Consider the following 113,205-nt stretch of genomic DNA (forward strand, 5'->3'; position numbering starts at 1 on the left):
ATGTGCTCACGGGTCTGCGGCATCGGGCCGTCAGCGGCGGACACGACCAGAATCGCGCCATCCATCTGCGCCGCGCCGGTGATCATGTTCTTCACATAGTCGGCGTGGCCGGGGCAGTCGACGTGCGCATAGTGGCGGTTCGGCGTCTCATATTCCACGTGAGACGTGGAAATCGTGATGCCACGAGCCTTCTCTTCAGGGGCCTTGTCAATCTGATCATAGGCCGTGAAGGACGCACCGCCGGCTTCAGCAAGAACCTTCGTGATCGCAGCCGTCAGCGACGTCTTGCCATGGTCAACGTGACCAATGGTGCCGATATTGCAGTGCGGCTTCGAACGGTTAAACTTCTCTTTGGCCATCGTTTTCTCTCAGTCGATCAGGCGCCCGCGCGGGCCGCAAAAAAGCTGATGTGGGATAGGGCGTTTCTGCAAGGGATGCAAGAGCCCCGTATGGACCCATTCCATTATGTCGCGCATACACCCTTCCACCCGCAACTCCAATAGAGGCGAAGATCCGAAAAGGAATATCCCCTGGAGACCCAGAAGAGGACATCTTGAAAACAAGAAAGACGGCTGGAGCGGGTGAAGGGAATCGAACCCTCGTATTCAGCTTGGAAGGCTGCTGCTCTACCATTGAGCTACACCCGCTTAGCCGTGACGGGTGCGAAACCGCGACACTGGCCTCGGCTCCATGAAATACGGGATGGTGGAGGAGGTTGGATTCGAACCAACGTAGGCTGAGCCAACGGATTTACAGTCCGTCCCCTTTAACCACTCGGGCACTCCTCCGCCCGTATTTTCAAGCACTTGCTGAACGCGCCACCTCAAACCAGAGGCCTGCGGGACACGTTGTGTGTCAGCCAGTGGCCGGCTTTATGTGAGCATGAGCCGAACAAGTCAACCACCAATCCGCACAAATGTCACAAGCCTGTGGAAGACTTCAACCCTTTCCGCCATGCACGCTTTTGCTTGCACCGGGCCCGGCGCTCTGACAAAGCCAATATCATGTCCGATGATTTTTCCAATCCGTCCCGCCCGCCCGCGCACCGCGCCGGCCCCTATCGTCCCGCTGGCAAGAAATCTGGCGGGGGCTTTGGCGCGCATCGCAACATGCGCCGCGACAAGGGCGGACAGAGAGGCGGCCCGCCCCCCTGGGCGGGAGAGGAAGATGTCGCCCTGCTCTATGGCTGGCACACGGTTTCCGAAGCGCTGGCCAATCCCAAACGCCACTTCCGCAAGATGATGGCGACGGAAAATGCCGTGCGTCGGCTTGAAGAAGCGGGAATCAGCCTGCCGCTTCAGCCTCAAATCGTGAAGCCATACGAGATCGACAAGCTGCTGGGGCCGGATGCCGTGCATCAGGGGCTGCTGGCGGAGGCCGATCCTCTCCCCTCCCCTCCGCTTTCCAAAGCCGCAAAGCATGATCTGGTGCTGGTGCTGGATCAGGTGACGGACCCGCATAATGTCGGGGCTATTGTGCGTTCGGCCGCCGCCTTCGCCGTGGGCGCCATCGTCACCACCGCCCGTCACAGCCCGGCCGCCACCGGCGTTCTGGCCAAGAGCGCATCCGGCGGGCTGGAGCATGTGCCCTTCTGCCGGGTCCAGAATCTGGCGCGAGCCCTCAATGAGCTGAAAGAGGGCGGCATGCTGGTGGTGGGCCTAGACAGTGAGGGGCCAGCCGATCTGGAAGACACCGCCCTGCGCGCGCCCATGGCGCTGGTTCTGGGTGCCGAAGGCAAAGGGTTGCGACAGCTAACGCGTGAAACCTGCGACACACTGGCACGAATCGACCTGCCCGGCGCAATCAAGAGCTTGAATGTCTCCAATGCCGCGGCGCTTTCTCTTGGCGTGGCGCGCCATGCGCTGAAGCGGCAGGCGGGGGGCTGAACACTTTACCCCCCTTTTTTCACGCACTCTTGCGGCTCTCTTGTACCTCTCTTGCACAGCCTCCTCTTGTTCCGAAGAAGAAGCACTGCTAGAGCAGGTGCATCGCCGCGTTAGCTCAGCTGGTAGAGCAACCGCCTTGTAAGCGGTAGGTCGTCCGTTCGATTCGGACACGCGGCACCATTTATCTCCTGACTTTTCAGCGTGTTAAGCCAACATAGGCTTGCTCTGCGAGTCGGCCATTTTGAGAACAAAAGAGGCCAATCCGGGAGTTTCGTCGCAGAAAGTCCCGGAAAAGTCCCGTCTCCTGCTTCAGAAGCAGGCAAGGCCCAGCACGCCTGAGACGCGGGGAGACCCTGCTCCATTTATCCTCCGCCTTTTCCCGACGGCGTTCAAATGCGGGCAAAAAAACATTTTCAAGGCCCGTGGCACAGGCAAAGCTGCCCGCTCTTGCTATCATGCACAACATCTGAGTGCCCTGAGGGGCGAGAGACGAGGGTCTCCCAATGTTGTTCGGTCTGGATATCTTTGTCGTCGTTCTGGTGGTGCTGGCCATTCTCACCGTGTTTGCCGGCGTCAAGACAGTTCCTCAGGGTTATCAATATACGGTGGAGCGCTTCCGCCGTTACACCAAAACCCTGACGCCCGGCCTGAACTTCATCGTCCCCTTCATCGACCGCATCGGCACCAAGATGAATGTGATGGAGCAGGTGCTGGAGGTGCCGACTCAGGAGGTCATCACCAAGGATAACGCGACGGTTGCGGTGGATGGCGTCGCCTTTTTCCAGGTGTTCGACGCCGCACGGGCTGCTTATGAGGTGGCGCATCTCAACACTGCCATCATGGCCCTGACCATGACGAACATCCGCACCGTCATGGGCTCGATGGATCTGGACCAGCTTCTCTCTCATCGCGATGAAATCAATGTGCGCCTGCTGCGGGTGGTGGATGCCGCCGCCGAGCCATGGGGCGTGAAGATCAACCGCATCGAGATAAAGGATATCGAGCCCCCGACCGATCTGGTGAACGCCATGGCGCGGCAGATGAAGGCAGAGCGTGAGAAGCGCGCTGTTATTCTGGAAGCGGAAGGCCAGCGCCAATCCGAGATTCTGAAGGCAGAAGGCCAGAAGCAAAGCCAGATTCTGGAGGCAGAGGGCCGGCGCGAGGCCGCCTTCCGTGATGCCGAAGCGCGTGAGCGTCTCGCCGAGGCGGACGCCCGCGCCACCCAGATGCTCTCCACCGCCGTGGAAAACGGAGATCCGGCCGCGCTTAACTATTATATCGCCGAAAAATATGTGAAGGCTTTCGAGGTTCTGGGGTCTTCGCCCAACCAGAAGGTGGTGCTGATGCCTTATGAGGGCACCGCCCTGCTCTCCAGCCTGGCCGGAATCGGTGAAATCGCGCGCGATGCCTTCAGCGCGGAAGGTGCGGCTGAACGGGCGAAAAAGCGGGATCAGGCCCGCCGTTCCGGCCCCACAGGGCCTTTCACTCCTCCTTCCGCAGGCTGAACACCATGCCCGACACCTCCTTTCTGGCGGAACTCGGCCCGTGGGGCTGGTTCGTTCTGGGTGGCATCCTTCTGGTGGCGGAAATTTTCGCTCCCGGCGCCTTTCTGCTGTGGCTGGGGCTGGCAGCCTTCATCATCGGCACCATGACGGCCTTTCTGGATCTGGCCTGGCAGGCACAGGTGGTGGCCTTTGCAGCTCTTTCCATCATTTCAGTTCTGGTCGGACGCTCCATCACGCCGCCGCCGGGCAAGGCATCCGACAAGCCTTTTCTCAACCGCCGGGCTGAAAGCTATGTTGGCCGTATCTATGTACTGGAAGAGCCGATGAGCGGCGGCGTCGGCCATATCCGCATTGGCGATACGATGTGGCGTGTTGAAGGGCCGGATCTGATGGTCGGCAGCAGAGTGCGCGTAGTCGCGGCGGAAGGCGTGATTCTGAAGGTTGAGGCGGCCTGAAGCCGCATTGAACGAATAACCCCGCTGACAAGCCCTGCTGATGAACCACGGGAAAACAGGCCCGCGCGCATTTTCACAAAGGCGCAACCATAAGTTCATTCTCCAACCTGGAACCGCTGCTTTTCCAGGCCGAAAATACCCGCAACGGGCGACACGCCACCCGGCACACATAGCAGATTAAGGTTCTTCAGGCACAGAGGCCCTGCCCTCAACCACTCTGCCGCACGCCCTTCGGCCTGCCCTGCCTCTGCCTGCCGCCATGCGCCTTGCCCTGCCTCCCAATCACCGCGTTTACGGCCTCTCGCGCCATTCTTTCTCCTTGCTGGCAACAAGATTGCTTGCCCATCCTGAAGCCTGCATTGGCGGGAGCGGCCACGCCCTCGCCCTCAAGACGGTGAGCTGATGTCCAACCACACCTCCCGCCCCACTTTTCGTCTGGCTCTGCGCGCCCTGCGCAGAACCAGCCCCAGTCGCAAGGCTGCCGCCTTCGCCGCCACGCTCACACTTGGCCTTGCCGCCGGGCTTCTGGCCGTGGCGCAGACCCAGAATGTGCATGCCCAAACGGCTCAACCCCAGATACCGCCTCGCCCGGTGCTGGATACGCCGGCCAAGGAACTGTTCAGCCAGGTGAAGGCCCCGGCGCAGATGAAGCCGCAGGCCATCGGCTTTTACTCGCGCGGCTGCCTCGCAGGGGGAGAGCCCCTGCCCACCACCGGGCCGGAACACATCGGCAAGGAAGAAGCCCCGCTGTGGCAGGTCATGCGCCTCTCCCGCAACCGCTATTACGGACACCCGGAGCTGATCGCATATGTCAGGCGGCTGGCGACCAGGGTGCCGCAGGTTTCAGACTGGAACGGCCTTCTGGTGGGAGATCTTTCCCAGCCACGGGGCGGGCCCGTCATGTCCGGCCACGCCTCCCATCAGGTGGGGCTGGATGTCGATATCTGGCTGACCCCCGGCCCGGAAAAGCAGTTGACCTCCATAGAGCGTGAAAAGCTCTCCGCCCTTTCCATGGTGCGTCAGGACCGGCGGGATATCGAGCCCGAAAACTGGACCCCGGATCACTGGAAAATCATCCGCGCGGCGGCTGAAGATCCGCGCGTGGAACGCATTTTCGTGAATGCCGCCATCAAGAAGGCACTGTGCCGCGAAGCTAGGGGCAATCGCAACTGGCTCTCCAAGGTGCGGCCCTATTGGGGGCACGATCACCATATGCATGTGCGCCTGTCCTGCCCCTCCGGTAGCCCCGAATGTCGCCCGCAGAAGCCCCCGTCACGGGGCGATGGCTGCGGCGCGGAACTGGCCTGGTGGTTTAGCGATGAGGTGCTGCACCCGAAGCCCGAACCCACCCCCGCCACGCCGGCCAAACCCAAACCCGAAATCATGCTGGACGATCTGCCCCGCACCTGCACCATGGTGCTGGACGCACCCTGAGGGCTTCTGCCCTGCTTGCTCTAAAGGCAGCAGAACACCGGCATGGCCCGGAAAGCCGGGCTGTGGCAGCATGGCGACAGCCATGCTCGCGGCTTCGGTGCCATGACACGGCCTGCGGAGGAAACGCCATGTCCGAACTTGCCGATCTTTTCCCCGGTTTTGCGGCCCATCATGTCGATACCCAGGCCGGGCGTCTTTTTTTGCGGCAGGGGGGACAGGGCAAACCGCTATTGTTGCTGCACGGTTTTCCGCAAAGCCATGTCATGTGGCACAAGATGGCCGCGCGACTGGCCGAGCACCACACCCTCATCATCGCCGATCTGCCTGGCTATGGCTGGAGCGCAGCCCCTTCCGGTGGTGAAAACCACATGCCCTACACCAAGCGCGCCATGGCCACCCTGCTGGTGGAGGCCATGGAAAAAATGGGCCATGCCCGTTTCAGCCTGATGGGGCATGATCGCGGGGCACGAGCCGGCTACCGGCTGGCCATGGATCATCCCGGCCGGGTGGAACGGCTGGTGGTGCTGGATATTGTGCCCACCCATGCCATGTGGCACCGTATGGATCGTGCGCGGGCTCTTCAGGCCTATCACTGGTCCTTCCTCGCCCAGCCCCGCCCCCTGCCTGAAAAGCTGCTTGCGGCCGACCCCATCTGGTATCTGGAATGGACACTGGCGAGCTGGAGCGGCACCCGCAATCTCAAGCCATTTGATCCGCGTGCGCTGGCCCATTATCGCGCGGCCTTCGGTTCACCCGACAGGCTCCATGCCATGTGCGAGGATTATCGTGCCGGAGCCACGCAGGATCTGGGCCATGACGAGGCCGATATTGCCGCCGGCCGCATTCTGCTGTGCCCCACTCTGGCCATATGGGGAGACGCCGGCATTCCCAGCCGCGGCGGTGATCCGCTGGAGGCATGGCGTGCGCTTTCACCCGGCATTACCGGCCAGCCTGTGCCCGCCGGGCACTTTCTGTGCGAGGAAGCCCCCGATGCAGTGGTGGATGCCGTACTCCCTTTCCTGCGGACTGAAGCCTGAACCCGATCTCCCGAACCTTCCCCCCCCATCTTGAAAGGTCTCAATATGTGGGGCTGTTTTGCATCAGGCTGAAGCTTGGCCTTGAGGCATCCCGGTACATAATGCCATAAGACACTGGATGCGTGAGGCATTTCGCATCCGTCAGCACCGCTCTGGCCACCGGCCGGATCAGGCCGTGAACATTCCAGCACATGTCCCGCACGCTGGATACGGCAAACAAGACACCAAAGCCTCGTCCTGCTCGGGGCATGAAGAAGGAAGGGTTTCATGGCCATCGCCGATGCCTTGAATGTTCGCGCGCGGGCGCCTCTGCGTCTTGGTCTGGCCGGCGGGGGCACGGATCTCTCGCCCTATTGCAACGAATATGGCGGCAATGTTCTCAACGCCACCATAGATCGCTTCGCCTATGCCCATATGCGCACCAACCGCATCGGCGCACTGGTGCTGCGGGCGCGCGATGTGGGGCTGGAAGAGGTGCTGGAACCCAGCCTGGATCATCCCATCAATGAAGGGCTGGTGCTGCATCGGGCCGTTTACACCCACATGATGCGCACCTATTGCGATGGGGTGGCGGTACCGCTCACCATGTCCACGACCATTGATGTGCCGGCCGGCTCCGGCCTTGGTGCATCTTCCGCACTGGTGGTGGCGCTGATCGAGGCCTTCCGTTCCGCGCTGCAACTGCCACTGGGGCCTTATGATGTGGCGCGTCTCGCCTTCGAGATCGAGCGTGTGCATATTGGCCTCGCCGGCGGCCGGCAGGATCAGTATTCGGCGGCCTTTGGCGGTGTGAATTTTCTGGAATTCCTGCCTGATGACCGGGTAATCGTGAACCCGCTGCGTATCCGTCGCGAGCATCTCAACGAATTCGAGGCTTCGCTGGTGATCTGCTTCACCGGCCAGTCGCGCCAGTCCGAAGCCATTATCAAGCAGCAGGTGGCGGGGCTGAAGCAAATGGATTCGGCCACCATCGCCCATATGCATGAGCTCAAGCAGGATGCCACGGAGATGAAGCTGGCCCTGTTGCGCGGGGATATTCGTCGCACGGCGGATATTCTCGGCCATAGCTGGGCGGCCAAAAAGGCCACGGCCGCCGGTGTCACCAATGATGTGGTGAACGAGCTGTATGATGCCGCCATGGCGGCCGGCGCGTGGGCCGGCAAGGTTTCCGGCGCAGGCGGCGGTGGCTTCCTCATGTTCCTTACCGACCCGGAAAACAGCTATCAGCTCATTCAGGCGCTGAACGAGGCCGGCGGCAATGCCAGTTCCGTGAAGTTCACCTTCGAGGGGGCTGAAGGCTGGCCCATTTCCGTCTGAACGGCATCGAATACAAGAACAGCACAAGAGGTGCGTAGTGGTAAAACAGTGTGTCATTCTCCTCGGCGGGCTGGGCACACGCCTTGGCGCTCTCACGGCAGATACGCCCAAGCCGCTGCTTCCGGTGGCCGAGGCCCCCTTTCTTGAGGTGCTGATCGGCGAGGCACGGCGACGTGGCTTTGATCGTTTCCTGCTACTGGCCGGCTACAAGGCCGATGTGGTGCGCGATTATATTGAGGGCACCGATGTGCCCGGCCGCTTCAATGCCACGGTCGAGATCTGCGTGGAGCCGGAGCCGCTGGGCACGGGTGGCGCGCTGGTAAATGCCCTGCCCCTGCTGGATGAAAGCTTCCTTCTGCTGAATGGCGACACCTGGTTCGATTTCAACTGGCTGGACCTTGCCGCCACCACGCTGGACACCGGCGCGGATTGCGGCATGGCGCTGCGGCTGGTGGAACAGCCGGATCGCTATGAAACCATTGCGCTGGATGGAAGCTGCATCACCGAGTTCCGCGCCCGGCAGGCTGGCCTGGAGCGAGCCCTCATCAATGGTGGCGTCTATGTGATGAAGCGCACCTGCCTTGAAGGCATGGCCGCCCCCTTCTCTCTGGAAGGCGCGCTGTTGCCCCGTCTTGCACAGGAAGGGCGTCTGGCTGGCGTCGCCTATGATGGCTTCTTCATTGATATTGGCATTCCCGAAACTTATGAGAATGCGCAAACCAGCGTACCCGCCCATCGCCGACGCCCGGCCCTGTTTCTGGATCGCGACGGCGTGCTGAATGAAGACACCGGCTATGTGCATGATCCGGCCCATTTCACATGGACCGAAGGGGCGAAGGATGCGGTGAAGCTGTTCAATGATGCCGGCTTCTATGTCTTCGTCGTCACCAATCAGGCCGGCGTGGCGCGCGGCTTCTATGATGAAGCCACCGTGCATCGCCTCCATGGCTGGATGGCGCAGGACATGCGTACCAAGGGTGCATCCATAGATGACTGGCGCTACTGCCCCTACCACACGCAAGGTGTGGTGGAACGCTACAAGTCCGCCCATCCCTGGCGCAAACCCGAACCCGGCATGTTGCTGGATCTGATGAAGCACTGGCCGGTCGATACCACCCGGAGCCTGCTTATCGGTGATCGGGATTCTGACATCGCCGCAGCGAAGGCCGCTGGTATTGCGGGGCATCTTTTCACGGGTGGAAACCTTCTGTCTCTCGCCCGCACCCTGCTGCCCGCACCCACACAACCCTAAAGGCACGCACGGATATGACGGCCACGAACATGCCTGACATTTCCACCTCCCCCGCCATTGCAAGCCTTGCAGATATTGCCGCCGAAGCTCGCCACTGGCTGCTGAATGTGGCCGCCCCGCTCTGGTCCGGCACCGGGCGGCTGGAGAAGGGCCTGTTCGTGGAGCGGCTGACACTGGATGGCCGGAGCGATGATGCTCCCCGCCGTCTGTTCGTGCAGGCGCGTGATGTCTATTCCTTCGGGGAAATCGGCCGTCTGGGCTGGCAAGGCCCATGGCGAGCCTTGTGTAACAGCACGGTCGATTATCTGCTGGCTCACGGCAAGCGGGCTGATGGCCTCTTCATTCACAGCTTCACCACAGATGGCACCGCGCATGATACCGAGGCCGATCTTTACGATCAGGCCTTCATGCTGTTCTGCCTCGCACATGCGTCCCGTGCGCTGGGCCGGCCGGAGCTGCTGGATGAGGCGGATGCCCTGATGGCCGCACTGGACAAGGGCTGGCGACACCCGGCAGGCGGATTTGCGGAAAAGGAAAAGCCCCGCTCCACCCGCCACCAGAACCCGCACATGCATTTCTTCGAGGCGTTCTCCGCGCTGTACGCCATTTCCGGCAAGGCGGCATGGAAGGCCCGTGCGGAAGAAATGGCGCAATTGTGCCGCGACCGCTTCATTGATTCGACAACTGGCGCGCTGCGGGAATATTTCACCGAGGATCTCGCCCCTGCGCCCGGCCTGGAAGGGCAGATTATCGAACCCGGCCATTGCTTTGAATGGGCATGGCTGTTCGAGGGGCTGGCCCGGTGGGGCTGGGCGGACGCCACGGCCATTTCAGACCGGCTCACCGCCTTTGGCCGCACGCATGGCATCAGCGCCACTCATGATGTTGCCATCAATGAGGTGACGCTGGACGGTACAATCCACAAACCCACCGCACGCCTGTGGCCTCAGACGGAGCGAATGAAGGTGGCCCTGGCCCGCCTGCGCCGCCTCAACACCATGGCAGAAGCAGAAGAAGCACGCCGTGCTTTTCGCGGACTGCAACTTTATTTCGACATGCCCGTTCCCGGAACCTGGCAGGATGTGCTGAACCCGGACGGCAGCTTTGTCTCCATGCCGGCTCCCGGTAGTTCGCTCTACCACATCACCTGTGCCATGGCCGAACTGCTGGACACGGTGGACGGCAGCAAGAGCTGAGAGACAGAGCAAACCTCTGCCCGCACCAGGCCAGAATGCAAAAGGGGGAATGGCTGGCCATTCCCCCTTCCCGAATCTGCTGTTCGGCCCTTCTCAGAAGGTTTCCGGCCCCGTCATGCCCGTGGCGACGGTAAGCAGCATGATGCGGAAATCCAGCCAGATGGACCAGTTCTCGATGTAATAGAGATCCAGTTCCACACCACGCTGGGCTTTCTCCACCGTATTGATGCCGCCGCGCATGCCATTGATCTGCGCCCAGCCGGTAATGCCCGGCTTCACCCGATAGCGCGCCACATAGTGCTGAATGGCCTGATAATGCACGCTGGGCGCGACAATCATGTTCGGCACATGCGGGCGCGGCCCGACAATGGACATATCCCCCTTCAACACATTGAAGAGTTGCGGCAATTCATCAATGGAGGTGGAGCGCAGGAAACGCCCGACCCGTGTGATGCGCGGATTATCCCGCGTGGTGCCAAGAGAGCCATCGTCGTTCGGGTCCACTGTCATGGTCCGCAGTTTGTAGACCATGAACACCTTGTTGTTGCGCCCCACACGCGGCTGGCGAAACATCACCGGTCCGGGAGACTCCAGCTTGATGGCCAGAGCCGCCAGCGCGAGAATAGGCGACACCAGAATGACGCCGATAATGCCCACGGAATAATCTTCCAGCCATTTCAACAGGCCGAGAGACCCCTTCATCGGCTGCTGTTGCACCTGAAGGGCCTGCTCACCCGCCATCATGGTGAGATGGGCATAATTCAAAGAAAAGCCTTCAGGGTCCATCTCCACAATCACATCAGCCGGCACCTGATAGAGCTTGTCCACCAGCGCACTGATGGCGCTGGGATCGCTCCAGGATTTGGTGACGATCACCGTATCAATGGGGTGGCGCTGCACATATTCCAGCAACTGTTCCAGCCCGCCCAGAACGGGAGGGTAATCTCCCCTGGCCGTTTCCCCGGCTGGCTTCTCATGCAGGCTGTCATCAAACAGGGCGAGGAAGGCATAAAGCCCCTGACGCCGCGGGCCAGACTGGCGATGACGATCCAGCAAGGCGCGGGCCCGCACCGGATCACCGAGGAACACCGCATTGCGGCGCAACACATCATGGCGCTGCACCAGCCACATGCCCAGATTCACCGGCACATAACGGCCAAAAAGGAAGGCTGCGGACGCCAGAATCGCCCAACCCAAAAATGCCTGCCAATTCAGGAGATCGCCGGGGATCATGGCGGAATAACAAGCTGCAACCACCAGCACCGCCGGCCCCCCGCCAATGAGGAGATGCAGGAACTGCCGTTTGTAACGGCGATAGTGCTCCACCCGGTAGGCCCCGCCCAGATGGAGAAGCTGCACAAAAATGACCGTGCCGACCACCCAGAGAATGGCGATCTGCCCCCAGGAGACAAACTCCCATTCCAGCCGCGCAATCACTGCGGCAAGTATCGACATCACAATATCGCAGAACACGATAAGGCGGTTGATGAGCCCGTGGGTCCAGCGCATCATCAAACAACTCCCCCAGCCCATTGAGGATCAGCCCGTGCCTGACCCTGTCGTCGTGCCTTCGTTTCTGCGCATCCAATCCGAAGGCGTCAAGGGTATCATCCTGCGGAATTTACGCTTTGTTTAACATCGCCATGAGGCGGGCCACGGGAGCGGTCCGTTGCGCCCCAGCGCCGCCTTATCGCCGGGCCTGAAAAAAACCGCGCAGAATGTCCGCAGCCTGCCGTTCTGCAATACCGCCATAAACATCTGGCGCATGGTGGCAGGTGGGCTGGCAGAAAAAGCGCGGACCATGCTCCACGCCGCCGCTCTTGGGGTCTGCTGCTCCGAAATAGACCCGCCGGATGCGGGCGAAGGAGATGGCCGCCGCGCACATGCCACACGGTTCCAGCGTGACATAAAGATCACAGCCGAGCAGCCGCTCGGACTGTAAAATCCGCCCGCCTTCCCGCAGCACCAGAATTTCGGCATGGGCTGTGGGATCGCTCAGTTCGCGTGTGCGGTTTCCGGCGCGGGCCAGCACCTCACTGCCCCGGACCAGAACCGCCCCGACAGGCACCTCGCCGCGCTCTGCCGCCGCGCGCGCCTCGTGCAGCGCCATCTGCATGAAGGTTCCCGACATGGGCTCCGCCCCTCCTTTTTGCCGGATTTTGCAATCAGGCTCTGCAATATGCACGCTCGCCGCGCCGGGCTGTGTGTGCTACTGCCAATCGACTCATTCGACCGCCCTGCCATTTGCAGAATCGTGCAGGTCCGGGCCCGTTTCGGGCCTCTGGTTTACCCTCTTGCTGCGAAGCCGTCTGCCCTTCGCCGAAACCTTTCAGATGTCGCGCAATTTACCGCCCCGCAAGGACAAGAACCGGGTTCCGCGCCAGAAGCGCGAACTCCCCCCCGCCCAGCACAAGGAAGCTGAGCGCATCGCCAAGGTTGTGGCGCGCGCCGGCCTTGGCTCCCGTCGCGAGATCGAGGAATGGATCCTGCAAGGGCGTATCGCCGTGAATGGCAAGGTGCTGGAAAGCCCGGCCTTCACCGTGACGGCGCAAGATCGCATCATGGTAGATGGCGAGCCGCTGCCGCAGAAGGAGCGCACCCGCCTCTTCCTCTACCACAAGCCCCGTGGCGTGGTGACCACCAACCGCGACCCGGAAGGCCGGCCCACCTTGTTCGAGCTTCTGCCCTCCGGTCTGCCGCGCCTTGTGAGCGTGGGCCGGCTGGATCTGAACTCCGAAGGGCTGCTTCTGCTCACCAATGATGGCGGCCTCGCCCGCGTGCTGGAACTGCCGGAAACCGGCTGGCTGCGCCGTTATCGCGCCCGCGCCCATGGCGATATCGACCAGGCCCGGCTTGATGCCCTGATGAAGGGCATCAGCGTCAATGGGGTGGAATATGGCCCCATCGAAGCCACGCTTGACCGCGTGCAGGGCTCCAATGCCTGGATCACCGTTTCCCTGCGCGAAGGCAAGAACCGCGAAGTGCGTAATGTGCTGGGTGCGCTGGGGCTGGTGGTGAACCGGCTGATCCGCATTTCCTATGGCCCGTTCCAGCTCGGTGACCTGCCCGAAGATGGCATCGAAGAGGTGCGCACCCGCGTGCTGCGCGACCAGCTGGGTGAAGATGTGACAGCCGCAGCCGGCGCAGATTTCGAAGCCCCGATTCTCGAACGCGAGATAGAAGAGCAGCCCGCGCCCCGCCCTGCGGATAAAGCGCCCCGCCATGGCGAACGCGGCGCGGAGACCGGACGTGACAAGCTCCAGCTTTCCGCCCCCCGTGGCCGCCGCCGGATGGCGGACAATAACGAACTGGAAAACCGCGGCACCGTTGCAGACCGGCGCGGCCGCAGCATTCAGGTGGAGCGCGTGGTTGCGCCCAAGGCGGATGACACGGCTGATATGGCCCCGCGCTCCGGTCGCCCGGCCCGTTCTGGCCGTGGTTTTGCCGAGCGTGATGAAGGCCAGCGCCGCTTCGGCCGCTTTGATGACAAGCGTGGCGAGCATTTTGCACGCGGGGAGCGTCCGCAGCGCGAAGGCCGCCGCTGGGATGAGCGCGGGAATGCAGATGAGCGGCCGCGCCACCCGCGTGGTGAACGCATTGGCGGCGAACATGCTGGCGGAGAGCGACCGCGCTTCGGCGCAGGCCGTAAGGCGGCAGGTGGTGCGACACGTGGTGCGGAAGGTGGCGCAGGCCGTCGCTTCGGCGCGCGCCCTCAATCCGACGAAGATCGCCCGCAGCGCCGGGATTTCACCCGTGGCCCGCGTCGTGAAGATGATCGCTCTTCCGCAGACCGGCCCATGCGTGAACGCGCCAGCGTCGAGCGTCCGTGGAGCGGTTCGTCCCGCAAGGACCGCCCCGCAGGGGAGGCCCGAGAGGACTTCCGCCGGGGAGGCTCACGCCGAGATGAGCGTGGCTCCGGCTCCCGCACGGGCGAAGGCCGGCCCTTCCGTGAGAAGCGGGAGGGGGATCGACCTGAAGGACGCAGCTTCAGCAAACCCGGCTTCAAAGGTGCACGCTCTGGCGGGCCGCGTGACGGAGGGGCCGGTGGCCAGAACCGGGGCAAGGGCTTTGGCTCGCGTCCATCTGGTGGCAAAGGCGACGCTGGAAATGGTGGCCCCAAAAGCGGCGGGCCCAGAAGCGGCGGGCCCAAAGGCGGGCCAAGGGGGGGCCGCCCCTCCGGGCGCCCCGGCGCACCGCGCAACAAGGGCTGAGGTACGCCCATGCGTATTGTCGGCGGCACCATGAAAGGGCGGGCGCTCAAGGGCCCCGCCTCCAGCGCCACCCGCCCTACATCGGACAGGCTGCGTGAAAGCCTGTTCAATGTGCTGGCTCACGGCTATGGCGATGCCTGCGATGGCGCAAGGGTGCTGGATCTGTTCGCCGGCACAGGCGCGCTCGGTCTTGAGGCCCTCTCACGCGGGGCGCGTTTCGCCCTGTTTGTGGAAGAGGCAGCCGGAGCCCGCGCCACCATTCGCGACAATGTGGAAGCGCTGGGCCTGACAGGCGCGACACGCATTTTCCGCCGCGACGCCACGCGCCTCGGCCCACATACAGGTGCCGCACCTTATGATCTCGTGTTCTGCGACCCCCCCTATGGGCAGGGTCTGGGAGAAGCGGCTCTTGCCGGAGCCCGAGCAGGTGGCTGGCTGGCCGAAAATGCACTGATTGTGATGGAGGAGCGCACCGGCCTCTTCAACACGCCGGAAGGCTTCCGCGAACTGGAGCGCCGGCCTTACGACGAGAGTGAGCTGATCTTTCTGGAGCCGAACGCCTGAAGACAGGCCCGGCACGGACCCAGCCTATTTTTCAGCCTGCATGATGACATCCATCAGCTCGGCAACCTTCTGGCGCTGCTCCTGCTCATCCCCGGAACGGATGGCCCCCTCCACGCAGTGATGCACATGATCGCGCAGCACTTCCTGCTCTGCCCGCTTCAACGCAGCGCGGACAGCGCGAATCTGCGTGATGATATCAATGCAATAGCGATCCTCCTCCACCATGCGGCAGAGGCCACGCGCCTGGCCTTCAATGCGCTTGAGTCGTTTGAGAACCTGTTCTTTCGCGGGACTGTGCATACCTTGCCATATACCCCCAGTGGGTATATTTAACAAGCCAGATACCCCCCGGGGGTTTGCACAAGCTCTCAACAGCAGCCGGATGCCCGGCTTTTCCTGCCACCCGGCTGCTGGAACCATCTGGAGCCACCATGGCACATGATCCTTCCAAGCCCGCAGCATCCCCCCATGGCTGCTGTGGTGGTGCGCATCATCACCCTGCCCCGGCGAAGGTGAAAGACCCGGTCTGTGGCATGGATGTGGACACCTCACCCGAGGCCGGTAAACCCAGCACGATATATGAAGGGCAAACCTTCCATTTCTGCTGCAATGGCTGCAAAGCCAAATTCGAGGCCGCGCCGGAGACATATCTTTTGGCCGGTTCCGCCAACTCAGCCTGCTGTGGTGGCAGCCACAAGCATGCGCCTGCCACGCTGGCGAAGGTGAAAGATCCCGTCTGCGGTATGGATGTGGACCCTTCGCCCGAGGCCGGCAAACCCAGCGCCAGCTACAACGGCCAGACTTTCCATTTCTGCTCCGCCAAATGCCACGACAAATTCGTGGCCAGCCCGGCGCAATATACCGGGAAAGCATCTGCCCGCACTGAGGAGGGGGCCTCCTGCTGCGGCGGGCATGGCGCTTCTGGGCATGGTCATGTTGCGAGCACCCCGACCGGACAGGAGAAAGACCCGGTGTGCGGCATGTTCGTGGACCCCTCCACGGCGAAATTCACCGCCACCCATGAGGGCAAAACATTCTACTTCTGTTGCGAAGGCTGCAAGACGAAGTTCGAGGCCACGCCGGAGGCATATCTTTCCGGTAGCCCACCTGCTGCGGAGCCCATGCCGGAAGGCACCATCTATACCTGCCCGATGGACCCGGAAATCCGCCAGATCGGCCCCGGCATCTGCCCCATTTGCGGCATGGCGCTGGAGCCGGAGGTGGTGACGCTGGATGAAGGCCCGAATGAAGAGCTGATAGATATGCGCCGGCGCTTCTGGTGGGGGCTGGCGCTCACCATTCCGGTATTCCTTCTTGCCATGGGAGAACATGCCTTCGGGCTGCACCTGCTGCCGCAGCAGATCTCCAATTATGTGCAGTTCGTGCTGGCTACACCCGTTGTGCTGTGGATTGGAAAACCCTTCTTCGAGCGCGGCTGGCTCTCCCTGAAAACCCGCAACCTCAACATGTTCACCCTCATCGCCATGGGTACGGGGGTGGCTTATATCTATTCGCTGGTGGCAACCTTCCTGCCCGGCCTTTTCCCTGCTGAATTCCAGACCCATGGCGGCGCGGTTCCGGTTTATTTTGAAGCTGCGGCTGTCATCACCGTTCTGGTGGCGCTGGGGCAAGTGCTGGAATTACGCGCGCGGGACCAGACCTCTGGCGCCATCAAGTCCCTGCTCTCTCTGGCCCCGAAGACTGCGCTGCGGATTCGCGCCGATGGTGCGGATGAGGAGATTGAGCTTGGCCTTGTCGCTCCCGGTGACACACTGCGCGTACGCCCCGGCGAGAAGGTTCCGGTGGATGGCCTTGTCATCGAAGGTCGTGCCGTTGTGGATGAAAGCCTTATTACCGGCGAATCCCTGCCCGTGACCCATGAGGCCGGCGAGAAGGTTATTGGCGGCACGGTGAATGCCTCCGGCGTTTTCAGCATGAAGGCCGACAAGGTAGGTGCAAGCACCATCCTCTCCCAGATCGTGCAGATGGTCGCGCAGGCCCAGCGCTCGCGCGCACCCATCCAGAGACTGGCAGATCAGGTCTCCGGCTGGTTCGTGCCCTCCGTGGTGGCGGCGGCTCTCGTGGCCTTCATCGTGTGGATGATGGTGGGGCCGGAGCCGCGCTTCACCTTCGCGCTGATGGCTGCCGTTTCGGTGCTCATCATCGCCTGCCCCTGCGCGCTTGGGCTGGCGACACCCATGTCCATCATGGTCGGGGTCGGGCGCGGGGCGCAATTCGGCGTGCTGGTGAAAAATGCCGAAGCGCTGGAGCGCATGGAGAAGGTAGATGTGGTGGTGGTCGACAAGACCGGCACCCTCACGGAAGGCAAACCGAAGGTGGTGGCCATCCAGACCGCTCCCGGCTTCACCGAAGATGATGTACTGCATGCCGCCGCCAGCCTGGAGCGGGCCAGTGAGCACCCTATCGCAGCCGCTATCGTGGCCGAGGCGCGGGCACGGAAGATTGATCTGGCCAATCCCGAAAATGTGGAGAGCCCGGCGGGCAAGGGCATTACCGGCCAGGTTGCGGGCCGCCAAGTGGTCATCGGCCATGTCCATTTTCTCACCGGGAATGGCGTGCATGTGGATGCGCTGGCGGCAAGTGCCGCCACTCATCAAAAAGAAGGCGCAACCGCCGTGTTTGTCGCCATAGATGGCCAGCCTGCCGGCGCGGTGGCAATTGCCGACCCTGTGAAAGCCACCACCCCTGCGGCCCTCAAGCAGCTGACGGAAGATGGCGTGCGCGTGGTGATGCTGACGGGCGATAACCGCGCCACAGCCGAGGCTGTCGCCAGCCGCCTGGGCATCAGGGAAATCGAGGCTGAGGTTCTGCCCAACCACAAGGCCGATGTGGTCAACCGCCTGAAAGGCGAAGGACATGTGGTGGCCATGGCCGGTGATGGCGTGAATGATGCGCCTGCTCTGGCCAGCGCTGATGTGGGCATCGCCATGGGTACGGGAACGGATATCGCCATGGAAAGCGCGGGCATCACCCTGCTGAAAGGTGATCTGGCCGGCATCTCCCACGCCCGCTCCCTCTCCAGGGCAACCATGGCGAATATTCGCCGCAACCTGATGTTCGCCTTCATTTACAATGCGGCGGGCGTACCGATTGCGGCGGGCCTTCTCTATCCGGTTCTGGGCCTTCTGCTCTCGCCCATGGTGGCGGCGGCGGCAATGGCGTTGTCTTCCGTCAGCGTCATCAGCAACGCCCTGCTGCTGCGAAGCTGGAAGCCGGAATGAACGGCACTGAAAGCTGACGCAACACGCAAAAAGGGCTCCCCTCGGGAGCCCTTTTCATAAGCCCGGCAACGGGCAACATTCATATGCGTGAAGAATTTCAATAATCCGAGAGCTTGAGATCCTCGGACCATTCGCCTTCAACCTCTTTCACAATCACCTGTCCGCAGATGACGCGGCCTTCTGCGGCATCAAAGGCCAAAGTCGGCGCGCCATAAAGCTGCCAGCCCTTGTTCAGCGCCTCTGTCACACGCTTGCAGAAGGAAGAATCGTCCGGTCCGGTCAGGTAACGATAAAGCTTCATGGCAAGATCCTTGGGGCAGATCCGAAGGGAGGCGGTGCCCCCGCCTCTCCCGAAAACAGTTTGTGTCCGCAGTCACAGAGCCACAGACCAGGGCTGAGCTACATTTCTGCAACACAGCCCGCATCTTCAGCTTCGCGCGGCGATCGCATCCGCCAGCGCAACCGTGCGCTTGGCCATTTCCGCATGGAGCAGCTCAACCATCCGCCCCTCCACGGTGATGACACCCTTGCCCTGATTTTCAGGCAGATCAAAGGCCGAGATGATGGCCCGCGCCCGTTCCACCTCTGCCGGAGGCGGCGAGAAGGCCTCATTGCACGGCTCAATCTGCGTGGGGTGAATCAGCGTCTTGCCATCCATGCCAAACTCCACGCCCTGCGCGCATTCAGTGATGAAACCTTCCATATCCTTGAACTGGTTCCACACACCATCCAGCACATCAATGCCATAGGTGCGCGCGGCAGCCACCACCAGCGAGAGCCAGCCCACCATGGGCGCGCGCCCCGGCACCAGAGCGGCGCGAGTTTCCTTCGCCAGATCATTGGTGCCCAGCACGAACACAGACAGACGGGTGAGCGGATTCTGAGCGGCCTCTGCAATCGCCTTGATATCGAGAATGGCCAATGGGGTCTCGATCATGGCCCAGACGCGCGTGGTCTGCGCCACGCCCAGAGCTTCAAGACGGCGACCTACCGTCACAAGCTGTTCCACGCTCTGCACCTTGGGCAGCAACACGGCATCCGGTGCAGCCGCAGCGGCGGCATCCAGATCTTCAGCACCCCAAGGCGTATCCAGCCCATTGATGCGAATCACCACTTCACGCGGACCGAAACCACCAGCCTTCACGGATTCGGCAACCCGCGCACGTGCCTCGGCCTTTGCATCCGGCGCAACGGAATCTTCAAGATCCAGAATCACCGCATCGGCGGGGAGCGTGCGAGCCTTTTCCAGCGCACGGGCATTGGCTCCGGGCATGTAAAGCGCGCTGCGGCGGGGACGAATGGTCATGGCTGTTTCCCTGAACAATGATGCGGCGCAACCTTAAAGCCATGGCCCGGATACGAGAAGAGCCATTACCACCCAACGGGGCCTTCTCATCCACAGGAGCACATTTTCTCGCTCATATCACTGCTCGAAGGGAAGGCGCGCCGGCAGCGCTTCCAAACCTTGTGGTGGTGGCCATGTGAAATGATCTGCCCGGCCTTTCAGCGACATGGGCGCAATGCCTCTGTGCAAGGGGGCACGCAACTCTGAAATGGCCTCATCCATGTTTGGCTCCGCCCCCGTCTTTTCAGGGCCCCCAGCCAAAATCAGAGCCTCCCCCTGAGCCTGCCCTGTAGTTATCGGGCCAGCCAGGGACGGCAATAAGCGATCCACTTCTTTTTGGACAAAAAAGGCGAGTTTACGCTGCCCCGCCCGCGTGAAGCCCACGCCATCTTCCTTGCGAAGCAAACGCTGCTGCCCATCCACAGCCGGGCCCGTCGCGAAATAGTTTCCGGCCTCATCCACGAAACCATCCCACACAGAGACAAAAGGCAGTCCAGCCTTCACAGCTCGCGTACGCAATACATCATTCAAACGAACGTAATCGCGCTTATGCAGATCGTTTGAAACCGGAGCCAGACCAACAACGACAACCCGCCCGACCTGCCCTCGTGCAGCCGCCAAAATCTTATCCACCCTGCGAGAATAGAGTTCCAGCCAGCGATCTGAAAACGGCGAGACCTTGAAGCCGGTGTCATCAATTGCCTTCAGATCATGCGCGCCCATAGCAAGAATGATCACATTCGGATCAGCCGCCTTAACATCTTCAGCCAGGCGCGCTTTCCAGTTTTCTGGTTCAGGCAAAAAGCCCCCCTGGCCAGAAATGCGCCCAATAATGGCGATTCGATCCTGCTCTCCCAGATAGGCATCCGCCAGCCCTGAAGCCAGCGCTCCCCCCATGGCGTCTCCCAACACCAGAATAAACTGCGAGGGATCCTTCTGGCGTCCCGCCTTGGCCTCTTGCGCGGTGGAATAGACCACTCCGGTGACTGGCAGAGCCTTCTTCACTCGCTTAGTTCGTTCCCCGGAAGGAGAAGAAGATCGCCTTTTCTTGGGCGCCTGTTCCCCCTTCCATCTCCTCGGAGCCGGACGCGACTTTTCCTTGGGCTGCGACAAGAACGGGCGCAGAAAAAAGAAGGGGTCGAATGTCGCCTGAGCGTGTGCCGGAATGGAAATTGAGGTGGTGGCAAGAAACACCCACACTATCCTCAACCGCCACGCCCTTCCCCCCAACCCGAAAAGCGCGGTGAGAGACACGCCTCTCGCCCGACAATTCTCCACACCTGGAGCATGCCCAGATCTACAACCAAGAGCTGTCTCTTTCCGGTTCATCCCGCAAGTGTGAAACGACAGCTCCCATTAGACAAGAGAGCCCATGCTCAACCCTCGTCATTACGCATAAAAAAAGCGACTGCACATCAATGCAGTCGCTTTTAAAATTCGCGTTTGAAGGAATTCGCAGACGAATTCACTCAGTTCAGCTTGGCGTTAACCTCGGAGATCGCACTGGCGATGAGCTTGTCACCGACGGCACCCTGAGTGGCATTGCTGAGCAAAGTGGATGCCGCGCGGGTCGCGGCATCCGCCGCCACAGCCTTCACATCTTCAAGCGCCTGCTTCTCAGCCTGAGAAATCTTTTCCTCAGCCATCTTCGTGCGGCGCGCGACGAAATCCTCAAGCTTCACCTTGGATTCAGAGGCAAGACGCTCAGCCTCAGCCTTGGCAGCCGTCACGATAGATTCGGCCTCGGCCTCGGCCTCACGCTGCTTACGCTTGAATTCGGCAACCAGCTTCTGGGCTTCTTCCTTGAAGCGACGCGCTTCTTCCAGTTCGCCTGCAATACGCGCGCCCCGAGCATCGAGTGCGGAGGCGATTGCGCGGTGCACGCCCACATACAGCAAGGTTACCACAAACACCACGAAGGCAATGGCAACCCACAATTCTGCCCAACTCGATTCGTTCATGTCCGGTCCTCAGATCCATCCGAGCCCAGCACCAGAGCCCGGATGTGGGCTACCAGGGCGACATCAGGTGGCAAGAGGGCAATGATGGTATCCATCATTGCCCCAGCCTTGTTCATTCTGCCGATCAGGCAGCATCCTTCTGGGCCAGCGCGGTATCGACAGCCTGCTCCACATCGGTCTTGGCCGGCGCGGCGCCAACAAGCGAAGATACGATAGCCTCAGCAGTATCCACTGCAATGCCACGCACATGGCTGAGAGCTTCGGACTTGGTTGCAGCAATACGCTGCTCCGCCGCTTCCAGCTTGGCCGTGAGACCTGCTTCCAGAGCCTTGCGATTGGCATCAGACTCTTCGGCAAGCTTGGCACGAGTTTCGCCAGCAATGGCATTTGCCTTTGCCCGCGCTTCATTCAAAGCCTTCTCGTAAGCTGCCTGAGCAGCTTCGCTTTCAGCCTTGTGCTTGATGCCTTCTTCAAGGTCATCCGCGATGCGATCGCGCCGCTCTTCCAGAATCCGGCCAATGCGCGGGAGGGTCACCCGGCTCATCAGCAGATACAGCAGCACGAATGTCACCACCAGCCACAGCAGCTGGGACGGGAAAGTGGTAACATCGAAAGGTGGGAAGTGCGCCGCATGCTCATCAACGACATTGCCGCCGTGAGCACCTTCGCCGTGGGCACCAGCCACAGCCTGTGCAGCACTTTCCGCCGCTTCCGGAACGATAACCGTTTCGGTGACGACTTCGTCCACCACGATGGCGGCAGGAGCCTCTTCGGAAGGAGCAGGCGCTCCATTCGAGGAAGCCGCCTCACCACCTTCGGCCTGAGCCAGCTGAACCAGCGTCGCGGAGGTCATATCCGGACGCGACGCAGAGGCACCCACCTCAGTCGCGGCAGACACCGCGGTGAGGGGAGCGGCAGCAAGCGGAGCGACCCCAAGGCCGATACCTGCAACCGCCACCGCGACAGTGAATTTCCATGGCTTCATCATGGCACGCCTGCTTGACTTGAACTCAGCCCCAGGCCGACAAAATCGGCCGGTAAGCCCCGCGCCCTTGCGGACTCGGGGCCCGATACGTGAACCCGATCAGGCCACGAAGAGCAGGATCAGCGCCACGACCAGCGAGAAGATGCCAAGACCTTCAGCAAGGGCCGCACCGATGAACGCACGAGCGAACTGACCATCGGCCGCCGACGGGTTGCGCAGCGCACCCGACAGGAAGTTACCGAAAATGTTACCGACGCCGACAGCGGCCAGACCCATGCCGAGGCAAGCAAGACCGGCACCGATGAACTTTCCAGCTTCCATTTCCATTGGACTGCTCCTTGAGAAACTTTTGGATTGAGACAACCTGATCAGACAGAGCCTGGCACCTGCGCCAGCACTCAGTGGCCGGGATTCACCGCATCATTCAGATAGATCGAGGTGAGAACCGCGAACACATAGGCCTGGAGCACAGCCACCATCAGCTCGAAGGCGGTGAGCGCCACGATCATGAAGAAGGGCAGAACCGCGCCGAACCAGCCGGCAACACCCGCAGAAGCAAGCCCCACCACGAAGAAGGCAAACACCTTCAGCGCGATATGTCCGGCCAGCATGTTGGCGAACAGACGCAGCGAGAGGCTGATGGGACGAGACAAGAAGGACACCACCTCGATCAGGACGAGGATGGGCAGAAGAAAGGCCGGCACGCCCGACGGCACAAAAAGGCCGAGGAAATGGGTGCCGTGACGAATCAGGCCATAGATCACAACCGTGAAGATCACCAGAAGGGACAGGGCCGCAGTCACCACAAGGTGAGAGGTGATCGTGAAGGTATAGGGGATCAGGCCAATCATGTTCCCCAGAAGGATGAACATGAAAATGGAAAAGACCAGCGGGAAGAAGACCATGCCTTCACTGCCAGCTGAATCCCGCACCATCTTGGCGATGAACTCGTAGCTCATCTCCGCGACAGACTGCGCCCGCCCTGGAACCAGGGTGCGCCCACGCGTCGCATAGGTGAGAAAGAGGAAGATAACGGCCACAACGATGCACATGAAGAGTGCAGAGTTGGTGAAGGAGAACTGCGCCCCGCCGATATTCACCAAATCTACGAGCGGCTTGATCTCAAATTGGTGGATCGGATCGACGATCATCCGAGCTCGCCCCCTGCCATGCGACTAATGCCGCGAGAAAAACGTTGCGGCACACACCGCGCAATTACCCGAACGGCTGACGCCGCGAGATTTCCACTGAAAGCCTTCGGCTTCAGGCAGCACATTTGCGCGCCATCACTTTCCGGCCTTTCGCTGCGAACCACCTTCGCCCGCAGCCCGCATCATGTTCAACACTCCGGCAGCAAAGCCGACCAGAGTGAAGAAAATCAAGCCCCATGGGGATACTGACAACAGCGTATCAACCCCATAACCGATGAGAGCCCCCACCAGCGTGCCTGACACAAATTCCGCCCCCAGCCTGAAAGCCAGGGCAGCGCCCGATTTGGCGGATGTATCCCGCCCGGACCGGACCGAATTCTCTTTCTGCCTTTTTGACTGGATCTGGCTCAATGATGAATCGAGCTGATCGAGCCGGTCAAAAAGCTCGGCCTCACTGGGACCAACCTTGTTTCCATGCGCGTTCGCCTCGCGCTCCCCTTTCGGGGGTTGTTCTGGCTCGGACATGGCTACCACCTTGGCCCCGGAGAAGAAGCAATGTTCTGCTCCTTGAAACCGCGGCGCACCATAGTTGCGTCAAAATTAGGTGTCAAGGCAAACAGAGTTTTCCCTATCCAATTGATAACGCTAAATAAAATTATGTTCATACTGGAACATACTCCAGAAACACCCATTCTTCAGCCCGCTTCACGCATCTGTTCGGCGCTTTGAAGGTCAACGGAAACAAGGCGCGACACCCCTCTTTCCGCCATGGTGACACCGAAGAGACGATTCATATGCGCCATGGTGATGGGGTTGTGGGTAATGGTGAGAAAGCGCGTCTCCGTCAGGCGCGTCATTTCCTCCAGCAATGTACAGAATCGCTCCACATTTGCATCGTCCAGCGGGGCGTCCACCTCATCCAGCACGCAGATGGGCGCGGGGTTGGTAAGAAACACGGCGAATATCAAGGCCATGGCCGTCAGTGCCTGCTCCCCGCCGGAGAGCAATGAAAGGCTTTGAGGCTTCTTGCCCGGCGGTTTGGCGATGATATCCAACCCCGCTTCCAGCGGGTCTTCGGCATCAGTCAGCACAAGCTGGGCCTCACCACCGCCGAACAGCGTATCGAACAATTTGCGGAAATGCCCATCAACTACCACGAAAGAGGCTTGCAGCCTCTCGCGCGCTTCGCGATTCAGGCTGGAAATGGCCCCGCGCAAACGCTTGATTGCCTCAACAAGATCATCACGTTCGGCGGAAAGCTCCCCATGTCGGGTTTCCGCTTCCTCCAGTTCAAGATCGGCCCGCAGATTAACCGCCCCCAATCGTTCCCTGTCGCGACGAGCCTTTTCGAGAATCGCCTCGGTTTCTCTCTGGTCCGGGGGGGGAGAATCAGCCTCCAGCCCGGCGGCCATGCGAGCCGTTTCCGGTGCACCATCAAGAGTTTCTGAAATCTCTCGCAGAATATCATCGCGGCGCTGATGCGCACCATCCAGCACAGCCTCGGCGCGGGCATGTTCGGCGCGGGCGGACGACATGGCTTCCAGCGCATCCTTGGCGGCCTTGTCTGCGGCAGCGAGGGCAGATTCGCCTTCGGCCAGCCTGTCGGCCGCATCACGCCGGGCAGATTCGGCCTCTTCCAGGGCGGAAAGAAGCGTGCGACGCTGATGAAAGATGGTGTTGGGCGCATCTTCAATTTCAAGCAGTTCCGCCTGCGCTTCCTCTCCACGCGCCGTCACATCCGCAAGGCGCTCCCCCGCCCCGCCGGCACGCTGACGCCATGAACGCTCTTCCGCAGCGATTGCCTCCACCCGACGCAGACGTGCGGCGCTATCCCTGCGCAGGGCATCGCAGGCGGCGCGCGCTTCAGCCAGGGCAGCCCTGCGCTCAGCGGCTTCCGCACGGGCTCGCGCCAGATCAGCCTCGAGAATCTGGGGCGCATCCAGCGCCGCGATCGAATCCTCCACCTCGGCCAGGCTGTCTTCACCCTCCTCACGCGCGGCCATAATCCGGTTGCGCGCCTCCGCCAACGCCGCGAAGCGGGCCTGATGCTGGGCGGCGCGACGTTCCGCAGCGTCCAGAGCCGCACGGCTGGTTTCGGCCTTGCGCTGGGCCTGCCGGCGCGCTTCACGGGCCTGCACCTCCGTTGCGGCGAACAGTCGCACTGCTGCGTCATGCTCATCCAGAACAGCCCGCAACTCTTCCACTGCGGCACGGGCCTCCTCAGCCTCCGCTTCAATATCGGCCAGACGGTTACGCTCGGCCAGGCGGCGGGCGGCGGCAGTGGGGGCATCGGCGGCGGCGACCACCCCATCCCAGCGCCATAGATCACCTTCCACGGAAACAAGGCGCTGCCCCGGTTTCAACACCCCAGCCAGTGCGGCACCCTCGTGACGCAGCACAATGCCCACCTGCCGCAGCCGTCGGGTCAGGGCATCGGCCCCGGAAACAACATCAGCCAGAGCCCGCGCCCCGGCAGGCAGGGGTGGATCGGATGGCAAGCTCTCGGCCCCGCTCCAGCGCGCTGGCGCAGAGGCATCCAACGGCAAATCCAGATCATCCCCCAAAGCCGCGCCGAGGGCGGTTTCATACCCCTTCTCCACCCGCAGAAGATCCGCCACCGGAGGAAAGCGGTGATCCACGGATTGCAGCAGCTTGGCGAGGGTGCGGGCCTCGGCATCCAGCCTGTCGAAACGCTTCTCGGCCTCATTCACCGCCGGTCGCAAATCCTCCAGCGCACGACGTGCCTCGGCATGGGCGGTTTCGGCCTCAGACGCCGCATCCTCGGCCTCGGCCAGTGATTCGCGGCTGATCTCGGCCTCTTCACGGATTGATTCGAGATTCTCTGTGCCTGCATCCCGCTTCAGGCGCGCCTCTTCGGCCTCCACCGAGGCGCGCTCGGCGGCATTGCGCAGCAGGCGATCACGAATCTCCTTCGCCATCTGCTCCAGAGAGTTGCGGCGTGCACCCAGATCCGCGAAATGGGCAGTCTTCTCCTCCAGCGCCTGTTCAGCTTCTTCAAGCAGAGCGGCTGCTTCCTCCCGGCGCTCATCCGCCATGGCCTCCTGCTCGGCGGCCTCCTCCAGCGCGGCGCGCAACTCTTCCGCTTCGGCCTCAAGCCGTTCCAGCACATCTTCGGCATCTGCCGAAAGCGCCTTTTCACGCTCCAGATCCTGCTGCACCTGGGCAAGGCGGCGTTCCAGCTCCTCCTTGCGGGCAGCCAGCCGCGCCTCTTCCCTGTCCAGTTCACTGCGCGCATGGTTCAGGCGCTGGAGGGCGGCAGCGGCCTCGGTCTCGGCATTGCGCAGGGGCGGCAAGGCATGGGCGGCCAAAGCCTGAAGGCGGGCCGCCTCGGCCTGCGCACGGGTCAGCTCCGCGCCATCCCTCTGGGTCGCCGCCAAAGCGCGCTCAGCCTCCAGCAAAGCTGCGCTCACCTCCTGCCAGCGCAGCCAGAGCAAGGTGGCCTCACACCGACGGATTTCGGCTGAAAGCGCCTTGTAGCGCACGGTCTGGCGCGATTGACGGCGCAGGTTTTCCACCTGCCCGCTCATCTGGCCGATGACATCTTCCAGCCGGGTCAGATTCTGTTCAGCCGCCCGCAGGCGCGTTTCCGCCTCATGACGACGCGCATGAAGACCCGCAACGCCGGCCGCCTCTTCCAGAATGCGACGGCGCGCGGCGGGCTTGGCCCCGACAATCTCGCCAATCTGCCCTTGCCGTACCAGGGCCGGCGAGCGCGAGCCGGTCGAGGCATCGGCAAACAGCAGATGCACATCACGCGCCCGCACATCCTTGCCATTCACCTTGTAGGCAGAACCGCGGCCACGCTCGATCCGGCGCACCACCTCCAGCTGGTCCCAATCATTGAAGGCGGCCGGCGCGGTGCGTTCACTGTTATCCAGTTGCAGGGTCACCTCGGCCACATTGCGGGCTGGGCGGCCCGTGGTGCCGGCAAAGATGACCGATTCCATATCCTGCGCGCGGAACGCCTTGAACGAGCTTTCGCCCATTACCCAACGCAGCGCTTCCACCAGATTGGATTTGCCACACCCGTTCGGCCCCACCACGCCTGTCAGGCCGGGTTCAATCAGCAGATCTGTCGGCTCGACGAAGGTTTTGAACCCGACGAGCCGGAGGCGATCGAATTTCATTCCGTCAGCGCAGAAGCAAAGCGCGCCTGTAGACGCATCTGCCCGGTTGCGACCAGATGCGTCATGGCAGCACGCAGCGTGGTGGCATGGATCATGACCGCACATCTGCCAGCCGCTGCCCCCGGCGTCAAATCCATGCAGACGCAAGGCACGAAGATTCGACATGAGAGCCGAAAACAATACAGCTGTCACGGGCGCTTCATGGCCGCATGTTTTTGCTGAAAACATGGCTGGAACCGTGCGGGGCCTCATGAACAGACGCGTCACTCCCGAGCCTGCCGAGCAGAACACGTCCCGGACAACAGGGGCCGCCGAAGAGCGCTCGGTACAGGATTATATCGACGAAACCCCGGTCTGGCGGGATGGCACCACCACCCCCTCCACTCCCATGACGCGCATGCAATGGCGCATCTGGGGGCTGGCTGCTGCCGGCAAGTTCTTTGAGGGACTTGTGGTGTTCATGACGGGCGTGGCCCTGCCGCTCATCTCCCGCGAGTTCGGAATGGACGCCATCCAGCATGGCGTGGTGGGGGCTGCCAGCCTGGCCGGCATTCTGGTGGGCGCGCTGTTTCTGGGCAGCCTTTCGGATTATTTCGGCCGCAAATCCATGTTCATCGTGGAGATGGTGCTGTTCATCATCTTCCTGGTGCTGCTCTCCCTCAGCCCTTCCTATTTCTGGCTGGTGCTGTTTCTCTTCGGCGTGGGCGTGGCGCTGGGTTGTGATTACCCCACCGCACATCTGGTAATTTCCGAAAGCATCCCCTCCTCCGCCCGTGGGCGGCTGGTGCTCTCCGCCTTTGGGTTTCAGGCCGCCGGAGCCCTCATGGGCACGATTGTGGGCTATCTGGTGCTCACCGCCGTGCCGGATGAAACCGCCTGGCGCTATATGTACGCCACGGCCATCATCCCCGCCCTTCTGGTGGTGATTGGCCGTTTCTCCATTACCGAAAGCGCCTCATGGCTCATGGCCCATGGCCGCGAGCAGGATGCCGCGCGGGAAGTCTCCCGCCTGCTGCATCGTGATCCGCCCTACCCCAAGGCCGTGAAGCTAAAGGCCCGCCACAAGCCTTTGGCCAAGCATGAAAAGAGCCTGGCGGCGCTGTTCAACCCGCGCAACCGGCGCGCCACCATTCTGGCCAGCGTGCCCTGGTTTTTGCAGGATCTTGGCACCTATGGCATCGGTATTTTCACCCCCACCATTCTGGCGGCCTCTCTGGGGCATGTGGCCACGCACCACCACGATATTACCGATCTGATCGCCAAGGACATCATGGCCGCCAAGGGGGCGGCTCTGATCGACCTGCTGCTGATCGCCGGCATTTTTGCTGCCGTGATGCTGGCTGACAAGGTGGGCCGCATTCCACTGCAAATCGCCGGCTTCATCGGCTGCGCCGCCGGCTTGCTCATCAGCGCCCTTTCCGGCTACTTCACCGGCAGCACGCAGATCTCGCTTATCTTCATTGGCTTCATGCTGTTCAATTTCATGACCAATATGGGCCCCAACGCGCAGACCTATCTGCTCGCCGGCGAGGTATTTCCCGTGCATATCCGGGCGCGCGGAGCGGGTTTTGCGGCAGGTTTTGCTAAGATCGGCGCGGTCATCACCGCCTTTCTGTTCCCCATCCTTCTGCATCAGATCGGAACACAGGCGCTGTTGTTCGGGCTCATCGTCACCTCGCTTCTGGGGGCGGCCATCACCTGGTTGTGCCGTGTCGAAACCAGAGGCCGCAGTCTTGACGATATCGACCCCTAGATTGTCCTTGCGGCATTCAGCCAGATCCGCCTCTGCTGAATACCGCATAGCCCATATCCGAAGGGCAGGTCAAAAGGGAGAAACCATGCTGCGCTCACTGGCTCTCAGCCGCCTCCTCCATCACCGGGCCACGTGGCTGCCCGCCGCGGGTCTGCTGTGCGCCCTTGCAGCGGCTCCCCTCATGGGTCCCTCCAGCGCTCTGGCGGCTGAAACCACCCAGCCAGACCCCACAATGCCCTATCAGGTCACAGGCGTCGCCCACAGCGATGTGCTGAACATTCGCGAACAGCCCGGCGCCTCCGCGCCGATCATCGGGACGCTGGCTCCCGATGCCACCAACATCCTCATTACCGGCAGCCGCACCGAATCAGGAAGCGACAACTGGTGGCAGGTGCTGACGCCAAAGGGCGCGGGCTGGGTGAATGCCCGCTATCTGGCCCCAACAGGCGATACATCTTCGGGCGCGCCCTCCTTCCCCCTGCGCTGCATGGGCACCGAGCCGTTCTGGAGCCTGACGACCCAGCCGGCGCAGGCCCGTTTCTCCACCCCCGAAAGCAACACCACATGGGCGGCAGGAGAAGTGAAGGCGGCCCATGGCATACGCGGCCGGTTCATCATTCCGCTGAAGAGCGGAGAACAGAGCGGCCTTCTCGCAGTCTGGCGCAATCCCTCATTCTGTACGGATGGCATGAGCGATATCGGCTTCCCATATGAAAGCATCCTCGTGGCACCCGATGGAAATGTGTATGCTGGGTGCTGCCAGAGGGGTGGATAGTCAGTTCATGCGCGCCTGAGCGGTTTGCATGACGGGAATTTGAGGGATCACGACACATGCTGTTCAACCAGCCGGGCGCCAAGGGCGCGGGAAATGACGGTGCGACCATGGGCGGCGAGGCCGTCATTGATGTCACCACCGAAAATTTCATGGCCGAAGTGCTGGAAGAATCGCGTCACCGTCCGGTGCTGGTGGATTTCTGGGCCCCTTGGTGCGGCCCCTGCAAAACCCTCGGCCCCGCGCTCGAAAAGGTGGTGAAGGCCACCAAGGGCAAGGTGCGGATGGTGAAGATGAATATTGACGAGCAGCCGGCCGTCGCCGGCCAGCTCGGCATCAAGTCCATCCCCACCGTCTATGCTTTCGTGAATGGCCAGCCGGTTGATGGCTTCATGGGCGCGCTGCCGGAAAGCCAGTTGAAAACCTTCGTGGAACGCCTTCTGGGCGGTGCGGCCGAGGGCAGCGATATCGCCGAGATTCTGGCGGCTGGCGAGGCGGCCCTGGCTGGAGGCGATTTGGCCGGAGCGGCGGAAATCTTCGCTGCCATTCTGGGTGCGGAGCCCGATAATGTGGCTGCTCTGGCCGGGCTGGCCCGCACTCAGGTGCAGGCTGGCGCGCTGGAACAGGCCAAGGCCACACTGGGCTCCATTCCCGCCGAAAAGGCGAATGATGCCGCCGTTACCGCTGCCCGCGCCGCGCTGGAACTGGCTGAGCAGGCTGCCAGCCTGGGCGACCTGACCACGCTGGAAGCAAAGGTGGATCTTGACCCGGCAGATCATCAGTCCCGCTTCGATCTGGCCCTTGCACTCAATGCCCGCGGGCGTCGGGAAGAAGCGCTTCTGCATCTTCTGGATCTCGTGAAGCGCGACCGCAGCTGGAATGATGACGCCGCCCGTAAACAACTGCTCCAGTTTTTCGAGGCCTGGGGCGCGAGCGAGCCGCTCACCTCCTCCGGCCGCCGCAAACTTTCGGCGATCATGTTCGCCTGAGCCCTTTCAACAGGTCGCCATCGGCTCCATCTTCCGATGGAGCCGATGGGCCTTTTTCAGATCCATCACCTCATGCGATGGGCGGCTTGCACCGGGTTTCCGGCATAGCCTCGCCCCTGAAACGCTTTGAGAGGCACGATTTCGTGGCATCCAACCGCACCTATCTGACACCGGCGGACATTCCGGCGGTGATTCCCGTTTTTCCGCTTTCCGGGGCCCTGCTGCTGCCGCGTGCAGAATTGCCGCTGAACATCTTTGAACCGCGCTATGTGGCCATGGTGGATGAGGTGATTGGCGGGCCGCGTCTCATCGGCATGGTGCAGCCGGATGAGAAGGCCGCAGAAGGCCCGCAGGGGCCGGGCCTCTACAAGGTGGGCTGTGTGGGCCGCCTCACTCAGTTCCGCGAAACCGGAGACGGGCGATACAATATCATTCTCACCGGGATCAGCCGCTTCCGCATTCTCCAGGAAATGGAAAGCGACCACCCTTACCGGCTGTGCCGGGTGGACTGCATCCCCTTCGAGGCGGATTTCCGCGCCGACCCGGAAGCAGAGAAGGATGTTGATCGCTCCGCCCTTCTGAACGCGCTGGCCGCCTTTCTGGAAGCCAACCAGTTGGAGACAGACTGGGAGGGCATCGACAAGGCCGGCACCGAGACGCTGGTGAACGCCCTCAGCGTCATGTCACCTTATGGCCCACTGGAAAAGCAGGCCCTTCTGGAAGCCGAAAGCCTGAAGGCGCGGGCCGATATGCTGGTGGCCATTACCCAGATGATGCTGGCGCGCATGCCGGGAGATGGAGAGGGCTCGCTTCAATAGCGCGCCCTCCCAAAGCCGGGTCTCGAAAGCAGCTTCAGCGCGCGGGCGCGGTTGCAAAGCGCAGCGTCGCGCCGGGGGCAAGGGTGCGCAAATCAAAGGTGCGGATTTCGAGAGAGCCGCCGATATCCAGTGTCACCACCACAACATCGCCTGAAACGGCGGTGGATACGACCTGCGCCCCGGCAGGCAGCATCGCCGTCACCTCTCCGGTACCGATGGGCTGGGGCTTCAACATGCGATAACTGACAACGCCCAGCACCGCCAGAATGCCCACGAACATGATAAGCATGGACGCAGAGGAAAAGCGGCGGAACTTGGCGAGAACGCGCTCCTGCTCCGGGGTCAGCGGGGCTTCAGGAGCCTCATCGGCAGGGGGTGGGCGCGAGATCATGAAGGGCCGGAGCTCCGGTAAATGGAAAACGAATGAACAGCATGGCCGAAACTGGCGCGGATGACAGCCTTGAGGCATGGCAGGAGGAAGGGGCCGAGGGCACGGAGGCTCTCCAGTCTTCCACCAGCCTGAACATCACGGCCCTGGCCGAAGATGACGGCCAGCGGCTGGACAAGGTGCTGGCCCGCCATGCTCCGGAGCTCAGCCGCACCCGCATCCAGCGCCTTGTGGCGGAGGGGCAGGTCTTGTCCGGCGGGCGTGTGGTAGTGGACGCAGCCGGGCGGGTCAATGCCGGAGACAGCTTCACCCTCGCCCTGCCCGCCCCGGAACCAGCCGAACCCGAGCCGCAGGACATTCCCCTCACCATCGCCCATGAGGATGAAGACCTCATTGTGGTGGACAAGCCCGCCGGGCTGGTGGTGCATCCAGCTCCCGGCCATGCCTCCGGCACGCTGGTGAACGCGCTCCTGCACCATTGTGGAGACAGCCTCTCGGGCATTGGTGGGGTGCGTCGTCCCGGCATTGTCCACCGGATTGACAAAGACACATCCGGCCTGCTGGTGGTGGCGAAAAATGACAAGGCGCATCAGGGCCTTGCCGCCCAGTTTGCAGACCATGGCCGCACCGGCCCGCTGGAGCGCGCCTATCTCGCCTTTGTGTGGGGCATGCCCGGTACGCGCGGCAGTGTAGATGCGCCCATAGACCGCCACCCGACCCATCGCCAGAAAATGGCTGTGCGGGGCAGTGGTCGCCATGCCATCACGCACTGGCGTGTTCTGGAAACATTCGCCGGCAAGGACGGCGCGCCCTTGGCCAGCTTGGTGGAATGTCGGCTGGAAACCGGGCGCACCCACCAGATTCGCGTGCATATGGCCCATCTCGGCCACCCCCTTCTGGGGGATGAGGTGTATGGACAAGGCTTCCGCACCAAGGCCAGCCGCCTGCCGGAGCCAGCCCGCGCCTTGCTGGAAGGACTGGGACGACAGGCCCTGCACGCCGCCCGCCTCGGCTTTGCCCATCCAGCGCACGGTGAGCATCTTTCCTTTGAAAGCGCTCTTCCGCCGGAACTGGAAACGCTGCGCGCTGCGCTTCGGGGCGAAAATGACGCATAGGCGAAATTAGACTTTCGTACTATTCTGAGGTTTGCTCTGGCGGAAGGGGAACATATCTGCGCCCTTTTTCTGCTGTCCTATTATAGTGATCTGGCGGCAGGCATCTGCGGCCGCATAACGGCTGCCCATTGTGGGGCCGGTTGAATTCAGGAGGCCACCCATGGCTCAGGCCAGGAGCGCGGCGGCCAAAAGCGCGGCCAAAAGCGCACTCAAGAGCGCGCCTGTCCCCACCCCGGAAGGCGGTTTGACGCGGTATCTCGAAGAGATCCGCAAGTTTCCCATGCTCCAGCCGGAGCAGGAATATATGCTCGCCAAAAGCTGGCGCGAGCATGGAGACCGCGAAGCCGCCCACAAGCTGGTGACCAGCCATCTGCGCCTCGTGGCGAAGATCGCAATGGGGTATCGCGGCTATGGCCTTCCCATTTCCGAAGTCATCTCCGAAGGCAATGTGGGCCTGATGCAGGCGGTGAAGCGCTTCGAGCCGGACAAGGGCTTCCGCCTCGCCACCTATGCCATGTGGTGGATTCGCGCCTCGATCCAGGAATATATCCTGCGCTCCTGGAGCCTGGTGAAAATGGGCACCACCGCTGCGCAGAAGAAACTGTTCTTCAATCTGCGCAAGGCCAAGAGCCAGATTTCCGCGCTGGAAGATGGCGATCTGCGCCCCGATCAGGTGAAGCAGATTGCCACCAAGCTGGGCGTTTCCGAGCAGGATGTGGTGGACATGAACCGCCGCCTTTCGGGCGACGCCTCCCTCAACGCCCCCATTCGCGATGATGCGGAAGGCGGCGGCGAGTGGCAGGACTGGCTGGTGGATGACCAGCAGCAGGACCAGGAAGAGCGACTGGCTGAAAGCGAAGAGCTGGACAATCGCCGCGCTGCGCTGGCTGGTGCCCTCGGCGTTCTCAATGATCGTGAACGCCGCATTTTCGAGGCCCGCCGCCTCAGCGATGACCCGCTGACACTGGAAGAGCTGGCCGGTGAGTTCGGCGTCTCGCGTGAACGGGTTCGGCAAATTGAGGTGCGCGCCTTCGAGAAGGTGCAGAAGGCCGTGATGGAACGAGTGCGCGAGACGGAAGAGCCTCACGCCCATGCGGCAGCGCTGTAAGCCTGCACATCAGGCCCGGAAACGACTGAACCACAAAAGCGCAAAGGCCCGCACCTCAGGCGGGCCTTTTTCATGTTTGAATTCCGGCCCCGTGCAGGTTATCGCGCCGGCCGTTCAGTTCTGCTCTTCCGGCAACAGCGGCAGCGGAAACACCTCCACCTCATCTTCATGCAGGGCCTTCACCTCTTCAGAGGTCGCCTCTCCATAAATGGCGCGGTGCTCCTCATCGCCCTCATGCATGCGGCGAGCGAGACGGGCGAAATCATCCCCCACATAATCCGCATTCTTCACCACATGCTCACGCACTTGCCGCATGAGCGCCTGCAACTCCTTCGCCGGCCCGGAAGTCGCCGCCAGTTGCGGCACGGCGGCAGGAGGGTCATCCACTTCTCCCACAACAGGTGCGGGAGCCGTTTGCACGCTTTTATCCGTCCGCGCCACGGAAGGGGCCATGATAGCCTTTTCCACATCCGTGGCTCCACATTCGGGGCAGGCTACGAAGCCCCGCGCACGCTGCTCCTCATAGCTGGAGGATGACGGGAACCAGCTTTCAAAGCTGTGCCCCTGTGCACATTGCAGCGTATATCGAATCACGGTGCCTCTCCCACCGTATGGAGGTAGCCGGAACCGGCCGGCCCCTGCACCTCGAAACGGCGGCCATTGGACAGGGAAGGAATGCGACGGCGCGCACTCTCCACCGCTCCCAGATCAATGTCCGCCAGCACCACGCCCGGATTCGCACCGCCTTCGGCAATCACCCGTCCCCAAGGGTCAATCACCAGCGAGTGACCATAGGTTTCGCGGCCATTCTCATGCTTGCCACCCTGCGCTGCGGCCAGCACCCATGCGCCATTTTCAATCGCGCGCGCGCGCAGCAGCACATGCCAGTGTGCCTCTCCCGTGGGGCGGGTAAAGGCGGCCGGCACCGTCAGCACCTGCGCCCCGGCTTCTGCGAGCGCGCGATAAAGGGCTGGAAAGCGCAGATCGTAACAAATGCTCAGGCCGAGATTCACGCCATCCACATCTGCCAGAACCGCCTTCTCACCTGCCTGGTAAGCGGCTGATTCGTTGTAGCTTTCACCCTGCCCAAGATCCACATTGAACATGTGGATCTTGTCATAGCGGGCCGAAAGCTCACCTGCCGGATTGATGACGAAAGCCCGGTTCACGGCCCGGTTCTCACTCACCTTCAAGGCCAGTGAGCCGATATGCAGATGAATTTTCAACTCACCCGCCAGTGCACGCAGCGCGGCAAGTGTCTTGTCTTCTTCCTCAGTCGCAAGAGCCTCGAACAGCGCCCCCCGATCCATTTCCATGAGATTGGTGGTTTCCGGCGTCTGCACATAACGGGCGCCTTCCTGCGCCGCCTCACGGATCAGGGCGATGGCCGTTTCCAGATTGGCGGCCACATCCCGCCCCGTGCGCATCTGCACCAGGCCGACACGCAGGCTCTTGTTGGTGGCATTCGGGCGGGCGGTATCGTGAGACGTCATCGGCTCGCTCTCTTTTGAACGGGTTCTCATATGAAGGCATTCTGCCATGAGAACCGTGCAAGGCCATCACACAACATCAGAAGAAGAGATCAGATCCACGCATCGGCCCTCAGGCCGCGATCAGTTCATCCAGCTTGCCGCTCTGATCCAGCGCATAGAGATCGTCGCAGCCACCCACATGGGTCTCGCCGATGAAGATCTGGGGCACGGTGCGGCGACCGCCGGAACGATCCACCATTTTCTTCTCGGCTTCACGATCCATGGTCACATCCACTTCGGTGAAGGTCCTGCCCTTGCGCCGCAACAGTTCCTTGGCCGAGTGGCAATAAGGGCACCAGCTCTTGGTGTAGATTACAATGGGTTTCATGCAGTCCGTCACAACAGTGTCGCGCGACAGTGGGCGTACTGTCACGCAATTGCTTTAGCATAAGCGCTGGCGTGGAATCGACAAGCTGTACGCGAGATTCCGCGCCACTCAATTCACCAGACTGTGAGGTATCATCTTCATTCCCCAAGGGAAGATGATACCGGCGCGGTGAATTCGACATCCGGCACATGCGCAAAGGTCAGCACATCCACCCGCCGCGCACCGCTTTTGCGCAAGGCCCGGACGCAGGCATCCAGCGTCGCGCCTGTTGTGTAGACATCATCCACCAATAGCACTGTGCGCCCTTCCAGCCCGGCCCATGCGGCCTGCGGCACAATGAAGGCCCCCTCCATATTGGCCCGGCGCTGCGCCTTGCTCAACCGCGTCTGTGAGCGAGTCATACGCCGCCGCCGGAGCAGATCCGTACGGACAGGCAGGCTCAACCCGCCATCTTCAAGAAGAGACTGGATCGACCGGGCCAGAACAGCCGCCTGATTGAAACGCCTGCGCCACAAGCGCGCCGGATGCAGCGGCACCGGCACCATCATGTCCGCCTCCCTCAGAAGAGATAGCCCCGCTTGCACCATGAGCCGCGCCATGGGGCGGGCCATATCCAGCCTATCCGCATATTTCAGGCCATGCACCATACGTTGCGCCATCTCATTGAACAGAACCGCCGCACGCGCGCTGTCAAAAGCCGGCGGCTCGGCAAGAGCGCGTGTGGACAACAGCTCCGCAGCCATCCCGTCTCGCCCTGTCAGAGGCTCACCCGTCCTCTGACACACGGGCGGGGTGATGAAATGCAATTCTCTCCAGCAGGATGGACACAGCCCTCCCGTTTCCGCCATCACCCGCCCGCAGACCGTACAGGTCGGCGGCAAGGCCAGATCCAGAAACGTGCGCCCCAAACGGATGGCACCCCATCCCGGCAGGCGGGCTTGCCGCCAAAGTCGCAAGATTTCGGCCAGCCCCCGCCTTTTGCGATCCGGCGCTTCAGGCACGCGCCCTTCAGCCGGCATGTTGCACCACCTCGCAGAACCGCCCGCGCAGATGCAGGCCCCTTTCGAATGCACACATCCGCCCCTCTTGTCCAAGGACGTGTTGCGCTGCACACATCGCCTCTGCCAACATAGCGCACTGCTCCGGATCAGACAGTGTTCCGGCGTAACTGGCGCGCCGCACGGTTGCACTCAAACGATGCACCCCAAGGCATGCACCAGGACTGGTCTTCCGCCCCCGCAGGGCTTATGGGCTGAAGACCGGCAGAAAGACAGACCCTGGGGAAGAATGATGAACAAGACCAACAAGGGCAATTTCTTCGAGGATTTTCGCATCGGCCAGGTGATCCGCCATGCCACGCCGCGCACGGTGACGGTGGGGGATGTGAGCCTTTATAGCGCCCTTTACGGCACCCGCTTCGCCGTGCAGTCGGCAGACAGCTTTGCTCAGGCCATTGGCTATCCGTGCGCGCCCGTGGATGATCTGCTGGTCTTCCATGTGGTGTTCGGCAAGACCGTGCCGGATATCTCCCTGAACGCAGTGGCCAATCTGGGCTATGCCGGCGGGCGCTTCCTTGCCCCGGTCTATCCCGGAGATACGCTGACGGCAGTTTCCGAAGTCATCGGCCTGCGCGAAAATTCAAATGGCAAGAGCGGCGTGGTCTATGTGCGCTCCACCGGCTTCAATCAGGATGGCATTGAAGTACTGGATTATGTGCGCTGGGTAATGGTGCGGAAGGGCGATGTGAACGCCCCCGCACCTGAAACCGTTGTGCCCACCCTGCCCGCCGCCCTCGCCCCCGACGCCCTTGGCAGTGCCGTGCCGGTGCTGGATGTGGCAAACTGGCGCAACGATCTTTCCGGCTCCACCGCCCGCTGGGGCGATTATGAGGTCGGCGAGCGTATCGACCATGTTGACGGCATGACAGTGGAAGAGGCCGAGCATATGCTCGCAACCCGCCTCTACCAGAACACCGCCAAGGTGCATTTCAACCAGTTCACTGAGGGCCAGGGCCGTTTCGGCCGACGGCTGATTTATGGCGGGCACGTGATTTCACTGGCACGCGCACTCTCCTTCAATGGGCTGGGCAACGCCTTCCAGGTTGCGGCCATCAATGGCGGCCGGCATGTCTCCCCGCTGTTCGCCGGGCTGACGGTGCATGCCTGGAGTGAGATTCTGGATACTCAGCCTCTGCCCGGCCGCGAGGATGTGGGCGCCCTGCGCGTACGCACCATCGCCACCAAGGACCAGCCAACCAGCAACTTCCCCGGCAAGATCAATGATGAGTATGACCCCAGCGTGATTCTGGATCTGGATTACTGGGTTCTCATTCCGCGCTGATCCGGTCCGGTCACAGCTCCAATGCGCGAAACGGAAAAAGCCGGCCAAGTCGCCGGCTTTTTCTTTCTGGCCTCACCACAGGGATGAGCCGCCAGCCTCTCCCCCGGACATCTGGCCGGCGCGTCCATCCGTCTGCGGCGCATAAGCGGAAGGCGCTTCGGGCGTTGACTGAAGAGGCACTGCCAGAGGCGATGCGGCAACCGGCCGCTCTCCGCCTTCCGGCTTCGGGCGCGGCAGGGAAAAGGCGGACATGAAGCGCCAGGCTTCCTCGCCTGCATCAATGTCGCGATTTCTCAGGCCCAGGAAAGGAGTCGCCGCCGCCATATCCGTATCCACCCGTGCAGGCGACTGGTGCCCCCCGCGCTCAACAGTGAGGAAGCGCACCTTGCTGCCTCCCCGGCACGCCCCCCAGCTCCGTTCTGTCACGCTGGTGCCATCCCATTTATCGCGATTGGGTAGGCTGCGCCGGGTGGACGCCCCACATCCGTTCAAACGCGCAAACAGGGCGGCGCTGTCCGGTGCGGAAAGGGTCGCACCCAATGGGGTCCAGAAGCCGGAATAGGCAATCACCGAATCCGCAGTGCCATGGATGAACATGATGGGTACCGGACGAGACGGATGACACGTCTTCCGATAAGTGGCCGGAGCCGTAGCCATGATGACAGTATAGGCGGCAAAGACATGCGCGAATTCGCAGGCCATGCGCTCCACCATGAAACCGCCATTTGAAATGCCCGCCAGATAGATGCGGGAGGGGTCGGCAATACCTTCCTTCACCAGCCTTTGCGCAAGCGTGACGAGAAAAGGCACATCATCACCCGGCCGCAGCACGCCTGTCAGCCGCATGGCGGCCGGGCGACCATCATTCCACACCCGCCCGCCGCCTTGCGGATAGACCACAACGAAATCATTCGCTCGAGCAGTTTGATCCAGCCCGAAATAACCGCGAAACCCTTCTGCCGATTGCCCGGCCCCGTGAAGGGCGATCACCACCGGCCGCGGCCCCGCGCCCCCCTGAGGCTGCAACATGAGATAGGAGCGGCTCTCCCCTCCAACCTTCAGGCGATGCTCGCTCAATTCCCCTGCACCGGCCGGAAGCAGGCCGGCTGCCCATGAAAGACACAGCACCTGCACAGTCAAAGCCAGCCCGCGCAGAGCCAGACTGCGACAAAATCGCCACAGTTTCCCGAAATGACACATCGGCCCCACCCACTCGCAGAGGTACCATATACCCGTAATATGCCCGGCCAATGTCCGCATATGTTCCGAAACCCTTGTAAAAACAGACTATGTTGCACACCCTGCATCGGCCGCAGCTAGACTTAATGATTGCGGCAGCCCCGCGGCAAGCCTGTGGCAGTCAGGCCACAGATTGTGCATGATCTGATTAAGAGTTGATTCAGATCAAACTGAATTTGAGGCAACAGCGCGAAAGCTGCACCTCAGACATTCATCCACTTTTCGGAGTTCAGGGGCATGAAAAAGTACGTTCTGGGCGCGACGCTCGCAGCTGGTCTTGGCGCTTTTGCGGCTGGTGAAGCGGTTGCCGCCGATATGCAGGCTGCCCCTGTCTACAAGGCTCCCGTGGTGGAAGAGCAGCAGAGCCCCTGGCAGATCCGTATTCGTGCCCTCGGCGTGCTCCCTGAAAATGGCGGCCATGTGAATGGCATTTTCGGTTCCGATCTGGATTACACCAATTCGATCACGCCTGAACTCGACATCACCTATTACTTCACCGACAATTTCGCGGCCGAACTGATCCTCGGCACCACCCGCGCGAACATTGACGGGGCCGGCACCATTTCCAGCCTCGGCCAGATCGGCAAGACTTGGATTCTGCCGCCGACCCTGACGCTTCAGTATCACTTCACCAATTTCGGCGCGTTCAAGCCCTATGTCGGCGCGGGCGTGAACTACACCTTCTTCTACAGCCAGAGCGCCAGCTACCCGACGCTGGACCTGAAGGTGAAGGACAGCTGGGGCTTCGCTCTCCAGGCCGGCTTCGACTACATGTTCGACAAGCACTGGGGTATCAACTTCGACGTGAAGAAGATCTTCCTCGAGCCGGAGTTTGATGTCGTGGTGGCCGGTGTCGGCGCTGCCAGCGGTCGCGCCAATCTGAACCCCTGGCTGATCGGTGGTGGTATCACCTACCGCTTCTGAGCCTCGCTCCCTATTCAGAATAGATACAGCGCCGGCCTATGCCGGCGCTGTTTTCATTTCTGGCTGCACACCAACCAACAGGCCGACAGAGCATTCGGTTCAACTACCGAAATATATTTTCCCATAATTCAGGCTTGCGGGATCACCCTGCTCCGGCGCATGGTGCAGCGTCATTACAGGCATTCCAGCCTGTCAGCCCAAGCCATTTGCCAGGCTGGCGGCAAAATGCCCAGCGCCCGACAGTTCCCACTCCAACCTACGGACAATTGCAAAATTGTCACGCAGGGCGCATGAAACCGAAGCATTTCTGCTTTGGAATCGTTGCGAACTGGCCTCGATTGGGATACCTGATCGGTCAATTCTTGGAGGAGGCCCATGGCCGATAGCCCTTCGCGCGTTCAGCGCCCCCTTTCGCCTCACCTGCAGATCTATCGCCCGTTGTTCACGATGATAATGTCCATCGTGCACCGTATTACGGGCATCGGGCTGTATTTCGGCATGGTGATTTTTGTGTGGTGGCTGCTTGCTGCTGCATCCACCGTTTCAGCGTTTGATACGTTCAGCGCCATTGCCGGTTCCTTCATCGGTGTGCTTGTGCTGCTCGGCCTTACCTGGGCCCTGCTGCATCATGCCCTGGGTGGCGTGCGCCACTTCATCTGGGACTTCATCCGCGGTTTCGGTCCGAACGAGCGCATCCTGCTCGCCAAGCTGACCCTCGCCGGTTCCATCATTCTGACCATTGTGGTCTGGGCCATCGGCCTTGGACTGAAGGGCTGAGGAGAGCGCCATGAGCCGTCCCACCCACCCGACTCACACCCCCATGCGCACGCCGCTCGGCCGCGTGCGTGGCCTGGGCGCCGCCCGTAATGGCACCCAGCACTTCTTCATGCAGCGGGTTACCGGCTTTGCCAATCTGCTGCTGACGGTGGCTTTCATCATCATCGTCATCCGCCTCGCCGGGGCGAGCTACGCGGAAACCCGCGAAGTGATCGGTCAGCCGCTGGTGGCCATCATCCTTCTGCTCACCCTCGTTTCCGTCTCCACCCATATGCGTCTGGGCATGCAGGTGGTGATCGAAGACTATGTGCACGCTGAAGGCTGGAAGGTGTTCTGGATCATCTGCAACACTTTCTTCACCACCGTGATTGCCCTTGCCGGCGCCTTCGCCGTGCTCAAGATCAGCCTGGGAGGCTGATGATATGGCCGATACCGCAAACGGGACCGCTGCCCCCTCCAAGAGCGGCGCTGCTTACCCCATCGAAGACCACACCTATGATGTGCTGGTGGTCGGCGCTGGCGGCGCAGGTCTGCGTGCTGTCGTGGGCTGCTCCGAAGCCGGCCTGCGCACCGCCTGCATCACCAAGGTGTTCCCCACCCGCTCCCATACCGTAGCGGCACAGGGAGGCGTCGCCGCCTCTCTCGCCAATATGGGTGAGGACAAGTGGGAATGGCACATGTACGACACCGTCAAGGGGTCGGACTGGCTGGGTGACCAGGACGCCATCGAATATCTGGTGCGCAACGCGCCCGCCGCTGTTTACGAGCTGGAACACTGGGGCGTGCCCTTCTCCCGCACGGAAGAAGGCAAGATCTATCAGCGCCCCTTCGGCGGCATGACGACTCACTTCGGCAAGGGCACCGCCCAGCGCACCTGCGCCGCTGCGGACCGTACCGGCCACGCCATGCTGCACACGCTCTATGGTGCAGCGCTGAAGCATAATGCCGAGTTCTTTGTCGAATATTTCGCCATTGACCTCATCATGGATGATGAAGGCAAGTGCCGCGGTGTGGTGGCGCTGAAGCTGGACGATGGCACCATCCATCGTTTCCGCTCTCACCTCACCATTCTGGCGACAGGCGGCTATGGCCGCGCCTACTTCTCCGCCACTTCCGCCCATACCTGCACGGGTGATGGTGGCGGCATGGTGCTGCGCGCCGGCCTGCCTCTCCAGGATATGGAGTTCGTGCAGTTCCACCCCACCGGCATTTATGGCTCGGGCTGCCTCATCACCGAGGGCGCCCGCGGTGAAGGCGGCTATCTGACCAACTCCGAAGGCGAGCGCTTCATGGAGCGTTATGCGCCTTCCGCGAAGGATCTTGCCTCCCGTGACGTGGTGTCGCGCTCCATCACGATGGAGATTCGCGAAGGCCGCGGCGTCGGCAAGAACAAGGATCACGCCTTCCTCCATCTCGACCATCTCGACCCCGCCATTCTCCATGAGCGCCTGCCCGGCATCTCGGAGAGCGCGAAGATCTTCGCTGGCGTGGACGTGACCCGTGAGCCGATCCCGATTATCCCGACCGTGCACTACAATATGGGCGGTATCCCCACCAACTATTTCGGTGAGGTGCTGGACAAGCGTGGTGACAACCCGGATGCCGTGGTGCCCGGCCTGATGGCCATCGGCGAAGCTGCCTGCGTTTCGGTGCATGGCGCGAACCGCCTTGGCTCCAACTCGCTGATCGACCTTGTGGTGTTCGGCCGCGCCGCCGGCCTGCGCGCTGCGGAAGTCGTCAAGCCCGGCCAGAAGCATGAGCCTCTGCCCGAGAACAGCGCCGAGCTGGCCCTGTCTCGCCTCGACAAGTATCGCTATGCCAAGGGCAGCACCCCGACCGCTGAACTTCGCCTGAACATGCAGAAGGTGATGCAGAACAACTGCGCCGTCTTCCGCACAGGTGAAGTGCTTGAGGAAGGCCGCCAGCTGATCCACAAGGTGTTCGAGAGCGCCTCGGATATTGGTGTGAGTGATCGCGGCCTTGTCTGGAACTCCGATCTCATGGAGACGATGGAGTTCGAGAACCTCATCGGCCAGGCTGTCGTGACCATGGAGAGCGCGGCCAACCGCAAGGAAAGCCGTGGCGCCCATGCCCGCGAGGATTATCCCGAGCGTGACGACGCCAACTGGATGAAGCACACTCTGGCCTATCTCGATACCGAGAAGGGCACAGTGCGCCTCGATGATCGCCCGGTGCACACCTACACCATGTCGAGCGACATCGAATATATCGAGCCGCGCAAGCGCGTGTACTGATCCCGTTTCCTACAGACCGCGCGCTCTTCATGATGCGCGCGGTCGTGGCAAACAACTGTGGGCGGTTACCGCTCCAGAGACCGAGGGCCTCCCATGGCTGAGTTCTCTCTTCCCAAGAATTCCCAGATCACACCCGGAAAGGTGTGGCCGAAGCCGCAGAACGCCAAGCGTCTGACTGAGTTCCGCATCTATCGCTGGAACCCGGATGATGGCCGCAACCCGCGCGTCGACACCTATTATGTGGACCGTGAGGATTGCGGGCCGATGGTGCTCGACGGCCTCATCTACATCAAGAACAAGATCGACCCCACCCTCACCTTCCGCCGGTCTTGCCGCGAAGGCGTGTGCGGGTCGTGCGCCATGAATATTGGCGGCACCAACACGCTGGCCTGCACCAAGGGCATGGATGAAGTGCTGGTGAAGGGTTCGGTGAACGTATATCCGCTGCCACACATGCCGGTGGTGAAGGATCTCGTTCCCGATCTTACCCGCTTCTATGCGCAGCACGCTTCCATTGAGCCTTGGCTCCAGACGGATAGCGCCCCGCCGGAGAAGGAATGGCGTCAGTCCAAGGAAGACCGCGAGAAGCTCGACGGCCTTTATGAGTGCATTCTGTGCGCCTGCTGCTCCACCTCCTGCCCCAGCTACTGGTGGAATGGTGATCGCTATCTCGGCCCGGCCGCCCTGCTTCAGGCCACGCGCTGGCTGAAGGATACGCGCGATGAGCGTACCGGCCATCGGCTTGATAATCTGGAAGACCCCTTCCGGTTGTATCGCTGCCACACCATCATGAACTGTGCCCAGGCCTGCCCCAAGAGCCTGAACCCCGCCAAGGCCATTGCCGAGGTGAAGAAGATGATGGTGGAACGTCAGCTCTGATCCTGGCTGACCCCGTTTTTGAAAAGGGCGCTTTCAAGCGCCCTTTTTGTTTGTGCCGAGGCTGATGCCTCTCAAAGCTGTGCCAGAAGATCCTCAAACTTCACGCTGGAAGCCTGCCCCAGATGGGTGCCATGCTGCTGCAAGAACCCCTCCGCTGCCTTGCGGCCCTCCGCCTTCAGCCAATCAATAAATGCCTGCTCGGCATTCAGCTTGGATGAGAAATCCAGCGCATTCATCACCGGGTTGGAAACCACATGGATGCGCATGCGCGCCCAGTCTGCCGCCTCATGATTATCGCCGGCCCCGCCAGCTGCCCGCTGTAGCAGGTCAATCATGTAAAGCTCCTTCACCAGCACGGCATTGAAGGACACTTCATTGAGCCGGTTCAGAATTTCCGTCGGGGTCCGCGGCGTTCCCTGCCGCTGTAACGGGTTCACCGGCACCAGAATCGTGTCATCGGAATCCAGCTCCGTCACGAGAGGCGTCAGAGTGGGGTTACCCGAATAACCGCCATCCCAATACGGGTCGCCATCAATCTCCACCGCCTGAAACAGAGCCGGCAGACATGCCGAAGCCATCAGCACATTTGGCGTGATTTCAGCATTGCGGAAAATCCGCGGTCGGCCTGTCCTCACATTTGTGGCTGTGATGAAAAGTTTGATCGGCGATGTACGCAAACGCTCAAAATTGATCTGCCGATCCAAAATAGGCGCCAGCGCATTCTGCCCTGTCGGATTGTACTGATAGGGCGAGAACATCCGCGTCATGAAATCCACGAATAGATATCCGGGAGACTGCTCCAGAGACCAGTGCCCCATCATGCGCTCCAGAGGTGTGCGCTGAAAAGGGCTGAACTGCGCGGCTTCCCATACATGGCGCCAGTAGCTGTCCAGCGCCTTTCGCGCGCCGTCCCGCCCACCCGCAGCATAGCCATCGGCCAGAACGGCGGCGTTCATCGCGCCGGCCGAGGTGCCGCATACCCCCTCAATCTCCAGCCACTCTTCTTCCAGAAGCCGATCCAGCACCCCCCATGTGAAGGCCCCGTGAGAGCCACCACCCTGCAAGGCCAGGTTCACCACCACACGCTCTTTGTGCATGACTGCTCTTTCTCCTGGGGCCGCCCCTTGGCACACACTTGCACAGACTGTTTCCGCCCATTGCTATCGCATCATTTTTGTTGCAATGCAGCAATAATGAGTGCTGCGCAGCATTATGCTGGCGGAATGATGGACTTCATTTCGTCCGCACGGATACACTCGCTGCGTTGCAAATGCGTCAGGGCGCGAGGAGCACAAAATGAAACGGGTCAAAGTCGGCAATCTGGAATTTGCCTGGCGTGAGTGGGGGCGCGGCGATGTAACTGTGCTCTTCATTCATGGCAATCTTGCCAGCAAGGACTGGATCGAGTTGGCGGCCCCCCATTTTGCGAAAGGCATCCGTACCATTGCGGTGGATTGGCGCGGCTGCGGTGATAGCGACAAGCCCGCCCCCCTGCCGGATTTCTCCAATTATTCCATAGCGCGCCACGCCGACGACATGCTGGGTGTTCTGGATGCGCTGGATGTGCCCTTCTGCCATCTGGCCACCCACTCCACCGGCGGTATCATTTCCAGCCGGATGCTGTTGAAGCAGCCCGAACGCTTTGGACGGGTTCTGGCTCTGGATCCTGTCGCACCGCAAAGCTTCATCTTCCCGCCCGACAAGGCTGCCTTTTTCGGACAGATGAAGATGAGCAAAACTCTCACGCGCCAGGTCATGGCCATGACCGCGATCAGCCTTTTTGAGCCCCAAAGCCTGACATCCGGCGCCGCTCGTCTGCGCCCGGATGTCGGCGCACGTGCCGGGCTGTTTGAAAAAATTGTCGATCAGGCTTTTTCAGTCTCCGATGGCATCTGGTTCGGCACGCCTTATGCTCTCACCGTGGAAGCGCGCACCGGCTGGTTGAAAGCGCATATGAACCAGCTCCATCACCCGCATCTCGTCTTGTGGGGCATGAAGGATAACCTCATCGAGGAAACGGACCTGCGCTATATGGCCAGCCATATGCCCGATTGCCGCCTCGTGACCGTACCCGGCGTGGGCCATTCCATGAATCTGGAAGCTCCAGAGCTGTTCGCCGGACATTACAATGCCTGGTTCGGTGGCCTGCCCCGTTAATAGACAGAAGAACGGACACGATTGTTATAAATGCGCGATATTCTCATCTTCCGTAACGGCAGATGACATGCTGTCTCTGGTATTCCGGCTCAAGAAATGCCATTGCTGTGTGGTATCCGGCGGAGGCAATGCTTCCGCCGATCTCCCAAGGTGGGCAGGCGCGCGCAGACGCGCCACCTGGAAACAAAACCGTAAGTGCACGCGATAGCGGCTGCTTAAACTGAGTTGCCGCCGTGCCTTCCGGGAGGGCACATGACCGATATTGCCACGCGCGTCTATAACCACACCTGGAAGATAGACCCCATCGTGCGCTCGGTGCTCGACACCGATTTTTACAAACTCCTGATGGGACAGATGATTTTTCATCGCCATCGGGAAACGCGCGTCACCTTCGGCATCCATAACCGCACCACGCGCGTGCGGGTGGCTGATATTGTCGATATCGGAGAGTTGCGCGAACAACTGGATCATGTGCGTACGCTCTCTCTCAGCCGGGGAGAGTCCACCTGGCTGCGTGGCAACATGTTCTATGGCAAACGCCAGATGTTCTCGCCGGAATATATCGCCTGGCTAGAGAATTTTCGTTTTCCTGCCTACCACCTTGAAGCATATGACGGCCAGTATGAGCTGACCTTCGAGGGGCCATGGGTGGAAACAACCATGTGGGAAATTCCCGCCCTGGCCATCATCAATGAGCTGCGCTCGCGCGCCGTGCTCAGAAGTCTTGGCAAATTTGAGCTGCAAATTCTCTATGCGCGCGCCATGGCGCGGGTGTGGGAGAAGGTAGAGTTCCTTCGCACCCTCGGGCCCATCAATATCGCAGATTTTGGTACCCGCCGCCGTCACGGCTATCTCTGGCAGGACTGGTGCGTACAAGCGCTGATAGAGGGGCTGGGCGATGGCTTCATGGGCACATCCAATTGCCTCATGGCCATGCAGCGAGAGGTGGAGGCCACAGGCACCAATGCCCATGAGCTGCCCATGGTTTACGCCGCTCTCTCACAAGATGAAGCAACCCTGCGCTATTCTCCCTACAAGGTGCTGGAGGACTGGCAGCAAGATTATGATGGCAACCTGAAAATCATTCTGCCCGACACCTATGGCACCACCGGCTTTCTGGAACAGGCGCCAGATTGGGTAGCGCAGTGGACCGGCATGAGAATTGACAGCAAAGACCCACTGGAAGGTGGAGAAGAAGCTATTCGCTGGTGGCAGACCAGAGGGCAGGACCCACGCCAGAAGCTTCTCATTTTTTCCGATGCACTGGATGTGAACGAGGTGGCGCGCATCAATCAGGCCTTTGAGGGGCGCATCCGTCTCGGCTTCGGCTGGGGCACATTGCTGACCAATGATTTTCGCAGCCTTGTGCCCGATGGGGCTCTGGACCCCATTTCAATTGTCTGCAAGGTGGTTTCAGCTGATGGTCGCCCGGCTGTGAAAATTTCGGACAACCCCACAAAGGCCATGGGACCGGCTGAAGAAGTGCAACGTTACATGCGCGTCTTCGGCATCGGAAAGATGACCGCCCGCCCGCAAATGGTCTGAAGGCACAGGCCCACTGCCCGTCCGGCGATTGCAGTGGGCTATGCTATATGCCCCTCTCAGTGGCCGGCGAAGCTGACAAGGCTGCGCATTGGCACATTCAAGGCCTCCAGCCGCTTGTCGCCACCCAAATCCGGCAGCTCCACCACAAAGCAGGCTCCTTCTACAACAGCGCCACACCGGCGCAGCAGTTTTACAGCCCCTTCTGCGGTGCCGCCCGTGGCCAGAAGATCATCCACGAGAAGCACACGTTCACCGGGCTTGATGGCGTCCACATGCATCTCGATTTCGTCCTGGCCATATTCCAGCGTATAGGCCATGCGCACGGTTTCATGTGGCAGCTTGCCCTTCTTGCGAATGGGCACAAAGCCGGATGAAAGCTGGTGCGCCACGGCGCCACCCAAAATGAAGCCCCGCGCCTCTATACCTGCAACCTTGTCAATCTTCGCGCCCGCCCAAGGCTGCACCAATTCATCGACAGCGCGGCGAAAAGCTCTGGCATCACTCAGCAATGTCGTGATGTCGCGGAAGATGATGCCCGGCTGCGGATAATCGGGAATCGCCCGGATTGTCGCGGCAAATTCATTTTGCGTCATCTGCTTCCTTTCCGAGCTGAGCCCCTGTCCCAGGGGCGCCCTTCATGAACCGTTCGGCCTTGGGCGGCTGTGAAAACAGCCATGAAAAAAGGGCCCGCAGGCCCTTTGATCTGTTTATTCCAGCTCTGCCCCAAGCACAGCCCAGAACCGGAAACCGGCTCAAGCGGTGGCCGAGAACCAGCCGGCCGCATCAGTGCGCGACGTTCTTCCAGATCTTCTTCTTCGTGAAGTAGAGAAGACCGGCCAGCACGATGAGGAAGATCATCACCTGGAAACCAATGCGCTTGCGCGTTTCCAGATGCGGCTCCGCCACCCACATCAGGAAGGCGGACACGTCCTGAGAGTACTGCTCGACCGTCATGGGCGAACCATCTGTATATTCTACCAGCTCATCGCTGAGCGGGGCAGGCATCGCGATCTGATTGCCCGCAAAATACAGATTGTAGTGCAGACCGGGCTGCACCGTCACACCTTCAGGCGCATCCTCATATCCGGTCAACAGGGCGTGGATATAGTCCACACCATGCTCCTGATACTGAATGAACGCATCGGTGATGAAGCCCGGAAAGCCCACATGGTAGGAGCGTGCCTTGGCGATCACCGAAAGATCCGGCGGCAGAGCGCCACCATTGGATGCGCGCGCGGCCTGTTCATTCGGGAAGGGGGCCGGCCAGTGATCCGAGAGGCGCGCAGGCCGCTCGAACATGTCACCGGCATCATCCGGCCCATCCTGCACCTGATACTCGCTGGCAATCTGCTTGGCCTGATCCTCGGTGAAACCGGGGCCGCCGGGCTGGGCAAGATTGCGGAAGGCGAGAAAATCGGCGGAGTGACAGGAGGAGCAAACCTCCTTGAACACCTTGAATCCACGCTGGAGCTGGGCCTGATCGTACATGCCGAACGGGCCGGCGAAGGACCATTCCATGCGTTCAGGGCCGTGACCGCCTCCCGCCGCCTGGGCGGAGAGCCCCGGTGCGGCTGCCAGAAGCGCCGCACCAGCCACACCGAAGAGAATCTTACGAATATTCATCTGCTTCTCTCCGCACCGGCTCACTTCGTCTCCGGGGCGGCTGCCCCTGCGACTACGGTTGCCCCACCCTTGGACCGGGCCAGAACCGCATCATTGATGGAGGCCGGCATGGGCCTCGGCTTCTCGATGAAGCCCAGCAACGGCAAGATCACCAGGAAGTGGACGAAATAATAGACCGAGAAGATCCGCGACAGGATCACATAGATGCCTTCCGCCGGCATGGCACCCAGATAACCAAGGCCCACGGCCACGATGGCGAAGATCCAGAAGAAGACACGATACAGCGGGCGATAGCGCGCCGAACGTACCTTCGAGGTATCCAGCCAAGGCAGGAACGCCAGCACCACGATGGCCGAGAACATGGCCAGCACGCCGCCCAGCTTGTCCGGCACCGCGCGCAGAATGGCGTAGAAGGGCAGGAAGTACCATTCAGGCACGATATGCGCCGGCGTCGACATCGGATTGGCCGGGATATAGTTGTCCGAATGCCCCATATAATTGGGGATGTAGAAGATGAACCATGAGAAGAAGATCAGGAACACCACAATGGCGAAGATATCCTTCATCGTCGCATAGGGCGTGAAGGGAACGGTGTCCTTCTTCATGTCCTTCACGTCGATACCGTCAGGATTGCCCTGACCCACATGGTGCAGCGCCCAGATATGCAGGCCAACCACGCCGGCAATCATGAAGGGCACGAGATAATGCAGGGCGAAGAAGCGGTTCAGCGTGGGATCACCCACTGAATAACCACCCCACAGCCATTCCACGATCACCGGGCCCACCACCGGAATGGCGGAGAACAGGTTGGTAATCACGGTGGCGCCCCAGAAGGACATCTGGCCCCATGGCAGCACATAGCCCATGAAGGCGGTCGCCATCATCAGCAGGTAGATGATGAGGCCGAGAATCCACAACACCTCACGCGGGGCCTTGTAGGACCCGTAATAGAGGCCGCGGAAAATGTGGATATAGACCGCGATGAAGAACATCGAGGCCCCGTTGGCGTGGATATAGCGCAGCAGCCAGCCATAGCTCACATCACGCATGATGTGCTCGACCCGGGCAAAAGACACCGGGGCGTAAGCCACATAATGCATGGCCAGCACGATACCCGACACGATCTGACAGACCAGCATGAAGCTGAGGATCGCGCCAAAGGTCCAGAGATAATTGAGGTTCTTCGGCACCGGGTAAGCGATGGCCGAAGAATGAACCAACCCCACGATCGGCAGACGGCTTTCAAACCACTGCGCAACCTTGCCCTTGGGCTCGTAGGTTGAGTGTCCTTCCATGGGTCCAACCTTTTATTGATTTAAGGCGACGCGCGCGCGTCAGCCGATCACGATCGAGGTGTCGCTGACAAAGTTATAAGGCGGCAGCTCAAGATTGAGCGGGGCCGGCCCCTGGCGAATACGCCCGGAGGTGTCATAGACCGAGCCATGGCACGGGCAGAACCAGCCGCCATAAGCCCCCTGATGACCGAGCGGCACACATCCCAGATGCGTGCAAATACCGATCACCACCAGCCACTCATCCTTGCCTTCCTTCACGCGCTCGGCGTCGGACTGCGGATCGGGCAGCTTGGCGACATCCACTTCACGCGCGGCCTCGATTTCCTTGGCCGAGCGGTGGAACACGAAAATGGGCTTACCGCGCCACTGCACGGTAATCATCTGCCCTTCCGAAACAGGCGAGAGATCCACCTCGGTGGTGGAGAGCGCCAGCACGGAGGCGTCGGGCTGCATCTGCGACACGAAGGGCCACACCATGCCCGCGACACCAACCGCGCCCACTGCGCCCGTCGCGATGTAAAGAAAATCCCGACGCGAAGTCTGAGGAGTCTGCGAGGTCTGCGAATGTGCCACGGCGTAAATTCCTGATCCTGATCGTCCGCCCATTCGCGCACCCAGCGCGACACCACAGCTGCGGGGCCGAACGGGCGCGAATATGGCGGCTCTGTGAAGCCTAAGTCGCCACCTTCGAGGGCCTCTAATTGCACCCTCTCCCCATCTTGTCCAGATCATGGCGATGCGGCAGGGCGTCATTTAGCATACAGAGTTTGGCTTATCCCCGCCCGGAAAAGGGCGTTCAGCCGGATACAGGATATGATTCTCGCTCTCTATTGCCCCGATATCGCCCAGAATGCGGGCACCTGTCTGCGCACCGGCGCATGCCTTGGGGTGCCCGTGCATATCATTGAGCCGGCAGGCTTTCCGGTCGGAAACGCCAGCTTCCGCAGGGCCGGAATGGACTATATCGACACTGTGGACTGGCACCGTCACGACAGCTTCGAGGCTTTTGAAAGCTGGCGCAGCAAGGCTTCGGGGCGACTTGTGCTCTTCACCACCACGGGAGGGCAGCCTTATACGAATTTTTCGTTCCGGCCGGATGATATTCTCCTGTTTGGGCGGGAATCGGCCGGCGTGCCGAATTCTGTCCATGCTGTGGCGGATGCGCGGCTGCTCATTCCCATGCAGCCGGGCCAGCGCTCACTGAATGTGGCAGTCAGCGCGGCGATGGCTCTGGGCGAGGCCCTGCGACAGACTGACGCTTTTCCCTCTCCCCTTCCGTAGATACCACCATCCGGGAGTTGATCCCGCCCCACGCCGGATTTGCCTTTCCCGCTCGGGCGCGACACAAAGCAGACTGCGCTTTTGGAAACGCGCGCCCACCGGAACAGGAATGTCATGACAGCCGCGACGCAGACCCCCGAAGCAGAACCCCAGCCGGCGACCTCCATCTCCAGCGCCGTTCTGGAACAGCGCAAGGCGACAGCCCGCGCCTGGTTCGAGGATCTGCAACAGCGCATCATCTCCGCTTTCGAAACGCTGGAAGACGAGGCGGACCCGGCCCTTTATGGTCAACAGGCCGGACGCTTCGAGCCTCGCGCCTGGCAGCGTACAGACCATAGCGGCCAGCCCGGCGGCGGCGGCACCATGGCGCTGATGCGCGGACGGCTGTTTGAAAAGGTGGGCGTGCACACTTCTACCGTTTTCGGGGAGTTTGCGCCTGAATTCCGGGGCCAGATTCCCGGCGCGAGTGAAGATCCGCGTTTCTGGGCTTCCGGCATTTCCCTCATTGCCCATATGACGAATCCGCATGTGCCTGCCGTGCACATGAACACGCGGTTTGTGGTGACCAGCAAGGCCTGGTTCGGCGGCGGGGCGGATCTCACCCCCGTGCTGAGCGCCCGACGCACCCAGGTGGACAAGGATACGGTGGCCTTCCACGAGGCCATGCATGCTGCCTGCGCGCCTCACAAGGTGGCGGATTATCCGCGCTACAAAAAATGGTGCGACGACTATTTTTTCCTGAAGCACCGCAATGAGATGCGCGGTACCGGCGGTATTTTTTATGATTATCTGGACAGCGCCCGCGATGGCAAAGGCACATGGGAGGAGGATTTCGCCTTCACCCGTGATGTCGGCCTTGCTTTTCTGGATATCTACCCCCGCCTTGTGCGCGCCAACATGCACACACCCTGGAATGAGCAGGAGCGTGAAGAGCAGCTTGTCCGCCGTGGCCGCTATGTGGAATTCAACCTGCTGTATGATCGCGGCACCGTGTTTGGCCTGAAAACGGGCGGCAATGTTGATTCCATCCTCTCCTCCATGCCACCCGTGGTGAAATGGCCCTGAGGCGAAAACACATCCCGGCCTTGTGTCTTGCCTTTTCCGGCGGGGGCCCCAACTCTTGAGCCGTCAAGGCCCGACGCTTTGGGGCAAGGCTTGTTGGTCTTGTGATCGTGGCGTCACCAAACCCGGCTATGGCTCCTTGCGACATCAACGGGCCCAGCCCCATCCGGGAGTGACCAATCATGGCGTTTGAACCGGGAGAAGTTGTCCAGCTCAAGTCTGGCAGCCCTGCTCTCACCGTTGTTGCGGTGGAAGGCAGCCATGCCAGCGTTGTGTGGTACAGCGACGATATCGCCGAATTCCGCACCCACACCATCCCCACCATCGCTCTGGAAACGCTCGATCTCACCGAATTCGATGACGACGACGATGACGATGATTCCGATGCCGATGATTCCGATGCGGATGAGGACTGAACGTTCCGTTCCACGGTACGGATAACGTGAAAAGCTGAAGGCAAAGGCGGTGGACACAAGTGCCATCGCCTTTTTCATTGCCAGCATGTCATTGAAACCATCAACCGGGCGCAGATACCCGCTCCGGCGACATGGACAGATTCGCCAGCTCCTGCGCGACAAGCCGCGCCAGTACGTCTGGAGCCATGGGGAAATCCGCCTCGACCCAGGCTTGCTCCACCTGCTTCAGCGCCCGCCCCAGATCCGGCCCAGGCTTCAGGCCCTGCGCCATCAAATCTGCTGCGGTGACAGGCAGGCGCGGGCGCACCCAATCTCCCGCCTCATGAAACGCCTCCCTGAGATGCCGGAGTGTGCTTTCCGTCGCATCAAAGCGCGCGGCGGCCAGCAAGGCCCTGTCTTGCGCGGCCTGTTGCCCCACCGCATAAAAAAAGGCCCGTCGGGCTGAGGCCCCAGCAAGATCCGGCACAGGGCCAGCCATTTCGTCCAGTTGCCGGGCCTCGGTATTGGAGAGCCTCAGCCGCTCCCGCAGGCGCAGAGCATCTGCCCGTGTCCACAGGGCCAGCGCGCCCAGATGGCGCATCGCATCCGCCTTGGCCCCCCATTCCGTTTCCAGTGTCACCAGCCGGCGCAGCCGCGCCAATGCGCCTATACCCCCCAGAAGGGGCTGCAACAGCCCGCTGTCACTCATGGTCTGCAATGTTGAAACCGCGCCACGCGCGATCAGCAGCTTGCGCATTTCCGCGCCCACCCGCTCTCGGGATAATCGCACCAGCCCGGCGCGCTCATGCTCACAGGCGCGCAGTGCCGTCACATCCACCGCACCAGCGCCATAGGTGGCGTGAAAACGGAACAGGCGCAGAATACGCAAATAATCTTCCCGAATGCGCTCATGCGCATCCCCAATAAAGCGCACATGCCGGGAAGGAATATCCGCAAGACCGCCAACAAGATCCCTCACCGTACCATCAGGGGTAGCGTAAAGCGCATTGATGGTGAAATCCCGCCGCGCAGCATCCCGCGCCCAATCCCGGCCGAACACCACCTCGGCATGGCGACCATCGGTCTGCGCATCCTCGCGCAGGGTGGTGACTTCATAGGGCGTGTGCTCCACCACCACGGTGATGGTGCCATGGGCAAGGCCGGTAGGCACGGCCTTCATGCCCGCAGCCGTGGTGCGCCGCACCACCTCCTGCGGCAAGGCTGTGGTGGCGATATCCACATCCGCAACCTCAAGGCCCATCAGCGCATTGCGCACAGCGCCCCCCACCACGCGGGCTTCCTCGCCATCGCGGTTCAGAAGAGCCAGCAACCGCCCCAGCCCCGGACGCGCCCAGAAAGCCGCATCCGCCAGCATGCCAGGCACAATCCGGCCCTGATCTGTCATGCTCATTCAAAACGCCCCGGAATGAAGACGCCATCCCGCACTTCAGCCGGCACATAGCGGGTGCCGGCCGGGGCGCTGTTGCCGCTCTCAAACAGCATCAGCCCGCCCACCATCAGGGCCAGCGCCACAACGCCCAGAAACGCCAGTACGCGCGGAGACCAGTGCGCCGGCACCACGGAACCCTTCGTGGCCAGAAGCAGCGCGCCATACAGCACGAAGGGTGTGAGAAACAGGGTGGTTTGCAACAGAATCTGACGCCACATCAGGCATAAACCCGTTCATAAAGATTACGCAGCATTCCGGCTGTCACCCCCCAGATGAACCGCCCTTCATAGGGCATGGCATAATAATGGCGCAGCGTACCCTGCCATTCACGCGAGTGGCGCTCATGATTGGCCGGCGTCATCAGGAATTTCAGCGGCACTTCAAACACCTCATCCACTTCGGAAGGGTTGGGCGTGAGTGTGCAGGCAGGGTTCACCAGCCCCACCACCGGCACGATCCAGTAGCCGGTGGATGACAGATAGCCTTCCATATAGCCAAGCGAACGGATGAAACGGGCCTCCAGCCCCACCTCTTCCCACGCTTCGCGGAAGGCGGCATCCTGTTCATCACGATCCTCCGGGTCCATCCGGCCACCGGGAAAGGCCACCTGCCCGGCATGGTGGGACAGATGCGCCGAACGCAAGGTCAGCAGAACCGTCGGCTCTGGCCGCGCCATGATGGGCACCAGAACAGCAGCCTTGCGCGGCATATTCGCCGGCGCACCCTGCCCCGGAAGGGGAGATATGGCGTGATCTCCGTTCAGCCGGTGAAAGGCATCCGGCGAATAGGGCGGCGGCGGCGTATGGGAGAGATGCGTGTGAGCGCGCGACAGGAAATCCGCAAGGGCGGAACCTTCAGGCGCGTTCAGCCACATCTCATCCTCCGGCGCGGGCAGATTATCCCGCACCGCGCTCATCCCGCCCCCACCGGGCCAGCATCCACTCCGGTCAGCCGGTCCAACTCCGCCGCCGGCATGATGGGGAAGAACAGGCTGCCGGAGGCAACGCCGAACATGCCGACGCCCTCCACATCGCGCACCTCACCACGGGCGACGAGATCGAAAGCCGTGGCGCGGGTCAGCCGGGCTTCCAGCCCGTTACGCACCAGCACATAGGGACGAAACTCACCCGGCGCGCCGCCGGGCGCAAAGCGCATCGGGTTTTCCGGCCCGCAGCGCACCACATCGTCCAGATTGGTGCGGAACACCAGTACAGGCCCCTCCGCCCCCTCCTCCACCGCCAGCTCAACGGCCAGAAACGGGGCATCCTCCACCTGAATCCCGATTTTCTCCACCGGCGTCTTGAGCACATATCGCTCACCCTCACGCGCCAGAACGGAGGCGAACAGACGCACCAGCGCCTGACGACCAATGGGGCTGCCCATATAGTACCAGCGGCCATCGGCCGCGATCCGCAAATCCATCTCACCGCAATCCGGCGGATTCCACAGATGAACCGGAGCCGGGCCGCGCGTACCCGCCGCCTGCACCGCCGCCATCAGCGCATCAAGGCGCGAAGGCGCCGCTTCGGTTTGTTCTGTCGTGTGTTCTTCGCCAGATACAGCAACCATGAAACCAACCATCCACATGAAGGGCCTGCTGGCGCGCCATTGTGCAACCAGACAGGCGGCATCAACTTGTCTTCAACACCATCGTACGCATTCTTGGTGGCCGGGGCGAGGCCAACGGCCTTATCTGAAGAGAGAAAACCGGCGCGGGAACGAACAGGGCGTGATATTGCCGCTTTTGGCGACGAGCCTGCCCATTCCGCCCCATGGCCCCGGCCATGATACAGATTACAGCAAGGAGAAGGCCTGATGGTGCCTGCCGGCGAGACTCATGACACCGATCAGAAGCTGATCCGCGATGCACAGGCCGCCACGGATGCCATGCAGAAGGCCCATGCGGCCATTGGCGAGATCATCTTCGGGCAGGATGATGTTGTGGAACAGGCGCTTGTCACCCTTCTTTCCGGCGGCCATGCGCTGCTGGTGGGCGTGCCGGGCCTGGCCAAGACCAAGCTGGTGGAAACGCTGGGCACCGTGCTGGGGCTGGACAGCCGGCGCGTGCAGTTCACGCCGGACCTGATGCCATCCGACATTCTGGGCTCTGAGGTGCTGGAGGAAGGCGAGGATGGCCGCCGCCATTTCCGCTTCATTCAGGGCCCGGTCTTCACCCGCCTGCTCATGGCCGATGAAATCAACCGCGCCTCGCCGCGCACCCAGTCCGCCCTGCTGCAATCCATGCAGGAATATCACGTCACGGTGGCCGGTGTGCGCCATGATCTGCCGCGCCCCTTCCATGTGCTGGCCACACAGAACCCGCTGGAGCAGGAAGGCACCTACCCCCTGCCGGAAGCTCAGCTTGATCGTTTCATGATGCAGATCGACGTGGATTATCCCGACAGGGCAGCTGAAAAGCGCATCCTGTTCGCCACCACCGGAGCGCAGGAACGCAAGGCCGAACCGGCGCTGGATGTGAACGGGTTGATGGAGATTCAGCAATTCGTGCGCCGCATGCCGGTGGGTGAATCGGTGGTGGAGGCCATTCTCACCCTTGTACGCTCGGCCCGCCCCGGCGAAGAAAACCCCGAACAAAAACTGATCGCCTGGGGCCCCGGCCCGCGCGCCAGCCAGGCGCTGATGCTGGCGGTGCGCGCCCGCGCCCTGCTGGACGGGCGTTTCGCACCCTCCGTGGATGATGTGATCGCGCTCGCCGCCCCGGTGCTGAAGCACCGTATGGCGCTGTCCTTCGCGGCCCGTGCGGAGGGTGGAAACGTCAATACCATCATCCACCGCCTCGCCGCCCGGCTGGGCTGAAGCAACGCCTGAGACCCTGAGAAGAGAGCACGCCGGATTTGGCCGCACAGCCCACACCGCCAGACGCCACGCAGCCCCCGGATTTTCAGGAGGCAGCCAGCCGCCACGCCAACAGCCTGCGCACAGCTTCCGAACGCGCCCAGCATCTGGCCGCCGCCATGCCGCGCCTGATGATGGAGGCCGGGCGCATTGCCGCCAGCGTGCAGCATGGCCTGCATGGCCGCCGACGCGCGGGCACGGGCGAGACCTTCTGGCAGTATCGCCATTTTCTGGATGGCGAACCGGCCGCGCGTGTGGACTGGCGACGGTCCGCGCGGGACGATCATCTCTATGTGCGCGAGCGTGAATGGGAGGCCGCCCATACGGTGTGGCTCTGGCCGGATCTGTCCACCTCCATGGACTATGCCTCGCGTGGTCATGCCCCCAAGGCGGAACGCGCCCTGCTGCTGGCGCTCGCCCTTGCCGAACTGATGGTGAAGGCCGGCGAACGGGTGGGCTTGCCGGAACAGATGGCCCCCACCGCCAGCCATCACATCATGCAACGCATGGCGCGGGCACTGCTGCTGAATCTGCAAAAGGGCCGGGGTCAGGATAGCCTGCCGCCCGCCTTTGCCCCCGGCCCGCGCGCAGAAATGGTGCTGCTGGGCGATTTCTGGAACCCGGCGGAAGAAACCCTTTCCCGCATCCGCCATTTTGCCGCCTCTGGCGCGCGCGGCCATGTGGTGCAGGTGGTGGACCCGGCCGAGGAGAGCTTCCCCTTCTCCGGCCGCATTACCTTTCATGAGCCGGAAGGCGGGGGGGACATTGTGGTGGGTCGTGCCGAAAGCTGGCGCGAGACCTATCAGCTCAAGCTGGAAGAGCACCGTGAAACCCTGCGCCGGGCAGCCATGCGCGCAGGGTGGAGCTTCCTGATTCACCGGACAGACCGGCCCGCGAGTGAAGTGCTGCTGGCCCTCTATGCCCGTCTGGGGCAACCCGGCGGGGCCGCAAGCCATGTGAAGGAGGGCCGCGCCTGATGTTCGGCCTGCCTCTTTCCGCCTTGCCCCTTGGTTTCACCACCCCGGCGCTGCTGGCCGCCCTGCTGCTGCTGCCGGCCCTGTGGGTGCTGCTGCGCGTGGTGCCACCGCGCCCGCGCGATATCAGCTTTCCGCCCACGCGTCTGCTGTTTGGCCTATCTCCGCGCGAGGAAACCTCCTCCCGTTCACCCTGGTGGCTCACCGCCCTGCGCCTGCTCCTGGCAGCGCTGCTGGTTCTGGCGGCCGCCGGCCCCATCTGGAACCCGCCACCAGCCGGCACGAAAGCCTCCGGCCCGCTGGTGCTGGTGGTGGATCAAGGCTGGGCCGCCGCCGCCCAATGGCAGGCCCGCATGTCCGCCGCCCATGCGCTTGTTGATTCCGCCGAGCAACAGGGGCGCGGCATCGCCCTTCTGCCCACCGGCGATGTGCCGCGTGACACGACCCTGCTGACCCCTGCCGCCACGCGCGACAGGCTGCGCTCGCTCGCCCCCCTGCCCTATGCCCCGCCCCGGCAGGAGGCACTGACCCGCGCCGCGGATATTCTGGCCGCAACGCCTGAGGCCAGCCTCGTCTTCCTCTCCGATGGCGTGGATGCCGCGACGGACGCCACACCTTCCAGCGCCCTCGCCGTGCTGAAAGATGAGCGCGCTCAGGTCATCAGCGGCGGGCTGCCCACACCTCTGGCGCTGGCCGCCCCTCATAATGCGACGGATGCGCTGACGGTGAAGGTTCTGCGTCCGCTCGGCGCGGCCTCCCTGCCCCGCAACGGCAAGGTGGAAGCGAAAGACCGGCGCGGCCTCCTTCTGGGAGAGGCCCCCTTCTCGCTGGGGGAAGGCGTGACAGGGACCGAAGCCCGTTTCACCCTGCCGGTTGAGATGCGCAACGACATCACCCGGCTGGAGATTGCCGGCGAACGCTCTGCCGGCGCGGTGCAGTTGCTGGACAGGAACGCACGGCGACGCACGGTGGGCGTCATTTCTGGCACCAGCACGGACAGAGGCCAGCCTCTGCTTGCGCCCACCTATTACATTACCCGCGCCCTTGCCCCCTATGCAGACCTGCGCGTGGCTGAGACCGGTTCGGCGACGGATAATATCAACCGCTTTCTGGATGAGCGCCTGCCCATTCTGATCCTCACCGATGTCGGCACCATTCCTGAAGCCACGCGGGCGCGGCTTCAGCATTTCGTGGAACAGGGTGGCGTTCTGGTGCGCTTTTCCGGCCCGCGGCTGGCCAATACGCGTGATGACCTTCTGCCGGTGCGCCTGCGCCATGGCGGGCGTGTTCTGGGCGGCTCCCTCTCCTGGGAAGAACCGCAGAAGCTGGGAGCCCTGCCGGCGGAAGGCCCCTTCCATGAGCTTCACGTGCCGGGTGACGTCACCGTGCGCCGGCAGGTTCTGGCCGAGCCGGATGGCACATTGCGTGAGCGCACATGGGCCACGCTGGCCGATGGCACGCCGCTTGTCACCGGGCGACGCATCGGCAAGGGCGCGCTGGTGCTGTTTCATGTCACCGCAGATGCCTCTTGGTCCAGCCTGCCGCTTTCCGGCACATTTGTAGACATGCTGCGCAAGATCATCACGCTGGCGGATACGCCGCCCGCAGCCCCCCCGGAAAGCCCTGACGCCGCGCAGAATACCCAGAATGCACCGGCCGCCCCGCCCCTTGCCCCCCGGCAGGTGCTGGATGGTTTCGGCGCTTTCACCACGCCCGGCCCTCTGGCGCGCGCCATTCCGGCAGATTTTCGCGGCGAGGCCAGCGCCCACCATCCGCCCGGCTTCTATGGGCCGCCGGAATCTCTGGTGGCGGTGAACACGCTGGGCCCGGATGCGCAGCCTGTTCTGCTGGATTTCACAGCTCTCGGCGCAAGGGTTGAGGCGGTTGAAAGCGGGACGCCACAGGATCTGCGCGGGCCAGTTCTTCTGGCCATCATGCTGCTGGTGCTGCTGGATTCTCTGGCCGTATTGTGGCTCACCGGTGGTCTCTCCCGGCGAGGCGGGCGCAATGTCGCGGCCTTGTTTTTGGCCGGCCTTCTGGTGGCAGGCAACGCCACGCTGTGGCCCGCAGCTCCGGCGCATGCGCAGCAACTGCCGGCGACAGATACCACCTCGACAAAACCCGCCACCGAAGCCAATGCCTTCGCCACGCAGGCCACCAGCCAGACCCGTTTCGCCTATGTGCGCACGGGGGATGCGGCGGTGGATGACATTTCGCGTCAGGGCCTTGATGCCTTGGGCAGCTTTTTGCGCCAGCGCACCGCCATCATGCCCGGTGACAGCATGGGTGTGGATCTGGAGCGCGATGAACTGGCTTTCTTCCCGCTCATCTACTGGCCCATTTCACCGGATGCACCCCCGCCCTCTCCACAGGCTCTGGCGCGGCTGGATGCCTATATGAAACAGGGCGGCACAGTCGTGTTTGACACGCGCGACGCCATTGAGGGGGCAGACCAGCCAGGCATGCCACTCACACCGGCGCGTGCCCGGCTGCGCGAGATTCTCTCCAGCCTCGACATTCCCGCCCTCACCCCCATTCCGCGCGACCATGTACTGACAAAAGCCTTCTATCTGCTGCGGGATTTTCCCGGCCGTTTCACCGGCGGCACCACATGGGTGGAAGCCCTGCCGGAAACGCTGGAAGAGGCCGAGGATCGTCCCGCGCGGGCGGGTGATGGGGTTTCGCCCATCATCATCACCTCGAATGATCTGGCCGGAGCATGGGCGGTAGGTGAGGATGGCGTGCCGCTTCTGCCCCTCACACCGGGCGCACCGCGCCAGCGGGAGATGGCCTTTCGTGCCGGCGCCAACATGGCGATGTATGTGCTGACAGGAAACTACAAGGCAGATCAGGTCCATGTGCCTTCGCTGCTGAAGAGGCTGGGGCAATGAATTACGGCCTGTCCTTCTTTCCCTTCGTGCCATGGGAGGTGCTGGGCGCACTGGCCTTGCTGGCGGTGTTGCTGGCCGGCCTGCTGCTGGTGCGGCGCACACGCGGGGCGGGCCTGCGGGCACTGGCCATGGCCGCCGGGCTTCTGGCGCTGGCCAACCCCTCGCTGACCGAGGAAAAGCGCGAACCGCTCAGCTCCGTCGTCGCCGTGGTAGTGGATGACAGCCCGAGCCAGACCTTCGGCGACCGCCGCGCCCAGACGGATGCGGCGCGCAAGGCGCTGGACAGCGCCCTTGCCGCCCTGCCCGGCGTGGAGGTACGCCATTTCACCGTGGATGGGCGCAGCGGCGCGGCAGATGGCACAAGGCTGTTCTCTGCCCTCGGCACCGGCCTTTCCGATGTGCCGCCCGAGCGGCTGGCCGGGGCCATTCTCATCACGGACGGGCGGGTGCATGATGTGCCCGCGCGGGTGGAGGATCTGGGTTTCAGCGCTCCTATCCACGCCCTCATCACCGGGCAGAAGGACGAAAAGGACCGGCGCATCACGCTGGAAAAGACACCCCGCTTCGGCATTGTGGGGCAGGAGCAAGCCATCACCTACAAAGTGCTGGATGAGGGCCTGCCACCCGGCGCGCGCGTGCCTGTCACCATTCGCCGTGATGGCGAGGTGGTGGCGCGCCGCACCGTGACGGCGGGCGAAACTGCTACCGTGCGGGTCGAGATCACCCATGCCGGCCCGAACATTGTGGAGCTGGAAGTTCCTCCTGTCCCCGGTGAGCTGACCGAGGTGAACAACCGCACCGCGCTTTCCATTGATGGCGTGCGGGACAAGCTGAAGGTGCTTCTGGTTTCCGGCGAGCCCACGGCCAGCGAACGCACATGGCGCAACCTGCTGAAAAGCGATGCGAATGTGGATCTGGTGCACTTCACCATTCTGCGGCCGCCGGAGAAGCAGGACGCCACGCCGCTGAATGAGCTGTCGCTGATCGCCTTTCCCACACGCGAACTGTTCCAGACCAAGATCAATGATTTCGACCTCATCATCTTTGATCGATATGCGCAGATGGGCATTCTGCCTCTGGCCTATTTCGACAATATCGCCCGCTATGTGCAGGGTGGTGGGGCGTTGCTGGTGGCCTCCGGGCAGGATTATGCCGATTATGGCTCGCTCTATTATTCCCCGCTGGAAGAGGTTCTGCCGGCCGTGCCTTCCGGCGCGGTGACGGAAGAGCCCTTCCATGCCCGGCTCACCCGTGCCGGCAAACGCCACCCCGTCACGCGGGATCTGCCCGGCAGCACCAGCGAGCCCCCCCGGTGGAGCCGTTTCTTCCGGGTGATTGACACTCAACCGCGCTCCGGCACATCCCTCATGGCGGCCCCCGGCGAGAAATCCGTACTGCTGGTGGATCATGTTGGTGAAGGCCGTGTGGGGCAGATCCTCACCGATCAGATCTGGCTCTGGGCCCGTGGGTATGAAGGGGGCGGGCCGCATGTGGAACTGCTGCGCCGCCTCTCGCACTGGCTGATGAAGGAACCGGATCTGGAAGAAGAGCGCCTGAAGCTCACCATGTCCGGCCCGGATCTGGTGGTGGAGCGCCAAACCATGGAAGACAGCGCACCGCCCGCGCAGATCACCACCCCCACGGGTAAAACCCGCACGCTGGAACTGAAGGAGGCCAGCCCCGGCCTGTGGCGCGCCACCACCCCGGCAGATCTGCCCGGCCTGTGGCGGGCGCAGAATGGCGACTTGACCGCTCTGGCCAATATCGGCCCGCTGAACCCGAAGGAATTCGCCGAAGTTACCAGCACCACGCAAGTGGTGGCGCCTCTTGTGGAAGCAACCGGCGGCGGAGTGTGGCGGCTGGCGGAACGCGACGGCGTATTGCCGCGGCTGGTTCAGATGTCCTCCGCCAGCCGCATGGCCGGCTCGGAATGGATGGGCCTGTCCACACGGGATGTGTCCGTAGTGCGGGGCATCAGCCTCATGCCTCTTTTTGCTGGGCTATCCGGCCTTCTCATCGTACTGGGCCTTCTGGCGGCGACATGGGTGCGCGAAGGGCGCTGAGCGCAAGGTGCCTCTTGAGGCAAAAGAGCCTCTGGGGCAAAAGGGGCTTGCGCTTCCGCCCTTCTCTCGCCGCTGATACAGATGCACCGCAAACGCAGAAAGGGCCTCCACCGCAGTGAGGCCCACCCTGCATTTTTCAGTACTGAGCGCATCCCCGACACGCACCCTTTTCAGGGCTGGCCGGTGGCGATGGCCAATGCGCGGACTACGCCTTCAGTGGCGCAGCTTCAGTGGCGCTGGCCAATCAGGGTGTAATCCCCCGCACGCACGCGCTCCACAAGGCGGGAGACATAATCGGCGCTGGGCTCTTCGCCATAGGTGGCCACGAGGCTGCGCAGCGCCGTGAACAGGGCAGCCTGAACCAGGCAATCCTCTTCCAGCCCGTCGCGCACGGCCTCCACCCAGGCATCGTTCAGATAGGTCAGCGCGACGAGACGTTCGTCGGCTGCCATATCGGCGATATCGGGAAGGTCAATGGCGGAAATGGGCAATGTTGACACGTTTGGCCTCCGGACACGCTACAGCGTCGACGCAGGATCTCAGTAGCACGTTCATCCACGCTCTTCGCGTCAGTTCTTACCAAAGGGTTAATGGCCGTACAGACAGAACCACTTCTAGTTTCCGCCATAACGCACCACAACCTCGTGAGCGAGGTGAGCGCCCTCCTTCAAATGGCGCTGCACGGCCAGCCGGGCGGAAGGGGTGCAACTGCGGTAAACATCTGCAAAACCGGCATAACCCCGGTTGAAGCTGGCAATCAATTGCCCCCGGCGATGGGCCGGAGGCTGCTCCGCCTCCAGCAGAGCTGTCATCTCGTCGCGCCAGCGCTGATCTTCCCCCTTCGCGCCACACAGCGGGCGCAGATAGTGCAGACCACCCAGAATTTCCGCGAGCCGGCGGAGTTCATCATCATAAGGCGGCGCGCCCCCCTTCGAGGCATCTGGCACCGGTGCGGTTTCGGCCATGGCCGGGGCACTCCCCTGAAGCCCGGCGAGCAGGGCCCCGCCCAGTACACAAATGGCCAAGCCGTGGCGCAATGCGCACCACAGGGCGCGAAAGCTTCGGGACATCAGGCCATGCCACATGCGCTTGTCTGTCTCACAGCTTGGTTCTGTCATATGGGTTGTGGTGCGCGCCCTCAGCGGAAGGGTCAAGCGCCATGGCAGCACCTCTTCTGTCCAGACGCCCCGGCTCGGGAGCCTGAGCGTGACAACAGGCGGCGACCACCACCTCCGCCAGCCCTTCTGTCGCTGGCAGGGCGGAAATCTCCTGCGGCAGAAACCAGCCAACCTCCTGCGCCTCCCCGGAGCATTGCGGCGTGCCCCTGCGCCACTGGGCGGCATGGGCTACCACCACATAATGCGCCGTCAAACGGCCGGATGCATCCCTCAAGATAACATTCCGAACGGCCGCCAGGCCGGTGATTTCAGCCTCGACCCCCACCTCTTCATGCAATTCGCGCAGGGCTGCATCCGCCACGGTTTCACCCGGCTCAACCTTGCCGCCCGGCAGGCTCCACAGCCCCGCATTGTCACACCCTGATGCGGAACCCCGCCGCACCAGAAGCACATGCGGGCCCCGAAACACCGCGATACTGGCCGCAACAACCGGGCGAACACCACCGCCAGCAGAAGGATTTTCCGCCCCCTGTCTCATCATGTTCCTCTCATCGCGATGCTTCCGTCCCGTTATGGAGCTCATCCAGCCCATCATCCACAAGCCGTCCCCATGCGGAAAACACCGCCCTTGTCGCATCGGCATGAGAGCCTAACTTCCCCTCACACAGGGAGCATGCGATTCGTGACAGCCGCACCCGCAAAAGCCGGAACATCCAGAACCACCACCAAGTCGGGCCCCGTCCGCAAATCCGCATCGCGCAAGCCACCGCGTGCCTGGCAACGCATGCTTTCCGGCCGTCGGCTGGATCTGCTGGACCCCTCCCCGCTGGATGTCGAGATCGAGGATATCGCCCACGGGCTGGCCCGCGTGGCCCGCTGGAACGGGCAGACCCATGGCGACAACATCTATTCCGTCGCCCAGCATTCCCTCCTGACAGAATTTCTGGTGCGCCGGGCGCATCCGGAAACCGAACGCAGCTGGCTGCTCTGCGCCCTGCTGCATGATGCACCCGAATATGTCATCGGCGACATGATCTCCCCCTTCAAGGCCGTGCTGGGCGATGATTACAAGGGTGTGGAAGCCCGGCTTCTGGCCGCCATTTCCATGCGCTTTTCTCTGCCCGCGCACTGGCCCGCCACGCTGGAGCGGACCATCAAGGCCGCCGATCGGGCCTCGGCCTATTTCGAGGCCATTCATCTGGCAGGCTTCTCCCCCGCGGAAGCCAAAACCATTTTCGGTCGCCCGCCCCATCTCGACCCGGCCGATGAGCGCGACTATCTTGAACCATGGACCGCGCAAACAGCGAAAACCCGCTTTCTGCAACGCTTCGAGGCGCTTCAGCCATGATCCATGTCTGCTCTCTCGCCCGCCTGCATGAAACAATAGAGGCAAGCGGCGCGCGCCATGTCATCAGCCTCATCAATCACAATATGGAGGTGATCCGCCCTCCCCGGATTGATCCTGAAAACCACCTCACCTTGAACTTCAATGATATCGCAGAGGAAACAGAGGGGCTGGTTGTGCCCGGTCTGGCGCATGTGCAGGCACTGTTTGATTTCACGCACGCCTGGCCGCGCCAAACACCTCTGCTGATCCATTGCTTCGCGGGCATTTCCCGGTCTACGGCGGCCGCCTATGCGGCACAATGCGCGCTGAGGCCGGATGCCGATGAGATGGAGCTTGCCCTGTGGCTTCGGCGGGCCTCTCCCTCTGCAACGCCCAACCCGCGCATCGTGGCCCTGGCGGATACATTGCTGCAACGGGAGGGCCGCATGGTGAAGGCCATAAACGCCATTGGCCGGGGCGCGGATGCCTATGAAGGCACGCCCTTCCACCTTCCCTTGGGCTGAACCCTCGCATCGTGCCGGGGCAGTTCCCATATCAGGACTGTTCAACACGGCCCTGATACCCTTTGCCCTGATGCTCCCTTGCCCTGATGCCCTTGCGCCCTGAAGACCTGCTGCACCCCACACCGAAGGGGCTTTATTGCCCGGTGGGTGATTTCTATATCGACCCGGTACGGGTGGTGCCGCGCGCCATCATCACCCATGGCCATTCAGACCATGCCCGCAAGGGCCATGCGCATGTGCTGGCCACCCGTGAAACGCTGGACCTCATGGCTATTCGCCTTGGCGCGCGGTTTGCCGGCAGCAGTGAGGCGCTCGCCTTCGGGCAGAGCACATCTCTCAACGGTGTACGCATCAGCCTGCATCCGGCGGGCCATGTGCTGGGCTCGGCTCAGGTGCGGCTGGAATGGCGCGGCATGGTGATGGTCGTCTCCGGTGATTTCAAGGATGTGCCGGACCCGACCTGCCCCCTCTTCGAGCCGGTGCGCTGCCACGTTTTCATCTCCGAGGCCACATTTGGCCTGCCGGTATTTCACCACCCAGACCCGGTGCGGGAGGTGGGGCGGTTGCTGCATGCGGTGCAGATGTTTCCCGAACGCACCCATATTATCGGGGCCTATTCGCTCGGAAAGGCCCAGCGCATGATGGCGCTGCTGCGGCAGGCCGGGCAGGATGACCCCGCCCGCCCCCTGCTGCTGCACGGCGCGCTGGAACGCACCACCGCCTACTATGCCGCACAGGGGCTGGATCTCGGCCCTGTCGCCCCGCTGCCGGAAGAGGCCCCGAATGGCTTTGCCGGACGCATCGTGATGGCGCCGCCCATGTCCATGACGGACCAGTGGCTGCGGCGCTTTGCAGAACCTGTACTATGCCATGCCTCTGGCTGGATGCGGGTGCGGGCCCGCCAGCCGGGCACCGGGCTGCCGCTCATCATTTCAGACCATGCGGACTGGGCCGGCCTTACCCATGCCATCCGCGCCACGCAATGCGAGGAGCTGTGGGTCACCCATGGCGCAGAGGAAGCCTTGCTGCACTGGGCCACAAGCTGCCAGTTGCGAGCACAGGCTCTTTCTGCCGTAACTGCGCCCGGCCCATCGCCTTCAGGGCCTGATGCTGTATAAGGCGTGCTGATACCGGAGGCCCCCGTCCCCAGATCGAGTGAGCATGAGCGAGATTCTCTTCTATCATCTGGAGCGTCGCCCGCTGGAAGCGGTACTGCCCACCTTGCTGGAGAAATCTCTGGAACGCGGCTGGCGCTGCGTGGTGCAGTGCGGTTCTGAAGAACGCCGCGATGCGCTGGATTCCCATCTGTGGACCTATAATGAAGGCTCCTTCCTGCCCCATGGCACGAATGCCCAGCCCCAGCCCGAGCGCCAGCCCGTGCTGCTGACCACCACGCAAGACAATCCCAATGGCGCACAGGTGCGCTTTCTGGTGGATGCCGTGGCGCTGGATGATTCAAGCTCTTATGTGCGCGTGGTGCATCTGTTCAACGGGCATGATGAGGAGCAGGTGCAGGCCGCCCGCCAACGCTGGCGCGAAGCCCGCGAAGAGGCCAAGACCCACAATCATGAGCTGACCTACTGGCAGCAGGAAGAAAGTGGCCGCTGGGTGCGCAAGGCCTGATACAATCTGCAACCGCCTGAAGCTGGCGGGCGCAACAAAAAGGGCGGCGTTTGCGGGCCGCCCTCTTCACGTCTTCGCCTCTTGAACCGGCGGGCCGGATTTCAGCCTTCCACGCGCCAATGCAGCGGGAAGCCGGGGTCGAAAATGGTCAGCATACCATCCGGCGTGGCGATCTTGCCCGGATGCGCCTGCGCCTCGCCCTTCACCAGGGTGATGCGCTCCTCATTCGCCGGCAGGCCATAAAAGGCCGGGCCATTGAGGGACATGAAGGCTTCCAGCCTGTCCAGCGCACCATCCTGCTCGAATACTTCCGTCACGGCAGCAAGGGCGATGGTGGAGGAGAAGCAACCCGCGCAACCGCAGGCGCTTTCCTTGGCCGGGTCCAGATGCGGAGCACTGTCGGAACCGAAGAAGAAGCGTTTCTCGCCGGAAACCGCAGCCGCGCGCACCGCCACCCGGTGTTCTTCACGCTTGGCCACCGGCAGGCAATAATAATGCGGCTTGATACCCCCAACCAGAATATGGTTCCGGTTGATGATGAGATGCTGCACCGTGATGGTGGCGCCCAGATTGTCATCGCCCGCGCGCACATATTCCACCGCATCACGGGTGGTAATGTGCTCCAGCACCACCTTCAGTTCCGGCAGATCCCGGCGCAGCGGGTCCAGAATGGTGTCGATGAAGACGGCCTCGCGGTCGAAAATATCCACCTCCGGGTCCGTCACCTCCCCATGCACGCACAAAGGCAGGCCAATTTCAGCCATGGTTTCCAGCACCTTGCGCACCTTGGCGAAATCCCGCACACCAGAGGCGGAATTGGTGGTTGCGCCAGCCGGATAGAGCTTCACCGCCTGCACAATATTGGCTTCCGCCGCAGCACGCAGATCGGCCGGATCGGTCTCTTCGGTGAGATAAAGGGTCATCAGCGGGGTGAAGGCCGCCCCTTCCGGCAGGGCGGCGCGAATACGCGCGGCATAGGCTGCGGCCTGCTCTCCACGCACCACCGGCGGCACCAGATTGGGCATCACGATGGCGCGCGCGAAATCCCGCGCTGTCTCGCCCGCCACGGCCTTGAGCATATTGCCGTCACGCAAATGCAGATGCCAGTCATCCGGGCGACGCAGCGTGAGTGTGGTGGGGGCAGTGGCGGACATCGAATGATCCTCGCAGGGTTGCGGCGCTCAGCGCAGGCAGGCCAGCGCATTCAGACGCCACACTGAGAACAGGCGCAGACAGCCTCTTACGCGAAAAGCCAGCCATGCAACACCCATTTCCATGCGGCCACGCACCCGACTCACTTTCATTGATCCCGCTCAAATGATAAACTGGAAGTTAATATCTGTTCATCTTCTTGTGGAGGGCACCATGGCTCTTCGTCGTTTTGCCCTTTTTGCGGCTGTGGTGCTGAGCCTTCTGTTTGTCGGCACGCAATTTCCTGAAGAAAGCTTCCAGCTTTTCGCGGGGACGCTCATCACATTCAGCACAGGCAGCACACTGATCTTCTTCGCCCTTATCGCCGTCATGTCGGTTCTGGGTTTTGATCGCGCGGCCAACCGTCCGGTCCAGCAGGCTGAAGCCATGCATTATCGCGCAGCGGATGAAGACATCATCCGCTGACGAGCCTTGGGCATGTGAGCAGCAACACCTTCAGGAAGCGTAGCACACATAAGATGTACGCCGTCTGTCATCCAGAACCGGCCGCAAATCCATTTGCTTGAAATAGCGCCACAATTTGTGCTTGGGCGGCGGGCAGAAACGCATGACGCCTGTTGTCGGATTACCCCGCCAGCCATCTGGCAGATGCACTTCCAGTGTGATGCTGTGGCCCGCCTTGTAATCCGCCTCCCGCGCCCACCAGCCTGTGGGGAGAATCTTCAGCAAATAGTTGATCGCCTCCTGATGCGGATCAACACGCACATATTTGCGATGCGCCGGCGGGTTGCGCGGATCTTCCACAAGGGTCTGATCCAGCGTTTCAATCTGGGCATATCCGGCTTCATTCCACAGCAGACATGCCGCCACACATGCCGCCCACACGCCAATGCGCTGAAATTTCACGACCAGCCTCATCAACCCCTTATTTCACGAGCATCTGTGGCACATTCCGCCCAAGGGGGGAAGACAAGCCCCGCCCGATGCTCCATACTCCGTCATGATGCAATGGCAGCCATGGTCGTGCCATGGAGGCCCACGGAACGCCATCCCTCCAGCCCGCATCCGCCGGGCCACCCGTCCCCTCCCGAAGTTTCAAGGCTCGTGCCCCTCACCTTCTGGCCGAGCCGTGACCTCACCGCCATCCAGAGCAGCATGACGCGAAAAATCCCGTCCCTCGCGAGCCTTATCCGCAACCACTGGGCTTTTGGTGCCGCCATGATTGTGCGCGGCATAGAGCTGGTGGGCAAGCTGGGGCTGTACATGCTCACCGCACGGGTGCTGGGCGTTTTCGAGGCAGGCCTGTTCTTCCTGTGCAACACTTGGGTCGGGCTGGGCGCGACGCTGGCGCGCGGCGGCTTTGAAAAGGCGGTGATGCGCCATATTGCAGCGGAACTGGCCACCGGAAACGGGCCGGAGGCGCGCCGCGCCCTGCTGACAGGCACCTTGTGGACCCTCGCCGGCGGCATTCTCGTCAGCCTGCTGACCCTGCTTTTCGCCCGGCAGCTGGCGGATCATGTCTTCAACGAACATGCGCTGGTGCATCCGCTGATGATCGCTGCGGCATCCATCTTGCCGCAAACCCTGTGCATCTTCGTGGCGCACGCCCTCACCGGCTTTGGCAGGGGCGTGGCCGGACAGTTCGTGCAAAATGGCGTTTGGCCGGTGCTGACACTTGCTGCTCTGGCCGTCGGCATTCATTCTCTGGATGGCATTCTCTACGCCTTCGCCTTCGCCAATCTGGTGGGCGCGGTGCTGGGTGCAGTGCTGCTGCTGCCCGAGCGCCGTCGCTTCCGCGTGGTGCAAACCGGGCATGTCTCCACAGAGAAACTGCCCGCCCTGTGGCGCACGGCCTGGCCTCTGGCCATTGTGGAAATGTCCCAGTCCCTGCTCAATTCCATCCCCTTTCTTGTGCTGGCCGTTTACGCCACCGCTGAGGTGATGGGCGCTTTCTCGGTGGCCTCGCGCATTACGGTTCTGATCTGGGTGGTCATCATCGCCATTTCCACTATTGCCGCGCCTTCCTTCGCCGCAGCCCATCGCCGGGGCAGTTGGGATGAATTGCGCGCACAGAACCGCAAGGCCCGCCTGGCCATCGCCCTGTTTGGCGTGCCCGCCATCCTCGTCATGATGGCGGTGCCGACATGGCTGCTCCATCTGATTGGCCCCGGCTTTGAGATTGCAGCCACGGCCCTTGTCATCATGGCCGTCGGGCAGCTCATCAACTGCCTGTTGCCCTGTCAGGATGTGATGCTGGCCATGACAGGCAAGGGCCACATTCTGCGCTGGCTCAGCGCCGCCCAGCTGGTGACCTGCTTCATTCTGTGCGCCATTTTGATCCCCGCTTTCGGAATGACCGGCGCGGCGCTCGCCACCACCATCTTCATCGCACAGGGCGCAATCGGCACAACGCTTGTTGTCCTGCGCCTCATGCCCCGCGCCTACTGATGCCAGCCGTGGAGAAGAAACCTCCAATTAACGGTAGGGTAAGGCAAAATCAGCGATCTTGGCGTGCAGTGACTGGAAATGGACCGGATTCGGCCATGGATGAGCCTTATGCGGGCCTGAACGGCGCTGCGTCTTCGCCGTGAGCATGAATGGCACGATTGCCGGACATGCACAGGCCCGATAACGGCGCAATGCATATGGCTCTAAGGAAGGGGCGCGGGGAAACGCATGTCGACGCCACATATGGCAGGCCAGATGAATGATGCGGCACCGCCCGCCCCCATGCCGGAAGGCGGGCTGCCCAGCTTCACCCTGCGCGACTTTCTGATTTTTACATTCTATCACCTGCGCATCGTACTGCTTGCGGCGCTTCTGCCCCTCATCATTGGCGTGATCGCAGCGCTGGCCGTCAAAACGGAATATACGGCCAACAGCCTTATGCTGGTCATCGTCAACCGCGAGACCTCCACCTCACAGGATGTGACCGACAGCGGCCCCGCCGTGCTTTCGGTGGAAGGGCTGAAGCAGGTTGAATCCGAAGTGCAGATGCTGGAAAGCGCGGATGTCATCCGCGCCACCATTGAACAGGTCGGCATCAACAGACTGTTTCCACCCAGCCCGCTCTCTTCCGTCATGGCCTTTTTCAGCCGGGATGACGAAGACAGGATGGACAAGGATATCGCCCGCTTCCGCAAGCGCTTGCGGGCCGGTGTTCTCTCCGGTTCGAACGTGCTGGAGGTCAGCTTTACCAGCCCCGACCGCGACATCGCCATCAAAACGACCAATGCGCTGGTGCAGAACTATCTTTCCATGCGCAAGCGGGTGTTTGAAAACCCCACATCGCAGATTCTCCAGCTTGAGGTCGAGCGCTTCAGGCGTGATCTGGGCACGGTGGACAAGGAGATCGAGGCGCTGAAGGACAAGGTCAGCGTGATTGATTTCAATCAGGACTCCATCCTGGCCTCCAACCAGCTCGATGCCATTGTCCAGCGCATGCGGCAGGTGGAGGAGCGTGAAGTCACGCTGAAAGCCCAGCTTGCCGAGGCAGAGCGCCAGCTCAAGGCCACACCGGAATCCGTCTTCGACTTTTCCGAAAAGACCGACGCGCTCAGCGGCGATGAAACCGGCAACATCCTTTCCCGCCTGCTGATGGAGCGGGACAGGCTGGCGGCGCAATATGCCCCCGGAAGCCCGCTGCTGCGTGAGATCGACAAGAAGATCGCCACCATCAAGCAGCGCATCAAGGACCGCGGCAATACAGCCTATTATACGGACCGCGCCGTGAGGAATCCGGCGGTGGCCTATACGGAAAACCTCATCATCAATCTACAGGTGGAACTGGATTCCATCGCCAATCAGAAGCAGGAACTGGAAGGCCAGCTCCAGACATCACAGGAACGGCTGGATGTGCTGAGGGCGGCTGAAACCCGCCTCATCGAGCTGGAACGTCGCCGCACCTCTCTGAATGACGGTTTCCGCGAATATGAGCGCCGGGCTGTCGCCGCCAAGATTGAGGAAACAGCGGCGCAGACGCGTGAATCCAATGTGCGGCTTGTGCAAGAGGCCGGCGCCGCCGTCACCAAGCGCTCGCTCACGCTGCCGCTGTTGCTGGCGGGCCTGTTTGGCGGCCTGCTGTTTGGCGCGGCCGCCGGAACGATCGCCTCCGTTCTGCGCTCCATCTATATTGTCCCGCGCGAGGCGGAGCGCATGCTCGGCCTGCCGGCACTGGTGACGCTGGATGCCGGCGCAGAAACCGCCCCCACCCAGAAGGTGGAGCAGACCATTGGCAGCTGCGCCACCTTGCTGCTGGACACCAGGGTGGATGACAAGCCCCTGCGCGTGATGCACTTTATCGCCACCTCGCCGGATGATGCACTGGTGTGGTTCAGCCACCGTCTGGCCGAGGAATTTGCCACGCAACGCCAGATGCGCACGCTGATGGTGGATCTGTGCTCCCCCAGCCCCTACCCCATCAAGACGGCTGATGTCCGCTCCGTCGGCGGCCTCGCCATTACCCCGACCCCGGTCGACAGGCTGTGGTCTGCGGCGGATGTCGAGAACTCTCCCCTGCTCAGCGTGCGTCTGCCGGTGGCCGAGGGCGAGGAGATGCTGACCCAGTTGCGCAAGGACTTCGATTGCGTGGTGATCTGCTCCGTCCTGCATGGCACGGCGCTGGTCACACGCCGCCTGTGCCATCTGGTGGACGGGAACGTGCTGACGGTACATGCGGAGGAAACCCGCAAAGCCGCCGCCGTCAATCTGCGCGACACCGTGGCCGAGAGCGGCGGGGCGCTACTGGGGCTGGCCTTCTTCGGCCGCCGTTATTATCTGCCGCACTGGCTTTACAAGGTGACCTGAACGACACCTTCCCTCTGCACAATAAAAAGGGCCGCTCCCTCACGGGCGGCCCTTTTGCAATCCATGGCAGCGTCAGGGGATCTAACTGGAATGGCTCCACTGCCCTTGCCGACAGCAATCCGGCACGCAGCCCTATGGATCAGCGTATCTGCCAGCGGGCGGCTGCCACATCGTCACGGGTCCTGGCCTCAACCCACTGCCCTGCGCCGGCAGCGCATTCTTCCTTTTTCCAGAAGGGCGCATTGGTCTTCAGCCAGTCCATCAGAAATTCGGCGGCCTCAAAGGCTGCGGCCCGATGCGCCGAGGCCGTGACCACCAGAACAATCGGCTCGCCGGGCGTGATGCGCCCATGACGATGCACGATGATGGCCCCCTGAAGCGGCCAGCGCCCGCGCGCCTCATCCAGATGACGCGAAATCTCCTCTTCCGCCATGCCGGGATAATGCTCCAGCACCAAAGCGGAAAGGGCTGCGCCATCCGCAGCCTGATCCGCCCGGCACAGGCCGGTGAAAGTCACCACAGCGCCCACGTCCGTGCGCCCGGTGCTCAGCAGGGCGCTTTCCGCAGCAAGGTCGAAAGGCTCCGCCTGTACGCGCACCTGAAATATCTCACGGCCCGCCGGCTCGTCCTGCATGCCTCAACCTCCCGTCATGGGCGGGAAAAAGGCGATTTCCCGCGCGCCCGCAATGGGCGCGTCAGGTTTCACATGGTGGCGATCAATGGCGGCGCGCACCACCTGCGGCTTTTCAAAGGCGTAAGCATGGGCCTCATCCCGCCCGGCCAGCCAGGTGGCGAGATCTGCGACGCTCACCACCTCTTCCGGCGGGAACACCTCTTCTTCCGCACAGCCCACACGCTCACGAAGCCAGGCGAAATAGAGCACCTTCACCCCTGATCCTCCACCAGATGACGCGCCCCGGCGCGGAAATAATCATAGCCCGTGTAAAGGGTCAGCACAGCGGAGATCCACAACAGCACGATGCCCGCCAGATTGAGCCCCGGCAGCAACTGCTCCCCCGCCTGCCCGGTAATCAGCACGCCAACGGCCACAAGCTGCAAGGTGGTCTTCCACTTGGCCAGCCGCGACACCGGCACCGAGACCCGCAATTCCGCAAGGAACTCCCGCAGGCCGGAGACCAGAATCTCGCGGCACAAGATCACCACCGCCGCCCAGAGCGACCAGCCGCGAATGGTACCGTCGGAGGCCAGCATCAGCAGGCAGGTGGAGACCAGAAGTTTATCGGCGATCGGGTCCAGCATCCGGCCAATGGCGGATTGCTGCTGCCACGCGCGGGCCAGATAGCCATCAAAGAAATCCGTAATGGCGGCCGCGGCATAAAGCCCAAGCGCCACCCAGCGCAGCCACAGCCCGCCGTGCAGGATATCCGACCAGAACAGGCAGCCAGCCACCAGCGGCACCGCCACGCAGCGGGCATAGGTGAGCAGATTGGGCAGGGCGAGCGCATGACCCCTGTTGGCCGTTCCCCTGTTGGCCGGCCCGGAGGGAGGAGAAGTGCGCGACGCGGCGTCAGACATGATCTCAACTTTACGCGGTGGGCGCGCAGGCGCACCCGGATGAAACTGATTCTGAGGCGCAGAATGCCTGCTCGGCCCCATGCGGTCGAGCCCTCTCACCCCGAAGGTCGCTCATGAAAATAATCATAAACGGCCTTTGCGGTTGCGGCATTGATGCCAGACACCTGCTCCAGATCAGCCAGAGACGCATTTTCGATGGCTTTCAATGTGCCGAAATGGCGCAGCAGCGCACGTTTGCGCGTGGGGCCCACACCAGGAATGGCCTGCAAGCCCGCCTCGGTCATATCCTTCTTCCGGCGCGCCCGATGAGAGCCAATGGCAAAGCGGTGCGCTTCATCCCGCAAGCGCTGGATGAAATAGAGCACAGGATCACGCGGCTCCATGCGGAAGGGCGTGCGCCCCGGCAGAAAAAACTGCTCGCGCCCAGCCTCTCGATCCAGCCCCTTGGCGATACCCACCAACGGCACATCCTCAATGCCCAGCTCATCCAGCACCTGACGCGCTGCATTGAGCTGGCCAAGGCCGCCATCAATCAACACCAGATCCGGCCAGGGTGAGGCCCCGCCATCGCCCTTGAGATCCACCGGCGCATCAGCCGCATCATCATCCTCAGACACACCGGCTTCATCTGAAGCAGATGGCATTAACGCAGAAGACATGGCGGAGCCATGCTGAAGCGTCTGATCGGCCCGCTGCGTATTCTCCGTCTCAGCATCCGTCCCATGCCGGGGCGCTTCCTTCAGCAGCCGGGCGAAGCGACGGTGAAGCACCTCGCGCATCATGCCGAAATCATCCCCCGGCACGATATCTGCGGACTTGATGTTGAACTTGCGATATTGCGCCTTGCGAAAGCCCTCTGGCCCGGCCACGATCATGCCGCCCACCGCATTGGTGCCCATGATGTGGGAGTTGTCATACACCTCGATGCGCCGGGGCGGATGCGGCAGGCCGAAAGCCTTGGCCACACCTTCCAGAAGCCGGGCCTGTGTTGCGCTTTCCGCCAGGGTACGGCCCAGAGCCTCCTTCGCATTCTGCGCGGCATGGGCGACGAGATCGCGCTTTTCCCCCCGCTGGGGCGCGGCAATCTCCACCCTGAAGCCGGCCTTCTCAGAGAGCGCCTCGGCAATCAGCCCCTGCTCTTCCACTTTATGAGACAGCAGGATGAGACGCGGTGCCGGCTTGTCATCATAAAATTGAGAGAGAAACGCCCCCAGCACCTCGGCTTCATCCAGAGAGCGATCGGCGCGCGGATAATAGGCGCGGTTACCCCAGTTCTGCCCGGTGCGGAAGAAGAACACCTCGATGCAGGTGGCCCCACCCTCCTGATAGCAGGCGAACACATCGGCCTCTTCCACCGAGCGGGGATTGATGCCCTGCGCGCCCTGAATGGCTGACAGCGCCGCCAAGCGATCACGCAGGCGGGCGGCGCGTTCAAACTCCAGCTCTTCCGCCGCCTCCTCCATTTCCCGCGCCAGTTCATCCTTGATGGTGCGGGAACGACCGGAGAGAAAGGCGCGCGCCTCGCGCACCAGTGCGGCATAATCCGCCTTGTCGATCTCCCCCGTGCAGGGGCCGGCGCAACGCTTGATCTGGAACAGCAGGCAGGGGCGCGAGCGATTTTCGAAATAGCTATCCGAGCAAGAGCGCAGCAGAAAGGCCCGCTCCAGCGCATTGATGGTGCGGTCAACCGCCCACACGCTGGCGAAAGGGCCATAATAATCCCCCGGCCGGTTCCGTGCGCCGCGATGCTTGGCAATCTGCGGAGCGTCATGATCCGCCGTGATGAGGATATAGGGGAAGGACTTGTCATCGCGCAGCAGCACATTAAAGCGCGGCTTGAGCTGCTTGATGAGGTTTGCCTCCAGCAGCAGGGCTTCGGCCTCGGTGCGGGTGGAGATAAACTCCATGCGCGCCGTGGCCGCAATCATCCGCGCGATGCGGTTGGTATGCCCCACCGGGCGGGTATAGCTGGTGACGCGCTTGCGGATGCTCTTGGCCTTGCCGACATAGAGCACGGTATCATCCTGCCCCAGCATCCGGTAAACGCCCGGCCCGGCGGGTGCATGCTTCACGGCGCGAATGATGGCCGCCCGGCCCAAGGCCAGAGGCGAAGCGCCCTGCTCCCCTTCCTCCGGCGTCATCTCAACCGCCGCGCCATCCTCCCCCGCCAGATCGGGCACCAGATCCTCGGGAGCCTCCCCCGCATTCACGGCACCACCGCCATCCGCCACCACTTCCGGTGGGCCTTCCGGGTGCCGGGAGCCCGCAGGCCTTGTGGAGGTTTCAGGAGGGGGGACGGATCTGGCGCTCATGGCTGCAATTTAGGGAGTGGCGGGTGGAAGAACCAGAGCCAGAGAACCAGATCAGACAGAAGACCGGAACAAACGACAGATCTGTTCACAGTTTGGCAACCATACCCCTCACCCGCGGCACGGACGAAGTGTGGACAGAATGGGACAGCACGCTTCCTGTCCAACAAATTCCAGCAACTTCAAGGCATTGTAAGATTAACCCCTGATTCAGCATGGCCTCGCCGTTCGCCGCTCGGCAGGAATTCAGCAAGATTCCCCCCTCATGCTTGACCCCAGCGGCACATCGAAGGGCTTCGCCCTGATGGCGCCACAGACAGACCATGAAACGACGGAGGTTTTGCGCCCCTGCATCTACAAGTTGTTTTTCTCAACCCGCCGCTCGACGCTCCCCCGGACGCAGAATGGCGCAAACAAATGAAAAACAACAGGAAGCAGATGAGCAGTAAGATAGAGATGTCGTAAGGGAATAGAATGAGGCAAAATGGTGAATATCGCCACATTTGCCTCCAACCTGACAACCATTTCTGCGGACTGGTAAATACTTATTCAGAATTTGCCACATCCGCGCCTCTTTTGATTTTCCCGGTGTGGCGCGTTCGCTACAGACGACCGGCCCGGCGGGATGTAAGACACACCCATCGAATTGGCCCTCCGCCCCAAATGCGGAACAGGCCCTGTGTAAAGAAAAGGTATTCATCATGTTGAAGCGTGCCCTTCTGGGCGTCTCCGCCCTTGCTCTTCTGGCTGGTTCGGCATCGGCTGCGGATCTGGCTTATCGTTATCCGGTGAAGGCCGAGGTCGTTCCGGTCCAGACCTTCTCCTGGAGCGGCTTCTACATCGGTGGCAATCTGGGTTGGGGCTGGGCCTCCAACACTCTTGATTACAACATCTTCATGGGCCCCACCGTGTCTTATGACATGGGCAGCTCCAATGGCTTCATCGGCGGCTTCCAGGCCGGCTACAACTACCAGTTTGCCAATAATGTCGTGATCGGCGTGGAAGCTGACATCGACTGGGCTGATGTGAGCGGCGACGCTATCCTGTTCCGCGGCCCGCTGAATGCCGGTTCCGTGTCGCAGAAGCTGGACTATTTCGGCACCATCCGCGCCCGCCTCGGCTATGGCATGGATCGCTTCCTGCCCTACATCACGGGTGGCGCGGCCTGGGCGCACCTGAAGACCTCCGATATGTGGGGCATGTCTCAGGACAACACCAACTGGGGCTGGACCATCGGCGCCGGCATGGAATATGCCCTGACCAACAACTGGACCGTGAAGGCCGAGTATCTCTATCTCGACTTCGCCGACAACAAGAGCACCTATATCGACGGTTCGCAGATCAAGTCCGGCACGGATATGAGCACCCTGAAGGCCGGTATCAACTACAAGTTCTGATCCCCGCTTTCGGCAATTGCCGAATCTGCCGCAAGAGGGCCCTCCTTATTCGGAGGGCCCTTTTTCATTTCACAACCTCGCCACACGCCTGAAATTTCCGCCCAAACCCAGGGTTTGCTGAGAACAAATCAGGAATATTGACAAAATAGGACATATCCTTGCCACTTGCGGGGCTTTGACGAATTGTCATATGACCCGAAGCGTGGAAGAACTCCAACGAAAGCTTCATGACGTAAAGGGGAGCCTGTGAGCATGAGCGCGGCGGAACTGCCTGAACGCGAGGGCATGGATTATGACGTGGTGGTGGTGGGCGCGGGTCCTGCCGGACTTGCCACGGCCATCCGCTTGAAACAGCAGGCTGCCGAACGGGGAGAGGAGATCTCCGTCGTGGTGGTGGAGAAGGGCTCCGAAGTTGGTGCCCATATTCTCTCCGGCGCGGTGGTCGACCCCATCGGCCTTGATACCCTTCTGCCCGGCTGGCGCGAAGATGAAGCCTGCCCGTTGCCCCAGCAGGTGACGGACGATCACTTCTTCCTGCTTGGCCCGGCTGGCGGCACCAAGCTGCCACACTTCATGATGCCGCCTTTGCTGAGCAATCATGGCAATTATGTCGGCTCTCTGGGCAATGTCTCCCGCTTCCTCGCCGCCAAGGCGGAAGAGCTGGAAGTGGAGATTTACCCCGGCTTCGCCGCCAATGAAGTGCTCTATGATGACAAGGGCGCGGTCATCGGTATCGCCACCGGCGATATGGGTGTGAACCGCTCTGGCGAGCAGAAGCCCGAATATACGCGCGGCATGGAGCTGCGCGGGCGCTACACCGTGTTCGCCGAAGGCGCGCGTGGCCAGCTTTCCAAGCAGATCATCGCGAAGTACAATCTGAGCGAAGGGCGCGAGCCGCAGAAATTCGGCATTGGCCTGAAGGAACTGTGGAAGGTGAAGCCGGAGAAGCACAAGCCCGGCCTTGTGCAGCACTCCTTCGGCTGGCCGCTGGATGCCAAGACCGGCGGCGGCGCCTTCCTCTATCACATGGAAGATGAGCAGGTGATGGTGGGCTTCGTGGTCCACCTCAACTATCAGAATCCGTATCTGTCCCCCTTCGATGAGTTCCAGCGCCTGAAGACGCACCCCGTCTTCCGCGACACTTTCGAGGGTGCCAAGCGCATCAGCTATGGCGCGCGCGCCATTACCGAAGGCGGCTGGCAGAGCGTGCCGAAGCTGAGCTTCCCCGGCGGTGTGCTGGTGGGCTGCGCGGCTGGCTTCGTCAATGTGCCCCGCATCAAGGGCAGCCACAATGCCGTGCTCTCGGGCATTCTGGCGGCGGATCATCTGGTTGAGGCGCTGGCTGCCGGTCGGGCGCAGGATGAGCTTTCCAGCTATGAAGATGCCTGGCGCAGCTCGGCCATTGGCGATGACCTGAAAAAGGTCCGCAACATGAAGCCGCTGTGGTCCAAGTTCGGCACCTATGTCGGTATTCCGTTGGGCGGGCTGGATCTGTGGGCCAATACGCTGGGCTTCTCGCTGTTCGGCACCATGAAGCATGGCAAGCCGGATTATGCCTGCCTGAAGCCCGCAGCTGAGTGCAAGCCCATCCCCTACCCCAAGCCGGATGGTGTGCTGACCTTCGACAAGCTCTCCTCGGTGTTCATCTCCAACACCAATCACGAGGAAGATCAGCCGGTGCATCTGCAAGTCGCCGATATGGAATTGCAGAAAACCTCCGAGCATGATGTCTATGCAGGCCCCTCCAACCGCTACTGCCCCGCAGGTGTGTATGAGTGGGTGGAAGAAGGCGAAGGCGCGCCCCGCTTCCAGATCAACGCGCAGAACTGCGTGCACTGCAAGACGTGCGATATCAAGGACCCGAACCAGAACATCACCTGGACAGCCCCGGAAGGCGGCGGCGGGCCCAATTATCCCAATATGTGAGACAGAAATGGCCGGTCTTTTGACCGGCCATTTTTTATGGCTTGCACCTTGCCAACTTCACCGCCCCAAGTGGCTCACCGCCAAGAAGAGGCACCACCTCAAGCCGGTTTGCGCCGCGACCAGGGCAGCGACACACGCCCCGCCCGTGTCGCCTTCCGCCCTTCTGGCTCATGCTGCCGCCCCACACCGCGATGCACATAAATGGCAACCGCCAGCACCACCCCCAGCTCACCCGGCAGGAAGACAAGCGGGTAGATGGGCGAAGTCACCAACAGATAGAGCACATAATCGCCCAGCACGATCTGGAAACGGTCTCCATCCACCCGCCCATTGCGGTTGATGGTGAGGAAAGCCCACACATAAACGCTCAGAATGAGGAAGGTTCCAACCAGCCCATATTCAAACACGGTGCCAAGCAACCCCAGATCCGCGATAAAGAACTGATCGTAACCGAAAATATCCTTGAGCGTGACAGAGCCGAAGCGGGTCGTCGCCCCCACACCGAAGAGCCAGCGCTCCACATCCGTCCCCAGAAAGGAAACGGCCAGCGCGGAGGAGTTCTGCCGCACGGAGAGCGAACCGCCCAGCTTCTCGCCCAAATTCGCCCAGCCAGCCCCTGTAAACAAACCCAGCTTGGCCATAACGGCAATGAGAAGCCCGGCCCCCACCACCGCACCTGCACCAATGGCGAACCGCCGCGCACGCGCTGGCAGGGATGTGACCATGCCAAACATAGTGACCAGAAAAACCGCCCCAATTGCCGCGCGCTGTTTGTAAATAAAAAGCAGAATGAGAAAAGCGGCTATGAGCCCCGCCAGGTAGATCACCTTCCGGGTCTCAATAAAACTGCGCCCCAGATAAAAAATATAGATCATGCCGAATATGGTGGCCATGTAGATGCGATTTCCGCGCTCCACATCATATTGCAGCATCTTCCCTTCATCAGGGCTGGAGCCATACCAGGAGCCAGGTACCAGCACCCATAAAAGCACAAAGAGAATGAAGGTGCCCTGCCCGAAACCGAGAAAGACCTTCCGTACCTTCTGGGCCGGCAAGGCCAGCAGGGCCAGCACCCCGGACAATGCGAAATAATAGGTATAGGGCCAAGCCTTCACCGTCGTAATCATGGCGTCGGAAAACCAGTTTCCAAGCTGCATGACGGAGATGAGCGGTGTAAAGCCCAGCACATAAGCCAGCAACACCAGAAAAAGACTCTGCCCCGGCAGATCAAGCCGGAGCAGAGCATAAAATGTAAAGGGCAGCACCAGAATGGGCCAGGCCTTGGAGAGGAAATAAGGCGGCGGCAACTCATTCAGATAATGGAAGACCTGCGCAAAAAAAGGCAGGCACAGAATGAAGACCAGCGTCGCCATTGTCCGGCCTGAAGGCGCTCTCAAGCCCGGCCCCTCACCGGGCCGCTCGCGTTGCAAGGGCATCTCTACCCTGTGCGCGGCGCGGGCCCGCATGGCCCCGTGATTAATATGGTGCTTGCTTTTCATGGGCACGGCTTCGCTACATTTGCAAAGGGCGCAACCCTCATGATTTGCGCGGCTTTTTCGGCCCTGCCATGCCATAGGCAGCAGGCTTCACCTTTGCCTTGGTTGCGGTGAGAAAAATGGGCATGGAATCCACCAACACACGGCGCACCATTTTCGGGTCCTGCATCATGCGGTGCAACCATTCCAACCCGCGCTTGCGATAGGCTTCCGGGGCGCGCACAGAGAGCCCGACCAGAAAATTGAGAGAATTACCCACGCACAGGCCCGTCCCCACAGCTTCGCCATGCTGATGCACGATCTGGGTGACATATTCCGACCGCGGTGAACCCGTCACGAAAAAAACGTAGCGCGCGGGATGATCCAGCACGAATTGTACACATTTTTCAACCTCCTCCGGCTTCTTGATGAAGCCCATGGGAGGCACATGCATATGCACATTGGTGAGGTGATAGCGCGCCCGCAGGCGCTGCAACATCTCCTCACCCCCACCAATAATGGTGATGGGGTCATCCGGCTGGATAAAGTGATTGAACAGCTCAGACGTGATATCGCTGCCGGCCGCCAGAGGAATATGCAGGCCAAACACCTTGCGCGCCAGCGCGCGCGGAATGCTGCCATCCAGCGTATGCAGCCACGCATGGCGGTAGATCTCGATGAATTTCGGATCTTTCAGCTCATTCAGCCGCACGAGATTGGAAGCGTTGGGCGTCACCACATATTCAAAAGGTGCCCCGGAAGGACGCGCCGCAATCAGCCCGGCGGCGCCATGGGCATCCACACAGGCAAAGGGCACCCCCAGAAAAGGAACAACCTCATAAGAATGCCCGTTGACGCCATTCTCAGACATGCACGCTCCATCTCATGCTTGGCACCCCGAATATAAGAGATGCATGTTCGCCGGCTGCGCCGGACATCCTGCCCCACCCGACGGCCATCTTCATCACATGAAAGACATCACATGGCGAACGGAGTGGCGCCCCCGGTCTGCGTATAGGAGCCGATAGTATAACTGAAGGTGCGCTGGAACGGCACGACCTTGTTGATGAACTGGTCAATCCACAGATTGACCTCGGCAATCGCGCTATAGGGCACGAAAATGATATCGCCGCTCATCAGGGGCACATCACTGTCCGAAGCACCGGTTTCGATGATTTCCTTCACATCGACGACCCGCAGCATGGGCAGATTATCCGGCCCACGACGGATCACCGCCACCTGTCCGGTGCGCGCCACCTCCTGGAAGCCACCCGCCATCAGGATGGCCTGAAGCACGCTGATGCCATTGCTCTCCAGCTTGTAAACGGCCGGGCTCTGCACCATGCCGCCGACATAGATCTTGGGTGCGGCTGCTTCCGCCAGCCCCACCACCACCTTCTGATCCACCAGCTCCTTGCGGGATTCACGGCGAATGGCTTTTTCAAGCGTGCCCAGCGTCATGCCATCCACGCGCATCTGGCCGATGGCCCGCGGGGCGATGGAGCCATCCGGCCCCACCATCAATTCCTCATCCATCTCGCGGGTGATGAAATATTTCACCTGCAACTTATCCCCCGGCCCCACGCGGTAGGAAATGCGCGCATTGCTCCATGGACGAAAGCGATCGGCATTGACCTCGGTGAAGCGGTAGGAATGCCCGGTTGTCAGCGGCGGAGTGCCGGTATCCATCAGCGTGCCTTCGCGCTGATTGGTGGTGCAGGCTGAAAGCGCCAGCGCACCCATCGCCAGCCCGATCAGGGCCCGGCCACGACCACCCATCTCACCCTTGAAGCGCGCCTGCACCGCTACGGGCCCAGACTGCTTCGGAGTGCGAACGGATGAAATCCAATCGCAAAAAGGCGAGACCATAGAAACCCCCCGAAACGGCGCAAAACTCAAAAACAAACAGTAAAAGCCCCACCCCTGAAGCTGAATGCCTACAGGGAACGGCCAAACGAATCACTGTTTTGGTAAGCTAACCTTGAACGCATATGGTTAACATAGGCTTTACACCCTATGGGAGCACCACCCACATCTCTCACCAAAGCTGTGGCACGCTGGCACCAAACATGTGCCATGCGCGCTTCTGGCATCCACCTTTTTTGATAATCATTCTTGAAAGCATGAAAGAGTGCGCGCCTGAACCATACCGGGATTTGACTTACAAACCCCAACTCGCTAACCCTTCAGGTATCGGGGAGTAGCCACCGCTCAGAGCGGGATCGCGTCAACAGGCTCGCGCTCAGCGCGTGGTGCGATCAGCCGAAACATCTCGGCCCGGCAAGACCGTCGCGTTCCAGACCTTCTGCGGGCAAGGTGAGGGGATGCGCGGTTGCTTGTCCGCATGGCTATTTTTCATGAGCATTCTGGCCGTCATTGTTCTTGCATTCAGCATGTCGATGGATGCGTTTGTGGTTTCCATCGGCCGTGGCGCGGCAATGAAACAGCCGCGGTATGATGAGGCTTTGCGCACCGGGCTGATCTTTGGTGCGGTAGAAGCCACCACCCCCATCATCGGCTGGCTGGCCGGCATTGCCGCCAGCCACGCCATGCAGGCTGTTGACCACTGGATCGCCTTTGGCCTGCTCAGCATTGTCGGGCTGCACATGCTGATCGCCGCCTTCCGCGAAGATGAGGAAGACGGGCAGGAACAGAACCGACGCTCACCAGCGCATACGTCTTTCTTCGTACTGGTCGTCACCGCCATAGGCACCAGTCTGGATGCCATGGCTGTTGGTGTTTCTCTGGCATTTCTGGATCAGAATATTCTGGTGGTGGCCCTGGCGATCGGCTGCGCCACCTTCATCATGTCCACCACAGGCATTTTGCTGGGCCGCATGATGAATGCCCGCTGGGGACATATTGCCGAAGCCTGCGCCGGCCTCATTCTTATCGGGCTGGGCATCACCATACTGGCAGAACATCTGCTGAGTTGAGGCCCGCCCCGGAACCATGCTGAATCCGCCGCCCGCACCGGGCATTCATGCAAGCACACCCCAATAAATACCACTTTATAGAAGTTCTAAACTTGTACTTACATCAGATATAAAATCAGTACAGCTCCAATATCTGATAAATATCAAGGAATACATTCGCGTTTTCAGGCAAGGCATGTACATAATACGTGTCTTTGGCTGAGCCCCCTGCGCGCATGGCCTCAGGCATGGCGATCCGAGAGGCATCAAGAATGGCGCAGATCAAACTTTTTGAGGTGACCAGCGGCAAGGTTCGCATCCGTTCCCTCAAGGGTAGCGCAGATGAGCAAAAGCGCCTGAGCGACCTCGGCCTGCATCCGGGCTCCCGCGTGGAAGTTCTTCAGCACAATGGTGAAAATGGCATCGTGGTTGCGGTGAATGATGATGGCCGCATGGTGCTGGATGCCTCTTCATCCGAGCAGGTTATTGTCACCATTCAGCAGCCTGTCACTGCCGGGCTCGCAATTTCCGCCCTCAAGCCCGGAGATCGCGCCCGCATTGTGGGGCTGGGGCGCAGCCGGCCGGAATATCGGCAAAAGCTCATGTCCATGGGGCTCACGCCGGGAGCGACCTTTGAAATCACCCGCATGGCCCCGCTGGGTGATCCGGTGGAAATTCGCGTGCGTGGCTTTTCCCTGACTCTGCGCAAGAATGAAACCGAGATGATCGCCGTGGAGAAGCTGTGATGGCCACAGCCAGCATGTCCCGCCACACTTTCACGGTCTGCGTGGCCGGCAACCCGAATTGCGGCAAGAGCACCCTTTTCAACGCCCTCACCGGCGCCCGGCAAGATGTGGGCAACTGGCCCGGCGTGACAGTTGAGAAGAAGTGCGGCACCTATTCTCACAAGGGCACCAGCTATGAGGTCGTGGATCTGCCGGGGGTCTATTCCATCGGCGCCACCTCGCAGATCTCCGAAGATGAACGCGTCGCGCGCGATTATATTCTTTCCGGCGAGGCTGATCTTGTCATCAACATCCTTGATGCCTCCAATCTGGAGCGCAACCTCTATTTGACGACCCAGATTCTGGAGATGCAAGTTCCCATCATTGTTGCGCTCAACATGATGGACATTGCCCGAAACCGCGGCCTGAAACTGGATACGGAAGCACTGAGCGCCGCCCTGGGCTGCCCGGTTCTGGAGCTGGTGGCCGCCCGCAGCTCTGGCGTGGACACTCTGAAAAACGAAATCGCGGAACGTACGGCCAACCCGCAGCCACCGGCCATCAAGCCGGATTATGGGCCGCTGATTGCAACATGCGTTTCAGATATTGCCGCCAAGTTGCAGGAGATGAATGCGCCACGTGCAGAGTGGCGCGCCCTGAAGCTGGTTGAAGGCGATGCCCTGAATGCGGAAGAACGGCGCGCAGGGCTTGAGTCCGCGGTGCGCACGGCGCGTGAAACCATCAGCGAGACTGAGGAGGAAGATACCGATATCGTGGTGGCGGACGCCCGTTTCGGCTTCATCACCGCGATTGTGGATGCCGTTCTCACCCGCCCTCGTGAAGCCTCGCGCACCCTGTCCGATCATATCGACAAGGTGGTGCTGAACCGCTTCCTTGGCATCCCCATTTTCCTGTTCATGATGTACCTCATGTTCGTGTTCACCATTTCAGTGGGCGGCGCGTTCATTGATTTCTTCGATCAGGCGGCGGGCGCGCTGCTGGTGAATGGCGGCACACAGGCCCTTTCCGCCATCGGCCTGCCGGAATGGCTGGTGGTGCTGGTGGCCGAAGGGGTGGGTGGCGGCATCCAGACGGTGGCGACATTTATTCCCATTATCGCCTTCCTCTATCTCTTCCTCTCTTTTCTGGAGGATTCCGGCTATATGGCCCGCGCCGCCTTCGTGATGGATCGGGCGATGCGCACCATTGGCCTGCCGGGCAAATCCTTCGTGCCACTGATTGTCGGCTTTGGCTGCAATGTGCCGGCCATCATGGCCACGCGCACGCTGGAAAGCCGGCGAGACCGCATCCTCACCATCATGATGGCTCCCTTCATGTCCTGCGGGGCGCGGCTGCCCGTCTATGCGCTGTTTGCGGCCGCCTTCTTCCCGCAGACCGGGCAAAATCTGGTGTTCCTGCTTTATCTTATTGGCATTCTGGCCGCCGTGGGCACCGGCTTTCTGCTGAAGAACACGATGCTGAAGGGGGAGGTATCCTCCTTCGTGATGGAGCTTCCGCCCTATCACATCCCCACCCTGCGCACGGTATTTCTGCGGGCATGGAACCGGCTGCATTCCTTCATCTTCCGCGCCGGGCGCTTCATCGTGCCCATGGTCGTGGTGCTCACCTTTCTGAACGCGCTGGGCACAGATGGCTCCTTCAACAACCAGGACAGTGAGAAATCCGTTCTCTCACAGGTGGGGCGCACCATCACGCCGGTGTTCGAACCCATGGGCATGCATGAGGACAACTGGCCGGCCGCGGTCGGCGTGTTCACCGGCATTCTGGCGAAGGAAGCGGTGATCGGCACGCTGAACGCCCTTTACAGCCAGCTTGGCGCAGCCGACGCTGCCAAGGCAGGCAATGCGCCGGCAGACGCCTTGGTGGATGAAGAGAATGTAGGGGCCCTGCTTGCGGCGGCCTTCGCCACCATTCCCGCCAATCTTGCAGATGTGGCCGCCAACCTCACCGACCCGCTGGGCATCAATATTTCCTACACAGCGGAAGGCCGGGATGCTGCGGCCGAAGAGCTCGAGGTCGCGCCTTCCGCCTTCACCGCCATGGCAGCCCGGTTCGACGGGCCGGCCGGAGCCTTCGCCTACCTGCTGATGATCCTGCTCTATATGCCATGTGTCGCGGCGGTCGGCGCGATTTATCAGGAAACGGGCTGGCGCTGGACCTTATTTGCCGCAAGCTGGACAACGGGGCTGGGCTGGTGCGGGGCCGTGCTGTTCTATCAGGCCATGCGCTTCACCCGGCACCCGGAAACCTCCACCTTCTGGATTGCCATTTGCCTGCTTGCGCTTGTCGCCGCCATGGCCGGGCTGCATCACGCCGGAAAGACCGTCGCCGCCCAGCGTGAGAATGAGCGGGATCTGGCGTTGGCCGGCAATAGCGGGGAGGTGTAGCCATGGCCACACTTTCAGATGTGAAGCGATACATGCGCCAGCATCATCGGGCGAGCCTTCAGGATCTGGCGATTGGCCTGTCCACCACGCAGGACGCCGCGAAAGCCTTGCTGGAAATGTGGCGGAGCAAGAAGCGCGTGCGCTCCATTGCCGCCAACTGCGGCAGCAACTGTGGAAAATCACGATGGGGCGGCTGCAACTGCGCCTCAGCCGCACTGCCCCCCGAAATCTATGAATGGATCGAAGACGAGGAGCCTGCGAGGCATGATTCCTGATTTGTCGCCTTTCCTGCATCTTCGCCGGTTTGTGACCATTGCCCACCATGTGCCCGGACGTATCCGGATGAAGCTGGACATGAAGGCGCTTGCCCATCTGCCGAAAGTGGACCCGAGCCCCTTCGTGGATCTGATCGCACGCGTGCAGGGTGTGCAATCCACGCGGGTGAACAAGGCTGCACTTTCGGTTGTGGTGGAGTACGATCCCAAGAAGATCGCTTTTCCCATATGGGAAAAGCTTCTCAAGGCAGATGCGGCAGAGGTGACACAGATCCTCCAGCAACACACCGCATGATCCCCCTCCCGTTTTGCTGCGGCATGGCCCGGCATATCTGCGGAAGAGGCTTGCACATCCATCAGTCCCCCAATTGTCTGAGGAAAGACCGATGTCGAATTACAATCATCAATGGGGCGCACAGCAATTCGGCCCAAATGGGAATCCGGGACCGGGCAGTTCCCGTGGCCCGAATGAACAAAGCGGTTATGGCCAGAATGCCTATGGGCAGGGTGGCTACGGGCAGACGGGCTACGGGCAAGGAAATTTCGGACACGGAAATTTCGGGCAAGGCGCCCATACCCATCAGGCCGGCTATGGGCCGGGCGCGGGTCCTCAGGGCCCCTATGGCGGCCCCGGCCGGATTGATGCGCTGGATGTTCTGGAAGGTATGCTGCGCGATGGCTTCAGCCTCTCCAACTTCACACGCATTGCCCGCGCAAGTGGCTCCAATTTCTGGATTGGCGCAGCCATCGGCGCAGGCGCCGTTGTGTTGCTGAACCGCCCGGATGTGCGCAACGCATTTTCCAGCGCCTTCCATAAGGCCAAGGATACCCCGCAGGAGTGAAACGACGGCCCCGGCCGGCGTACATCTCGCAAAAACATGCCTGACGGACGGTTCTCCGTCCTCCTTTCCCTTCAGGAGCAAGAAGATGTCGGATCACAAGGGTAGCGACCAGGGTGTTCATTACCACTACCATTTCTATGGCTATGGCCAGCCAGCTCCAAATGACGATGCAGCCTCCACACAAGGGGGCCAGGGCACTCAGGGCGGCCAGGGCGCGCAAGCTAATCAGAGCGGCCCTTATGGCCAGCAGCCTCCCTTCCCCGGTGCGGGCATGACCCCGCCCCCCGGCTTCCCCTTCCCGCCCGGAGCCGGCTTCGGCACAGCTTCCGGCACCACGGACGGCGGTACGGCCAATAGCAATGCGAATGCCGGCACGAGCGGCCTGAACTGGCATCTGCACCCCAATGCGGATTCTCTGGTGAAGGGCCTCGCCGTGGGTGCGGGTGCGGCCTATCTGCTCACCAATGAGAATGCGCAGCGCGCCATCATGCGCACGGCCGTTCAGGTCTGGGCCTTCCTGCAAAATGGCCTTGAGGAAATGAAGGAGCGCCTGCACGACGCCGAGGCCGAAGTGGCGGCTGCTGCTGCACAGGAGAGCCCGGCCCCAGAAGCGGACACGCCCGAAGCCACCTCTGCTGAAGAGACTGCCCCCTCCACCCCCAGCGCCGGGAACTGAAGCCGCCATGAAAGTCCGTGTCGCCCATGAGGTCGCCGATCGCCTGCGCTTGCGGATCGACGCGGACCCGGAATTCCTGTCGCGGGCCGCAACGGCGGTCCGCGATCTGCGCGGCGTGACGGGCGTGCGGATCAATCCCGGCTGCCGGTCCATCATCGTCAATCATGATGGGACGCCGGGCCTGCGATCTGCAATACTGACCCAGGCAGCCAACCCGCCCAGCAATGTGCCACCGCTGGCCCAACCACCGGGCACCGACAGCTCGGAGCTTATTCTCGCCTCTGCGGCACTGGCGGCCGGCATGGTGCTGCCCAAGCCTGCGGCCGGAGCTGTCACATGGCTCAACATCGCCCCCACTCTGGTGAAGGGTGCTATCGCCGGCCTTCAGCACGGGCTGAAGGTGGAAGTGCTGGACGCCCTCTCCATGGGACTGCCCAGCCTGCGCGGAGATTACACCACCGCCAATTTCACCCGCTTTCTCGTGGAGCTGGCGGATTATATCGAATCCACCACGGCCGAGCGCTCGGATGAGCTGTTGCGCTCCCTGCTGCATCACAAGCCGGATGATGTGTGGGTGCAGCTTGAAAATGGCGAACAGGCGCAGGTGCCCTTCGATACGCTGAAAGGCGGCGAGCATGTTCTTGTTTCCAGTGGCGAAACGATCCCCGTGGATGGTCTCGTCATTGCTGGCGACGCCTATGTGGACCAATCTGCGGTGACGGGTGAAAGCCTGCCCATGCCGCGTTCCGCCGGCAGCCCGGCGCTGGCGGGCGGCATTGTCACCCATGGTCGCCTCACCATCCGGGCGGAACGTGTGGGCGAGGCTACCACGACGGGCCGCATCACCCGCTATATTCAGGATGCACTGGAGCGCCCGGCTGAAATCGAAGCCATTGCCGACCAGCTCGCCGACAAGCGCGTGGGCATTACCCTGGCCTCTGCGGCGGGTGTTTATGCGCTGACCCAAGATGTGCAGCGCATGGAATCCGTTTTCATGGTGGATTATTCATGCACCGTGAAACTTGGCACTCCCATTGCGCTGAAAACAGCCATGTATCAGGCCGCCCGTCAAGGATGTCTGGTCAAGAACGGGCAGGCCATCGAGGCGCTGGCGGATGTCGACACAATCGTGTTCGACAAGACCGGCACCCTCACCCACAACACGCTTCAAGTCACGGATATCTGTCCGCTCTATCCCGGTGTGACCGAGGAAGAAGCGGTTGCGACCGTGGCCTCTCTGGGCGAGCACACCACGCATCCTGTTGCGCGGGCCATTGTGGCGCTGGCACGGGAGCGGCGGCTGGCCCATGTGCCGCATGAAGAAGTGAACTTCATTGTCGGCCATGGTGTGGAAGGCATGATTGACGGGGCCATGGTGCGCTTTGGCAGTCGACATTTTCTGGAAGATGATGAAAACATTTCCTTCGCCAAAGAGCGGGAGATGGTGCGCAACTTCCAGGCTCAGGGCAAATCGCTGCTCTATGTCGCCCGCAACGACAAGCCTTTCGCGGTGTTCGCCCTGCGGGACGAATTACGAACCGATGCCATGACCACCCTCAATCACCTAAAAAAACTGGGTGTCAAGCAACTTGTCATGATTACCGGAGATGAGAAGGCCAAGGCGCTGGCCTTTGGCGAGGCTCTGGGGCTCGACAGGGTTTATTATGAAAAGCAGCCAGAAGATAAGGCGCGCATTCTTCAGGCTCTGCAAAAAGGCGGAGCGAAGGTCGCCTTTGTGGGCGATGGCGTGAATGACGGGCCCGCCCTGATGACCGCCCATGTCGGCATCGCCATGCCCAAGGCGGCCGATATTGCGCGGGCCACCGCCGATATTGTGCTGACGGAGGACCGGCTGGGATCTCTGGGAGCGATTGTGGATATTTCGCAACAGGCCATGAAGCTTATCCGCTCCAATTTCAAGGTCGCGGTCGGGGCCAATTCGGCCATTCTGGCGGCGGCGGCCGGAGGCTATCTTTCTCCAATCGCCACCTCTGTGCTCCACAATGGCACCACCATTGCCGTGCTCATCCGCTCGCTTCTGGCCGGACGGGCACAGGCGGAACAGGCGCATCTGAATTCGCGCTGAAGCCCCCGGCAGCCAAGAAAACCGGCCCCGCCGGGCCGGTTTCGCCCTCCCCCACAAAAAGCCTTCAGGCGCGATGATAGGGATGGCCGGAGAGTATGGTCATGGCACGGTAGATCTGCTCGGCCAGCATCACCCGCACAAGCTGATGGGGAAAGGTGGCCGCACCAAAGGCCAGAAGCAGGCTGGCCTTGCTGCGCACGGCATCGCTCAGCCCATCCGCCCCGCCAATGACAAGGCAGATGGCCGGACGGCCATCATCACGCTCTCGCGCCATGCGTGCGGACAGTTCTTCGCTGGGCAAATTGCGACCACGCGGGTCCAGCGCCACCAGAAATGTGCCGGGCGGGCAAGCCGCCAGCAAAGCAGCCCCCTCTTCCGCCATGCGATCTTCCGCCCGCCGGGCAGAGGATTCAGCAATCTCCAGCATCTGCACATCGCCGAAGCCGAGTGCGCGTCCAGATGCACGCGCACGCTCCAGATAACGAGCAACGAGATCACGCTCCGCACCGGCCTTCAGCCGGCCGACACACGCCAGAAGAATACGCACCCGCCTTCAGCCTTCCTCTGCGCCAGTCAGGCCGGCGTGGTCTGGGTCCACATCTTCTCGATATTGTAGAAGCTGCGCACCTCGGGCTGGAACACATGGATGATGACGTCATTGGCGTCGATCAGCACCCAGTCACAGGCGGGCTGGCCTTCAACGCGCACATGGCGCACGCCGGCAGCCTTCAGGGCCTCGATGAGGTGATCGGCAATGGCGCCCACATGCCGCTGGGAGCGACCGGAAGCAACAACCATGTAATCCGCAATGGCGGTCTTGCCACGCAGATCAATGGAGACGATGTCTTCCGACTTATCGTCCTCCAGGCGCGAATGAATAAGTGCGAGTGTTTCTTCCGCGCTCTCGAGCGGTTTAGAAACGGGAGCGGTGTTTTCGGTCTGTTTGGCGACCTGATCTTCCGCTGAAAGAGCCGTCGTGGACAGGGCTCTGCTTCCTCTTCAGTTATGGGGTGCGGGACCATGCACCCTTGCCCTTATAGAGTGCAGGCAAATGCGTCATTTTTCAAGGGAGACGAGAAAGGAGTCCGTCCTCTATCGCACGGAGGATGGCGGGTCGCCCCCGCATTTCCCCAACTGAGCGCGAATTTTGGAAGAAGAAAGGGTCGATTTCATGCCGTGTAGAAAAACCCATGCCGGCGGCTTCAGGCCCGGCAGGCGCGCGGCTTCATGCTCTGCTACCCGTGCATGGGCCAGCGTGCGGGCCGCGGGAGAAGACAGCGCCGAAAGGCTTGCCCCCATGCGATCAACAACCGCAATGGGCACCAGGGCGGCAATGCCCCGCCACCGCTCCCAACGGTGAAACTGCACCAGATTATCCGCCCCCATGAGCCACACGAAATGCACACCCGGCCGGCGGCATCGCAGTTGCCGCACCGTGTCATAAGTATAGCGCACACCCCATTGCGCTTCGCAGCCCGTGGCGATGATGCGCGGATGACGGGCCAGTTTCTGCGCCGCCGCCACACGCTGCTCCAGCGGCGGTAAGGCGCTGTTGTCCTTCAGGGGGTTACCGGGTGTCACCAGCCACCACACAGCATCCAGTTGCAGCCGTTTCATGGCCAGAAGCGCCGCGGCGCGGTGCGCGGCATGAGGCGGGTTGAAGCTGCCCCCCATGAGGCCAATCCGCATGCCCGGCAAGGCCAGAGGCAAACGGCGAACCTCAGCCCCTCCCGCTGGCGGGAGAGGCTGCGGCGGAGGCTCGGATGAAGAGGCCCCCGGCACTGTCACGGACGGGTCTGCCCCGCGCCATGGATGCGATACTTGAAGGAGGTGAGCTGTTCGGCTCCCACCGGGCCGCGCGCATGCATGCGCCCCGTGGCGATGCCGATTTCCGCACCAAAGCCAAATTCGCCACCATCGGCGAACTGAGTGGAGGCATTGTGCACCACAATCGCCGAATCCACCTCTGCCAGAAAACGATCTGCCGTGGCCTGATCGCTGGTGATGATGCTGTCCGTATGGTGAGATCCATGCGACTCGATATGGGAGATGGCATCCGCCAGACCATCCACCACCTTCACCGAGATGATGGCATCGAGATATTCGGTATCCCAATCTTCGTCAGCGGCCGCTTTCACGCGCGGATCAATGGCCTGCACATCACCATCGCCGCGCACTTCGCAATCCACATCCAGCAGCATCTGCACCAGAGGCTTGAGATGGGTGCCGGCAACCGCGCGATCCACCAGCAGGGTTTCAGCCGCGCCGCAAATGCCAGTCCGCCGCATCTTTGCGTTCAGCACTACGGATTTCGCCATGTCGAGATCTGCCGCCTTGTCCACGAAGATGTGGACGATGCCCTCCAGATGCGCAAACACCGGCACGCGCGCATCATTCTGCACACGGGCCACCAAGCTCTTGCCGCCACGCGGAACGATCACATCCACATTACCGCCAAGGCCCGCCAGCATGAGCCCCACGGCGGCGCGATCCGCGACATTCACGAACTGCACCGCATCACCCGGCAGCCCTACCGATTCCAGCCCCTTCACAAAGGCCTGATGAATGGCGCCGGAAGAGGCCAGACTATCGGAACCGCCACGCAAAATCACAGCATTTCCGGCGCGCAGGCACAGGGCTGCGGCATCGGCGGTGACATTGGGGCGGCTTTCATAAATCACGCCCACCACGCCCAGCGGCGTACGCACGCGCTCAATGGTAAGGCCGTTGGGGCGGGTCCAGCTTTCCAGAACCTTGCCCACCGGGTCAGGCAGTTCGGCCACGGCCTCCACACCGGCAGCCACGCCTTCCAGCCGCTCCGGCGTCAGCGTAAGGCGATCAATGAAAGCATCCGAAATGCCTTCGCCACGGGCGCGGGCCACATCCTGCGCATTGGCAGCCAGAATATCGGCCGAAGCTTCGCGGATCGCCGCAGCGGCGGCGCGCAGGCCCGCGCTCTTGGTTTCGGCATCAGCCAGCGCCAGAGTGCGGGCAGCCGCGCGGGCGCGCTTACCCTTTTCCATCATGGCGGCCTCCAGCTCCGCCGGTGGCACCTTCTCCGCCGTGGCGGGGGCATTCACACGGGCGGCGGCTACAGGTGATGTCATGATGTGATGTCTCTCTTTTCCTGAACACGGGCCATTCCTTTGGGGGAATGGAGCCCTTTCTTAACATGAAGCCCCGCAGGGCAAAACCGCACCCTGACGAGGCACAGGCAAGCAGGCCGCAGGAGGGATCACAAATCTCCTCCCGCCCCGCCATCATTCCGAGCTTAACGCCATATCGTCCCGGTGCACCATTTCGGAGCGCCCCTTGATGCCCAGCAGTTGCTCGATATCACTGGTGGGGTGGCCAATGATGCGCTCGGCGTCGGGGGCATCATAAGCCACAAGGCCACGCCCAACCTCCCCACCATCCGGCCCACGCAGGATCACGGCGTCACCACGCTGGAAATCGCCTTCCAGCCAGCGAATGCCGGCCGGCAACAGGCTGGCGCCCCGCCGCAACGCCTCGACAGCACCCTTGTCCAGATGCAGCGTGCCATGAGGCTCCAGCGCACCGGCGATCCAGCTCTTGCGCGCGCTGCTGGAACTGACCGACGACAGAAACCATGTGCAGCGTCCGCCTTCCTGAATGCGGCGCAGCGGGTTCTTCACATGGCCGGTGGTAATGAGCATGTGGGTGCCCGCCGCCGTGGCGATCTTGCCCGCTTCGATCTTGGTGAACATGCCCCCGCGCGAAAGCTCGGAGGCCGCCGCCCCCGCCATGGCCTCGATTTCCGCCGAGATGCGCGGCACCACGGGAATATGCTCGGCCTTGGGGTTCAAGGCCGGCGGCGCAGTATAAAGGCCATCAATATCCGACAGCAGAATCAGCAGATCGGCGCTGGCCATGGTGGCCACGCGGGCCGCAAGGCGATCATTGTCGCCATAGCGGATCTCATTGGTGGCCACGGTGTCATTTTCATTGATGATCGGCACGGCGCGCAGCTTCATCAGCCGCTTGAGTGTGGAGCGTGCATTGAGATAGCGCCGGCGCTCCTCGGTATCGCCCAGCGTCAACAGCACCTGTCCGGCCTTGATATCCTGATAGGCCAGCGCTTCGGCCCAGGTGCGCGAGATGGCCACCTGCCCCACAGCGGCGGCGGCCTGCCCGTCTTCCAGCTTCAGCTGGCCGGGCGGCAGATCCAGCATGGTACGCCCCATGCCCACGGAGCCCGACGACACCACCATGACCTGACAGCCCCGCCGGTGCAGCACGCCAATATCTTCAACCAGAGAATAAAGCCATGGCAGGCGTATCCGGCCCCTGTCCCGGTCCACCAGCAGAGCTGAACCAACCTTGATGACGATGCGGCGGAAATCCGCCAGCGCGGGTACGGAAAGGGGAGAATCCATGGCTCTCACAATATTGAGGACAGGAAAGCGCCACCATGCCAGGCATGGGCAACAGGCGCGGATGAAAGGGCACAGGCGAAAAAGCGGCTGCGTGATACAGCCTTTTCCCACAGGCGTCGATGCGGAAGCGCGGCGTGGATGCACTCACTTCCGTGTCTGCCTCTCGGACGAGGCACGCTCAACTCCTTTTGCACTCGCCGACATATGACGCGGCGACAAGGCGCAATCGTGGTTTCCCGCTGGCCCCTTGTTGCCAGCATGGGCATTCTATCACAAGAAAACCGCGATGACCGGACCTTGTCGCTAAAGATGTTAGGGAAGACCCGAACATGCCGTTTCACATCCGTGCCGCCACGTCCCGCGATGAACCGCGCTGGCGTGAATTATGGGCCGGCTATAACCGCTTCTATGAAGCCCATGTGCCACCGGATGTGACGAACCACACCTGGCACCGCATTCTGGACCCCTCTGTCCCCATGTTCTGCCTGGTGGCAGAGATGGAGGGAGATGATGCCACTTCAGGCATTGCCGGCTTCTGCACCTATATTCTCCATGAAGGCAGTTGGGTGAAGAACCCTGTCTGCTATCTGGAAGACCTGTTCGTGGACCCGGCCTGTCGCGGCCAGGGACTCGGGCGGGCGCTGATACAGGAACTCGTGGAACGCGGCCGGGCCCAGAACTGGTCCACCCTGTATTGGCATACACGAACGGACAACCCCGCCAGAAAGCTCTATGACAGCTTTACCCAGGCAGATGATTTTGTACGCTATCGCCTGCACTTCTGAACCACAGCCCCCCCACGAGACCATATGAGCCGCAGCCCGGCCGCCGCACTATCCATTAGTCTAACAGGCTCCGCATAGGTCACATGCATGCGCAAAAGGTGAAGCGTTCTCAATTATTTACGCCGCCCTGCACAAAATGGCCTTTCTGTGTCAAAGGCATTGGAAATTCATGGCTTTGCAGGTATATCAGCTTTTGCGTGCTCAATTTTTCAGTATAAAGGACGAACTTACCCAAAGTTTGCCCCGCCATGCATGTCGGCACCCCCTTCATGTGTGGGAATGATCTGAAACCATTTGCCGGGCAGCAAATGGAATGATGTATGCTGCTCTAAAACAATAATATATACGAAAATTCCAAGCCTTTGGGAGGCACTCAATGCTCAGACAACGTGAGCACGGGGCAGAACAGCCCTACTGGCCGCTCGGACCCTTCAAGGTTCGCCTGCCGTTTGTTCATTATCGCTGGGAATTTCCTGAAATGATTCAGGCCCTGCTGATGTTCGTCGTCAGCCTGGGCATGATTCCCCTTCTGCAACAGTATCTTGGCCTGCCTTATGAGGCCGCGCTGGCAGGCGTGGTCATCTGTGGCATCGGCTTCATGCTGCCGGCCCTTCTGGGTGTGCCGCTGGTGCCGGGCTGGATTACGCCGGCCATTCCAATCGTCCTTCTCTATCTGCAAAACTTCGAGCCCGGCCCGGAAGCCATGAAGGCGATGATGGCCTTGCAGATCGAGGTCTTCGTCATCTTCCTGTTTCTCGGCATCACCGGGCTCGGCAACAAGCTGGTTACGGCCATCCCCAATTCGCTGAAGGCCGGCATCATCATTGGCGCAGGTATTGCCGCCATGATGGGCGAGCTGAAAGCCGGTGGCCGGGTGGAAGGCGCACCTGTCTCCATCATCATCGGCGCCGTGGTTGCCGCCTACATCCTCTTCTCCATCTCGTTCAAGAACGTCGTTCTGAAGAACAAGGTGGCCAAGATGGTGGCCAATTTCGGCATGGTGCCGGGCCTGCTCGTGGCCATGGTTGTGGGCTGGATTCTCGGCGAATTCCCGCTTCCCGCCATTGAGTGGGGCATCACCAATCCGGACTTCGCCCTGCTCTTCAGCCACCTGCCCATCGTGATCGGCTGGCCCTCCTGGGACATGTTCCTGCTGGCCATCCCCACCGCCATCATCGCCTATGTGATCGCATTTGGTGACATTCTGGTGGGCTTCACGCTGGTGCAGCGCGCTGACCATCTGCGGACGGATGAAAAGATCGAGCTGAACGTCACCCGCGTGCATCTCGTCACCGCCATCCGCAATGCGCTCCACGGCATCATTGCTCCCTGGCCCGGCCTGGCCGGCCCGCTGTGGACCCCCATTCAGGCCACCACCGCGGAACGTTACGCCCTTGGGCGCAAGGCCATGGATTCGCTCTATGGCGGTCAGGGCACCTTCTGGATCGCCGGCTTCCTGGCGCTGTTCATCCTGCCTCTGGTGACGATGTTCCGCCCCGTTCTGCCGCTGGCGCTTTCGCTCACCCTCATCCTCACCGCCTATATCTGCATCATGGTGGGTATGGAGGAGCTGAAGAACTCCACGCAGCGCGGTGTCGCCGGCATCGTGGCCGTGACACTGGCCATGCCGGACCCGAAGGCCACCATCTACGCCATCGTCGTGGGTCTGGTGCTCTACGTCCTCATCGAACGGCAGAATGCCGCCGAGCGCAGCGAAGAAGACCTCTCCCTCATCTCGGACGCCACCTCGGATATTGAGGCCGGTGACGAGCAAGGCGTCGCCACCCGAAAGACGGCTCCCGCAGGCGAATAGCCCTGCCCCACGGGACAACCGCTCAATGAAAAGCCCGGCAGGGAAACCTGCCGGGCTTTTCATATTCAGATCCGATCTACAGGCCATGCAGCCCCCTAGGGACGCCAAGGCTCCTGCGCCGAAGCCTCTTCCTTCTCGCTGCGCCGCGCTTCCTCGACGATAGACAGCAAGGCCCGCAGCGCATCCTGCACCCCCCGCCCGGATTGGGCCGAGAGCAGCAGCGGCGTCTTCCCGGAAGCTGCCTTCACGCGGGCGATCTGTTCTTCCAGCAATTCCGGTGTCAGCGCATCCACCTTGGAAAGAGCCACGATCTCGGGCTTTTCATCCAGCCCGTTACCATAGGCCTCCAGCTCGCCCCGCACGGTTTCGTAGGCCTTGCCGGCATCCGGGCTGGACCCATCCACCAGATGCAGCAGTGCACGGCAACGCTCCACATGGCCGAGGAAGCGATCACCGATGCCCACACCTTCATGCGCCCCTTCGATGAGGCCGGGAATATCGGCCAGCACGAATTCACGCGCATCCACCTGCACCACGCCGAGACCGGGATGGAGGGTGGTGAAGGGGTAATCGGCAATCTTGGGCCGGGCCGCCGTTGTGGCCGCCAGAAAAGTGGATTTGCCGGCATTGGGCAAACCCACCAGACCCGCATCGGCAATCAGCTTCAGCCGCAGCCAGATCCAGCGCTCTTCACCCTCAAGGCCGGGATTGGCCCGCCGGGGCGCCTGATTGGTGGAGGTTTTGAACTGGGCATTGCCAAAGCCGCCATTGCCGCCCTTCAGCAGACAAATACGCTGGCCCACTTCTGTCAGATCGGCAAGCAGGGTTTCCCCATCCTCGTCGAAAATCTGGGTGCCGGCCGGCACCTTCAACACGGCATCCGACCCCTTGGCGCCGGTGCGGTTGGCGCCCTGTCCGTGGTCGCCCTTCTTGGCCTTGAAGTGCTGCTGATAGCGATAATCAATGAGTGTATTGAGGCCATCGACGCACTCAATCCACACATCTCCACCGCGCCCGCCGTCCCCGCCATTGGGGCCGCCGAACTCGATGAACTTCTCGCGCCGGAACGAGACGCAACCCGCCCCTCCGTCGCCAGAGCGCACATAGACCTTGGCTTGATCAAGAAACTTCATGGCCGAGCAGGTAGAGGCGCGGCCCGCACAAAGCAAGAGGGCAAAGGGGCGCGCGCGCTGATTTGATCCGTTTTCATGGCCAATGCTCCCTTTCCGAAGGGCAAAGAGGGCCCCCCGCCTCAAAAAGCCCTTTCCCCAGCCATCAAGCCTTGCCGGAAGTCTGCCTCTTCCGGGCCATGCGCACCAGCGCCCCCACACCCAGAAGCGCGGCTCCAGCCAGAGCCAGGCCGGCCCCCACGCCCGTTCTCGATGCGGAGGCCGCAGCCGGGCGAACATCAGCCTGATCGGTGAAGGACGCCCCCTGATGCGCCTGCATCTTCTTGTGGCTTCCGCAGTTGCCACCACCCTGGCCGCGCCTCATGCGATGCCCCTGTCCATGCCCGCCGCCTGCGCCCTGCCCTCCGGCTCCGCGCATCGGCCCCGCGCCATGTCCTGACCCATGTCCCATATCGCGTCCCTCCTGTCGGTTTTGCCCCATGCCGGAAAGGCAGCGCTGAAAAGCCGGCAGATGATTATTCTGGGAGGCATTTTTCAGCCGCTCGAATAGCCGCGCCACCTCTGGCGGCAGGGGATAGGAAAGAAAGTCATCATACATGGCGGCATTATCAATCTCGCCGGCCACACCCTCGGCACAGCACTCCTTCAGGGTCGCCGGAAGACGGACCTTCCCGGCCCAGTCATTCACCGGCCTCTGAAAGCCATAACGCTGCATCTGCCGGATGATGGCACTGGCGTGGTTCGCCTCAGCCTGCACAATATTTACAAAAGGCCGCACTGGCCCGAAACGCGCAATCACCGCCTCATAAGTGGCCATGGCATGCCACTCGTCATAAAGGGCGATACGCAAGGCCTGTTCCAGCGGACTACGTGGATCCCGCGCATTGATACGACGGGATTCAAGCAATCCTTCATCCGTGTTTCTGGCGAACATGGCGCGCCTCCTTACAACATCAGCTTCCCCCGCATCATCCCACCCTGCATTGGCAATTCGCAATGCCGCGCCACGGCACGCCCCACCACGCCGCCCTTGCAGAAAAGCCATGTTGAACCCCGCAATACTCGCAAGAGTTGTACAGAAATACAGGAGGGATAACCAATAAAGCACAGCATCGTCATGAAGCTGTTGCGGAACGCGCATATCAATTGCGCCTGGACGCAACATCAGGCAACGCCACTACTCGCTCAACTGGAACAGAGTGCGCGTTCGCCTCCACAGCAGGCATGATCGGCCCCCATGCAAGAGATCGGCGCGTTTGACCCGGAAGAATTGCTGCATCCTGTCAGCGAGGATGCGCCATGTGGGACAGACCCTCGATCAGACCCCAACCCCAATTCGCTCTATTATCAGGCCAAGGATGGACGCGCAGCCGCGCGGCGTATCGAGCGCTCCAATGATGTTGAGGGCGACACTTCCATTCCCTACACCGAATGGGAAGGCGTGGCGGATGCCTGTGCGCAGATCCTCGCTGATGGGGGGAAGGATCTGGAAGTCGCCACATGGCTGATCGAAGCCTTGGTGCGTCTTCGCGGATTTGCCGGCCTCCATTCCAGCCTGCTGGTCGCGGCAGGTCTCGTCACCCGCTATTGGGATGATGTCTTTCCCTTGCCGGATGAAGACAGCCCCGAGCCGCGGCTGACCCCGTTCATCAACCTCAATGGGCAGGATGGTGTCGGCACCCTCATTCAGCCCTTGCGCAAATGCGCCGTGACGAGCCCGGAAACCGGGCTCCAATTCTGGCAATATGAGCAGGCTGTCGAGATTTCACAGATCTCGGACGAATCCCGGCGCAGCGCCCGTCTCTCCAGTGGCGGCATGGACCTTGAGGTTTTCACCCAGGCCGTGCAGCAAACGCCGGCTGAATTTTACGGTGCGCTCTCCAGCCAGATTGAAGCCTCTCTGGCTGCTCTCAATACACTGTCTGACGCCTTCGCGGACAAGGTTGGGCATGATGCGCCGCCGGCCGGGGCCATTCGCGCCATCCTCAATGCCACGCAGGACGCCATCCGGGTTTTCGCCGCCGACAAGCTCGAACAGTTTGCCGCAAGCAACGCCGCCTCGTCGGAAGAGATGGCGGAAGGCGAGGCCACAGAGGCCGGCGACGAGGCAGAAGGCACAACGCAGGCGGCCCAGCCCGGCAACAGCATCTCGAAGGAGGCTCCCTTCAGCCGTGAGGACGCCTTGCGCCAGTTGCTGAAGATTGCCGCCTATTTCCGCGAAAATGAGCCGCACTCCCCCATTTCCTACACGCTGGAGGAAATTGTGCGACGCGGGCGCATGCCACTGACGCAGCTTCTTGATGAGCTCATCATTGACGAGGATGCGCGCCGCTACTTCTACATCGCTTCCGGCCTGAAGCCGCCGTCGGCAGAGCATGAGGAATAAGACCGCGCCTCAGCCGGGCTCCGCCCGGTCAATTCAGGGGCGCGCTGAAACAGCACAGGGCATCGTGCCCGGACAGCAACCTGAGGGTGCTCTGTGCCGCACATCATGAAATCAGGAAGGGTGGTGTTCCATGGCCAGTGTTCATGACAAGCTCAATCGCGTGCGCAAACCACGCGTCCACATCACCTATGATGTGGAAACCGAAGGCGCAATGGTTCAGAAGGAGCTGCCCTTCGTGGTGGGCGTTCTGGGCGATTTCTCCGGCGATCCGACCGAAGAGCTGAAGCCCCTCAATGATCGCAAGTTCGTCCAGATCGACCGCGACAATTTCGATCAGATCATGGCCCGCATGACGCCCGGCCTGAAGATCAAGGTCGATAATACGCTGGCCGATGATGGCAGCCAGATGATGGTGGAACTGGGCTTCCGCTCCATGGAAGATTTCGAGCCCGCCGCCATCGTGGATCGGGTGGAGCCGCTGCGCAAGCTGATGGACGCCCGCAACCAGCTGCGTGATCTGCTCTCCAAGGCAGACCGCTCTGAAAACCTGGAAAACCTGCTCGAACAGATCCTCGCCAATGAGGAGCAGCTGAAGGCGCTTGGCAGCGAGCTGGGCGTGGATGCGGCCGGCGAACAGACCGAAGACACGAAGGAAGGCTGAGATCATGGCCGACGTGCAGACCCAGACAGAAGATGCGGGCGGCGCAACCGAAGCCGCGGAACTTTCATTCCTTGACCAGGCGATTGCCGCCACCAAGCAGACCGAGCCGGACCGTACCACCGAGCTGCTGCGCACCTTCACCCGTGAGGCGCTGGCCGGCACCGTGACCTTCGACAAGAACCTGTCGAAGACCATCACTCAGGCCATCACCGCCATTGACGAGAAGCTCTCCACCCAGCTCAACGCCATCATCCATCATCCCGACTTCCAGAAGCTGGAAGGCACCTGGCGCGGGCTGAACTATCTCGTGATGAATTCCGAAACCGGAACTTCTCTCAAGATCCGGATGCTGAACTGCACGAAGAAAGAGCTCCACAAGAGCCTGTCCAAGGCGTCGGAGTTCGACCAGAGCACCATCTTCAAGAAGATCTATGAAACCGAATTCGGCAGCCCCGGCGGTGAGCCCTATGGCACGCTGATCGGCGATTATGAATTCACCAGCCACCCGGAAGATATCGAGCTGCTCACCCAGATGTCGAGCGTGGCGGCGGCGGCTTTTGCCCCCTTCGTCACGGCGGCCAGCCCGAAACTGTTCGGCTTTGATGATTTCACCGAGCTGTCCAAGCCTCGCGATCTCGAAAAGATCTTCGATTCCGTGGAATATGCGAAATGGCGCAGCTTCCGGGAATCCGAGGATTCCCGCTTCGTCACTCTCACCATGCCGCGCACGCTGGCCCGCCTGCCCTATGGCGCCAACACCCGGCCCGTGGAAGAGTTCGACTTCGAGGAAAGCCCCATCGAAAACGGCGTGCCCCGTGCCATGCAGCACGAGGATTATTGCTGGATGAATTCCTCCTATGTGCTGGGCGCGCGCCTCACGGACGCCTTCGCTCAGCACGGCTGGTGCACGGCCATTCGCGGTGCTGAGGGCGGCGGCAAGGTGGAAAACCTGCCCAGCCACACCTTCATCTCCGATGATGGCGATACGGACCAGCAGTGCCCCACCGAAATCGGCATCACGGATCGGCGCGAGGCTGAACTTTCCAAGCTCGGCTTCCTGCCCCTGTGTCACTACAAGTCCACCGACTATGCGGTGTTCTTCGGTGCCCAGACCACCCAGAAGCCGAAGAAGTATGACCGGCCGGAAGCCACCGCCAATGCGGCCATTTCCGCCCGCCTGCCCTATGTGATGGCCACCTCCCGCTTTGCCCATTATCTGAAGATCATGGGCCGCGACAAGGTTGGCTCCTTCATGGAGGCCAGCGATTGCGAAAAGTGGCTGAACCGCTGGATCATCAATTATGTCAACGGCAATGAAGATGCCGGGCAGGACATGAAGGCCAAATATCCGCTCGCAGAGGCCAAGGTCGAAGTGCGCGAAATTCCCGGCCAGCCTGGTTCCTACAATGCCGTCGCCTGGCTGCGCCCCTGGCTTCAGATGGAAGAGCTGACCACCTCGCTGCGCATGGTGGCCCGCATTCCTTCCGCCTCCTGACCTCTTTCGTGACGGGCAGCCCTCTGGCCGCCCGTCACCCCCACGAAAGGCGAGGAACAGGGAAAAGCCCCCCTGACAAGGACAGGACACAGTGGAGCCAGACCTGCCAGATCAAGACCCTCCCGACGGCGAAACCGCCGATGATCGGGCGCGCCTTGACGCGTCTGTGACCAGCGCCCCCCTGCCTTCAGATACCCTCTCTTCGCACGAGAGCACCGCTTCAGAAACTGAAAGCGCTCCATCTTCATCCCCCACCTCCCCATCGCGCCCCACCTTGCGCGGCATGGCCGTGGATTGCGCCCTGGGGCGTCTGGACCCGGCTCTTCTGGATGATTTCCTGAATGAGGACGACCCGGCGCGCGCCCTTGCCTTGTGGTATGGCGAAGACGTCGCCGTTCTCAAGGATGGCGCAGCACTGGCCGGCGTGATCGACCGGGATATCGCCTTTCTGGATGAAGTGCTGACAGATCAGCTCAACGCCATCCTGCATCACCCGCGATTCCAGTCTCTGGAGGCCTCATGGCGGGGCCTGTCCTATCTGTGTGATTGCGCCGGGCAGGCCGCGCATGTTCAGGTGCGCGCCCTCAACCTGCCCTGGGCCGAACTCTGCCAGGATTTTGACCGCGCGTCAGATTTTGACCAGAGCCATCTCTTCACGAAAATCTACAGCAACGAATTTGGCATGCCAGGCGGCAAGCCCTTTGGTGTGCTGCTGTGCGATTACGAAATCCGCCATATGCCGGGGCCTGGCCATCGCACCGATGATGTGGCCGGGCTGGCTGGCCTTGCCGGCGTCGCCGCAGCCGCCTTCGCACCGGCCATATTGGGTGCCTCCCCGCAACTTCTCGGGCTCGACAGCTTTCCCCGTCTGGCCCAGATGCGCCAGATGCAGGGCTTGTTCTCCGGCGGGGAATACCGGCGCTTTGAACGGTTGCGTGGCATGGATGACGCCCGGTTTCTCGGGCTGGTTCTCCCACGTGTGCTCATGCGGCACCCTTATGGACAGGATGGGCTGTCCAATGTCGGCTTCCGCTACCGCGAAGACCTGCACGGCCTGCGCCATGCGCAAATGTGCTGGGGCAGCGCGGTGTATGCCTTTGGTGAAGTCCTCATTCGCGCCTTTGACCAGTATGGCTGGTTTGCCGATATCTGCGGCTCCCGCCGTGGAGAGCTGGATTTCGGACTGGTGACAGGCATTCACGCCCCTTCCGCCGAAACCGACAAGATGAATGTGGTGGACCGCTTCGGCACCGAGCTGGTCATCCCTACCGACATGGAGGCAGACCTTGCGCGCAAGGGCCTGATGACGCTGAGCTCCTGCAAGGATACCCCCTGGCTGGCCTTCGGCTCCAGCGTCTCCATCCAGAATGTGCCGGCCCATGGGCACGGGCCTGAAGTGGTCAATGCCCGCCTCTCGGCCATGCTCCGTTATATTCTGTGCGTTTCCCGCTTCGCGCATTATGTCAAAATCCAGGTCCGCGACCGTATTGGCAGCTTCACCACGGCCGAGGTCTGCGAACGCGAATTGCAAAAATGGCTGCACGGCTACTGCCTGGGCAATGATGACGCCAGCAGCGAAATGAAAGCGCGCTATCCCCTGCGGGAAGCCACCGTGGAAGTGCGCGAGATCGCCAGCCGGCCGGGCAGTTTCGCCTGCGTCATGCATCTGCGCCCACATTTCCAGCTCGACCAGATCTTCACCACCTTCAAGCTGGTGACGGATGTCTCGCTCGCAACACGGCCGGGAATGGCCTGATCTCAAGCCAAGGAAGAACACCCATGAGCCTTTCCGCCCTCGAGCTGTTTGAAGCCGGCCAGCTTGCCGATGCCATTCTCGCCATGAATGCGGACGTGAAAGCCGCGCCGGCGGATATTACTCTGCGCAGCCGGCTGACAGAATTTCTCTGCGTAGCCGGCGATCTGGAGCGCGCGGAGCGCCAGCTTGAAGCCATCATGCTTCAGGACCCGAAAACCGCGCTGCGCGTAGCCGGTCTACGGCAGTTTCTGCGGGCGGATGAAGCTCGGCGGCAGGTCTGGGGGGAAGGGCGTGCGCCGGAATTCACAGCAGAGCCACCCGCTCACGCCACCCTGCGTCTGGAAGCCCTCATGCATCTACGGGCGGGCCAGCTTGAAGAGGCTGCCGCCAGCCTTGAACGTGCGGAAGCTGAACGCCCCGCCGTGCGTGGCACTCATAATGGCGAAGCCTTCGATGATTTCCGTGATCTTGATGACCTGACCGGCGGCATGCTGGAAGTGCTGACGGTGACCGGGAAATATTTCTGGGTGCCGCTGGAGCAGGTAGAGGAGGCCATTTTCACTGCCCCCGACCGCCCGCTGGACAGGGCCTGGCGCACCGTGCAACTCAGCGTACGTGGTGGGCCCGAAGGAGAGGTCATGATCCCCTCCACCTATCTGCCGCCGGCGATGCAGCCCCCTGCCAGCCCCCTCACGGAGGCCCAGCGCATGGGCCGGGAGACGGACTGGACGGAAATTCAACCTGGCTGCATGCTGGGGCGCGGGCTGCGCAGCTTCCTTGTCGGCGAGGAAAGCCGCACCATCATGGAGCTCCGGCAGCTCACATTCGCACAGGAGTGAACCATGCCGCCCCTGCGCATGTCGACGACACAGACCACCGCCGGTCTTTCCGGCGGCAAGTCGCCCAGCTCTGGCTCTTCGGATGGGGACGCCAGCCCGTTTCAGCGTCTTTCCCTGCTGGATCGCCTGCTGGATGATGAAGACAGGAGCTTCATTCAGGCGCTGCGCCACGGAATACGACGAGATCTGGAAGCCCTTCTGAATACCGAGCAATGCCTCCTCAGCTGGCCGAAATCTCTTTCAGAACTTGACAGTTCCATTCTGAATTTCGGCATCATGTGCTTCGGCACAACCAACATGTCCACCCAGGAGCACCGGACGGCTGTCGTGGAGCGGATTGGTGCCATCATCCGCACATGGGAACCCCGCCTGCATCATTTGAATGTGCAGGCCATTCCCAATGGTGACCCAACGGACCGCACTCTTCATTTGCGGATTGAGGCGCAGGTGACAACCTACGCCGCCCCGGTGGCCATGGTGTTCGATACGGTCATCGAACCCACGGGCAATACGATGGTTTCCCTGACGAGTGCGCGCCGTGAGTGATGATCTGCTGGAATATTACAACCGCGAACTGACCTATCTGCGCCATAGCGCGGAGGAGTTCGCCCAGGCGCATCCCCGTATCGCCGCAAACCTGCGTCTGTCCGGCGATGCAGTGGATGATCCGCATATTGCGCGCCTCATGGAAGGCGTCGCCTTTCTGAACGCCCGGATTTCCCGCAAGCTGGATGACGAGTTCCCGGAGCTGGTGGATACGCTGCTGGAGGCGCTTTATCCGCATTTTCTGGCCCCAGTGCCCTCCATGGCCATTGTTCAGTTTCAGCCCAAGCCGGAAATGCAGGGGCCGCAGCTCATTCCGGCCGACACCGAGATGGAGGCTGAGCCCGTGGAGGGCGAAGCCTGCCGTTTCCGCACCCGTTATCCCGTCACGCTCTGGCCCATGGAGCTGGTGGATGCGAGCATGAGCGGCCGGCCCTTCGTCGCTCCGCTGCGAGGGGATGTGAGCGCGGCGGCGGCGGTTCTGCGCCTTTCCCTGCGCTGCACCGTTCCCGGCATGACCTTGACGGAACTGGGGCCAGACCGGCTGCGCCTGTTTCTGCGGGGCAATGCGCTTCATATTCACACCCTGCAAAATCTCATTCTCAACCGTACCATTGGCGTCGCGCTGGCCGATGGCCCCAATGACCCCGCCCCTGTTTTCCGCCCCCCTTCCGCCGTAACGCCGGTGGGCTTTGGGGCCGATGAACAGATTCTGCCCTATACGCCGCAGACCCAGCAGGCCCATCGCCTGCTGATGGAGTATTTCACCTTTCCAGAAAAATTCCTGTTCTTTGATGTGGACTTGTCCGCAAAAGTGCTGACAGGTGCCGGCGACACGCTGGATATTTTTCTCTATTTCGACCGTACGGATACCACGCTGGAACGTGCCGTTTCCAAGGACTGGTTTGCGCTGGGGTGCGCGCCCATCGTCAATCTGTTTTCCCAGCGGGCAGAACCCGTGCTGCATGGCCAGACCCGTTATGAGCACCGCCTTATTCCCGATGCCCGCCGGCAGGGCGCCCTGGAAATTCATTCCATCCGCTCAATCCGTGGAACAGATGGCGCTGGACGCCAATATCCCGTTCTGCCCTTCTATGCGCGGCATGGCGCAACGCAGGCAGATACGCCCCCCGCCTTCTGGAGTGCGGCGCGCCGGGCCGCCGGGCCGCAGGACCCTGGCACGGAAATGTATCTTTCCATACATGATCCACACCCGGACCGCGCCTTCTCCCAGGATATCGTGTTCTCAGTCGAAACCCTGTGCCTGAACCGGGATCTGCCTTCGCGCCTGCCCTATGGCGGGGGCCACCCCCATCTCACCCCGGTTGAAGGCATTGCCACGCTGGGCCAGATTTTATGCATTACCCCTCCCACGCCAACTGTGCGCATGAGCACGGCGCGCGGGCGTCACTGGGCCCTGATGTCCCATCTGGCGCTGAACCATCTTTCCCTTTGCGGGCCCGGAGGGCTGGAGGCGCTGAAGGAAATTCTTGGCCTCTATAATATCCGCAACAGCGCGGATATTGGCCTGGCCATCAATGGCATCGCCTCCATGACCACCCGCAGAGGTGTGGCCCGTGCACCCATGCGGGCCGGCGACGCCCCCTGGGCCGATGGCATCTGCCGTGGCATCGACATTACGCTTGAATTTGACGATGCCTATTTTTCCAGCCGGAACCCTTATCTATTTGCCATGGTCCTTGACCATTTCTTCGGCCTTCACGCCTCCATCAATGCCTTCACACGGTTGACCGCAATGATGAAAGGCCAACCAGGAACCCAGCGCACATGGCCAGCACGAGCCGGATTTCGCCCCCTGCTCTGATCGCCCGGCTGCTGGAGCGGCCGGAGGGGTTTGATTTCATTCAGGCGGTGCGTTTGCTGAACCGTCTGCAACATCTGCCAGACGGCATCGCTGTGCCCGATAGCGCGGAGGCTCAGCACGGGAAGGCGGGCATTGGCGAGGCATCATGCTTTGTCAGCAACACCACGCTACACTACCCCACGGCCGCTGTCGTTCGTGCGCAATTTGTGCCGGAAACCCGACGCATCCAGCTGACATCCGGCCTGTTTGGGCTGATCGGCGCCATGGGTGTGCTTCCCTACAGCTACACGGATCTCGCCCTTCAGAGCCTGGCCGCGCGCAATCCGGGCTATACGGCGTTTCTGGATCTTTTTCACAATCGGGCGACCACCCTGTTCTGGCAGGCCTCCACCAAATATCGCATCGCCATTGCGCATGAGCGCGCACACTGTGAGGCCCCGGCGCAGGAGAAGACAGGCGAACAGGCCGCCGCGCAGGATGATGATTTCACCCATGTACTGCGCGCCATGGCCGGGCTGTCTGCCGTCTCCACCCGGAACCGGCTGTCCGTACCGGATCTCAGCATTCTCTATCTGGCCAGCCTGTTTGCCTCAAATGTGCGCAGCATGATGGGGCTGGAGCAGCTGCTCTCCCACCATCTGGAACGCCCGGTACGTGTGGAACCCTTTGTGGGGGGCTGGCTCCCCGTGCATGAAGGGGAACAGACCCGGCTGGCCCCGCCAGACAGCCCGGCTGCGGCCTATGCCCTGCTGGGCCAAACCACCATGCTTGGCGCACAGGCATGGGTGGCGCAGGATGCGTTTCGCATTGTTATCGGCCCCGTCGACAGCCAGATCCTGCCGGCTCTGCTGCCAGATGGCGACATCCTTCGTCAGGTCCGCGATCTGACCCGCCTGTATTGCGGCATTGAATATGATTTCGACATCAATGTAATCGTGAAAGCGGAAAGCGTCCCGGCCAGCCGCCTGGCCACCAGCGCGGAGCCCACGCCCCTCACTCGCCTGGGCTACACGTCGTGGCTGCTTTCCGCCCCGAGCCCGGAGGATCGTGCAGATGCGATGATTCCGGCGAGCGATCTTGAAAACGAGACAGCAGGCTGAAAGGTCATATCCCCCTTCAGCCTGCTGTCTGCACATGATGTCTACCGCGTCAGATCCTGCGGGCATTTGAAGCCCGCAAGAGGGTTGCTGGCGAAGGGATTATCAACGCTCGTCGCATTCAGCAGAAAGCTCGCCGAGCGTTCACCCAGATTCACCTCAAAACTGAAGCGGTCTGCCGCAAGGGCGCGCAACTTGTTCGCCTTCAGGAAGCGTAGCAAGGCCCATGGCCCGGAGACCGTGATGGATGACGGCTGGCCGGGTTGCTGCGCGCCAAACTCAACACGCACACCACTGCTTGCGCCGGGCCATTTCATCGAAACGGTCTGCGGCGGGCCATACTGGTAAATCAGGGATTGGCCATCAATATCCAGCTTCACCCGCATCGCTCCCGCATCCAGATCCACGGGGGTGACATTGAAGAGCAGTTGCGGTGTGGCCGCGCCCGGCAGGAAGAAGACCGTGCGGATACGCGCAGCCTGTTCAAAGGTGCTCAAGGCCTCTGGTGAGAGCGCCGGCTGCGCCCCCGCATTGCGCAACACCCGCCACGGGGTCACCCCGGTATCGACGAATGGCTTGATATGGCGCTGGAAGAACTGATCCAGAATGCCCTCAGGCGCAAAAAAGCGGGAGAAATCGGCGATAGTCATATCCTGCCGGCTGTTGGAGGCCGGGTAACGCCCCCTGATCGCGGCATTGCAGAATGGCAGCACCATGGTTTTCCAGGCGCTGTTCATATCATCCTGAAGGCCGGCATTCGCAATTCTGGTGGTTTCACGCACCAATGCCAGAATGGAATCGCCCAGAGCCGGAGGCGCGCTGATTGTGGAAAGGCGCAACTGGTTCAAAATCTGGGTGAA

107 protein-coding genes, 3 tRNA genes and 1 riboswitch (1 of these 111 only partly in view) are annotated in these 113,205 nt (G+C 61.7%); of the genes, 60 read left to right on the plus strand and 50 right to left on the minus strand.

Features of this window, described 5'->3' with window-relative positions:
- From ACT6QH_RS02800 to ACT6QH_RS02810, 3 genes are all read right to left on the minus strand, one after another.
- A partial coding sequence (locus ACT6QH_RS02800) for a GTP-binding protein (protein ID WP_444973295.1) occupies positions 1-359 on the minus strand: 359 nt, incomplete at its 3' end.
- A 214-nt stretch (positions 360-573) separates the two neighbouring features.
- Positions 574-647 (minus strand) — tRNA-Gly (locus tag ACT6QH_RS02805).
- A gap of 56 nt (positions 648-703) precedes the next feature.
- Positions 704-788 (minus strand) — tRNA-Tyr (locus ACT6QH_RS02810).
- 216 nt (positions 789-1,004) lie between these two features.
- Here ACT6QH_RS02810 and rlmB point away from each other — a divergent pair.
- The 9 genes from rlmB to ACT6QH_RS02855 all read left to right on the plus strand — a co-directional run bounded on the left by rlmB (position 1,005) and on the right by ACT6QH_RS02855 (position 10,082).
- Positions 1,005-1,886: a 23S rRNA (guanosine(2251)-2'-O)-methyltransferase RlmB gene (gene rlmB, locus ACT6QH_RS02815; RefSeq protein ID WP_444973296.1), complete on the plus strand. Its 882-nt coding sequence runs from the start codon at positions 1,005-1,007 to the stop codon at positions 1,884-1,886.
- A gap of 104 nt (positions 1,887-1,990) precedes the next feature.
- Positions 1,991-2,066: transfer RNA gene (locus ACT6QH_RS02820), tRNA-Thr, on the plus strand.
- A gap of 323 nt (positions 2,067-2,389) precedes the next feature.
- On the plus strand, positions 2,390-3,391 hold the full coding sequence (locus ACT6QH_RS02825; RefSeq protein ID WP_444973297.1) for an SPFH domain-containing protein: 1,002 nt from the start codon (positions 2,390-2,392) through the stop codon (positions 3,389-3,391).
- A 5-nt stretch (positions 3,392-3,396) separates the two neighbouring features.
- Positions 3,397-3,846, plus strand: a complete 450-nt coding sequence (locus tag ACT6QH_RS02830; RefSeq protein ID WP_444973298.1) for an NfeD family protein — start codon at positions 3,397-3,399, stop codon at positions 3,844-3,846.
- Between the two features lie 402 nt (positions 3,847-4,248).
- Complete coding sequence (gene mepA / locus ACT6QH_RS02835) at positions 4,249-5,280, plus strand: penicillin-insensitive murein endopeptidase (RefSeq protein WP_444973299.1); 1,032 nt, start codon at positions 4,249-4,251, stop codon at positions 5,278-5,280.
- A 128-nt stretch (positions 5,281-5,408) separates the two neighbouring features.
- Positions 5,409-6,317, plus strand: coding sequence for an alpha/beta fold hydrolase (locus ACT6QH_RS02840; protein ID WP_444973300.1), 909 nt, complete (start codon positions 5,409-5,411; stop codon positions 6,315-6,317).
- Between the two features lie 267 nt (positions 6,318-6,584).
- A complete protein-coding gene (locus ACT6QH_RS02845) occupies positions 6,585-7,634 on the plus strand; it encodes a GHMP family kinase ATP-binding protein (RefSeq protein WP_444973301.1) in 1,050 nt (349 codons plus the stop codon).
- Between the two features lie 37 nt (positions 7,635-7,671).
- Positions 7,672-8,886 carry an HAD-IIIA family hydrolase gene (locus ACT6QH_RS02850; protein WP_444973302.1) on the plus strand — a complete coding sequence of 405 codons (1,215 nt, stop codon included), beginning with the start codon at positions 7,672-7,674 and terminating at the stop codon, positions 8,884-8,886.
- A 29-nt stretch (positions 8,887-8,915) separates the two neighbouring features.
- A complete protein-coding gene (locus tag ACT6QH_RS02855; RefSeq protein WP_444973303.1) occupies positions 8,916-10,082 on the plus strand; it encodes an AGE family epimerase/isomerase in 1,167 nt (388 codons plus the stop codon).
- A 93-nt stretch (positions 10,083-10,175) separates the two neighbouring features.
- Here ACT6QH_RS02855 and ACT6QH_RS02860 read toward each other — a convergent pair whose 3' ends face one another.
- Both ACT6QH_RS02860 and ACT6QH_RS02865 read right to left on the minus strand, forming a co-directional pair.
- Entirely contained in the window at positions 10,176-11,594 is a 1,419-nt protein-coding gene (locus ACT6QH_RS02860) for an exopolysaccharide biosynthesis polyprenyl glycosylphosphotransferase (RefSeq protein ID WP_444973304.1), read from the minus strand.
- Between the two features lie 175 nt (positions 11,595-11,769).
- Complete coding sequence (locus ACT6QH_RS02865) at positions 11,770-12,213, minus strand: nucleoside deaminase (protein ID WP_444973305.1); 444 nt, start codon at positions 12,211-12,213, stop codon at positions 11,770-11,772.
- 202 nt (positions 12,214-12,415) lie between these two features.
- On the opposite strand from ACT6QH_RS02865, the gene ACT6QH_RS02870 reads away from it, so the two are divergent.
- Both ACT6QH_RS02870 and rsmD read left to right on the plus strand, forming a co-directional pair.
- Positions 12,416-14,293, plus strand: coding sequence for a pseudouridine synthase (locus ACT6QH_RS02870; RefSeq protein WP_444973306.1), 1,878 nt, complete (start codon positions 12,416-12,418; stop codon positions 14,291-14,293).
- 9 nt (positions 14,294-14,302) lie between these two features.
- Positions 14,303-14,857, plus strand: a complete 555-nt coding sequence (gene rsmD / locus ACT6QH_RS02875; protein WP_444973307.1) for a 16S rRNA (guanine(966)-N(2))-methyltransferase RsmD — start codon at positions 14,303-14,305, stop codon at positions 14,855-14,857.
- Positions 14,858-14,881: 24 nt separating this feature from the next.
- Here rsmD and ACT6QH_RS02880 read toward each other — a convergent pair whose 3' ends face one another.
- Positions 14,882-15,157, minus strand: a complete 276-nt coding sequence (locus ACT6QH_RS02880; RefSeq protein WP_444973308.1) for a metal-sensitive transcriptional regulator — start codon at positions 15,155-15,157, stop codon at positions 14,882-14,884.
- 131 nt (positions 15,158-15,288) lie between these two features.
- Here ACT6QH_RS02880 and ACT6QH_RS02885 point away from each other — a divergent pair, with 131 nt between their 5' ends.
- On the plus strand, positions 15,289-18,099 hold the full coding sequence (locus ACT6QH_RS02885) for a heavy metal translocating P-type ATPase (protein ID WP_444973309.1): 2,811 nt from the start codon (positions 15,289-15,291) through the stop codon (positions 18,097-18,099).
- A gap of 97 nt (positions 18,100-18,196) precedes the next feature.
- On the opposite strand, the gene ACT6QH_RS02890 is transcribed toward ACT6QH_RS02885, so the two are convergent.
- From ACT6QH_RS02890 to smc, 9 genes are all read right to left on the minus strand, one after another.
- Complete coding sequence (locus ACT6QH_RS02890) at positions 18,197-18,400, minus strand: DUF1737 domain-containing protein (RefSeq protein WP_444973310.1); 204 nt, start codon at positions 18,398-18,400, stop codon at positions 18,197-18,199.
- A gap of 126 nt (positions 18,401-18,526) precedes the next feature.
- On the minus strand, positions 18,527-19,405 hold the full coding sequence (locus ACT6QH_RS02895) for an HpcH/HpaI aldolase/citrate lyase family protein (protein WP_444973311.1): 879 nt from the start codon (positions 19,403-19,405) through the stop codon (positions 18,527-18,529).
- 117 nt (positions 19,406-19,522) lie between these two features.
- On the minus strand, positions 19,523-20,638 hold the full coding sequence (locus tag ACT6QH_RS02900) for an SGNH/GDSL hydrolase family protein (RefSeq protein WP_444973312.1): 1,116 nt from the start codon (positions 20,636-20,638) through the stop codon (positions 19,523-19,525).
- A gap of 275 nt (positions 20,639-20,913) precedes the next feature.
- On the minus strand, positions 20,914-21,405 hold the full coding sequence (locus ACT6QH_RS02905; RefSeq protein ID WP_444973313.1) for a F0F1 ATP synthase subunit B family protein: 492 nt from the start codon (positions 21,403-21,405) through the stop codon (positions 20,914-20,916).
- Positions 21,406-21,529: 124 nt separating this feature from the next.
- The gene (locus ACT6QH_RS02910) at positions 21,530-22,393 is read right to left on the minus strand and encodes a F0F1 ATP synthase subunit B (RefSeq protein ID WP_444973314.1); all 864 of its coding nucleotides are present in this window, start codon (positions 22,391-22,393) and stop codon (positions 21,530-21,532) included.
- A 96-nt stretch (positions 22,394-22,489) separates the two neighbouring features.
- Positions 22,490-22,717, minus strand: a complete 228-nt coding sequence (locus ACT6QH_RS02915; protein ID WP_444973315.1) for a F0F1 ATP synthase subunit C — start codon at positions 22,715-22,717, stop codon at positions 22,490-22,492.
- A gap of 71 nt (positions 22,718-22,788) precedes the next feature.
- Complete coding sequence (locus ACT6QH_RS02920) at positions 22,789-23,538, minus strand: F0F1 ATP synthase subunit A (protein ID WP_444973396.1); 750 nt, start codon at positions 23,536-23,538, stop codon at positions 22,789-22,791.
- A 138-nt stretch (positions 23,539-23,676) separates the two neighbouring features.
- Positions 23,677-24,066: an AtpZ/AtpI family protein gene (locus ACT6QH_RS02925; protein WP_444973316.1), complete on the minus strand. Its 390-nt coding sequence runs from the start codon at positions 24,064-24,066 to the stop codon at positions 23,677-23,679.
- Between the two features lie 170 nt (positions 24,067-24,236).
- Positions 24,237-27,689, minus strand: a complete 3,453-nt coding sequence (gene smc / locus ACT6QH_RS02930; protein WP_444973317.1) for a chromosome segregation protein SMC — start codon at positions 27,687-27,689, stop codon at positions 24,237-24,239.
- 250 nt (positions 27,690-27,939) lie between these two features.
- On the opposite strand from smc, the gene ACT6QH_RS02935 reads away from it, so the two are divergent.
- The 4 genes from ACT6QH_RS02935 to ACT6QH_RS02950 all read left to right on the plus strand — a co-directional run bounded on the left by ACT6QH_RS02935 (position 27,940) and on the right by ACT6QH_RS02950 (position 32,021).
- Positions 27,940-29,442 carry an MFS transporter gene (locus ACT6QH_RS02935; RefSeq protein ID WP_444973318.1) on the plus strand — a complete coding sequence of 501 codons (1,503 nt, stop codon included), beginning with the start codon at positions 27,940-27,942 and terminating at the stop codon, positions 29,440-29,442.
- A gap of 181 nt (positions 29,443-29,623) precedes the next feature.
- On the plus strand, positions 29,624-30,217 hold the full coding sequence (locus ACT6QH_RS02940; protein ID WP_444973319.1) for an SH3 domain-containing protein: 594 nt from the start codon (positions 29,624-29,626) through the stop codon (positions 30,215-30,217).
- A 56-nt stretch (positions 30,218-30,273) separates the two neighbouring features.
- Positions 30,274-31,203: a thioredoxin gene (gene trxA / locus ACT6QH_RS02945; protein ID WP_444973320.1), complete on the plus strand. Its 930-nt coding sequence runs from the start codon at positions 30,274-30,276 to the stop codon at positions 31,201-31,203.
- 143 nt (positions 31,204-31,346) lie between these two features.
- On the plus strand, positions 31,347-32,021 hold the full coding sequence (locus ACT6QH_RS02950; protein WP_444973321.1) for an LON peptidase substrate-binding domain-containing protein: 675 nt from the start codon (positions 31,347-31,349) through the stop codon (positions 32,019-32,021).
- A gap of 34 nt (positions 32,022-32,055) precedes the next feature.
- On the opposite strand, the gene ACT6QH_RS02955 is transcribed toward ACT6QH_RS02950, so the two are convergent.
- Positions 32,056-32,412, minus strand: a complete 357-nt coding sequence (locus tag ACT6QH_RS02955) for a hypothetical protein (protein ID WP_444973322.1) — start codon at positions 32,410-32,412, stop codon at positions 32,056-32,058.
- A gap of 32 nt (positions 32,413-32,444) precedes the next feature.
- On the opposite strand from ACT6QH_RS02955, the gene ACT6QH_RS02960 reads away from it, so the two are divergent.
- Complete coding sequence (locus ACT6QH_RS02960) at positions 32,445-33,524, plus strand: RluA family pseudouridine synthase (RefSeq protein ID WP_444973323.1); 1,080 nt, start codon at positions 32,445-32,447, stop codon at positions 33,522-33,524.
- 160 nt (positions 33,525-33,684) lie between these two features.
- Entirely contained in the window at positions 33,685-34,632 is a 948-nt protein-coding gene (gene rpoH, locus ACT6QH_RS02965) for an RNA polymerase sigma factor RpoH (RefSeq protein ID WP_444973324.1), read from the plus strand.
- 114 nt (positions 34,633-34,746) lie between these two features.
- Here rpoH and ACT6QH_RS02970 read toward each other — a convergent pair whose 3' ends face one another.
- The 4 genes from ACT6QH_RS02970 to ACT6QH_RS02985 form a co-directional block, all read right to left on the minus strand.
- A complete protein-coding gene (locus tag ACT6QH_RS02970; RefSeq protein ID WP_444973325.1) occupies positions 34,747-35,226 on the minus strand; it encodes a DUF1178 family protein in 480 nt (159 codons plus the stop codon).
- Entirely contained in the window at positions 35,223-36,125 is a 903-nt protein-coding gene (locus tag ACT6QH_RS02975) for a carbon-nitrogen hydrolase family protein (protein WP_444973326.1), read from the minus strand. The genes ACT6QH_RS02970 and ACT6QH_RS02975 overlap by 4 nt, the downstream gene beginning before the upstream one ends.
- Positions 36,126-36,234: 109 nt before the next feature.
- Positions 36,235-36,492 carry a glutaredoxin 3 gene (gene grxC / locus ACT6QH_RS02980; protein WP_444973327.1) on the minus strand — a complete coding sequence of 86 codons (258 nt, stop codon included), beginning with the start codon at positions 36,490-36,492 and terminating at the stop codon, positions 36,235-36,237.
- A gap of 137 nt (positions 36,493-36,629) precedes the next feature.
- Entirely contained in the window at positions 36,630-37,511 is an 882-nt protein-coding gene (locus tag ACT6QH_RS02985) for a ComF family protein (RefSeq protein ID WP_444973328.1), read from the minus strand.
- A 271-nt stretch (positions 37,512-37,782) separates the two neighbouring features.
- Between ACT6QH_RS02985 and ACT6QH_RS02990 the strand changes: the two genes are divergently transcribed.
- Positions 37,783-38,832: a MaoC family dehydratase gene (locus ACT6QH_RS02990; protein ID WP_444973397.1), complete on the plus strand. Its 1,050-nt coding sequence runs from the start codon at positions 37,783-37,785 to the stop codon at positions 38,830-38,832.
- Positions 38,833-38,904: 72 nt separating this feature from the next.
- Here the strand turns inward: ACT6QH_RS02990 and ACT6QH_RS02995 are convergent, their stop codons facing one another.
- The gene (locus ACT6QH_RS02995) at positions 38,905-40,032 is read right to left on the minus strand and encodes a CE1 family esterase (RefSeq protein WP_444973329.1); all 1,128 of its coding nucleotides are present in this window, start codon (positions 40,030-40,032) and stop codon (positions 38,905-38,907) included.
- Between the two features lie 276 nt (positions 40,033-40,308).
- On the opposite strand from ACT6QH_RS02995, the gene ACT6QH_RS03000 reads away from it, so the two are divergent.
- The 5 genes from ACT6QH_RS03000 (at position 40,309) to ACT6QH_RS03020 (ending at position 44,906) form a co-directional block, all read left to right on the plus strand.
- On the plus strand, positions 40,309-40,995 hold the full coding sequence (locus ACT6QH_RS03000) for an OmpW/AlkL family protein (protein ID WP_444973330.1): 687 nt from the start codon (positions 40,309-40,311) through the stop codon (positions 40,993-40,995).
- A gap of 375 nt (positions 40,996-41,370) precedes the next feature.
- Complete coding sequence (gene sdhC / locus ACT6QH_RS03005) at positions 41,371-41,772, plus strand: succinate dehydrogenase, cytochrome b556 subunit (RefSeq protein ID WP_444973331.1); 402 nt, start codon at positions 41,371-41,373, stop codon at positions 41,770-41,772.
- Between the two features lie 10 nt (positions 41,773-41,782).
- Positions 41,783-42,190, plus strand: coding sequence for a succinate dehydrogenase, hydrophobic membrane anchor protein (sdhD, locus tag ACT6QH_RS03010; protein WP_444973332.1), 408 nt, complete (start codon positions 41,783-41,785; stop codon positions 42,188-42,190).
- Between the two features lie 4 nt (positions 42,191-42,194).
- Positions 42,195-44,027, plus strand: a complete 1,833-nt coding sequence (gene sdhA / locus ACT6QH_RS03015; RefSeq protein ID WP_444973333.1) for a succinate dehydrogenase flavoprotein subunit — start codon at positions 42,195-42,197, stop codon at positions 44,025-44,027.
- Positions 44,028-44,120: 93 nt separating this feature from the next.
- Positions 44,121-44,906, plus strand: a complete 786-nt coding sequence (locus ACT6QH_RS03020) for a succinate dehydrogenase iron-sulfur subunit (RefSeq protein ID WP_444973334.1) — start codon at positions 44,121-44,123, stop codon at positions 44,904-44,906.
- A gap of 71 nt (positions 44,907-44,977) precedes the next feature.
- Here the strand turns inward: ACT6QH_RS03020 and ACT6QH_RS03025 are convergent, their stop codons facing one another.
- Positions 44,978-46,003 carry a patatin-like phospholipase family protein gene (locus tag ACT6QH_RS03025; protein ID WP_444973335.1) on the minus strand — a complete coding sequence of 342 codons (1,026 nt, stop codon included), beginning with the start codon at positions 46,001-46,003 and terminating at the stop codon, positions 44,978-44,980.
- Positions 46,004-46,202: 199 nt separating this feature from the next.
- On the opposite strand from ACT6QH_RS03025, the gene ACT6QH_RS03030 reads away from it, so the two are divergent.
- Both ACT6QH_RS03030 and pncB read left to right on the plus strand, forming a co-directional pair.
- Entirely contained in the window at positions 46,203-47,063 is an 861-nt protein-coding gene (locus ACT6QH_RS03030; protein ID WP_444973336.1) for an alpha/beta fold hydrolase, read from the plus strand.
- A 252-nt stretch (positions 47,064-47,315) separates the two neighbouring features.
- A complete protein-coding gene (gene pncB, locus ACT6QH_RS03035; protein WP_444973337.1) occupies positions 47,316-48,608 on the plus strand; it encodes a nicotinate phosphoribosyltransferase in 1,293 nt (430 codons plus the stop codon).
- Between the two features lie 56 nt (positions 48,609-48,664).
- Here pncB and ACT6QH_RS03040 read toward each other — a convergent pair whose 3' ends face one another.
- The 4 genes from ACT6QH_RS03040 to petA all read right to left on the minus strand — a co-directional run bounded on the left by ACT6QH_RS03040 (position 48,665) and on the right by petA (position 52,132).
- Positions 48,665-49,201: an adenine phosphoribosyltransferase gene (locus ACT6QH_RS03040; RefSeq protein WP_444973338.1), complete on the minus strand. Its 537-nt coding sequence runs from the start codon at positions 49,199-49,201 to the stop codon at positions 48,665-48,667.
- Positions 49,202-49,391: 190 nt separating this feature from the next.
- Positions 49,392-50,231 (minus strand): cytochrome c1, encoded by an 840-nt coding sequence (locus ACT6QH_RS03045; protein WP_444973339.1) that lies wholly within the window; start codon positions 50,229-50,231, stop codon positions 49,392-49,394.
- A 20-nt stretch (positions 50,232-50,251) separates the two neighbouring features.
- Positions 50,252-51,526 carry a cytochrome b gene (locus ACT6QH_RS03050; RefSeq protein WP_444973340.1) on the minus strand — a complete coding sequence of 425 codons (1,275 nt, stop codon included), beginning with the start codon at positions 51,524-51,526 and terminating at the stop codon, positions 50,252-50,254.
- A gap of 39 nt (positions 51,527-51,565) precedes the next feature.
- Complete coding sequence (petA, locus tag ACT6QH_RS03055; RefSeq protein WP_444973341.1) at positions 51,566-52,132, minus strand: ubiquinol-cytochrome c reductase iron-sulfur subunit; 567 nt, start codon at positions 52,130-52,132, stop codon at positions 51,566-51,568.
- 207 nt (positions 52,133-52,339) lie between these two features.
- Here petA and ACT6QH_RS03060 point away from each other — a divergent pair, with 207 nt between their 5' ends.
- The 3 genes from ACT6QH_RS03060 (at position 52,340) to ACT6QH_RS03070 (ending at position 54,285) form a co-directional block, all read left to right on the plus strand.
- The gene (locus tag ACT6QH_RS03060) at positions 52,340-52,807 is read left to right on the plus strand and encodes a tRNA (cytidine(34)-2'-O)-methyltransferase (RefSeq protein WP_444973342.1); all 468 of its coding nucleotides are present in this window, start codon (positions 52,340-52,342) and stop codon (positions 52,805-52,807) included.
- A gap of 114 nt (positions 52,808-52,921) precedes the next feature.
- Complete coding sequence (gene hemF / locus ACT6QH_RS03065; RefSeq protein ID WP_444973343.1) at positions 52,922-53,872, plus strand: oxygen-dependent coproporphyrinogen oxidase; 951 nt, start codon at positions 52,922-52,924, stop codon at positions 53,870-53,872.
- 179 nt (positions 53,873-54,051) lie between these two features.
- Positions 54,052-54,285: a YodC family protein gene (locus ACT6QH_RS03070; protein WP_444973344.1), complete on the plus strand. Its 234-nt coding sequence runs from the start codon at positions 54,052-54,054 to the stop codon at positions 54,283-54,285.
- 100 nt (positions 54,286-54,385) lie between these two features.
- Here ACT6QH_RS03070 and ACT6QH_RS03075 read toward each other — a convergent pair whose 3' ends face one another.
- From ACT6QH_RS03075 to ACT6QH_RS03090, 4 genes are read right to left on the minus strand one after another with little or no spacing between them, the layout of a single operon-like run.
- Entirely contained in the window at positions 54,386-55,669 is a 1,284-nt protein-coding gene (locus ACT6QH_RS03075; protein WP_444973398.1) for a CCA tRNA nucleotidyltransferase, read from the minus strand.
- Positions 55,670-55,671: 2 nt separating this feature from the next.
- Complete coding sequence (locus ACT6QH_RS03080) at positions 55,672-55,932, minus strand: DUF6111 family protein (protein WP_444973345.1); 261 nt, start codon at positions 55,930-55,932, stop codon at positions 55,672-55,674.
- A complete protein-coding gene (locus ACT6QH_RS03085) occupies positions 55,932-56,588 on the minus strand; it encodes a CoA pyrophosphatase (RefSeq protein WP_444973399.1) in 657 nt (218 codons plus the stop codon). The genes ACT6QH_RS03080 and ACT6QH_RS03085 overlap by 1 nt, the downstream gene beginning before the upstream one ends.
- A gap of 38 nt (positions 56,589-56,626) precedes the next feature.
- On the minus strand, positions 56,627-57,283 hold the full coding sequence (locus ACT6QH_RS03090; RefSeq protein WP_444973346.1) for a DUF1285 domain-containing protein: 657 nt from the start codon (positions 57,281-57,283) through the stop codon (positions 56,627-56,629).
- A gap of 246 nt (positions 57,284-57,529) precedes the next feature.
- On the opposite strand from ACT6QH_RS03090, the gene ACT6QH_RS03095 reads away from it, so the two are divergent.
- The 4 genes from ACT6QH_RS03095 (at position 57,530) to ACT6QH_RS03110 (ending at position 64,498) form a co-directional block, all read left to right on the plus strand.
- On the plus strand, positions 57,530-58,531 hold the full coding sequence (locus tag ACT6QH_RS03095) for an AAA family ATPase (RefSeq protein WP_444973347.1): 1,002 nt from the start codon (positions 57,530-57,532) through the stop codon (positions 58,529-58,531).
- A 116-nt stretch (positions 58,532-58,647) separates the two neighbouring features.
- Positions 58,648-59,547, plus strand: a complete 900-nt coding sequence (locus tag ACT6QH_RS03100) for a DUF58 domain-containing protein (RefSeq protein WP_444973400.1) — start codon at positions 58,648-58,650, stop codon at positions 59,545-59,547.
- Complete coding sequence (locus ACT6QH_RS03105) at positions 59,547-62,435, plus strand: DUF4159 domain-containing protein (RefSeq protein WP_444973348.1); 2,889 nt, start codon at positions 59,547-59,549, stop codon at positions 62,433-62,435. Before ACT6QH_RS03100 ends, ACT6QH_RS03105 begins: the two co-directional genes overlap by 1 nt.
- Entirely contained in the window at positions 62,432-64,498 is a 2,067-nt protein-coding gene (locus ACT6QH_RS03110; RefSeq protein WP_444973349.1) for a hypothetical protein, read from the plus strand. Before ACT6QH_RS03105 ends, ACT6QH_RS03110 begins: the two co-directional genes overlap by 4 nt.
- A 227-nt stretch (positions 64,499-64,725) precedes the next feature.
- Here ACT6QH_RS03110 and ACT6QH_RS03115 read toward each other — a convergent pair whose 3' ends face one another.
- From ACT6QH_RS03115 to ACT6QH_RS03125, 3 genes are all read right to left on the minus strand, one after another.
- On the minus strand, positions 64,726-64,998 hold the full coding sequence (locus ACT6QH_RS03115; RefSeq protein WP_444973350.1) for a hypothetical protein: 273 nt from the start codon (positions 64,996-64,998) through the stop codon (positions 64,726-64,728).
- Positions 64,999-65,112: 114 nt separating this feature from the next.
- Positions 65,113-65,463 carry a TIGR02301 family protein gene (locus ACT6QH_RS03120; protein ID WP_444973401.1) on the minus strand — a complete coding sequence of 117 codons (351 nt, stop codon included), beginning with the start codon at positions 65,461-65,463 and terminating at the stop codon, positions 65,113-65,115.
- Positions 65,464-65,596: 133 nt separating this feature from the next.
- A complete protein-coding gene (locus ACT6QH_RS03125) occupies positions 65,597-66,157 on the minus strand; it encodes an NUDIX hydrolase (protein ID WP_444973351.1) in 561 nt (186 codons plus the stop codon).
- Between the two features lie 243 nt (positions 66,158-66,400).
- On the opposite strand from ACT6QH_RS03125, the gene ACT6QH_RS03130 reads away from it, so the two are divergent.
- From ACT6QH_RS03130 to ACT6QH_RS03145, 4 genes are all read left to right on the plus strand, one after another.
- A complete protein-coding gene (locus ACT6QH_RS03130) occupies positions 66,401-66,964 on the plus strand; it encodes an HD domain-containing protein (protein ID WP_444973402.1) in 564 nt (187 codons plus the stop codon).
- Positions 66,961-67,467 (plus strand): tyrosine phosphatase family protein, encoded by a 507-nt coding sequence (locus tag ACT6QH_RS03135; RefSeq protein ID WP_444973352.1) that lies wholly within the window; start codon positions 66,961-66,963, stop codon positions 67,465-67,467. Before ACT6QH_RS03130 ends, ACT6QH_RS03135 begins: the two co-directional genes overlap by 4 nt.
- An 86-nt stretch (positions 67,468-67,553) precedes the next feature.
- Positions 67,554-68,585, plus strand: coding sequence for a ligase-associated DNA damage response exonuclease (locus tag ACT6QH_RS03140; RefSeq protein WP_444973353.1), 1,032 nt, complete (start codon positions 67,554-67,556; stop codon positions 68,583-68,585).
- 43 nt (positions 68,586-68,628) lie between these two features.
- Positions 68,629-69,090: a DNA polymerase III subunit chi gene (locus ACT6QH_RS03145; protein WP_444973354.1), complete on the plus strand. Its 462-nt coding sequence runs from the start codon at positions 68,629-68,631 to the stop codon at positions 69,088-69,090.
- A gap of 101 nt (positions 69,091-69,191) precedes the next feature.
- On the opposite strand, the gene pyrC is transcribed toward ACT6QH_RS03145, so the two are convergent.
- Positions 69,192-70,244 (minus strand): dihydroorotase, encoded by a 1,053-nt coding sequence (pyrC, locus tag ACT6QH_RS03150; protein WP_444973355.1) that lies wholly within the window; start codon positions 70,242-70,244, stop codon positions 69,192-69,194.
- Between the two features lie 211 nt (positions 70,245-70,455).
- Here pyrC and ACT6QH_RS03155 point away from each other — a divergent pair, with 211 nt between their 5' ends.
- On the plus strand, positions 70,456-70,707 hold the full coding sequence (locus ACT6QH_RS03155; RefSeq protein WP_444973356.1) for a hypothetical protein: 252 nt from the start codon (positions 70,456-70,458) through the stop codon (positions 70,705-70,707).
- 30 nt (positions 70,708-70,737) lie between these two features.
- Here the strand turns inward: ACT6QH_RS03155 and ACT6QH_RS03160 are convergent, their stop codons facing one another.
- A complete protein-coding gene (locus ACT6QH_RS03160; protein ID WP_444973357.1) occupies positions 70,738-71,148 on the minus strand; it encodes a hypothetical protein in 411 nt (136 codons plus the stop codon).
- A gap of 249 nt (positions 71,149-71,397) precedes the next feature.
- On the opposite strand from ACT6QH_RS03160, the gene ACT6QH_RS03165 reads away from it, so the two are divergent.
- Positions 71,398-72,690, plus strand: coding sequence for an oligosaccharide flippase family protein (locus ACT6QH_RS03165; protein ID WP_444973358.1), 1,293 nt, complete (start codon positions 71,398-71,400; stop codon positions 72,688-72,690).
- 228 nt (positions 72,691-72,918) lie between these two features.
- Entirely contained in the window at positions 72,919-75,048 is a 2,130-nt protein-coding gene (locus tag ACT6QH_RS03170) for a GumC family protein (protein ID WP_444973359.1), read from the plus strand.
- Positions 75,049-75,187: 139 nt separating this feature from the next.
- Here ACT6QH_RS03170 and ACT6QH_RS03175 read toward each other — a convergent pair whose 3' ends face one another.
- The 4 genes from ACT6QH_RS03175 to uvrC form a co-directional block, all read right to left on the minus strand.
- Positions 75,188-75,682 (minus strand): molybdenum cofactor biosynthesis protein MoaE, encoded by a 495-nt coding sequence (locus ACT6QH_RS03175; RefSeq protein WP_444973360.1) that lies wholly within the window; start codon positions 75,680-75,682, stop codon positions 75,188-75,190.
- A gap of 3 nt (positions 75,683-75,685) precedes the next feature.
- The gene (gene moaD / locus ACT6QH_RS03180) at positions 75,686-75,937 is read right to left on the minus strand and encodes a molybdopterin converting factor subunit 1 (protein ID WP_444973361.1); all 252 of its coding nucleotides are present in this window, start codon (positions 75,935-75,937) and stop codon (positions 75,686-75,688) included.
- The gene (pgsA, locus tag ACT6QH_RS03185) at positions 75,934-76,584 is read right to left on the minus strand and encodes a CDP-diacylglycerol--glycerol-3-phosphate 3-phosphatidyltransferase (protein ID WP_444973362.1); all 651 of its coding nucleotides are present in this window, start codon (positions 76,582-76,584) and stop codon (positions 75,934-75,936) included. Before pgsA ends, moaD begins: the two co-directional genes overlap by 4 nt.
- Before the next feature lie 95 nt (positions 76,585-76,679).
- Positions 76,680-78,725, minus strand: coding sequence for an excinuclease ABC subunit UvrC (gene uvrC, locus ACT6QH_RS03190; RefSeq protein ID WP_444973403.1), 2,046 nt, complete (start codon positions 78,723-78,725; stop codon positions 76,680-76,682).
- 869 nt (positions 78,726-79,594) lie between these two features.
- On the opposite strand from uvrC, the gene ACT6QH_RS03195 reads away from it, so the two are divergent.
- Entirely contained in the window at positions 79,595-80,290 is a 696-nt protein-coding gene (locus tag ACT6QH_RS03195; RefSeq protein WP_444973363.1) for an outer membrane protein, read from the plus strand.
- A 252-nt stretch (positions 80,291-80,542) separates the two neighbouring features.
- On the plus strand, positions 80,543-82,216 hold the full coding sequence (locus ACT6QH_RS03200) for an electron transfer flavoprotein-ubiquinone oxidoreductase (RefSeq protein ID WP_444973364.1): 1,674 nt from the start codon (positions 80,543-80,545) through the stop codon (positions 82,214-82,216).
- Positions 82,217-82,314: 98 nt separating this feature from the next.
- Here the strand turns inward: ACT6QH_RS03200 and ACT6QH_RS03205 are convergent, their stop codons facing one another.
- From ACT6QH_RS03205 to ACT6QH_RS03215, 3 genes are all read right to left on the minus strand, one after another.
- Positions 82,315-83,589, minus strand: a complete 1,275-nt coding sequence (locus ACT6QH_RS03205; protein WP_444973365.1) for a hypothetical protein — start codon at positions 83,587-83,589, stop codon at positions 82,315-82,317.
- Between the two features lie 163 nt (positions 83,590-83,752).
- Positions 83,753-84,562, minus strand: a complete 810-nt coding sequence (locus ACT6QH_RS03210; RefSeq protein WP_444973366.1) for a WecB/TagA/CpsF family glycosyltransferase — start codon at positions 84,560-84,562, stop codon at positions 83,753-83,755.
- Positions 84,563-84,669: 107 nt separating this feature from the next.
- A complete protein-coding gene (locus tag ACT6QH_RS03215) occupies positions 84,670-85,560 on the minus strand; it encodes a polysaccharide biosynthesis/export family protein (protein WP_444973367.1) in 891 nt (296 codons plus the stop codon).
- Between the two features lie 314 nt (positions 85,561-85,874).
- A riboswitch (yybP-ykoY riboswitch) is annotated at positions 85,875-86,044 on the plus strand.
- 4 nt (positions 86,045-86,048) lie between these two features.
- Between ACT6QH_RS03215 and ACT6QH_RS03220 the strand changes: the two genes are divergently transcribed.
- From ACT6QH_RS03220 to ACT6QH_RS03255, 8 genes are all read left to right on the plus strand, one after another.
- Positions 86,049-86,627 (plus strand): manganese efflux pump MntP, encoded by a 579-nt coding sequence (locus ACT6QH_RS03220; protein WP_444973368.1) that lies wholly within the window; start codon positions 86,049-86,051, stop codon positions 86,625-86,627.
- A gap of 251 nt (positions 86,628-86,878) precedes the next feature.
- Positions 86,879-87,352 carry a FeoA family protein gene (locus ACT6QH_RS03225; protein ID WP_444973369.1) on the plus strand — a complete coding sequence of 158 codons (474 nt, stop codon included), beginning with the start codon at positions 86,879-86,881 and terminating at the stop codon, positions 87,350-87,352.
- On the plus strand, positions 87,352-89,739 hold the full coding sequence (gene feoB, locus ACT6QH_RS03230) for a Fe(2+) transporter permease subunit FeoB (RefSeq protein WP_444973370.1): 2,388 nt from the start codon (positions 87,352-87,354) through the stop codon (positions 89,737-89,739). The genes ACT6QH_RS03225 and feoB overlap by 1 nt, the downstream gene beginning before the upstream one ends.
- A gap of 2 nt (positions 89,740-89,741) precedes the next feature.
- Positions 89,742-90,014 (plus strand): FeoC-like transcriptional regulator, encoded by a 273-nt coding sequence (locus tag ACT6QH_RS03235; RefSeq protein ID WP_444973371.1) that lies wholly within the window; start codon positions 89,742-89,744, stop codon positions 90,012-90,014.
- Positions 90,004-90,309 (plus strand): hypothetical protein, encoded by a 306-nt coding sequence (locus tag ACT6QH_RS03240; RefSeq protein ID WP_444973372.1) that lies wholly within the window; start codon positions 90,004-90,006, stop codon positions 90,307-90,309. The genes ACT6QH_RS03235 and ACT6QH_RS03240 overlap by 11 nt, the downstream gene beginning before the upstream one ends.
- Positions 90,310-90,400: 91 nt before the next feature.
- The gene (locus tag ACT6QH_RS03245) at positions 90,401-90,856 is read left to right on the plus strand and encodes a hypothetical protein (RefSeq protein WP_444973373.1); all 456 of its coding nucleotides are present in this window, start codon (positions 90,401-90,403) and stop codon (positions 90,854-90,856) included.
- An 85-nt stretch (positions 90,857-90,941) separates the two neighbouring features.
- Positions 90,942-91,532, plus strand: a complete 591-nt coding sequence (locus ACT6QH_RS03250; protein WP_444973374.1) for a hypothetical protein — start codon at positions 90,942-90,944, stop codon at positions 91,530-91,532.
- A 7-nt stretch (positions 91,533-91,539) separates the two neighbouring features.
- Positions 91,540-93,618 carry a heavy metal translocating P-type ATPase gene (locus ACT6QH_RS03255; protein ID WP_444973375.1) on the plus strand — a complete coding sequence of 693 codons (2,079 nt, stop codon included), beginning with the start codon at positions 91,540-91,542 and terminating at the stop codon, positions 93,616-93,618.
- Between the two features lie 64 nt (positions 93,619-93,682).
- Here the strand turns inward: ACT6QH_RS03255 and rlmH are convergent, their stop codons facing one another.
- From rlmH to proB, 5 genes are all read right to left on the minus strand, one after another.
- On the minus strand, positions 93,683-94,165 hold the full coding sequence (gene rlmH, locus ACT6QH_RS03260; RefSeq protein ID WP_444973376.1) for a 23S rRNA (pseudouridine(1915)-N(3))-methyltransferase RlmH: 483 nt from the start codon (positions 94,163-94,165) through the stop codon (positions 93,683-93,685).
- A 26-nt stretch (positions 94,166-94,191) separates the two neighbouring features.
- Positions 94,192-94,602 (minus strand): ribosome silencing factor, encoded by a 411-nt coding sequence (gene rsfS / locus ACT6QH_RS03265; RefSeq protein WP_444973404.1) that lies wholly within the window; start codon positions 94,600-94,602, stop codon positions 94,192-94,194.
- A 108-nt stretch (positions 94,603-94,710) separates the two neighbouring features.
- Positions 94,711-95,292 carry a nicotinate-nucleotide adenylyltransferase gene (locus ACT6QH_RS03270; RefSeq protein ID WP_444973377.1) on the minus strand — a complete coding sequence of 194 codons (582 nt, stop codon included), beginning with the start codon at positions 95,290-95,292 and terminating at the stop codon, positions 94,711-94,713.
- A 110-nt stretch (positions 95,293-95,402) separates the two neighbouring features.
- Entirely contained in the window at positions 95,403-96,644 is a 1,242-nt protein-coding gene (locus tag ACT6QH_RS03275; protein WP_444973405.1) for a glutamate-5-semialdehyde dehydrogenase, read from the minus strand.
- Between the two features lie 234 nt (positions 96,645-96,878).
- Entirely contained in the window at positions 96,879-98,015 is a 1,137-nt protein-coding gene (gene proB, locus ACT6QH_RS03280; protein WP_444973378.1) for a glutamate 5-kinase, read from the minus strand.
- A 329-nt stretch (positions 98,016-98,344) separates the two neighbouring features.
- On the opposite strand from proB, the gene ACT6QH_RS03285 reads away from it, so the two are divergent.
- Positions 98,345-98,800 carry a GNAT family N-acetyltransferase gene (locus ACT6QH_RS03285; RefSeq protein ID WP_444973379.1) on the plus strand — a complete coding sequence of 152 codons (456 nt, stop codon included), beginning with the start codon at positions 98,345-98,347 and terminating at the stop codon, positions 98,798-98,800.
- A gap of 376 nt (positions 98,801-99,176) precedes the next feature.
- Positions 99,177-100,613 carry a solute carrier family 23 protein gene (locus ACT6QH_RS03290; RefSeq protein WP_444973380.1) on the plus strand — a complete coding sequence of 479 codons (1,437 nt, stop codon included), beginning with the start codon at positions 99,177-99,179 and terminating at the stop codon, positions 100,611-100,613.
- A 95-nt stretch (positions 100,614-100,708) separates the two neighbouring features.
- On the opposite strand, the gene obgE is transcribed toward ACT6QH_RS03290, so the two are convergent.
- Together obgE and ACT6QH_RS03300 are read right to left on the minus strand one after the other, a co-directional pair.
- Positions 100,709-101,746, minus strand: coding sequence for a GTPase ObgE (gene obgE / locus ACT6QH_RS03295; protein ID WP_444973381.1), 1,038 nt, complete (start codon positions 101,744-101,746; stop codon positions 100,709-100,711).
- A gap of 142 nt (positions 101,747-101,888) precedes the next feature.
- The gene (locus ACT6QH_RS03300; RefSeq protein ID WP_444973382.1) at positions 101,889-102,677 is read right to left on the minus strand and encodes a ferritin-like domain-containing protein; all 789 of its coding nucleotides are present in this window, start codon (positions 102,675-102,677) and stop codon (positions 101,889-101,891) included.
- 303 nt (positions 102,678-102,980) lie between these two features.
- Here ACT6QH_RS03300 and tssA point away from each other — a divergent pair, with 303 nt between their 5' ends.
- The 8 genes from tssA (at position 102,981) to tssG (ending at position 112,348) form a co-directional block, all read left to right on the plus strand.
- Complete coding sequence (tssA, locus tag ACT6QH_RS03305; protein ID WP_444973383.1) at positions 102,981-104,129, plus strand: type VI secretion system protein TssA; 1,149 nt, start codon at positions 102,981-102,983, stop codon at positions 104,127-104,129.
- A gap of 130 nt (positions 104,130-104,259) precedes the next feature.
- Entirely contained in the window at positions 104,260-104,790 is a 531-nt protein-coding gene (gene tssB / locus ACT6QH_RS03310; RefSeq protein WP_444973384.1) for a type VI secretion system contractile sheath small subunit, read from the plus strand.
- Position 104,791: 1 nt separating this feature from the next.
- Positions 104,792-106,285 (plus strand): type VI secretion system contractile sheath large subunit, encoded by a 1,494-nt coding sequence (gene tssC / locus ACT6QH_RS03315; RefSeq protein WP_444973406.1) that lies wholly within the window; start codon positions 104,792-104,794, stop codon positions 106,283-106,285.
- Positions 106,286-106,451: 166 nt separating this feature from the next.
- Complete coding sequence (gene tssC, locus ACT6QH_RS03320) at positions 106,452-108,041, plus strand: type VI secretion system contractile sheath large subunit (RefSeq protein ID WP_444973385.1); 1,590 nt, start codon at positions 106,452-106,454, stop codon at positions 108,039-108,041.
- Positions 108,042-108,064: 23 nt separating this feature from the next.
- Positions 108,065-108,880 (plus strand): type VI secretion system accessory protein TagJ, encoded by an 816-nt coding sequence (locus tag ACT6QH_RS03325; protein WP_444973386.1) that lies wholly within the window; start codon positions 108,065-108,067, stop codon positions 108,878-108,880.
- A gap of 3 nt (positions 108,881-108,883) precedes the next feature.
- The gene (gene tssE / locus ACT6QH_RS03330) at positions 108,884-109,426 is read left to right on the plus strand and encodes a type VI secretion system baseplate subunit TssE (protein ID WP_444973387.1); all 543 of its coding nucleotides are present in this window, start codon (positions 108,884-108,886) and stop codon (positions 109,424-109,426) included.
- Complete coding sequence (gene tssF / locus ACT6QH_RS03335; RefSeq protein ID WP_444973388.1) at positions 109,419-111,248, plus strand: type VI secretion system baseplate subunit TssF; 1,830 nt, start codon at positions 109,419-109,421, stop codon at positions 111,246-111,248. The genes tssE and tssF overlap by 8 nt, the downstream gene beginning before the upstream one ends.
- Positions 111,212-112,348 (plus strand): type VI secretion system baseplate subunit TssG, encoded by a 1,137-nt coding sequence (gene tssG / locus ACT6QH_RS03340; RefSeq protein ID WP_444973389.1) that lies wholly within the window; start codon positions 111,212-111,214, stop codon positions 112,346-112,348. Before tssF ends, tssG begins: the two co-directional genes overlap by 37 nt.
- Positions 112,349-112,389: 41 nt before the next feature.
- On the opposite strand, the gene tssM is transcribed toward tssG, so the two are convergent.
- On the minus strand, positions 112,390-113,205 hold the 3' end of the coding sequence (gene tssM / locus ACT6QH_RS03345) for a type VI secretion system membrane subunit TssM (protein WP_444973390.1). It continues 2,712 nt past the right edge of the window; 816 of the gene's 3,528 nt are visible here — the last part of the coding sequence; its start codon lies beyond the right edge, outside the window — the gene reads right to left on this strand; its stop codon occupies positions 112,390-112,392.

The organism is Haloleucobacter albus (genome assembly GCF_052492075.1).

What these genes read in the sequence shown, in the direction of transcription:
- ACT6QH_RS03225 (WP_444973369.1), top strand. Translation starts at nt 86,879, where the DNA reads ATGGCGCAGATCAAACTTTTTGAGGTGACCAGCGGCAAGGTTCGCATC.
- ACT6QH_RS03050 (WP_444973340.1), bottom strand. Translation starts at nt 51,526, where the DNA reads ATGGAAGGACACTCAACCTACGAGCCCAAGGGCAAGGTTGCGCAGTGG.
- ACT6QH_RS03210 (WP_444973366.1), bottom strand. Translation starts at nt 84,562, where the DNA reads ATGTCTGAGAATGGCGTCAACGGGCATTCTTATGAGGTTGTTCCTTTT.
- ACT6QH_RS03020 (WP_444973334.1), top strand. Translation starts at nt 44,121, where the DNA reads ATGGCTGAGTTCTCTCTTCCCAAGAATTCCCAGATCACACCCGGAAAG.
- ACT6QH_RS03025 (WP_444973335.1), bottom strand. Translation starts at nt 46,003, where the DNA reads ATGCACAAAGAGCGTGTGGTGGTGAACCTGGCCTTGCAGGGTGGTGGC.
- ACT6QH_RS03120 (WP_444973401.1), bottom strand. Translation starts at nt 65,463, where the DNA reads ATGGCCGAAACCGCACCGGTGCCAGATGCCTCGAAGGGGGGCGCGCCG.
- ACT6QH_RS02925 (WP_444973316.1), bottom strand. Translation starts at nt 24,066, where the DNA reads ATGTCCGAGCCAGAACAACCCCCGAAAGGGGAGCGCGAGGCGAACGCG.
- ACT6QH_RS03175 (WP_444973360.1), bottom strand. Translation starts at nt 75,682, where the DNA reads ATGCAGGACGAGCCGGCGGGCCGTGAGATATTTCAGGTGCGCGTACAG.
- ACT6QH_RS03240 (WP_444973372.1), top strand. Translation starts at nt 90,004, where the DNA reads ATGATTCCTGATTTGTCGCCTTTCCTGCATCTTCGCCGGTTTGTGACC.
- ACT6QH_RS03300 (WP_444973382.1), bottom strand. Translation starts at nt 102,677, where the DNA reads ATGTTCGCCAGAAACACGGATGAAGGATTGCTTGAATCCCGTCGTATC.
- tssG (WP_444973389.1), top strand. Translation starts at nt 111,212, where the DNA reads ATGGCCAGCACGAGCCGGATTTCGCCCCCTGCTCTGATCGCCCGGCTG.
- ACT6QH_RS03105 (WP_444973348.1), top strand. Translation starts at nt 59,547, where the DNA reads ATGTTCGGCCTGCCTCTTTCCGCCTTGCCCCTTGGTTTCACCACCCCG.
- smc (WP_444973317.1), bottom strand. Translation starts at nt 27,689, where the DNA reads ATGAAATTCGATCGCCTCCGGCTCGTCGGGTTCAAAACCTTCGTCGAG.
- ACT6QH_RS03045 (WP_444973339.1), bottom strand. Translation starts at nt 50,231, where the DNA reads ATGAATATTCGTAAGATTCTCTTCGGTGTGGCTGGTGCGGCGCTTCTG.
- ACT6QH_RS02830 (WP_444973298.1), top strand. Translation starts at nt 3,397, where the DNA reads ATGCCCGACACCTCCTTTCTGGCGGAACTCGGCCCGTGGGGCTGGTTC.
- ACT6QH_RS02855 (WP_444973303.1), top strand. Translation starts at nt 8,916, where the DNA reads ATGCCTGACATTTCCACCTCCCCCGCCATTGCAAGCCTTGCAGATATT.
- ACT6QH_RS03085 (WP_444973399.1), bottom strand. Translation starts at nt 56,588, where the DNA reads ATGTGGCTGAACGCGCCTGAAGGTTCCGCCCTTGCGGATTTCCTGTCG.
- sdhA (WP_444973333.1), top strand. Translation starts at nt 42,195, where the DNA reads ATGGCCGATACCGCAAACGGGACCGCTGCCCCCTCCAAGAGCGGCGCT.
- ACT6QH_RS02890 (WP_444973310.1), bottom strand. Translation starts at nt 18,400, where the DNA reads ATGAAGCTTTATCGTTACCTGACCGGACCGGACGATTCTTCCTTCTGC.
- ACT6QH_RS03270 (WP_444973377.1), bottom strand. Translation starts at nt 95,292, where the DNA reads ATGGGGGGCAGCTTCAACCCGCCTCATGCCGCGCACCGCGCCGCGGCG.
- ACT6QH_RS03075 (WP_444973398.1), bottom strand. Translation starts at nt 55,669, where the DNA reads ATGACAGATCAGGGCCGGATTGTGCCTGGCATGCTGGCGGATGCGGCT.
- ACT6QH_RS03220 (WP_444973368.1), top strand. Translation starts at nt 86,049, where the DNA reads ATGAGCATTCTGGCCGTCATTGTTCTTGCATTCAGCATGTCGATGGAT.
- ACT6QH_RS03205 (WP_444973365.1), bottom strand. Translation starts at nt 83,589, where the DNA reads ATGGCGACGCTGGTCTTCATTCTGTGCCTGCCTTTTTTTGCGCAGGTC.
- ACT6QH_RS03140 (WP_444973353.1), top strand. Translation starts at nt 67,554, where the DNA reads ATGCCCTTGCGCCCTGAAGACCTGCTGCACCCCACACCGAAGGGGCTT.
- ACT6QH_RS02985 (WP_444973328.1), bottom strand. Translation starts at nt 37,511, where the DNA reads ATGCCGGCTGAAGGGCGCGTGCCTGAAGCGCCGGATCGCAAAAGGCGG.
- ACT6QH_RS02885 (WP_444973309.1), top strand. Translation starts at nt 15,289, where the DNA reads ATGGCACATGATCCTTCCAAGCCCGCAGCATCCCCCCATGGCTGCTGT.
- ACT6QH_RS02955 (WP_444973322.1), bottom strand. Translation starts at nt 32,412, where the DNA reads ATGATCTCGCGCCCACCCCCTGCCGATGAGGCTCCTGAAGCCCCGCTG.
- ACT6QH_RS02960 (WP_444973323.1), top strand. Translation starts at nt 32,445, where the DNA reads ATGAACAGCATGGCCGAAACTGGCGCGGATGACAGCCTTGAGGCATGG.
- rpoH (WP_444973324.1), top strand. Translation starts at nt 33,685, where the DNA reads ATGGCTCAGGCCAGGAGCGCGGCGGCCAAAAGCGCGGCCAAAAGCGCA.
- trxA (WP_444973320.1), top strand. Translation starts at nt 30,274, where the DNA reads ATGCTGTTCAACCAGCCGGGCGCCAAGGGCGCGGGAAATGACGGTGCG.
- sdhC (WP_444973331.1), top strand. Translation starts at nt 41,371, where the DNA reads ATGGCCGATAGCCCTTCGCGCGTTCAGCGCCCCCTTTCGCCTCACCTG.
- ACT6QH_RS02995 (WP_444973329.1), bottom strand. Translation starts at nt 40,032, where the DNA reads ATGTGTCATTTCGGGAAACTGTGGCGATTTTGTCGCAGTCTGGCTCTG.
- ACT6QH_RS02880 (WP_444973308.1), bottom strand. Translation starts at nt 15,157, where the DNA reads ATGCACAGTCCCGCGAAAGAACAGGTTCTCAAACGACTCAAGCGCATT.
- mepA (WP_444973299.1), top strand. Translation starts at nt 4,249, where the DNA reads ATGTCCAACCACACCTCCCGCCCCACTTTTCGTCTGGCTCTGCGCGCC.
- ACT6QH_RS02895 (WP_444973311.1), bottom strand. Translation starts at nt 19,405, where the DNA reads ATGACCATTCGTCCCCGCCGCAGCGCGCTTTACATGCCCGGAGCCAAT.
- pyrC (WP_444973355.1), bottom strand. Translation starts at nt 70,244, where the DNA reads ATGTCCGCCACTGCCCCCACCACACTCACGCTGCGTCGCCCGGATGAC.
- ACT6QH_RS03165 (WP_444973358.1), top strand. Translation starts at nt 71,398, where the DNA reads ATGACGCGAAAAATCCCGTCCCTCGCGAGCCTTATCCGCAACCACTGG.
- ACT6QH_RS02940 (WP_444973319.1), top strand. Translation starts at nt 29,624, where the DNA reads ATGGGTCCCTCCAGCGCTCTGGCGGCTGAAACCACCCAGCCAGACCCC.
- petA (WP_444973341.1), bottom strand. Translation starts at nt 52,132, where the DNA reads ATGGGCGGACGATCAGGATCAGGAATTTACGCCGTGGCACATTCGCAG.
- ACT6QH_RS03245 (WP_444973373.1), top strand. Translation starts at nt 90,401, where the DNA reads ATGTCGAATTACAATCATCAATGGGGCGCACAGCAATTCGGCCCAAAT.
- proB (WP_444973378.1), bottom strand. Translation starts at nt 98,015, where the DNA reads ATGGATTCTCCCCTTTCCGTACCCGCGCTGGCGGATTTCCGCCGCATC.
- tssE (WP_444973387.1), top strand. Translation starts at nt 108,884, where the DNA reads ATGCCGCCCCTGCGCATGTCGACGACACAGACCACCGCCGGTCTTTCC.
- ACT6QH_RS02990 (WP_444973397.1), top strand. Translation starts at nt 37,783, where the DNA reads ATGAACAAGACCAACAAGGGCAATTTCTTCGAGGATTTTCGCATCGGC.
- ACT6QH_RS02975 (WP_444973326.1), bottom strand. Translation starts at nt 36,125, where the DNA reads ATGACGTCTCACGATACCGCCCGCCCGAATGCCACCAACAAGAGCCTG.
- feoB (WP_444973370.1), top strand. Translation starts at nt 87,352, where the DNA reads ATGGCCACAGCCAGCATGTCCCGCCACACTTTCACGGTCTGCGTGGCC.
- rsmD (WP_444973307.1), top strand. Translation starts at nt 14,303, where the DNA reads ATGCGTATTGTCGGCGGCACCATGAAAGGGCGGGCGCTCAAGGGCCCC.
- grxC (WP_444973327.1), bottom strand. Translation starts at nt 36,492, where the DNA reads ATGAAACCCATTGTAATCTACACCAAGAGCTGGTGCCCTTATTGCCAC.
- ACT6QH_RS03155 (WP_444973356.1), top strand. Translation starts at nt 70,456, where the DNA reads ATGGCTCTTCGTCGTTTTGCCCTTTTTGCGGCTGTGGTGCTGAGCCTT.
- ACT6QH_RS03275 (WP_444973405.1), bottom strand. Translation starts at nt 96,644, where the DNA reads ATGATGGAAAAGGGTAAGCGCGCCCGCGCGGCTGCCCGCACTCTGGCG.
- ACT6QH_RS03110 (WP_444973349.1), top strand. Translation starts at nt 62,432, where the DNA reads ATGAATTACGGCCTGTCCTTCTTTCCCTTCGTGCCATGGGAGGTGCTG.
- ACT6QH_RS03030 (WP_444973336.1), top strand. Translation starts at nt 46,203, where the DNA reads ATGAAACGGGTCAAAGTCGGCAATCTGGAATTTGCCTGGCGTGAGTGG.
- ACT6QH_RS03250 (WP_444973374.1), top strand. Translation starts at nt 90,942, where the DNA reads ATGTCGGATCACAAGGGTAGCGACCAGGGTGTTCATTACCACTACCAT.
- ACT6QH_RS03070 (WP_444973344.1), top strand. Translation starts at nt 54,052, where the DNA reads ATGGCGTTTGAACCGGGAGAAGTTGTCCAGCTCAAGTCTGGCAGCCCT.
- ACT6QH_RS02845 (WP_444973301.1), top strand. Translation starts at nt 6,585, where the DNA reads ATGGCCATCGCCGATGCCTTGAATGTTCGCGCGCGGGCGCCTCTGCGT.
- rlmB (WP_444973296.1), top strand. Translation starts at nt 1,005, where the DNA reads ATGTCCGATGATTTTTCCAATCCGTCCCGCCCGCCCGCGCACCGCGCC.
- ACT6QH_RS02840 (WP_444973300.1), top strand. Translation starts at nt 5,409, where the DNA reads ATGTCCGAACTTGCCGATCTTTTCCCCGGTTTTGCGGCCCATCATGTC.
- ACT6QH_RS03195 (WP_444973363.1), top strand. Translation starts at nt 79,595, where the DNA reads ATGTTGAAGCGTGCCCTTCTGGGCGTCTCCGCCCTTGCTCTTCTGGCT.
- ACT6QH_RS03255 (WP_444973375.1), top strand. Translation starts at nt 91,540, where the DNA reads ATGAAAGTCCGTGTCGCCCATGAGGTCGCCGATCGCCTGCGCTTGCGG.
- ACT6QH_RS02915 (WP_444973315.1), bottom strand. Translation starts at nt 22,717, where the DNA reads ATGGAAATGGAAGCTGGAAAGTTCATCGGTGCCGGTCTTGCTTGCCTC.
- tssA (WP_444973383.1), top strand. Translation starts at nt 102,981, where the DNA reads ATGCAAGAGATCGGCGCGTTTGACCCGGAAGAATTGCTGCATCCTGTC.
- ACT6QH_RS03215 (WP_444973367.1), bottom strand. Translation starts at nt 85,560, where the DNA reads ATGGTCTCGCCTTTTTGCGATTGGATTTCATCCGTTCGCACTCCGAAG.
- ACT6QH_RS02905 (WP_444973313.1), bottom strand. Translation starts at nt 21,405, where the DNA reads ATGAACGAATCGAGTTGGGCAGAATTGTGGGTTGCCATTGCCTTCGTG.
- ACT6QH_RS03200 (WP_444973364.1), top strand. Translation starts at nt 80,543, where the DNA reads ATGAGCGCGGCGGAACTGCCTGAACGCGAGGGCATGGATTATGACGTG.
- ACT6QH_RS03135 (WP_444973352.1), top strand. Translation starts at nt 66,961, where the DNA reads ATGATCCATGTCTGCTCTCTCGCCCGCCTGCATGAAACAATAGAGGCA.
- obgE (WP_444973381.1), bottom strand. Translation starts at nt 101,746, where the DNA reads ATGAAGTTTCTTGATCAAGCCAAGGTCTATGTGCGCTCTGGCGACGGA.
- ACT6QH_RS02870 (WP_444973306.1), top strand. Translation starts at nt 12,416, where the DNA reads ATGTCGCGCAATTTACCGCCCCGCAAGGACAAGAACCGGGTTCCGCGC.
- ACT6QH_RS03170 (WP_444973359.1), top strand. Translation starts at nt 72,919, where the DNA reads ATGTCGACGCCACATATGGCAGGCCAGATGAATGATGCGGCACCGCCC.
- ACT6QH_RS02935 (WP_444973318.1), top strand. Translation starts at nt 27,940, where the DNA reads ATGAACAGACGCGTCACTCCCGAGCCTGCCGAGCAGAACACGTCCCGG.
- ACT6QH_RS03095 (WP_444973347.1), top strand. Translation starts at nt 57,530, where the DNA reads ATGGTGCCTGCCGGCGAGACTCATGACACCGATCAGAAGCTGATCCGC.
- ACT6QH_RS02865 (WP_444973305.1), bottom strand. Translation starts at nt 12,213, where the DNA reads ATGTCGGGAACCTTCATGCAGATGGCGCTGCACGAGGCGCGCGCGGCG.
- pncB (WP_444973337.1), top strand. Translation starts at nt 47,316, where the DNA reads ATGACCGATATTGCCACGCGCGTCTATAACCACACCTGGAAGATAGAC.
- ACT6QH_RS03080 (WP_444973345.1), bottom strand. Translation starts at nt 55,932, where the DNA reads ATGTGGCGTCAGATTCTGTTGCAAACCACCCTGTTTCTCACACCCTTC.
- pgsA (WP_444973362.1), bottom strand. Translation starts at nt 76,584, where the DNA reads ATGTCTGACGCCGCGTCGCGCACTTCTCCTCCCTCCGGGCCGGCCAAC.
- ACT6QH_RS03325 (WP_444973386.1), top strand. Translation starts at nt 108,065, where the DNA reads ATGAGCCTTTCCGCCCTCGAGCTGTTTGAAGCCGGCCAGCTTGCCGAT.
- ACT6QH_RS03060 (WP_444973342.1), top strand. Translation starts at nt 52,340, where the DNA reads ATGATTCTCGCTCTCTATTGCCCCGATATCGCCCAGAATGCGGGCACC.
- ACT6QH_RS03145 (WP_444973354.1), top strand. Translation starts at nt 68,629, where the DNA reads ATGAGCGAGATTCTCTTCTATCATCTGGAGCGTCGCCCGCTGGAAGCG.
- ACT6QH_RS02910 (WP_444973314.1), bottom strand. Translation starts at nt 22,393, where the DNA reads ATGATGAAGCCATGGAAATTCACTGTCGCGGTGGCGGTTGCAGGTATC.
- ACT6QH_RS03125 (WP_444973351.1), bottom strand. Translation starts at nt 66,157, where the DNA reads ATGATGAGACAGGGGGCGGAAAATCCTTCTGCTGGCGGTGGTGTTCGC.
- ACT6QH_RS03130 (WP_444973402.1), top strand. Translation starts at nt 66,401, where the DNA reads ATGCTTTCCGGCCGTCGGCTGGATCTGCTGGACCCCTCCCCGCTGGAT.
- ACT6QH_RS03285 (WP_444973379.1), top strand. Translation starts at nt 98,345, where the DNA reads ATGCCGTTTCACATCCGTGCCGCCACGTCCCGCGATGAACCGCGCTGG.
- ACT6QH_RS03290 (WP_444973380.1), top strand. Translation starts at nt 99,177, where the DNA reads ATGCTCAGACAACGTGAGCACGGGGCAGAACAGCCCTACTGGCCGCTC.
- ACT6QH_RS03040 (WP_444973338.1), bottom strand. Translation starts at nt 49,201, where the DNA reads ATGACGCAAAATGAATTTGCCGCGACAATCCGGGCGATTCCCGATTAT.
- ACT6QH_RS02825 (WP_444973297.1), top strand. Translation starts at nt 2,390, where the DNA reads ATGTTGTTCGGTCTGGATATCTTTGTCGTCGTTCTGGTGGTGCTGGCC.
- ACT6QH_RS02860 (WP_444973304.1), bottom strand. Translation starts at nt 11,594, where the DNA reads ATGATGCGCTGGACCCACGGGCTCATCAACCGCCTTATCGTGTTCTGC.
- tssB (WP_444973384.1), top strand. Translation starts at nt 104,260, where the DNA reads ATGGCCAGTGTTCATGACAAGCTCAATCGCGTGCGCAAACCACGCGTC.
- ACT6QH_RS03090 (WP_444973346.1), bottom strand. Translation starts at nt 57,283, where the DNA reads ATGGTTGCTGTATCTGGCGAAGAACACACGACAGAACAAACCGAAGCG.
- sdhD (WP_444973332.1), top strand. Translation starts at nt 41,783, where the DNA reads ATGAGCCGTCCCACCCACCCGACTCACACCCCCATGCGCACGCCGCTC.
- uvrC (WP_444973403.1), bottom strand. Translation starts at nt 78,725, where the DNA reads ATGACGCCGGAGGAAGGGGAGCAGGGCGCTTCGCCTCTGGCCTTGGGC.
- ACT6QH_RS03235 (WP_444973371.1), top strand. Translation starts at nt 89,742, where the DNA reads ATGGCCACACTTTCAGATGTGAAGCGATACATGCGCCAGCATCATCGG.
- ACT6QH_RS03000 (WP_444973330.1), top strand. Translation starts at nt 40,309, where the DNA reads ATGAAAAAGTACGTTCTGGGCGCGACGCTCGCAGCTGGTCTTGGCGCT.
- hemF (WP_444973343.1), top strand. Translation starts at nt 52,922, where the DNA reads ATGACAGCCGCGACGCAGACCCCCGAAGCAGAACCCCAGCCGGCGACC.